This window comes from Candidatus Afararchaeum irisae, assembly GCA_034190545.1.
GTDB lineage: Archaea > Halobacteriota > Halobacteria > Halobacteriales > Afararchaeaceae > Afararchaeum > Afararchaeum irisae.
In genome coordinates this window covers 1-111,263 of record JAXIOF010000016.1, presented here as the reverse complement: position 1 = coordinate 111,263, position 111,263 = coordinate 1, and the positions used below count along the sequence as shown (strand labels likewise).

Here is a 111,263-nt window from a genome sequence, read left to right as displayed (position 1 = left end):
TCTTCATTTAGATACCTCCGTAGTACGGCTTAAGCCTTCTACGAAGCTTACGCAAACACACTGTCTGCGTGTGGTACTGCCCGCAGAACGGGGTAGCCACTGCCTTTTGTGAATAGAATCCTCTGAGAAACAAAAAGCCACCGAAACCGGCTTAGGTCTCTTCTACAATCTTCCTACATGGATCTCAACGCGAACGCTCTTGAGATGGTAGACGACGCTGTCGAGTACTCCGACAGCCTCTCGGTCGATGTCCACGACTACTCTAACGGTGCGAGGGTTCTTGACTTCGGTGTCGACGCCGCGGGAGGTATAGAGGCGGGTCTCTACTACGCCGACATCTCGGCGGCGGGTCTCCTCTCAGTCGATGTCGAGACAGACGGTGTCACTCAAGCCGGCACGCGTACACCTCTCAACTACGTAGACGTCTGGACAGACAGTCCCGAGACAGCGCTTCTGACGTCACAGCACGCGGGATGGCATATAGACCACGAGGGATACAGGGCTCTCGCGAGCGGACCCGCGCGCGCCCTTTCCGACGGAGCCGTAGACGAGGAGTTCGGTGTTATCTGCCTCGAGTCCTCGACGTTGCCGAGTCCGAAGTCGCTCGACTACATCGCCGACGAATGCGGTGTCTCCACCGAGTCACTCTTCGCAGTCGTCGCACCGTCTACGAGTACGGCGGGTGTCGTACAGACTGCTTCGAGATCCGCCGAGGTCACCCTCCTACGTCTCGAATCCCTCGGCTACGATGTCTCGAAGGTCGAGACTGTCTCAGGGAGATCGCCTGTCGCTCCCGTCGTCTCCGACGAGACAGAGTCGGTCGGAGCCACCAACGACGGTATAATCTACGGCAGCGAGGTTCATATCCGTGTAGCCGACGACTCGGACGTCTTCTCCGACCTTGCCTCGTCGTCGAGTCCCGACTACGGCGAGCCCTTCGTCGACGTGTTCGACGAGGCGGGTAGCTTTGACGAGATAGACGACGCCGTCTTTGCCCCCGCATCGGTGACTGTCGACGTAGTCGGCGGAAGAACTGTGACCGCTGGTGAGACTAATCCCGAGGTTCTCCGTGAGTCGTTCGGCATCGACTCGCAGTAGACAGACGTACCAGTATAATTTTTATCCTCTCCCGACTAAGAGCCCTCAATGCGTTCGGGACTCTCATCTCAGCTTAAGCTAGACGCCGGATTCCTTGAGTGTGCCGAGGACTCCGCCTCCCACATATTGAGTTCGTCCGACGACCTCCTCCTCATCTCACACATAGACGCCGACGGTCTAGCCAGCGCGGGTATCACCTCGCTCGCACTCGACCGTGCGGGGGTCGAACACGAGACGTGGTTCTCGAAGCAGTTAGACGAGAACGATCTCCGCGAGATCGAGGACGCCGGCTACTCGACTGTCGTATTTACCGACTTCGGGAGCGGACTCACAGACGAGATACGCCGAGGCGACTTCGACCCCGTGATCGCTGACCACCACCAGCCACAGACAGCGAAAGACTCCGACGACGGCGGTCTTGAGCACCATCTCAACCCTCTACTCTTCGGAATAGACGGCTCCTCGGAGATATCGGGCGCGGGGGTATCGTATATCCTCGCGCGCGCACTCATAGGTGAAGACGCCAAGGATCTCGCGGCTCTCGCTGCTGTCGGCGCGGTCGGAGACATGCAGGACTCGAAGTCGGGACGTCTCACAGGGGCTAACCGTGAGATAGTAAAAGAAGGCGTCGAGGCGGGTGTCTTGGAGGAGAGGACTGACTTACTCCTCTTCGGCAGACAGACGCGCGACTTACCGAGGCTCTTCGAGTACTCGACCGATGTCTATCTCCCAGGAATCACCAACTCACGTTCGGGTGCCGTCGACTTCTTGGAGGAGATGGGAGTCCGTCTCAGACGCGCCGACGGAGACTGGAGACGGTGGGCTGACTTCTCCGACGACGAGAGACAGAAGGTCACCAACTCGCTGATGGAACACTGTATCACGAACGGCGTCGACTCCGACGAGATCGACCGTCTCGTGGGCGAGACATACGTACTCAGCCAGGAGGAGCCCGGTACTGAGGTGAGGGACGCCACCGAGTTCTCGACACTCCTCAACTCGACGGCGAGGTACAGGGAGGCGGAGACGGGACTAGCTGTCTGTAAGGGCGACAGGGACGAGGCTTACTTGCGCTCCCATGAGCTTCTGAGGAACCACAGACGCAACCTCAAGAACGGCGTCGATTTCGTCGACTCGAACGGCGTGACTAAGCTCGAAAACCTCCAGTACTTCGACGCTAGGAGCGAGATACGTGACACGGTAGTCGGCATCATCGCGGGAATGAGCTACTCTCTCGGGACTGTGAGTCGGAGCATGCCTGTGGTCGCGTTCGCCGACTCCGAGGAAGATCGGCTTGACGCCGAAGACGAGACAAAGGTCAGCGCGCGTGGGACACAGAGTCTCGTGAGAAAGGGTCTCGACCTCTCAGACGTGATGTCGTCATGTGCCTCGGAGGTCGACGGAGGTGGCGGTGGGCACGACATAGCCGCGGGCGCGACGATACCCACCGAAGAGATCGACTCTTTCGTACGTAAAGCCGACGCCATGATAGGCGAACAGCTTTCTTAGCTTAGCTTAGCTTAGAGCTTCTCGTCGATCGACTCGACTGCCTTACGCGTCCTCCTTATCTCTTCGAGTATCTGTCTCGTCATCTCGTCCTTGGTATCCGAGTCCTCTGACTCCTGGGTACGCCGGCTGACCTCCTTGTTGACCTCCTCGTCGTCATCGAGTGAGAGCCAGTCGAAGCCCGTCTGGTTCTGTCTTTCCGTCTCCATGTCAGTGTCAGAGACAGTAGTCGGTCTCCCAACCAAGTATCTGCCGAAGACTTTCGTATCATCACGAGTCTTATACGGTATGCCGAAGCTAGTCTATGAGACGCCCAACGGGGCGAAGGTCTACCACGGCGACAGAGACGACATACATTACGACGAGCGCAGGAGATGCTGGAAGATATCCGCGGGCGACGAGAAAGGCGTCGTGAGGTATATTCCCTCGGAGAAAGTCTACTACTACGAGGGACATAAGGACGCTACCAACGTCGTAAAGCTCGAAGAGGGTCCTTGATTCGGTTGATTGACGATGAATACAGTTACAGTTTCAGTTGAGTCCCGAAGTATGAGAAAAACACATGGGTCCAGACGGATTTGAACCGTCGACCACTCGGTTATGAGCCGAGCGCTCTAACCGGACTGAGCTATGGACCCTCACACTCCAGTTACATAACCAAGTTGGGGCTGTCTTTTCTAAAACCTTTCTAATCTCTCTACACCGCGGGCGGAGTGAGCCGTGTTACTGAGGTCACGCCTCCGATCCAAACATCTTCCGCATCATCGGGTGCATCTCCATGAGCTGTTCCTCCGCTATCTCCTCGTAGAGCTTGTGGGTGATTGATACCGTGATGAGGAGTCCGGTTCCGGTGACGCCTCCTATGGTTCCGAGCATGTTCGCCATAACGGCGAGGAGTCCCATTAGGGCACCACCTATGACGGTGACCTGTGGTATGTAACGTTCCATAACCTTCTCTATGACTCCTGCATTACGCCGGAATCCGGGTATCTCCATCCCTGAGTTCTGTATCTTCTGTGCGACTGCGTCGGGTCCCATGTCGGCTGTCTCGACCCAGAAGACAGCGAACATAGCACCGCCTCCTACGAGAACCACAGCATCGATTCCCATACGTAGGAATACCTTCCAGGCTGCCTGAGTGGGTCCTCCGGGGAGCCACCACATCCAGTCGGTCGGAGCCTGTATCGGCGTGAGGTAGTACATCAGACCCGAGGTGGGCTGTGTCGACCCCGACGGATAGACTGCGAACCACTCAGGCCGGAATCCCTGCTGGTAGAGGACGCGCCCCACCATCTGGACGTTTGCTTGAACTGCACGCACGAATATCAGCGGGAGGGTGCTCGCGTATATTAGCTTAACGGGGTACTGTCCTCGCGCACCCTTGACGCGGGAGTGTGATAGTGGAATCTCTATCCTCACCGACTCGGCGTAGAGGATTATTGCGAATATTATCACCGTCGTGAGCACGAAGAGTATCTGTCCTCCGTTTATGAGGAGGAACTGTATTCCCTGTGTACTCGTGAGAGCGAAGCCGAGGTCAGCCTGCCCCGAGAATATATAGTACCATCTGAAGATGATACCCGTCGGGAGACCGTCCTGACCGAGATGCCAGTCGAATACTCCTCCTATCATCTGCTGGGATATTCCGGCTATAATGAAGAGACCGACACCGCTTCCGACTCCCCATTTCGAGATAATCTCGTCGAAGAAGAGTATGAGTATACCTCCTAAGACGACCTGGACGAATATTATCCACGAGAGCGCGGCGGCGGGTATTCCAAGCGTGCTGGCTATCTTCTGGCTAGGCTGGAGGAAGCCTCCGAAGACCATCGGTATAGCTGTGACTACCGACATCACGACTACGAGGAACTTCTGTGTCCCCTGGTAGAGAGCCTGCCCCCTTGGTGTCTCAGTGTCGATGGGCATGAGGTCGGCGCCGCTGAGTAGCTGGAGGACGATGCTCGCGGTGACTATGGGACCAATTCCGAGATGTAGTATCGATCCCTGTGCTCCCGCGAGTATCGATCTGAACTGTCCAAACAGGTCGCTACTACTCGACACGCCGAACAAAGTCACGTTCGTCAGAGCGAAGTAGAGAACGAGGACGCCGAACGTCCAGTAGAGCTTGTTCTTGAAAGGAACGTGACGGTCGGGTCCGTCGACGCTTGGCATCCTGAGTAGGATCGGTTCGAATGCGTCTGTTACTCCCATCTTTTAGGTTATGTTTTCGGTCTCCGCCTTAGTTCTTGTTTTCTTCGCTGTCTTCGTCTTCTTCCGACTCACCTGTCTCTATGACCTCACCGCCGGCTTCCTCTATCTTCTCGACGGCGGAGTCGGAGAAGTCGTCGGCACGGACGACGAGGCTGTTACGAACCTGTCCTCCGCCGAGTATCTTGTCGACACCTATCTCGTCGGCGTCTACCTCGTAGCCGTCGTCTGTCTCCTCGATAACTCCCTCGTCGACGAGTTCGTAGACCTTCTGGTCTATCTCGCCTATGTCGGCTGTCGCGACCTCTTTCTGAACCTTCTGGGGTCGCTGGAAGCCGTGTTTTCCGAGGTCGGGATGGCTGAACTTCTCGTGTTTGTCACGTCCAGCGTCTCCTCTTCCACCTCTGTTTCCTCCTCCACGTCGGTTCTTCTGAGTACCTCCGCCGTGTGTTCTCGATCCGCGTCCGCGTTTCTTAGAGTCTCTAGACATCTTATCTCATCCTCCTGAGTAGGTCGTCTATCTCGTTACCGTGGCTTCCGAGGACTCCACCCTGCTTGTAGCTCTTCTTTATTCCCGAGTGTCCGCCTCTTGGGGGATGGAGTCCGAGACGTGTTCTCAGACCCGCCTCCTTGAGGTCGGTGTCTCCTTCTACGACTGCCTCGGCGAACTCCTCGACAGATGAGTACTCGGTGTTCTCGTCTATGTAGCCGTCAGTAACCGAGTCTCCGTCCTCGGTCTCGCCTCTAGTCTCGACTAGCTCGGCGACAGTCTCGGCGCTCGGGGTACCGTATGCGACGTAGTCGTTGACCTTGTGGAGCATCCCCTCGACAGACCCCGTCGCGGGTCTGATGGTACAGCTGTTGACGTCTCCTAGGCTGAGCATGTCGAGTGTGTCTCTCACACCCGAGCTCATGTTGACCTCGCCACGTACCTGTACGACTGCGTAACAGCCGACCTCTTCTTGCTCGGATTCTGATTCTGCTTCTGCGCTCATTACTCGATCACCTCACGTGCCTCTCTCGCGTGGGGCGGAACGCGTGCCTCGGCGGTTTCGAGGAGTGCGTTGTAGGTCGCCTTCGCGAAGTTGACCGTCGTACGTGTCTGTCCGTTCGACTTCGTCCATATGTCCTCGATTCCCGCGAGTTCGAGTACGCTCGTCGCAGTCTCTCCCGCGGCGAGTCCGAGACCCTGGGGCGCGGGAAGTAACTCGACCTCGACGCTTCCCGACTTTCCGCTCGTCTTGAGAGCGACCGTGTGGGGTCTTCCGCAGCCACACTCCCAAGATCCACAGCCACGTGAGACCTTGAACATGTTGAGCTTCGCAACGTCTATCGCCTTACGGATTCCGGCTCCGACCTGTTCTGCCTTCGCCTCGGCGAAGCCTATGTATCCGTCGTGGTTACCGACTGCGACGACGCATCTGAACTTGACACGTCGTCCCGAGTCGGTCATTCTCTGTACCATGTTTATGTCGAGAACCTCGTCGTCGAGGTCGGGAAGGAGTGTGTCGACTATCTCGGGCTCCTTAAGCGGAAGACCCGAGTTGATCGCGGCGTCCATCGAAGTTATCTCTCCTTCCTGAACCTTCCTGCCGAGTCTCGTCTTGGGTATCCATTCGTCTTCGTACTCTGCTGAACTCATGCTTCTTCCTCCAGTGTTTCAAGTACCTGATCGAAATGTTCGGGGAGCTCGTCGGAGTCTATGCCGACGTCGTCGGAGGTGTACTCCAGTCCGTCGTACTCGGCTATGTGCTCTCCTCTGACACGTTCCCACGACGGAACGACGTCGTCTCCGTGGGGGACTTCGAGTCCTGCGTCGGAGGCTCCCATTACCGCTGCAAAGACCCTGTTACCGGGCGTCACGGGGTTGAGACCTATGTCGGCGACAGCCTCGTCGAATCCCTCGTCGAGACCTCTGACTCCCGCGAGGAAGCCTGCGAGGTACGCCGCGGGAAGGTTTCCGGTCGGGGCTTCCCAGCCGTACTCCGCGAGGTCTGATGTATCAGCCTTCGCCTCTGTGTAGTCTCCGTCGGCTCCCGCTGTGACTATCTGTACCGTAGTGTGCTTGTTGCTCTTCCTTACGACTAGACGCGGCTTTCCGCTCTTGAGGAGACGTAGACGTTGCTGGTAATCCGTCTTACCCTCGCGCCTGCGTCTCATCGGAACCTTGTAGTTGGGTTTTGTTGCCATGTTACTCCTCCATTCCTTCTACGTAGTTTTTGAGATAACGTACACTTCTGAACTCTCCGCCTTTTGCCATTCTGTAGAGCTCACGGAACTCAGAAGGTGTTATCTCGTCGTTCTCGCGCATCTCCTTCAGAGCCTTCCTCTGTGCCCGTATCTTCGACTCCCACTCGTCCTTCTCGGGGTTACGCGCGCCCTGCTTTCCGCTGCGCTTACCCTGTCCCTTCTTGTGACCGTACTCTCTCTTCTCGTCTCTCTCACGAGCGCGTCCACGTGAGACTCCCTTCTTCTCCTTCGCCTTTATGCTACCCTCGTCTATGAGGTCTCTGACGTCCTCTCGCGTGATTGCCTCGGCTATCTCCGACTGTGCGTCGGGGTCGAGCCAGACTCGGTTCTTTCCACAGCCGAGTATGTCGGAAGCGAGACGTTTCTGTGTCTTTAGGTCAGTCATTCTTCAGCCTCCTCTATGTACGTGGGGTTGAGAACACGTATCTCGTTCTCGACCGCCTTCTCCTCTATTCTCTCTCTCTTTCTGCCACCTACAGAGCCTCCTATACGTACCGCCTGGGTCGAGGGGTCGACTCCTTCGAGATCCTCGGGACGTTCGACACGTACCTCCTCGAATCCGCTCGGATGGAGGTCTCTGACCTCCTTGGGCGATCGGAAGCCGACTCCTGCTGTCTTGCCTCTGCCCTTGACTCCTCTTCTCTGCTTCGAGAGTCCGCCCTTGGGTCTCCTCCAAGACGACGGGTTTCTCTTCATCTTGTGGTGATCCTGCCTGTTGAAGTCGGGCTTGCTCGCCTTCTGACGCTTCTTGACGTTGAGGAGCCTCTCCTCTTCGTCGTTGAGGTCGGGGGTCTTGTCGGAGAGACCACGTGCGGTTATACGTTCTCCAGCCTCGGCTTCCTCTGCTTCTTCCTCTATCTCCTCTACGGCTTCCTCCTCGACTTCGAGGCTTCCGACGTCCGCCTTTATACGTGCGGCGAGTGCCTTTCCTATCTCGTCGACCTCGGAGAGATCCTCCTGTGACGCCCTCCTGACGTCGTCGACGGTCTCGTATCCAGCGTCTCTCAGAGCGTCAGCCTTCGACTCTCCGACTCCGTCTATCTCGGTAAGTTGGTCTGCGTCTGCCATCTTATACTACCTCCTTTCCTGCCTTCTCTGTTATGTAGACGCCGTCCTGGAAAGCACGTATGTCCTTGTCGTTTATACGTGTCTGCTGTTCTATGTTCGCAGCAGTCTGTCCGACGGCTTCCTTGTCAGGTCCTGTCAGAGTGATCTCCTCGTCCTGAACCTCGACCTGTGTCTCGCCGAGTATCTCGGCTTCCCTCGGGTGTTTCTCGCCGAGGAAGTTACGTATCTCGACTACGTCGCCCTTGACCTCGACCTGCATCGGGAAATGGCTGTAGAGTACCTTCATCTTGTACTCGAAGCCCTCAGTGACTCCCTTTATGTCGTTCTCGATCTCGCTCTCGAACGACCCGACAGTGGCGAGGGGCTTACGTCTGTCCTTCTCTGTGCTAACGACTACGTCGCCGTCTTCGACCTCGACGTCTACGCCGGGGTACGAGTAGGTTCTCTCGACGGTGCCGTTGGGACCGCTCACCGTCAGTCTGTCGAGGTCTTTCTCGACGTCGACTTCGTCCGGAACTTCTATGACTACTTCTTTCATTCTTGTCACCTCTTAGTATACGTAAGCGAGGAGCTGTCCTCCGACGCCTTCCTCACGAGCCTCGTAATGGCTCATGACACCGTGGCTCGTTGTGACTATCAGAGAGCCGTAGTCCCTACCGGGGAGGTAACGTTTCTCCCATTTCTCGTACTCGTCCTTCGAGACTGTGTACTTCGGCTTGACAGCTCCACATTCGTTTATTCCACCGCTCAGCTCTACGTCGAACTTGCCTGCCTTACCGTCGTCAACGAACTCGAAGCTCTCTATGAATCCCTGGTCGTGGAGAACCCCGAGGACGTTGCCTATGCTGTTCGAAGCGGGCTCTATCGTGCACTCTAGCTTGCCGACCTTCTCGGCGTTCTCTATCGCCGAGAGCGCGTTCGCAAGCGGGTCTGACATCGTCATTTTATCACCTGTGTTTAGTTGTACTTCTTCGCACCCATGTCGCGTGCGACCTCACGGAAGCACTGTCTGCAGAGGTAGATGTTGTACCTCGACACAAGACCTTCCTTCCGTCCACATCTCTGACACTCGTGGGTGTTTCCTGTCTCCGGCGTCTCTTCCTCTGTCTCAGCCTCTGTCTCAGTCTCGCTCATTCTATGCTCACCTCGAACTCTTCCTCTACGAACGCAGTCGCGTCTTCCGTGTTGAGGCGCTGCTTCTCGGGGATCTTACGTGACTGTTTCCTGCGTTTCTCGACGCGTTTGCCCTTCCTTTCCATCGTGACAGTCACGTCCATGCCGAATATTCCTATGTCGGGGTCGTACTCCATCTCCTCGAACTGAGTGTGCTCCTCGATTCCGAACGAGAAGTTACCGAACTCGTCGAACTGGTTCGAGTCGAGCGAGCCGGCTATTCCGAGTGCCTCATCGAGGAACTCCTTAGCGTCGTCGCCTCTGAGGGTCGTCTTACAGCCTATGGGATCGCCCTGGCGTATCCCGAACGACGGGACGCTCTGTTTCGCGTTCGTCCTCACGGTCTGCTGTCCCGTGATCTCCTCGACTATCTCCTCTGCGTTTCTGAGGTCGACACCACCTTCTCCTATCGACATGTTGACGACGACCTTCTCTATCTTCGGCTTCCTCATCTCGTGTATCTCTTCGAGACTCATTATTCGTCAGCCTCCTGTTCCTCTAAGCTCGTAAGCGATTCGCCTATCACGAAGACGTACTCCTCTACTGTCTCGAACGTCGTACCGTCGTCACGTTCGGCGACTATCGTGTTAGGGCTCGAACCCTCGGTGATACGTATCTCGACTAGCTTTCCGACCTCTCCCGAGTGCTTTCCGTCTACGGCTGTGACGGCGCGACCCTCGTCGAAGACGAAGTGGTCGACTATCTCGTCGGTCTCGACGTCTACGACTACTGAGTCGTCTGTCGAGTAGACGTCGTCTTCGACGAGTAGGTTGTCTCCGTTGTGGAGATTGAGCTGTGTCTCGCCTCCCTTTATCTGGGTCTTGTCCGTGATCTTGGCGAGCTTCGTCGTCGCGGCGTCCTCGTCTATCGAGGTGAGCGAGAGACGTCCACCCTCCCCGGGGAATACGCGGTAGTACTCGTCCATCTCGGGGAAGGCGACGATGTCGAACATACCTATCGGGGTACGTATGTCGTCGGCGGGCTCTCCGTTTATGACGACCGAGTCGTTTTCGAGGGCGTAACGTGCTTCCTTCGCGTTCTCGACGTATTCGACTACGTCTCTGAGTAGAACTACGAGGGGAACACCCTCTTCACCGTGGGGACCCGCTTGGGGCGAGACGGTGAATACGTAGCTCTTCCTCTCTATGGGCCAGGACGAGGGTGCTGAGAGACGTTTCTGGTGTGTCATCAGTCACCACCTCGTCTGATCCTGTCCTCTCTCTCGGGGTCTTCGAGGTCGAGATCCGTAACACGGAGGTTCGACGCGTCTACCATACGCGGCACTTCCTCTCCGTCGGCTTTCTCGACAGTGACTCCCTCGACCTCTACCTTCGCAGAGTCGAGGTCGACTCCGAGTACCTCTCCTGTCTCTCCGGCGTCGTCGCCTCTCATGACCTCGACGGTGTCGCCCTCACTGACTCTGACTCTCCTCGTGCCGTACTCGTCACGGAGATCGTCGCTGAGGGTCGCGTGGACGAAGCTGTGTCTCTCGTGTAGAGGTGCTTCGTCCTTCTGCTTTCTCTGTTTACGTGGTTGCTGTGTAGTCATTCTGTTCACCTATTAGACTATCATGTTCGCGGTGCTGGCTATCATACCGAACCTCTCGGCGACCTCGCGCGATATCGGACCGCGTATCTCTGTTCCTCTCGGCTCTTCGTTCTCGTCGATTATGACAGCGGCGTTCTCTTCGAACTTGACACGCGTTCCGTCGGGTCTCTTGAAGCCCTTCTTCTGTCTAACTACGACGGCTTCGAGAACCTGCCTTCTCATGTCGGGGTCGCCCTTCGTCACACTAACTACTACGACGTCTCCGAGTCCAGCCTTGGGCTGTCTCCTCCTAGATCCTCCGTAGTTCTTCGCGCTTATGAGACGTAGCTCACGTGCGCCAGTGTTGTCGGCGCAGTTGAGCTTCGTTCCCTTCGTGAGGGGTCGTGGTATGTCGGCTGCTACTGCTTTCATTATTCTTCCTCCACTACTTCTATTACGACGAAGTTCTTCGTCTTGCTCAGAGGTCTGCACTCCGCGACTCTCACCGTGTCGCCCTCCTCGGGATCGAGGCAGGGAGGGGAGTGTGCGGATATGCGTGACCTCCGTCTCATCTGTCTGTCGTACTTCGGAACGTTGACGTCGTGCTCCCTCTCGACGACCGCCGTCTTGTCCATCTTGTCGCTCGCGACTTCTCCCTCTACGACCGTACCGCGGACACCTAGGGTGCCGTGGAACGGACAGTTGTCGTCGGAGCACGTCTCGTCGGGCTCCGGAACGTCAAATCCTATGTTTGCTGACATCTTATCTTTGTTATCTCGTTGTTTTCGTACGGTCGGCAGGACTTTCGTGGATCGCGTCACCTTCTACCCTCACCCTCTCCCTCTCGGAGCCGAGGTCGAAGACGAATCCGTGCCCTTTCTTGGGGACGGTCTTCGTCTCGCCGTCGGACTTGATCTCGAGACTCCTGTGAGTCTCGTAGATAAGACGTCCGTGAGTACCCACCAGAGTCTCGTCGGGCGACTCGACTACTTCTACGTCGAGACCTATGAGCTCGTGGCGGAGTATGTTGTCGGACGTGGGGAGGGGGGTGACGTCTTCCATTACTCGTTCTGTCTTTCGTTCTGTATCGTCTTTATACGTGCTATCGTGCGTTTGAGCTCGCCTATCCTTCCGGGGTTCTCGGGAGCTCCTCCCGCCGCCTGCATCGACTTCGCTCTCAGGAGCTCGTCTTCGAGATCCTCGAGCTCCTCCTGTATCTCCTCGTCAGCCATCTCGCGTATTTCGTCTGCTCTTAGTATTGCCATCACGAATCACCTCCGACTCCGAACTCGTCGGCGAGTTCGTCTGTCATCTCCTCCCTTGAGAGGTTCGCCTTTACGCCGACGTCCTTCGCGAGAAGCTGGAGTTCTCTGTACGACATCTCCTCGAGGTCGTCGAGAGTCTCGGGCTCGGGAGGTGTCTCGTCTCCCTCCTCTTCCTCGGCTCCAGTCTCTTCCTCAGGCTCTGGTTCGGCTTCGGCTTCTTCTTCGTCCTCTTCCTCGACCCTCTCGGTCTCTTCCTCGACTATCTCCTCTATTCCCTCGGCTTCCTGTGTCTCGGCTTCCTCGACTTCGGGCTCAGCCTTCTCAGCCTCGGGTATGAGATCCTCGACGTCCTCGACGTCCTCTATGACGAAGGTGTCGGGGAGTTCGGCGTCGGGGGGTATTATACGTACCTGGACGCCTATCGTACCGAGCTTCATGACTGCGGTTCCGTATCCCGAGTCGACTATCTCCTCGGCGGGCTCTCCACAGTGCTTGATGTAGCCGTCGGAGAACTTCTCGACACGTGAACGCGCACCCGTTACCTTGCCGCTGAAGACTATCTCTGCACCGCGGGCACCTGCGTCCATTATCTTTCTCACAGTCGTCTGACCCGCGTCGCGGAAGTGCCATCCTCTCTCAAGCGCGTTCGCGAGCCTGTCGGCGACTATACGCGCGTTGAGGTCGGGCTCGGTGACTTCCTGAACGTCTATCTGGGGGTCTTCTACGTCGAACCTCTCCTCGAGCTTGTCTGTGAGGTCACGTATGTTCTTACCGCCCTTACCGATGACCATTCCGGGCTTCTCGGCGTGGAGCTCTATCTCGGTACCCATCGGCGTACGTGCGAGCTCCATTCCTCCGTAGCCAGCACGTCCGAGCTCCTCCTCGAAGAACTCGTCTATACGTGACTTCTTGAGACCGTTGTTCACGAACTCTCTCTCGTTAGCCATCAGTCATCACCCTCCGTCTCGGCTTCTTCGTTTTCCTGTTCCTGTTTGAGTATCATCTCTATGTCGACTATAGGGGTGTTGGCGGGTGAAGCACGTCCGAAGGCGCGGGGCATAGTACCCCTCGCCTCTCCTGTCTTGTGTGCGGCGACGTGTTCTATGTACATCTCGTCGGCGTCGAAGCCCTGGTAGTCAGCGTTCGACGCCGCATTTTCGAGTACCTTGAGCATCTCGCTCGCCGCCTTCTCGGGGTACCTTCCGGCGTCCCAGCCGTCGATGTTCTTCCTGTGACCCACGTCTGAGTTGTGTTTCTTGAACGGGACTGCCTCGTCGCCCTCGATCACGTTTTCGAGACTCTCGCGCGCCTCGTCTACCTGCATTCCCTTTATGTAACGTGCGACCTCGACGGAGTCCTTCTTGCTCACGTGGCGGTCACGGCCTATCGCCTTCGCGGTCGTGTCTTCGTCTACGTCTTTTGAGTAGCTGATTCCCATATGTATCACTTGAGGGGTACGAACTTCGACGAGCGCGTGGCTCCGAGTCCCGCCTGTCCGTGCTCTACGTCCTTCCTCGTCATCTCGAACTCTCCGAGGTAATGCCCTATCATCTCGGGCTCGACGTCGACACGTGCGAACTCCTCTCCGTTGTAGACCATGAAGGTCGTGTTCGCCATCTCGGGGAGTATGGGCATGTCCCTGAGATGTGTACGTATCTCGTCGTCTCCGTCACGTACGCGTTCGAGGAGCTTCTCGCGCTCCTCTCCGAGTCCTCTTTCGAGAGTCCTGCGTATCCTCGCGGGCATTATCTCCTTGAGCTCATCGAGATCCATCTCCTGGAGCTCTTCGAGGCTGTAGCCCCTGTACTGGAACTCTCCTTCTCTGCTTGGTAGCTCTGACTCTGACATCTTATCACCTTGTTGTTAGTTTCCTGTTCTCCTGCTTCCTATGTCACCGACCTTCCTTCCGGGCGGTGCGTTAGGACTGATCGACTTGGGTCTTCCAGGATGCTGTCTTCCTCCACCACCGAACGGATGGTCTATCGCGTTCATGGCGACACCACGCACCTTAGGCCACTTTCCTCCGCGTGACTTCATCTTGTGGTGTTTGTTACCAGCCTTGAGCATCGGCTTCTCAAGCCTTCCTCCGCCTGCGACTATACCGACTGTCGCCCTGCACTTGGGGTTGAACTGCCTGAGCTCTCCGCTGGGTAGCTGTACTACTGTTCCGCCCTTCTCGTGGGCTATGATAGACGCGCCGGTTCCCGACGACCGTGCTATCTTACCTCCGTCACCCGGCTTTATCTCCAGGTTGCAGACCGGAACTCCCTCGGGTATCTCGGCGAGTGGAAGCGTGTTGCCCGGCTCTATGTCAGCCGAGACTCCCGCCTCTATCACGTCGCCGACACCGACTCCCTCGGGGACGAGAACGTGACGTACGTCTCCGTCCTCGTACTCGACACGTGCGACGGGTGCCGACCTCGCGGGGTCGTGTTCGAGCTCGATGATCTCGCCGACCATCGTCTCTTCGTCGCCCGTCTCCTTGTGCTCGGTCTTAGCCTTGTAACGGTGACTGGGTGCCCTGTAAGTCGGGCTTCCTTTTCCTGCCTTCTGCTGTCTGATTGGTTTTCCCATTCTTTCACCTCGTTGTTAGAACGCTCCCATTCTCGAAGCGAGATCCTGTGCGGCTTCCTCCTCGACGAACCTCACAGTCGCCTTCTTCTCGCCTTCCATGGTTATCTGTGTGTTGACGTCAGCGACATCGACGTCGTACGCCGACTCTATCGCCTCGGATATCTCGGGCTTTGCGGCGTCTATGTCGACTATGAACTGCATCTTGTTCTCGAAGTCCATCTGATCCATCGCCTTCTCCGTGATATGGGGTCTGACTATGACGCTCATCTTTCGTCTAGCACCTCGAGTGCTTTCTCTGTCCAGACCGTGAGTCTTCCTCCGACGCCCCCGGGTGCGAGGTCTCTGACGTCGACGTCCTCGGCGGAGACGACGTCGGCACCTGCGAGGTTTCTCGACGCCTTGTAGTCGTTCTTCGCCGTCACGAAGAGAATACTCTTGGGTCTGCGGTACTTCCTGCCTCTCGTCGTACCCTGTCCCGCACGTACCTTCCTGTCGTCGGCTCTCTCTATGTCGTCGTAGAGACCGATCTCCTTGAGAACGTCGACGACTTCCTGTGTCTTCACGAGATCCTCGAACCCTGCATCGAGAACGACGGGAAGATCGAGGCTCTCGTCGAATTCGTGTCCTCTCTCGGCGACGACTTCGGTGTCAGCCGTCGCGGCTACGGCACTTCTGACAGCCTTCTTCCTCTCCTTGTCGTTGATGTCCTCGCCGATATTCTTCTCAGCCTTAGGGGGGTGTGCGCGTCTTCCGCCTACGACGTGGGGTGAACGCGCTGCTGTGTTCGAGTTCTTCACTCTGGGAACCTGTGCGGCTCCTCTTCCCTTACCCCACGACTCGGCACTCGTCCTCTTCCCGGCGAATGGGTCTGCACCGTAGGGCTGTTTCGCGTTCGCCTCGGCTGAGTGGAAAGCTCTTCTTATGATGTCGGGACGGTACTCCTCCTCGAACGCGTCGGGGAGATCGACCGTCTCGTTCTTTTCTCCGTCTACTGTGTATACGTCTGCTTCCATTCTATCACCTGCTTATGTACTCGATCTCGGGATCGTATCTGTTCTCGCCCTTCGGACGCACGGGCTTACGTGTCCTCACGAGACGTTTCTTGGGTCCCGGGACACTGCCCTTGACGAGCATGTAGCCCGACTTGACCTCTCCGTAGTCGGTGATACCGCCCTCGGGAGTCACCTCGTCTCCGTCGTCTCCGGTCGAGAGGAGGCGTTTGTTGACCTCCGTCCTCTGGTGGTATCCCGTCTGCCCCTGCTGAGGAACCGTCGAACGTACACGTGACGGATGCCACGGACCGAGGTTACCTATTCTGCGCTTGTATCCCTGTCGGGCGTGTTTGCCCTTTCTAAGCTGGACTCCCCAGCGTTTTACGGGACCCTGTGTACCCTTACCCTTCGTGATCGAGGAGACATCGAGGAACTCTCCGTTCCTGTGTATCTCGTCGGCTCTGACCTCGTCTCCGAGGAGTTCGAGACCGTGTTCGAGACGGTCTTCGACCGAGCCGCCTCCGATACGTGTCTCCATTACGTCGGGTGTCCTTCTCGGGACGTTGGCGAGGTTGGGTAAGGTGTAGGTTATCGCTCTTATCTCAGAGACCTCGTCGATTGAGTCTCTTATCTTCTCCTCAGCACTCTCGGGGTCGTGCCCCTCGGGCACGTTGAGAGTGCGGTCTATTCCGTCGTTTCCGTCGAAGCTGTCCGTCCAGACTTCTGTGAGCGGACGCTTTCCGTACGGTGTGTCGCGGTACGCCCTTACGGCTCCGACCTTGATCGGGGGCGTTTCGAGTATAGTAACCGGCACACTCTCCGTCATACCTTCACGGGGAGAGTCGGGCTTGTCGTTGACCATTAGAACGTGGGTCATGCCCGCCTTGTATCCCGCGAAGCCCTGTAGCTCCGTCGTGTCGGATTCGGGCCACGAGCGGAAGTTCGGAACCTCCGACTCCGCTCTCTTTCTGGGACCGAATCCCTTGGATCCGCGTCTTGGTTTTGATGGAGTAGGCATATCTTAAGTCCTCCTTGTCTTCGTCTTGTCTTGCACTCTTGCTATGTTGAGCACGGCGAGTGACGAGAAGACCGCCTCCTCGGTTCTCACCGTACGTGTACCCTGATCGGGTACTGTGTTGACTGTCAGGTCGAAGCTTTCGGACGGCTGGTCGACGGAGTAGTACTCCCTCAGAATACTGTGGACACCTCGTCCGGGTGCTCCGAAGACGACACCTATCTCGTTCTCGTCACCGTCTCGTTTCCGGGTCTCTTCTGTACTACGGATCTCGTCCAAGTCTACTGTCTCTCCTTTACGAGACGTGGCTACTACTGTGCCGTCGGTGTCGTCGATCCAGTCGACGAGCGAGGATCTAGTGACCTCGTATCCCCAGTAGTCGGGGACTTCTTCCTCGTCGACTATCTCGGCTCTCAGAGGCTCTCTCGAATGTATTCTGAGGGTAACGCGTTCGCCCTCACGTACGTCTTGCGTCGTACGTAGAGCGACCGGGTGTTGCAGTCCGCAATTGACCCGTACGCGTCCGTCAGAGCCGATCTTACTCACTACGCCCTGTCTGTACCTGTACTGGCTTACATCACGACTGCGTTCGCTGTCGGAACGCGAGACTGTATGCGGCGGTATCTGAAGCGGCGGCATGACGCCCGCGTACCTGAGCTCTTCACGCCTTTCGAAGACGTGTTTCCTCAGATAGGGGGGCGTCACCGCGTATTCGAGGAGTAGACTGATCTCGTCCGCCTCGTCGGGGTCGTCGTCGAAGACGACCACCTCGTCACACCGGAAGACCGAGGCAGCGCGCGCGATCTCGCCCACCTTGTAGGCTTTCCTGCGTCCGCTTTCGGTCTCGGATGTCAGAGACGCCGGGATCAGTAACGTAACTCGCATACGCCGGTTAGCCGCTTACCGCATTAGTCTCTGTCGGTATGGGGTAAGTTCGCCTTCCTACTTTGATAAGGCTGTCGTTCGAGAGGGTCTTTGGGAGGCTGTGTCAGGCACGTCCCGGGCAACCGTCGAAAACCGTAATGGTTTATTAGCGAAAAGGACAGTTTGAGACAGGTGAGTAACTCTTGAAACATCAGACCATCCGGGACGACTCGGGCAGAAAGGTCAAGCTCGGGATTCCAGACCACGCCGACGACGAGGAGATGGCGGCTCTCTCGGCTGCCGTGTCGGCTCTGATATCCGCACAGGAGACAGAGGAGGAGGAAGAAGAAGAGATAGACTCGTGGAAGATGTCGGGTCGTTACGCCACCGTGGGAGAGCGAGGTAAGAAGACTCCGAAGGGTCTCACGGGCTCCGGATGGAAACTTTCGTCAAGAGCTGACAGGTTCTAACTGAGGGACACAAAAAATGACACAGTTTGACAAGGTTCTGGTCGCGAACAGAGGAGAGATCGCAATAAGGGTTCTGAGAGCATGTAGGGAGCTAGACATAGACACCGTCGCAGTCTACTCGGAAGTCGACAAGGAGGCGAGACACGTTGACTACGCCGATGAGGCGTACAACATAGGTCCCGAGGCAGCGAGCGAGTCGTACCTCAATCAGGATAACATATTCGAGGTCGCACACGAGGCTGACGTCGACGCTATACATCCCGGATACGGATTCCTCGCCGAGAACGCTGACTTCGCCGAGAGATGCCGTGACGAGGGGATTATCTTCATAGGTCCTCCCTCGAACGCGATGGACATAATGGCGTCTAAGACGAAGGCGCGTGAGAAGATGAAGGAGGCGGGCGTTCCGCCCGTGCCCGGTACGACAGACCCCGCCGAGTCGGTCGAGGAGGTCAAGGAGTTCGGCGACGAGTACGGCTACCCTATCGCGATAAAAGCCGCAGCGGGAGGGGGAGGGAAGGGTCTACGTATTGCACACGACGAGGAAGAGGCGGAGGACGCCTACGAGGGCGCTAAACGTGAGGGTCGAGCCTACTTCGACGACGAGACAGTCTACCTAGAGAGGTACCTCGAGAACCCGAGACACATAGAGGTACAGGTTCTCTCCGACAAACACGGAAACCACCTCCATCTCGGAGAACGTGACTGTTCGATACAGAGGGAGCACCAGAAGATAGTCGAGGAGACGCCGTCGCTCGCGATAACTGACGAGGAGCGCGAGGAGCTCGGACAGACCGCTATAGACGCCGCCGAAGCGGTCGACTACACGAGTGCGGGAACCGTCGAGTTCCTGTATGAGGACGGCGACTTCTACTTCCTCGAGATGAACACGAGGATACAGGTCGAGCATACCGTGACCGAGATGGTGACGGGTATAGACATCGTCAAGTGGCAGATCCGTATCGCCCAGGGCGAGGAGATCGACTTCGACCAGGAAGACGTCGAGATAGACGGAGCCTCGATAGAGTGCAGGATAAACGCCGAGGATCCCTCACGCGACTTCGCTCCGACGCCGGGTAAGGTCACCAACTACCACGCACCCGGTGGATACGGCGTACGTATGGACTCGGCTCTCTACAACGGCTACGAGATCGTCGGGTCGTACGACTCGATGGTCGGAAAGCTCATCTCGTGGGGCGAGGACAGGGACGAGGCTATAAAGAGAATGAGACGTGGACTCTGGGAGCTACGTGTCGACGGCGTCACGACGAACGTGCCTTTCCTAGAGCTCATACTCCACGACTCGACCTTCGTCGCCGGAAATGTCACGACCAACTACTTCGACGAGCATATCGATCAGGAGGACATCGAGAGAGCGATGGAGGAGCTCGATGTCATAGACGTCGTCCAGGATGAGGAAGAGGGCGTCGTCGTCCAGCGCGAGTTCAAGGCTGAGGTCAACGGCAAGCTCTTTAACATAAACCTCGCCGAGATAGGAGCGGGAGACATAGACGAGCAGAAGGAGAAACAGGAGAAGAAGAAGAAGAAACGTGCCGAGCGCGAGAAGAGGGAAGCCGAGACAGAGGCAGGCGAGGTCGTCTCCGCCGAGATGCAGGGCACCATCGTCGAGGTCAACGTCGAAGAGGGCGATGAGGTCGAAGAGGGCGACGTCATCTGTGTCCTCGAAGCCATGAAGATGGAGAACGACATAATCACCAACACCGCAGGAACGGTTCAGGAGATAGCAGTCGAGGAGGATCAGGACATCGACATGGACGACCTGATCGCAGTCATCGAATAACTTCGAGTATCTCCTCGGCGTGTTCCTCAGGCGACACGTCGTCGTATATCTTCTCTACTTTTCCTTCCTCGTCTATGACGTAGGTCTTCCTGAAGACGCCGTCGAAGCTGTTGCCGAACATCTTCTTCTCACCGTAGGCGTCGTACTCCGTCGCGACCTCGCCCGACTCGTCGCTCAGGAGGTCGAACGGGAGGTCGTACTTCTCCTCGAACTTCTTGAGGTCGTCGATGGGGTCGTCGCTGACACCTAATACCACGGCGTTCTCGTCTTCTATGTCGTCGTATACGTCCTTGAAGCCGCAAGCCTCAGTCGTACAGCCCGGCGTGTCGGCGCGCGGATAGAAGTAGAGGACGACCTTTCTTCCCTCGTACTCCGAGAGGCTGACTTCCTCGCCGTCCTGGTTCTCTAAGCTGAAGTCGGGTGGTGTGTCTCCTTCTTGCATACGTAGTAGTCGTACACAGATAGGGGTGAACTACCCCTGCCTACTCGCTCGCGCTGACGCGCTCGTCACAAGATCTCCGATCTTGTTGGCTCGTGAATCTAAGATTCACGAACGTTACGAGAGCTTTGCTCTCGTTGGCTCGCTAATCGGAGATTAGCGAACGTCTCAAACTCTACGAGTTTGATGGCTCGGAAATCAGAGATTTCCGAACGCTCCTTGAGGCAGGGGCTTCCGTCGAAGGTTCCTCCATATCCGAGAGGCTTATTCGACGCGGGGCGTCCACAGCCCGCTCTACACCCTCCTCAGACTTGAACAAGTCCGAATTGGGCTTACCTGTGGCTTTTCGAGCCATGTTGACCGCACCGTTTACGTCGGCATTATAGCGCGTTCCATCCGATGCCTCGAACAGTCCACGCTCGACACGTTCACCAACGTACTCGTCATGGTGTTCGACGGATTCCTCGTCGTAGAACGAACACTTCGACGTATGTGATTCGGGCACTAACTCGAATGTGATACCACGAGCGTCGAGTTTGTGCTTGAGTTTCTGTTTGAACCTGTCGAACGGAATCTGGACGAAATTCTGGTTCGTCCTATCTCCGAGGTTCACGTTCTGCTTCCAGCCCTTCCCGTCACCGACGTACACCGTCTCGATACGGTTTTCGATACAGTAGTCGGTGATGGTACGAACCGTCTTGTTAAGATAGTCGTTGACGACGTACCGACGCTTCTGGTGCAGTCGTTCGATACGACGAGTCGTGCCGTCGATACCTTGCTTGTCCTTGATGGACTGGTACTGGGCGATGCGCTTGTTGAACCATCGATTTTGAGATTTGAGGTGCCGACCGTCCACGATGAACGAGTGGCCTCGATGGTCCACACACGTCGCCAGATTGTCCACGCCAAGGTCAATACCGAGCCACGACCCATCAATCGTCTCGACTTCCTCTACATCTTGCTCATACAGCACGCGGTACTCGAAGTACTGTGCATCAGCCCGTGGTAGGATTTGCACACGCTTGACGTTCGTTTCTTGTACTCCCTCATAAGTGAATGGGATTTGAATCTCGGTCAGGTCACGGTCGAACTCGTCACGGTATGCTCGCGGGATACCGAGTCGAATGTGGTCGTCTTTGACCTGAAACGACTGTGACGGGTATTCGAGCGTGTAGAATCCGTCTTTCGGCAGATACGACGGAGGACTCACGTCGGCGTCGTACTTGTTTTCTCGTTTCTTCTCTACGAGGTTGAAAAAGGACTTGAACCCTCTATCGACCTGCTTCATTGTCTGTTGGGCGACTTGGCTTGGGAGTACTTCGTAGTTCCAGTTGGTTTTCAACTGGTCGTAGGCGTCGTAGTAGTTGAGGTACTCGCCGTTGTCGAAGTAGTGTTGTCGGACTTCGTAGAGCGTTTTGTTGTAGAGGTTTTTCGAGAGATGGCTCAGGCTCCGCAGTACCTCGTACTCGTCGGCAGATAGCCCACGGAGGTTTTGCTGGAGCGTCTGAACCATTCTATTACGTTATTTGTTAGAACCAATTTAAATGTTTGGATTTGGGGGTTTACTGGTAGATGACGGCGGGCGTATCCCCTCCCTACTGCGTATGCAAATCGAAGATTTGCTTGTGCTAGAAAACTCTACGAGTTTTCTGCATCACAGAAATCTCTGATTTCTGAAGACCCGTGAATCTTCGATTCACGAACGTCCCGAGAACTCCGTTCTCGCGGGCTCAGAAATCTTTGATTTCTGAACGTCCTCAGAACGCGAAGCGTTCTGATGTGCGAACGAGACGCTCTGCGTCTCGTTAACGCTACTCGGTCGCTTCGCTCCCTGCGTTGTGTTGAAAATCGGAGATTTTCATACGTATGCGAATCTCTGATTCGCAACACTCCTTGAGGAAGGGGTCTTGCCCGCCTGCATTTTAGATAAATAATATAAATAAGATGAGGCGCGTTCGCATGCCTCAGGGGTGTCGACTCGCCAAATCAGTGTAGTGGGGTCGGAGGGATTTGAACCCCCGATCGACTGGTCTCCCCGGATACGTCCCTGTTACTCAGTCCTCCAGAGGCTCTTCAACGCCCGGGTTGATCAGACCCAAGCTCAGTAGACCAGTCTGGAGTTCATCAACGTAACGCGTCGCGTGAGACGGTATTCCTCTGGAGCCAGTCGCCCTGCCGGACTAGGCCACGACCCCTCCGTTGGTTCTTGTCGTAGCTCGGCTTTATGGATTTCGGTTTCGCCATGTTCTTGATACTCGACTCCCATACGTCGAACATGAAACTGGGTCTCCTCAGCGTCTCACACAACCCCGAGTACACCCACGACAACTTCGAGAGGATCTTCGCCGAGAACGGAGACGGAGTAGATATCGAAGATACCGAGATGGAGATATACGACGTACGTAGCCTCGAACTCCCTGACCACGACGGGATAGACGCGGGAGTCGTCACGGGGTCGAAGGCGAGCGTCTACGACGGTGACGACCACGACTTCGTGGAGCCACTCGCCGACTGGATACGAGAAGCCGACGACACCGATCTGCCGTGTCTCGGCGTCTGTTACGGACACCAGGCAATAGCCGACGCCCTCGGAGGAGAGATCGAACCCCTCTCCTACGACGATGTCTCGGGAGGCGTCGAACTCGGTTACCGCGACGTCGAACACACTGGCGACCCTATGTTCGACGGCGTGCCTCGGGACTTCGTCTCTTTCCAGAGCCACGGCGACTACGTCTCCGAACTCCCCGACGGAGCCGAAGCCACCGCGACAAACGACGTCTGTGTCCAGGCACTCAGGTCGGGGTCGCTGTGGTCGGTACAGTTCCATCCCGAGGTCGGCACCGACTACGCTCGGAAGCTCATAACTGAGAAGGAGCTTTCGGAGGAGGTCAGACACGACGCTCTCGACACCGTGACACAGGAGAACTACGAAGAGTCCCTAAAGTCTCGCCGTGTCTTCGAGAACTTCGTGGATATGGTTAAGCAAAGAGTTTAGAGACTAGAGACTCAACCATCTGTATGTTCGAGGAAAGCATCCGTCACCGCATAGAGGAGGAAGGGTCGGAGATAATGAGGGCTCTCGACGAAAAGAAGCCGCTTTCGGCTGACGTTCTCGAAAGCTCCGACGAGGTGATGGTACTCGTCGACCTACCCGGCTGTGACAAGGAGACTATAGACCTCAACTTTGAGAGAGGAGTCCTGAGGATAGAGGCGGTACGTGAGAAGCCTCTCGAAGAGGGATTCAGGTACGTCAGAGAGACGAGGAACGACCTCTTCGAGGGTAAGGTTCCGATACCCACTAAGGTCGTAGCCGACGAGGCGTCAGCGACCTACGACAACGGTCTCCTAGAGGTCAGGCTCCCTAAGAAGACGAAGGACATAGAGATAGAGTAGAGTCGACTCCGACACACCACAGCACAGCCAAGCCGAATGAGACGAGAATATATACACAAAAACAGTGCTACGTTTCTACTGGAGATTTGTCAGGGTCGTCTTTCAGTTTCTGCCTCTCGCCGTCGAGTACCTCCGTGACAGGAGGAAGTACATACTCTTCGGTGCTTCGAGGGAGGTCAGTCCCGAGACTCAGCGCAGGAGAGCGCGCAGACTCCTCGACTCCTTCATAACACTCGGACCCGCCTACATAAAGGTCGGACAGATACTCTCGACACGTCCCGATGTCGTCCCTATGGAGTACATAGACGTCCTCACCGAGCTTCAGGACACCGTACCCCCGGCTCCCTACGAGAGGGCGAGCCACGTCGTCGAGGAAGACATCGGCGATCCCCACGAGGTCTTCGAGGAGTTCGATGAGGAGGCTATCTCGGGAGCGTCGCTCGGACAGGTACATACCGCCGAGTACAAAGGTGATAAGGTCGCCGTCAAGGTCAGACGTCCCAACGTCGAGGAGATAGTAAACACAGACCTCCGTGTCATAGGCGTCCTCCTGCCTTTTATAAAGCCGTTCGTCTCCGAGGCTCGCGCCTACTCGTTACAGAACATGGCTGACGAGTTCTCACGTATAATACACGAGGAGATGGACTACGAGAGGGAGGCTATGATGCTCTCCGAGATAAGGTCTAACTTCTCCGAGAACCCCGAGGTGGTCATACCCGAGGTCTACGACGAACTCTCGACCGACCGTATACTCACGCTTGAGTACGTCGACGGCGCTAAGATCACAGAGGTCGACCAACTCGAAGCGATGGGGGTCGACCCGTCACGTGTCGCGCGTGACCTCGAAAAGACGTATCTCAAGATGGCACTCGTCGACGGAGTCTTCCACGGCGACCCACATCCCGGAAACCTCGCCGTCGACGAAGAGGGACGTATAGTTATCTATGACTTCGGGATGAGCGGACGTATCGACTCGGCGATGCAGTCGAAGATAGTCGACTTCTACATATCGGTAGCCGACAGAGACCCCGAAGGAATCGTAGACTCCCTCATAGACCTCGGGACTCTCGATCCCGACGTCAACAAGGAGACGATGATAAGCATCATAGAGCTCGTCATAAAAGACCTCGAAGGCGAGGAGATAGACGAGTGGCGAGTCCAGGAGATCATAGGAGAGGTCGAGGGTACTATATACGAGTTCCCGTTCCGTCTCCCTCCCAACATGGCGCTCATAATGAGGGTCGCGACGGTAGTCGAGGGGGTCTGTCTCCAGCTAGATCCCGACTTCAACTTCATAGACGTAGCCACCGAGTTCCTGACTGAGAAAGGATTCAGGGAGGAAGGGGTTAGGAGGTTTGCCGACGAGATAAGGGGCGACATACAGGACACCTTCCGTGCGACGGTCAACACACCCGTTAAGCTCGAAAACGCTCTCGACAAGATAGAGAGGAACTCACTCGAAGTACGTACGGATCTGAGGGACTCGGCGGGACATTTCGAGAGCCTCGGTAGACGTCTCTCGCTGTCGATACTCACAGGGGCGTCTATAATCGGCGGAGCTATACTCTCGACAGTCGATCTACTCTACGGCGGTCTGATGTTCGTCCTGAGCGCGGTCTTCCTCTTCCTTCTCGTGCTGTCTTTCAGAAAGACGAAGGGACTCTCGGCGAAGCCCCAGTTCACGAGACAGGAGATGCGGAAGAAGTAGTTAGTACTCGGTTCCTCTCCTCGCAGGTATGTTCGCGTCGAAGGGATGCTTTATCTTCTTGACGTTCGTGACTAAGTCGGCGGTCTCCTCTATCTCTTCGAGACGGTCGTGGCTCCCTGTCAGGACAGCCTCGACTCCCTGAGCGCGTGACTTCACGGCGTCTATCACCTCCTCCTCCGAGACGAGCCCCTTCGAGACCGCATACAGGACCTCGTCGAGTATCACCATGTCGTAATTACCTTCTCTCAGGTCTTCCTCGACCTCTTCGAGAGCTAGCCTCGCCGCCCTCTCGTGGCTCTCTTTCTCCGAACTGTCCGCCCCCGAGACCCAGCCGTACTCTCCCGATCTCTCGACGTCGATCTCGGGTATCTGTCTCAGGACGTCTATCTCCCCGGGCTCGTCGTCGGAGCCGTGTCCCGGTGCCTTACCCTTCATGAACTGGAGAAGTAAGACGTCGTAGCCGTGACCCGCCGCCCTTACCGCCATTCCCAGAGCGGCGGTCGTCTTTCCCTTGCCGTCGCCCCACCACATCTCGACTAAGCCAAGACCGTTCTCCTCTTCTATCTGTCTGTACCTCTCACGCCTCTCCTCCGAGACACCGGGCCATCTCTCGTCTCTGTCCCCGTCTGTCTGTGTCTGTGTCTCTGTCTTCGTCTCCGTCTCTGTCTGAGAACCCGTATTAGTATTAGTGTCACTCGTCATCTCAGTCTTCACTCGTGACACGGTACGTATCCCGTCTTAATTCACGCTTTGGCTTCGTCTTCGGCTTCAGTTGGACGTTACCTCTTTAACCATCTCTTCTTCCAGACTACGTACGCCGCCGCGGCGATAACACCGACCCCTATGGTCAGGACACCGAAGCTTCCCTCTATGAAGCCGAGTATCTCCTCGCCGTAGAGACTCAGGAGTACCGCGACTCCGATGAAACGTGCCCCCCTCGAAACCACCGAGACGAGTATGAAGCCTCTGAGATCCATCCTGAATGCCCCCGACGACAGTGTGAAGACCTTGTAGGGGATTGGCGACAGACCCGCTATTCCGACTGCGGCGACACCGTACTCGTCGTAGTACTCCTCGACTAACTCCATCTTCTCGTCGTCGACTGTGGCGTCTAAGAGAGGTCTGCCACCTTTGTAGCCGGCGTAGTAGCCGAAGACTGCGCCCGCTACGGAGCCGACCGTCGTCACGACGCCGTAGAATACCGCAGACTCGGGCGAGGCAACTGCGAGGGGTATGAGGACGACATCGGGCGGAATAGGGAAGAAAGACGACTCTATGAACGCGAGGACGAAGAGACCCAGCGCGCCGAACGAGACGAATATCTCACGCGATGCCTCGACTATCTGTGAGACGGATTCGGGAAGTACCATCGCCTATCTGTGGCTGAAGACCGCCGTGACGACGGGCTCTGTCTCCTCTATCCTCGCGAATCCGACGCGTTCGAACTGGACTACCTCGTCCTTCTCCTCAGCCGCTCCTTTCTCGACGACCCCCTCTTCCTCGCCGTCTGGTGTTAGAAGACGTCCCTCGCGTCCGGTGTCGGGGGTGAGCCAGTGGACGACGTCGACCCCCTCGTCTCTCACGAGAGACAGGTCGTCGCCTATCCCGCGTAGCTTGAGCGGATCTTCGGAGACTACCTCGACGTTGTAGAGATCCTTGAGACGGAGTCTGTCTCCGACTTCGAGATCCTCGGTGTCGTTAGGCTCTAAGACGACGGTGTCGTCGACGTCTATCTCTCTCACTCCGCGGTCTTCGTCTTTGTCGGGATGGAGCGACGGCGTCGCAGTCGTCGGCTCTGCGTCCTCGATCTCGACCTCGACGGGGTCACGTACGAAGAAGTACCTGTTGGCGGTGTCGTCTACTATCTTCCTGTTCTCGGAGTAGACGTGATCCATGCTGAAGTCGATGTCCGACTCGCTCACACCCAGGTCGAGTAGCGACTGTCTCAGAGCCTCGGGCTGTATGCCTCTCCTTCTGAGTGCTCGAACCGTCGGCACTCGCGGGTCGTCCCACGAGTCGTACTCTCCCCTCTCGACCGCCTCGGCGAGCGAAGAGGTCGAGAGTGTACCGTACTCTTCTATAGAGATACGTCCCCAGTGAACCGTCTCGGGGTACTCCCAGCCGAAGTAGTCGTAGACGAAGTTCTGTCTCCCCTCGGAGCTTCTGAGATCCTTCCCGCGTATGATATGTGTGACACCTAAGAGATGGTCGTCTATTCCCGACTGGAAGTCGAGCATGGGCCAGACTGCGTAACGGTCGCCCACTACGGGGTGCGGAGTCTTGACGACACGGAAGGCGACCCAGTCCCTCAGAGCGGGGTTCTTGTGTTCTATCTCGGTCTTGACCCTTAGAACAGCTTCGCCCTCGTCGTAGCCGCCGTCTACCATCTTCTCCCACTCTTCGAGGTTCTCCTCGACAGACCTACCGCGGTGGGGACACGCCTTTCCCGAGTTCTTGAGGTCGCTGAACTTCTCCTGTTCGCAGTGGCAGACGTAAGCACCGCCCTTCTCTATTAGCTCTTCGGCGTAGTCGTAGTAGGTGCTCACGCGGTCGCTCGCCCTGTAGACCTCGTCGACCTCCATTCCGAGCCAAGAGGCGTCCTCCTCGTACCAGTCGTAGGCGTCGGTCAGGGGAGGTTTGTTGACGGGGTCTGTGTCGTCGAACCTGAGTATGAGCTTTCCTCCGTACTCGTCGACGTACTCGTCGTTGACGACCATTCCCCTCGCGCTTCCGAGAGTCGGGGGACCGTTGGGGTTCGGAGCGAACCGCATCACGACCTCGTCGCCCTCGTCGACATTCGGCAGGTCGGGCAGACCTTCGTCCTCCTCCGACCCCTCCTCTAACTCGTCTATGAGCTCGGGTGCTATCTCTTCGAGACGTTTGTGTCTCTCGTCGTCGGAGAGAGAGTTGACCTCGGCGACGACCTTGCCTATCTCACCAGCTATCTCGTCGCCCTTCTGTCTCAGCTCTGGATGCTCTCCCATCAGCTTCCCCATCACGGCACCCGTCTCGGCGTCGCTCTCGTACTTGACTGCGTTCTGGAGAGCGTACTTCCTCGCGAGTTCTTCTACGTCTACGTCTACTTCAGCTTGACTGTCTGTGTCTCCGTTTCCGTCTCCGGACATACTTAGTGTTCCCTCTCGACTACGAAGTCGGAGAGACGCAGAAGTATATCCTTCGCCTCCGACTCGGGGAGTCCTTCGAGACTCTCCTTGGCGTCGTCTATGAGACCGTCGGCTCTCTGCCTCGCGTACTCTATGCTTCCCGCCCCTTCTATCTCGTCTATCTTGTCACGTATCTCCTCGGGCGTGGCGTCGTCGTCGAGGCTCGTGTCGACCCCGTTCCTCCTTGCGTGTATATTTATGAGGGTCTGTTTGTCCTCGACGAGGTCACTCGCGTGTGTCTTACCTATCTCGTCGGTCGATCCCGTGATGTCTAAGACGTCGTCCTGTATCTGGAACGCCTTCCCCATCTTGATGCCTGCGTCGTACATCTCGTCGACAGTCTTGTCGTCGGCGTCTGCGACGACCGCGCCTATTCCCGCCGCCGCTCCGAAGAGGACTGCTGTCTTCTTCTCGACCATCTCCATGTACTCGTCCTCTCCGACTTCGTCAGACCTCTCGAACTCGATGTCGAGTGCCTGTCCCTCACAGACACCCGTACACGACTCCGCGAGAACCTTCATCATGTAGTTGAGATCCTCGGGGTCGACGTCGGCTTCGAGCATGACCTCGAACGCCTTCGAGTAGAGTGTGTCCCCCGCGAGTATAGCCGTCGGCTCGTCCCACTCGACGTGGACACTCGGGACGCCCCTTCTGAGGTCGTCGTCGTCCATTATGTCGTCGTGTATGAGTGTGAACGAATGTATCGTCTCTATAGAGACTGCGGCGGGAACCGTCTTCTCGGGGTCGTCCTCTCCGAGAGCCTCCGCAGTCAGAAGCAGGAGAGCGGGACGGAGACGTTTACCACCCGCTCTCAGGAGATACAGCGACGCCTCGTAGAGGCTCCTCGGCTCGCCCTCTGGGAGATACTCGTCGAAAGACGCGTTTACGGTCTCCGCCCTCTTCTGTATCTCCGACCTCACGTCGACAGTGCTCTTCGACACCCCGCTCACCTCGTGAGAAGAGTCTGGTCTCCGTTTCTGAGCATATGGGCGTCGCGTCCCATCTCGTAGCCGAGATCCTCGACCATGTCTATGTACTTACTCCTCTCTGCCATGCTCTGGTGTCCGGGTATGACGTGTTTGGGATCGAGCCAGTCGAGTAGGTCGTAATGCTCCTCACGTCCCATATGTCCCGAGACATGGACGTCTGTGTATATACGCGCGCCCTGTGACTTGAGTAGCTTCTCCGCCTGGTGTCTCTGTCCCTCGTTGATCGGCGAGGGTATGACGCGTGCACTGTAGAGAACCCTGTCGCCCTCCTCTATCTCGTACGGCGTCTCGTCTCTCGCCATACGTGTCAGCATAGCGCGGGGCTCTCCCTGGTGTCCCGTGACTATCGGAAGGTAGTCTCCCTTTCCTTCCTCCATCACGCGTTTCATCGCTCTGTCTATGCTTCTCCTGTGTCCGAACATTCCGACGTCCTCGAAGTCGGCTATGTCCAGCCTCTCGGCTACGTTCGAGTACTTCTCCATGCTCCTTCCGAGGAGTATAGGACGTCTTCCTATGTCCTGTGAGAACTCTATGAGACTCTTGATCCTCGCTATGTGTGACGCGAAGGTCGTAGCGACTATGCCTCCGTCGTAGTCCTCCATCGAGTACATTATGTCACGGAGCATCTCACGTGCGATCTTCTCGCTCGGAGTCCTTCCGTTGCCGTCTCCGGCTATGTTGGTACAGTCAGGTATTAATCCGAGGACACCGTTACCCTCTCTGCCTATCTCCTTGAAACGCTCCTTGTCTATCGGGTCTCCGATGACGGGTGTGTAGTCCATCCTCATGTCGAGACCGTAGACCACAGCGCCCTCTGGCGTGTGTACGACAGGAGTCACAGCCTGTGGTATCGAGTGCTGTGTGTTGACGAACTCGACAGAGACATTCGGCGAGATCTGGAAGACCTCTCCCGTCTTCATCTCCCTTATCTCGTTCGTGAATCCGAACTTCTTCTCTCCCTTGACCTGGTTCTTGACGAGCTGTGCCGTGAACGGAGTCGCCACTATGGGTGCCTCGTATCTGTGAGCGAGCTTGGGTATCGCACCTATGTGGTCGAGATGTCCGTGTGTAGGTATTATCGCCTTCACGTCTCCCTCGACGTCGCTCATCACCCTGTCGTCGGGTATAGCACCCAGCTCTATGAGATCGAGCGAGTGCATCGTCTCTGTCTCGACGTTGTCGTGCATCACGACCTTGCCGACGTCGAGTCCCATGTCGAACACTATGACGTCGTCACCAACCCTAACGGCTGTCATCTGACCCTCAACTCCCTCGTATCCTCCGACCGCTGTTATTTCAACTTCCATGTATTTCACCTTTTTAAGTTAGTTTAGACTAAAGCAGTTTGGCTTTGATAGGCTTAGTTAAGTATCAAAGCCCATCTGAGTTAAATATTCGTGTGTCTTACCAGTAGTAACTGTTTCTACTCTCCTAAGTTCATCGATATTCTCCGCCCCCGTTACGAACATAGCAGTCCGGAGACCCTCCGTAACTTCTTTGACCGCCTTCACCGCCTCTTGCTTGCCTTCTGCGGCGGGCTTCAGGAACGGACTCGCGAGTCCTCCGCCGACCGCACCGAGTGCTACCGCCTTAGCGACGTCGAGTCCCGAACGCACGCCGCCGCTCGCGACTACACACGGATGTACACCGCTCGCAGCTACCGTACTTACTGCGGTGGGTATTCCCCAGTTCCTGAAGAGGTTTCCGAGCTTCTCACCCATCTCGTCTCCGACCGCCGCCGCCCTGTGGGACTCGACTCCCGACCACGTCGTTCCGCCCTTTCCAGCGACGTCTACGACGTCGACTCCCGCGTCTTTGAGGCGTCTGGCTGTCGACCGGGATATACCGTTGCCCGTCTCCTTGGCTATCACGGGGACGCTGAGCTCGTCACAGATTTTCTCTATCTCACTCAGGCAGCCCTCGGCTTGTGTGTCTCCCTCGGGCTGGACTGCCTCCTGTAGGAAGTTGAGATGTATCGCCATCGCGTCGGCGTCTATCATACCGACCGCCTCCTCGACGTCCTCAACCCCGTACTCGTGAAGCTGGGGCGCGCCTATGTTTCCGTAGATGAAGGCATCGGGAGCGGCGTCCCTCACGACCTCGAACGACTCTCTCTGACTCTCATCTTCGAGCCCTGCCCTCTGACTTCCGACACCCATCGCGACTCCGGCTTCCTGAGCGGCGTGTGCGAGGGATCTGTTTATCTCCGTCGCGCTCGGATGCCCTCCCGTCATGCTCTCTATGAAGACGGGCGAGTCGAGGTCGTGTCCTAAGAACTCGACCGATGTGTCTACGTCGCCGAGGTCGACTTCGGGAACTGCCTCATGTACGAGGTCGACCTCTCCGAATCCCGTCCCCGACGTCTCGACGTCCTCCTCGTTTACTATACGTATGTGGTCGTCCTTTCTCTCTGAAGCTCCGGGTGTCATTCTGATCTCTTTATTAATGTTCCAACGTCCCCACCGGATAAAAAACCGCGTAGTTCGTGACGTCCGAAGACGTAGCCTCCGGATTCGAGTCCAAGAATCGCATCGACCTTGTTTCTTATGCCGCCCGTGACGTCCGTGGCGTCGTCGTCGAAGACATCGACCTCGGAGACGTCTGTGACTCTGTCGACTACTTCCCCGTCGGAGTCGAGTACTCCGCCCGCCGACGTACACATTCCGAGACTGCCGCCGAAGACACGCGCCATCTCGACTGAGAGGGCGTCGCCCGAGACGACCGAGACTCCTCTTCCCTTCTCGACGGTACAGTCGCCGTGTAGGACGGGTGTGAACCCCTCGTCCAAGAGGCTCTCTATCTGGTCGGTCATCATACTCAGACCGTTTTCGTCTCTGCGGGTACACGAGAAGGGATGTACAGAGACGGCGTCGACGCCGCCCTCTATAAGAGACCCGACCAGCTTTGAGTTGAGACGTGAGACAGCCGAGTGGGTCTCGTGTACACCGCGCGCGTCGTGTGTTCCCTGTTTGAGACCCCCTCTCTCGGCTTGGGGGTGTCCGAACGACCCCGCGCCGTGGACGAGGATGAGATTATGGATGTCGGAGTCCGCCTCCGAGACGGCGTCGACGACATCCTCGAACGCCTCGTCGTCGAGGCTCTCTTCCTCCGACTTGTGCGTCAGGACGCTTCCGCCTATCTTTAGAACAGTCACTCGCGTCTCACTCCGTCGCTGACTGTCACCTCGAAGACCCTCTCCGACTCTATCTCGGTGCCTGCAGCCACAGTCTCGGGATCGTCTCCGGGTACTGCGACTACACAGCCTCCTCCACCCGCACCCGTGATCTTCGCTCCCTCGGCTCCCGAGTCACGCGCTGCCCAGACCATCCTCGAAAGCGACGAGCTTCCGACCCCGAGTGCCTCTAGGAGGCCGTGGTTGAGGTTCATGAGGTCGCCCGTCTCTCCGATGTCGCCTCTCGTTACAGCGTCGACACCCTCGCGCGTGAGGTCGCCTATGCTCTCGACTACTCTCGCGGCGACGTCACTCTCCTCCCTGAGACGTCTGACGCCCTCTACCATCTCCCCTGTCGGCGCGCTGTCTCCGTCATAGCCCACGACGAGACGTTCGTCGGAGAACTCATCGGCTTCGAGACTCGTGAGCTCCTCGTCGGGCTCGACATAAGTCACACCTCCCATCGCACTCGTGAAGGTGTCGGCGGGGGAAGCCGCGCCCTGTACCTCTTTCTCGACATCGTGTCCTATCTCGGCTATCCTCCCGGGATCGAGTTCGACACCGAGTTCGCGCGTCACGGCGTCTACGGTAGCTACTACGACTGCGGCACTCGACCCTAATCCTGCGCCTATCGGAAGCTCCGACTCTATCTCGATTTCGAGTCTCTCGTCGGAGCCGACCTCCTCGCGTGCTCTGTCTATAGCTGTCTCTATGTATCCGAAGCCGTCAGTCTCTCCGGTCAGAAAAGTCGTGTCTCCGTCGTACTCCGCCTGTATCTCCGACACAGGAAGGTTCGTGTCGGCGTCGGCGTGTATACTGTCTCTCGTGTTGTCTGTCGTCTCGGCGGCTACAGTCACGCGTCTGTCTATGGCGCACACCACAGCGGGCTCGCCGTAGACTACGGCGTGCTCGCCGAACAGGAAGACCTTCCCAGGCGCGCTCGAAGTCTCCATCTCTCCCGCCTACAGCTCTGTCTCGAAGTCTTCGAGCGTGTAGTCGGTCTCGGCTCCCCTCATGCCGAGTATCTCGTCAGCGAGTAGCCAGTAGACTGTCGCGAGTGCCTTACGTCCCTTGTTGTTGGTGGGTATGACGAGGTCGACGTTGTTGGTGGCGTTGTTGGTATCACACATCGCTATGACGGGGATACCGACCGTGACAGCCTCCTTGACAGCCTGAGAGTCGCCAATCGGGTCTGTGACGACGACGACCTCGGGCTCTATGTAGCCCTCGTAGTCGGGGTTCGTGAGCGTGCCGGGTATGAAACGTCCCGCGCGTACCCTCGCTCCCGTGGCGTCTGCGAAGACCTCGGCGGGATGCTGTCCGTACTCACGTGACGAGGTCACGAGTATGTTACCCGGCTCGTAGTTGTCGAGGAAGCTCGCCGCGGTGCGTATCCTGTCGTCGGTCTTCTTCGCGTCTATGACATAGAGTCCGTCCTCTCTGACACGGTGGATGAACCTCTCCATGTCGCTCGTCTTCTGCTGTGTACCTATGTGGACACCAGCAGCGAGGTAGTCGTCGACGGGTATGAGGAGCTCACCCTCCTCAATGTCCTCTACCTGTGAGTCGGTGACTCCGCCGACTTCTTCCTCGTCTTCTTCTGTTTCTCCGGCTGTCTCCTCGAACTCTTCTTCCTCTACGTCCTCTACGCCAGTCTCTTCCTCGGCTTCGGCTTCGACTTTAGTCTCTTCGTTCGTTTCTCCGTTGTCTTCCTGTTCAGTCTCCATGTTTGATCTTAGTAGTTGAGCTGTTTCTCAATCCTTATGAGTTCGTTTAGCTTGGCTGTGCGTTCTCCTCCGACGGTTCCCGTCTTTATGAACGAGGTTCCCATTCCTACGCTGAGATGGGCTATCGTCGCGTCCTCTGTCTCGCCGCTTCTGTGGGACATCACCGTCTCGTATCCGTTCCTATGAGCGGTCTCTACTGCGTCGTCCGTGAGGCTCAGGCTACCTATCTGGTTCGGCTTTATCAGAACCGAGTTCGCCGCGCCCTCGTTGATACCTCTTTCGAGCCTCTCGACGTTCGTCACGAAGAGGTCATCGCCACAGACGAGCGCGTCCGTCTCGGAGACGCGTTGGGTCAGATCGGCGAATCCCTCGAAGTCGTCCTCCTCTAAGGGGTCTTCGACGTAGACGAGGTCGTGGTCACGTATCAGAGACTCGACGTACTCTATCTGTTCGTCGGGACTCCTCTCGGTGTCTGAGTAGACGTATGTTCCTGCGTCCTCGTCCCAGATCTCGCTCGCCGCGATGTCGAGTCCCACACGAACCTCGAAGCCGGCGTCGACCCTGTCGATAGCCTCTTCGAGTATCTCGAAAGCCTCGGAGTCGTCCACCGAGGGTGCCCACGCTCCCTCGTCACCCTTTCCTGCTGGTACTCCCCTCTCTTCGAGGACGTCTCCTATCGCAGAATGTATCTCAGCGTTCGTGAAAGCCGCCTCCTCGAAAGACGGTGCTCCGACAGGTGCGACCAAGAACTCCTGTATGTCGGTCGCCTCCTGAGCGTGCTCTCCCCCGCCTATCACATTTCCGAGGGGAGTCGGAAGCGACTGCCTCATGCTCCCTCCAACGTTGTGGTGAAGGGGTATTCCGACCGAGTTCGCCGCCGCCTTTGCTGTCGCCATCGATATAGCGACTGCGGAGTTGGCTCCTATTCCCGAGAAGTTCTCGGTTCCGTCTACTTCTTTGAGTACCGAGTCGACCTTTCTCTGGTTCGATGCGTCGACTCCTATAAGCTCGTCTATGGCTTCCTGTGCTTCGTCTACCGCCTCCTCGACGGGAAGCTCGACCGCCTCGTACTCTCCCGTCGAAGCCCCCGAGGGTGCGGCACCTCTTCCGACTCCGTTCCGGGTCGTAACCTCGGCTTCGACTGTCGGATTTCCGCGTGAGTCGAGTATCTTCGTGAGCTCGACCTCTTCTATGGTGGTCTCGGTCTCGGTTGAGGTCAGGCTCAAGCCGAACCCCTCCTGACAGTAATCGGAAGCACACCGTTTTCGAGCTCCGTCTCGGCTATGAGAACAGGGTCTGATGTCCCCGTCTCTATCAGAGGAGGAGCACCCTTCGATATCTGGAGGGCTCTCGCTCCGATTATCCTCGCCTTTTCGTACCTCGTGTATCCGGTGGTGCCTGTCTTTCTATCGGTCATAGCTTACTTACTGGTACGGAGCCACGTCGTCGACGAGGTCTTCGTGGCTTACAAGCATCCTTCTGCAGCAGTACCTGTCGACACCGAGGTCGTCGAGAACCTCCTCGGGATCCTCTCCCTCGGACGTCCTCTCCTCGAACTCCTCGTAATGCTCCGACACGGGCTTGCCGCACGTGAAACATCTAACGGGGATCATCATGGCTTATCACCTCTCTATCTGTACGACTTCTGGTAACGTGCTCTCGCTCCGGGTCCTCCGAACTTCTTCGCCTCCTTCTGTCTAGAGTCGTTTATGAGGAGAGACCGGTCGAACTCCATGTAGGCGTCTCTGAGTTCGGCGTCTCCGGTCCAGTCTACGAGTCCACGTGCGATTGCCGTCCTGACTGCGTCGGCGTGTGCTGAGACGCCACCGCCCTCAACCTGTATGTCTATGTCGACTTTTCCTCTGAGATCTTTCTCAGGGATACGGAAAGGCTCCTCCATCTTGAGACGCGCGCTCTCGGGCTCGAATAGCTCTATGGGATCCGAGTTGACTCTAACGCGTCCGTTCCCCTCCTTAACCGTCGCGCGTGCGACAGCCGTCTTCTTCTTACCCGATGTGTTTACTGTGTCTGAGTCTACCATGTTACGTTAGCACCAAGCTTCTTGCTTATCTCGCCGAGTCTGATGACCCTCGCCTTACCGAGGTTCTCAGCGTCGGCGTCCTCTACGGTCTCGAACTCGACGTCGTCTCCGGCGTACTCTCTCGGAACGTCTATGTAGAAACGCAGGTTCGACATCGCCTCACGTCCCCTCTTCTTCTTGTGGGGAACCATTCCCCTGACCGTCCTCCTCGCTAAGCCGTCGGGTCTCTTGGGATGGTCTGGACCCTGATCGCTCCTCGCCGATGTCTTCTTCCTGTATCTCTCCACAGTATCGTCAGTGTCTCCCGAGACGACTATCTCCTCGGCGTTGACGACTGCCACCCTCTCGCCGTCTAGGAGTCTCGACGCGACGGTGCTTGCGAGTCTTCCGAGAACCGCGTTCTTTCCGTCTATGACCGTACACTCGTCTGGACTGAACTCTGCTTCTGCCTTCATGTTTCACCTCAGTATCCTTACGTTAGAGCCCTCGGGGTTCTCCTCTATGTACTCGTCGAGGAGCACGGTGTCACCGTCGGCTCTGTCTATCTTGTCACGCGCCGACGACGAGAAGTCGAAGGCTGCGACCTTTACGCTCTTCGAGAGAACACCGCTTCCGAGAACCTTACCCGGAACTACTACCGCGTCGTCGTCCTCGGCGGCGTACCTCTCTATCTTTCCCAGGTTGACCTCGGAGTGGCTGCGGCGCGGCTTCTCGAGACGCGACGCGACCTCTTCCCAGACACCTGCGTCCTCTTCTCGTGCGTACCTCCTCAGATCGTCTATGAGGCTTACGAGTCTTGGATTCTGTTTTTCCATGTTTTCCTCTTTTGTGTTGTGTTGCGTGTTTAAGCGTGAATGCGGGGAGCCGGATTTGAACCGGCGAACCCCTACGGGACAGCGCCCTGAACGCTGCGCCGTTGGCCTAACTTGGCGACCCCCGCACTGTACATATATTATATTATAACTGTTTATGGAGCTATACTACTCTGAAGCTCGTCGGCACGGCTCGACAGTGAGTCGGCGGCGTACTCGACTATCTCCTCGACACTGTGTGAGCCGTCGGTCTCTATGTGGAATACATACGAGTTCGAGACGTCCTCGACACCTACGCCGTCTCCGAACGCCTCCGTGATGTCGTTTCCGTACTCCTCCATGTCGACGAGCTCTCCGTCGTCGTCCTCGATGACACCGCGTACTATCTCCTCGTCACCCGGATCGTCCGTGACCCTCTGGAGGTTTCTGTATCCCACCGCGGTGCCTCCCTGGTTCTTGGCGTGTTGGGTTCCCTTACCGAGTCTCGCCTTGCACTCGGCGGTGAACGCCTGACCCGGCTTGAGCTTGATTATCGGAATGCCACCCGTCACGGGCTCGACCTCGGGGTCCTCGGATTCGAGATCCGACGAGTAGACTGTGACGTCCTCGTCGTCAGCCTCGACGTCGACTGTGAGCGAGACCTCACACTGGGCACAGCCCTCTCCCTCGCACGAACATTCGTCGGGGAGGTTGTACGAGTCGAGGTCGGTCGTCAGAGGCACGAGTCCGAGACGTAGTGATATGATCTCGTCGAACATCACCGACGTGTTTTCGTACATGTCGACGTCGTCTATCGACATCGTCGGCACGTCGGAGAGTATCGCCCGCCTTATTCCGTTCGCGAAAGCCGGCGACACGTCTCTGACTATGAGACGCGCCTTCTTGTCGGACTTCTCTATGTACTCCGTCTCCATGCTGTTGTTATGTTGTGTTGTTATAGTCCACGTCTTCCCTTGGGACCCTTACAGCCGTCGTGGGGTATCGGTGTGACGTCCTCTATACGTCCTATCTCGAGTCCCGCGCGGGCGAGTGCCCTTATAGCTGCCTGTGCTCCGGGTCCGGGGTTGGTGTTCATGTTGCCACCGGGGGCACGTATACGGACGTGGACGCCCTCTATCCCCTTCTCCTGTGCGGCGTTTGCGACCTCCTCAGCCATCTGCATCGCGGCGTAGGGCGTCGACTCGTTGCGGCTCTGCTTTACGACTGAGCCTCCGCTGCTTTTAGCGAGCGTCTCAGCACCAGTCACGTCTGTGAGCGTGATGATGCTGTTGTTCATGCTCGCGTGTATATGTGCGACTCCCCATCTCGATCCGTTGTGTTCCTCTGATTCGCTCATTCTTGTTCACCCGCTCTTTCGGGATGTAGGCCGTCGGATAGAGGCGAGTTGCCGTAGAACTCTATCTCCGCCTCCTCGTCTATCTCTACCTTGTAGCTCGGTATCGTGACTCTCTTTCCGTCTATCGCTATGTGTCCGTGGGCGATGAACTGTCTCGCCTGGTCTATGGTGTTGGCGAGACCCTTCCTGTGAACCTGTGTCTGGAGACGTCTTTCGAGTATGTCGGTGACATCGAGTCCGAGTATGTCGTCGACGTCGCCCTCCGACCTCAGGATTCCGATTCTGCGGAGCCTCTCGACGAGCTGGTCACGTGCGGTCTCGACCTGCTGTGACGCAGTGCCCTCGGCGGTCTCTCCGAGTATACGTCTTGCCTCACGTCTGTGGTCACGGAGCTCCGACTGGGCGTCCCAGAGCTCTCTCTTGTTCTTGAGACCGTACTCGTCGACGAGCCTGTGTTCGTCACTTATCCTCTCGCCCTGGAACGGATGGTTGGGCGTCTCGTACTCCTTCGTGTTCTTACCAGGGTATCCCATTACTCCTCACCCCCCTCGGCTGCTTCTTCCTGAAGTTCGGAGACCTTGACCTCGACCTCGCCGCCGGTACGTCCCGTCGACTTCGTGCGCTGTCCACGCACCTTCCTGCCCTGTCTGTGACGGATTCCCTTGTACGACTCGATCTTCTGCATCCTGCTTATGTCGTTCTCACGTATTATCTCAAGGTCGCTTCCGACTACGTGTCTGTCCTCTCCCGTGTAACGGTCTTTCTCACGGTTGAGCATCCAGTCGGGAACTATCTCGTCGAAGTTCTGGACTGCCTCCTTGACCGCCTCTATCTCGTCGTCTTCGAGCTTACCCAGAACGCTTCTCGGGTCGACGTCTATCTCACGTGCTACCGCCTTCGCGGCTCTTCTGCCGACTCCGTCCATCTCTAAGAGGGCGGTCTCGACGCTCTTTGTACCGTCGAGGTCGGTCGTCCCGACACGTACGAAGTACTGGATGTCGTCGTCTTCTTGTTCTTGGTCTTCCTCAGCACTCATGTTGTGTTGTGTTACGTTGAGTTGTGTTGTTTCTTTGTTGTCTTCAGCGCTTTTCGACGTCGGGAGAGGGATTCGAACCCCCGCGGCGAGAACGCCACAGGATTAGCAATCCTGCGCCTTAACCACTCGGCCATCCCGACTCTACTTTGTTTTTGGCTGACTTGCTTGCTTTCTATACGTCGCCCGTCGAACGGACTCGGGGCACACGCCCCTGCATTCAAACGTGTTAGTAGAGTACGTTCTCGTTAATATAAAGACAACGGTTCTAGCCCCCCTAGACAAAGGTTACCGTGGTCTCCGTCTCAGAGGTCGCCCTTCTCGACGACCTCTGTCTCGGCGTTTCCGTCGGTTATCTTGTTGACAAGGTCGTAGAAGTCGTTCTGCATACCAGCGGGGAACTCGACTACTGCTATCCAAGAACCGTCGGAACGCCACTCCTCGTCCTTCAGGTCACCGAACTCTCTAAGCTGACCCTGTGCCGCGCCCGCGTACTCCGCCGGAATCCTAGTCGCTACTGTGATCTCCTCGAAACGTATCGGAATCACGGGACGCAGGGCGTCGACCGCCTCGTCGACCTGTGACGACGCGGGCTCCATCGGGTCGACGTCGAAGCCCGCCTGGTCGAGAGCCCTGTCTATCCTGTCGGGCGGATGAGGTGTGTTCTTCTCCTGAGGATTGATAGCGTTTCTCGCTATCGTGTTGATTATCTGTTTCCTCTTGTCCTGCTTCATCTGTTCGCGCTGCTCCGCCGTGATCTGTATCTCTCCCTGTCTCACGACCTCGGGAATTATATCGAGGGGATCGGTCGTCCCGAATACCTCTTCGAGAGCCTCCTCGGGGGGACGGTCGCCGCGCGAGGCGTTCTCGAAGACGTCCTCGACGGCTATGACGTCTTCCAGATCGCCGTCGAACTCGCCTCTCTTTATAGAGAGCGCGGCGTCGGGGTCTACGAGAACCTCGAAACGCTCGCCGTGTGACTCGTAACGCACCGTGACGGCTTCGTCGAGGGAGATCATTCTTACAGGTGCTCGCTTATCTCGTCGTTCGAGAGTTCGGTGTAGTTCTCGGTCTCTGTCTCTATCACTGCGACCTCGAAGTTCTCGACCTTGGTCTCCTCGTCGTCGGGTCTCGACTCAGCGGCGGCGTCGAGTGCTAAGCCTACCGCGTCGTCGAGACTCATGTCGTCTTCGTAGGTCTCCTCTAGGTAGTCTATGATGTCGTTCGAGTCGGAGCCTATCGCTGTCGCCTTCCACTCATAGAAGCTTCCGCTCGGGTCGGTCTCGAAGACACGCGGCTCGCCGTCCTCTATGCCTCCGGCTATCAGGGCGACACCGAAGGGACGCACGCCACCGCGCTGTGTGAACTCCTGTATCTCGTCGGAGAGATGACGAACCGCTGTCTCGACACCTATCGGCTCCTTGTAAGACGCCCTGTTGACCTGTGACTCCTCACGTAGCTTGTCTATGAGCTTACGTGCGTCGGTGACGTGTCCCGCGCTCGCCGCTCCGATGTGTGAGTCTATCTTGAAGATCTTCTCTATAGTCTCCGACTCCATCAGAGACGACCCTACGCGTTTGAACGCCGCGAGAACGACACCCTCGGGTACTGCGACTCCGACGCTCGCGGTTCCTCTCTTGACCGCCTCACGTGCGTACTCGACCTGGTAGAGACGCCCGTCGGGGCTGAATATAGTTATACCTCTGTCGTATGCCTGCTGCTGTGAGTTTGGTTGCAAGTTAAGATCACTTCCTGTTTGTCTTACTTAAAATCATGTACGGTGGCACCTATAAATACTGTGCCCTCTTCGTCGGTCTCCTCGGCTTCGACGTCGAGACGGTCTCGGCTCTTCCACGCGTCTCTAGTGACGCCGTCGTCTTCGACTTCGACCCTCTCCCAGTCGGGCTTCGAGAACTTCTCTCTGCCAGAGTTGAGGGTTCCGCTCAGTCCTAAGACCCTCACTCCGACGTCCTCTCCTCCGACAGACGTCACACACGCGAGTGCGCTACGGATCTCGTCGACTCTGTCGTGTGCGCATCTCACGACGCCGACGGGCGGGTCGTACTCGATCAGCTCGGCGCGCGCCTCGCTCGATACTATGTCGCCGAAGAGGTTCTGTGACTCGAACCAGATCTGTCTCTCAAGACTCTTCTCGTCGACTTTCCCTGAGTTGGGAACTGTTTCGACCTCGAAGAAGACGTATCTGTGTCTGGGTTCGAGCGACTTCGGGAGATGCTTCATAGAACCTCGACCACCTCGTCTTCCTTGTCCTCGACTATCCCCCTCGGAGTCTCAACGGTACCCTCGCGTATCTCGTCTTTCTCGAATCCTATCATCTCACACAGAGCTTCGACTTCGCGCGCGCCCCTGACTTCGAGGTGTGATAAGGGGTCGACTGAGACGACGAAGGGTGCGGAGTACTTTCTGACGAGCTTGAGGAGGAGCTTCATGTCCCTGAGTTCGTGGACACGCCGTCCTCCCGACTCCCTCAAGACGTTCCGAAGGCTGAACTCAAGAGCGACGTCGTTCTCGGCGGCTTGCTTCACTAAGACGTGGTTGAAACCCCTGTGTCTTCCCTCGTGTGGGTGGCACAGGAGATCCACCCTTTCCGAAGCCACTGCGGCTCTGTTTATCGCCTCATCGCCGCCGTGGACACAGACACAGTCGTACTCGTCGCCCGCGTAGCCACCGAGGTAGCCGTGTAGCTCGTCGGGTGTCTCGGCGCGTATCTCGACTCCCTTATACACGTCTACGTCTACGTCGGAACTCACGTTCGGACTCACGTCGTCGGGGAGGGAGTCGGAGTGGTTCCTCACGACTACCGAAGAGTAGCCCGCACAGTCGGCAGTGAGAGCCATCCTTTCGAGAGTCGTGGGAGCCTCGGGAGCGACGTGGACGAACTCGAACATCTAACCTTCCTAGGACATCAGACGTGGTTAAGCTTCTCATTCTCACAAATATCGCAGAAGGTTTAGACGCTCTCCCCCAACTCAGAGTATGTACATAGGACGTTTCGTGATAGTCGCGCCTGAGTTCGGAGCATACCGAGTCTCTTCGAGGTCTTTCCCCGACCGCTTAGTAAGGGAGTCCGAGGACGTCGACGGTCTCTCTGTCGTCCCCGAGGATAACTACGACAACCCTTATGTCTCGTACAACTGTCTCAGGAAGACCGAGAACTCGACGGTGATAGGAAACGGGACACACGTCGACCCGATAGCCGAGAAGATCGGGATGGGATACCCCGCAAGGGACGCCCTCTCGCTCGCGCTCCTGTCTCTCGACTTCGAGAAGGACGACTACGACACACCGCGTGTCGCAGGTGTGGTGGGTGACGACGCCGACTCTTACATAGGAATAGTAACCAAGGACTCGCTCGTCGTTGAGAAGGTCGAAGAGCCCACACTCGTCGCTACATACGAGGAACAGAAGCCGACGACTCTGGAGTTCTCAGCCGATGACGCCGACGATGCCGCCGAGAAGGCGTACGGTCTCGACTACGAACATCCCGTCGCGGCGTGTGCTGTCTACGACGGAGAGACGGCGATCTACAACGGATAAACTCACTCTACTCTTCTTCCCAGAACTCCGATCCCTTCTTTAGCTTCTCGACCCAGGTGTCCTCGTCGCGCGCGAGGAGTACGACGTTCGACCTCGGAACCTCCTTGAGTACGTCGTATCCTTCCATTCTCTCCTGAACCTCGCGCGCGAACTCCTTGACCTCGGAGTGTTCGGGCATAGCCTCCCTGTTGACCCTGTCTCGCGAGTGTCCGACGTGCATGTAGCCCTTGAGTTCGACGTAGTCGGGTGATGCCTTCTCGAAGATCTCGGCATACCCCTCAGCGTCGTCGTTGACTCCTCCTATGACCGTGGTACGTATCACCGTCCGTCCGTCCTTCTCCGAGAGTACGTCGAGTGTCTCGTGCAGCTTCTCCCACGCGTCGTCCTCGACGGGACGTACTACCTCGTCGAATGTCTCCTCGTCGGCGGCGTCGACGCTGATGTAGGTCTGTGTCGGCTCACATCTCTCTATCATCTCGGGATTGGTGCCGTTCGAGACGAGGAAGGTCGTGATACCCCGGTCGTGGAACTCGTCGATGAGCTCAGGGAGATAGGGGTAGAGAGTAGGCTCGCCGTCAAGCGATATGGCGACGTGTCTCGGGTTCATCGCCTCGTCGAAGGTCTCGTCTGAGACGTCGCCATTGCCCTTGTACCCCCCGAGGAGTTTCCTCTGGAGATCGATGCTCGCGTCGGCGACTGCCTCGGGGTCGTCCCACTCCGCCTCGACCTCGTACGAGTGTCCCTCGTGGTCGCGCCAGCAGAAGACGCATCTCTCGTTACACGTCACGACGGGTGTCATCTGTATACACCGGTGGGACTCGATCCCGTAGAAGGCGTGCTTGTAACACTTACCTTCGCCCTTTATCGCGTTCTTCGTCCAGCCACACGTCTGGCACGCTGTGTGGTTCTCCATGTGGTAGTCGGGGGTTCCGACCTGTGATGTGTCGTCTTTGCTCATGTTATTTATCGGCTATACCGGTTCGTGACTAATTACACCGTCGCTCTGATACGTCACATCACGTCTTCTCTTCTTCCGTCCCTGTCCCCGCGCTCACGCTCACCAGGAGACCTGACGCCGCGGCTACGAGGCTCACTCCCGATAGGTAGACGAACATATCCTGCACTCCTACGGCGTCGAAGAGTGTCCCCGCGAAGACCTGTCCGACGCTCGCTCCGAGTCCGAAGACCGACGCCCAGAGGAGTGTCTGCCCGGTCGACTGGAGCGTCTCGGGAGACAGCCTGTCAGCGAGGTTTACCGCGGCGAGGTAGAACGACGCGAAGCTGAACCCCGAGAGAATCTGTGCGAGGAGGATTGCGGGAACTGCGTCGGTGAAGCCGTAGACTGCGTACTTCGCGGCGTAGGCGAGAGCACCTATCACGAGGAAGTACCTGTAGGCGAGACCGAACCGGAGAGCGTAGACGAAGACTCCCGCCTCTACGACGGTGGTTATCAGCCACGAGACCCCCGTTAAGAAGTCGCCCGCGCCTATCGCTCTCATGTAGACGGAGAAGAAGCTGTTTCCCGAGAGGAGTACGACGCCTATCAGGAAAGAGGTCAGAAGGAGTGCGGCGAAGTCGGTCTTTCTCACGAGACGCAGAGCATCTGAACTTACATCCGCGAGACGGCTTCCGTCGTTCGTTGGGAGACCCTTTCCGACTACGACGAGAAGAGCCATGCCGACGAAGTAGACGTAGAAGATCACTGACGAGCCGAGACGGGGTATGACGCCTCCGAGTATCAGACTCCCGACTCCGAACGCCACGCTTCCGTACGCCCTGACCTGTCCGTATTCGAGACCCGAGTCGAGAACCGACGAGTCGGCTATAGGGACTATCGGAGCGCGGAAGAAGGCGTAGAAAGCCGTGCCGACGCTTATAACGACGAACGCGTTCGGCAGAGAGTCGGCGAGGGGGTAGACGAGGACGAGAGCACCCGTCATAGCCGAAGCCACCATCAGAATCTCCCTTCTCGCGCCCTTCCAGTCGGCGATTACACCCCAGAAGGGCTGTGAGACTAAGCCGACCACCGGCGGAAGAGCACCTATTACCCCCATCTCGAACCCCGTGAGACCCGTCTCCTCTAAGAAGACGTTCCGGAAGGTAGCAAACCCGCTAAACGAGACGAAGTAGACGAAGTAGAACAGCTTGAAACGTGTCGAGTCTCTCATCTGGATTTTATTTATGAGGTGGCTTCTGCCACAAAAATGCTTTATGACTCCTTCTTATATACTGAGGACGATGTCCTGGTACGCCTTATCCAACCTCGATGACGCCCTCGACGCCGCGGAGGAGTTCCTACTGCCGTTCGACCTCACGAAGTGGCTCAAGCTCGCGCTCGTAGCCTTCTTCGTCGGAGGTGGAGGCGGCTTCTCGACTCCCAACACGTCGAGTTTCCCGTCCGAAGGCACCTCGCCCGGTGTCGGAACCGGCGGCGGTCTTCCTACGGGAGAGTTCGCCGACTTGACCCCGATAATAATAGCGGTTGTCGCGCTTATACTCGGGATTGTACTCTTCTTCGGTGTCATAGGCGGAGTGATGGAGTTCGTCTTCTACGACTCGGTCGTGAGGCGAGAGGTCAGACTCAAGGAGTACTTCTCCGACCGTCTCGGAAAGGGTCTCCGTCTCTTCGGCTTCCGTTTCGGTCTCTCGCTGATCTTCCTGCTTCCCTTCATAGCCGTAATCGCGTCTTTCTTCTTGGTGGGAGCCGTCGGACTCGCGGGGATACTCCTCCTCATACCCTTCTTCCTCGTCGGCTCTCTCGTGACGGGAGTCATCCGTATACTCCTCCGTGACGCCGTCGTTCCCGTGATGATAGCCGACGACGTCGGCGTGATACAGGGATGGCGGAACATCTGGTCTACTCTCAAGTCGGAGTGGAAGCAGTACGGCGTCTACGTCGTAGCGAGATGGCTCCTCAGTCTGGGTCTCGGAATAGGGGTGGCTATACTCATGCTCCTCGCGGCAGGTCTCATACTCGTGCCGCTCGCCGTAGTCGGAGTGCCCGTCCTCGCGCTCGACCTCGGAGTCGCCGGCATGGCTATACTCGCGGTTCTGGGAGTCGTATTCCTCGTCGCGTCCCTCGTCGTCTACGGTCTTATACGTGTCCCCGTCGAGACCTACCTGCGTTACTACGCTCTACTCGTCTTAGGCGACGCCAACCAAGAGTACGACCTGATACCCGATATGAGACACGAAGACGGAGAAAGAAACGATAGTGACGACGCCGACCGAGACGGCGACAGTAACGACGGTGGCGACGCCGATAGCCAGGAGAATGAGAATGAAGACGATTACGACGAAGACACCGGTACGGGGATAGACGTCGACTAGCCCACAAACCTCGGGTTGTTCGAGAGTAGCCGCGGCGTGTAGAGGCTCTTCCTCGGCATCTCTCCGATCTTCTCGTCTATCTCGTCTCTGAGTTCCTCGACAGTCATCTCCCTATCCTCGCCCCCTCTGACGCGGAACTCGATCTCTTCGCCCTCGATCTCCCTGTCTCCGACTACTGCGACGTAGGGTACCCAGTCCTGTTCGGCGGTTCTTATCCTCTTTCCGACGCTCTCGTCCCTGTCGTCTATGTCGACACGTACGCCGTCGAGTTCGTCGGCGAGGCTCTCACAGTACTCGGTGTGTTCCTCGCCCACAGGTATGAAACGCACCTGTGTCGGCGAGAGCCAGACGGGCATACGTGGGGTTTCGAGCCCGTCGGCGTTTTCGAGTATGGCACCGAAGGCGCGTTCGATGCTTCCCGTAGGACTGTAATGGAGGAGTATCGGCTCCTTCTCCTCGTTCTCGTCGTAGTACTCTATGTCGAACCTGTCGGCGGACTCGACGTCTATCTGTACCGTCGGGTTCTCCATCGGACGTCCGAGAGAGTCTATCGCCGCGAGGTCGATCTTGACACTCCAGTAATGTTTCCTCGCGGGTATTATCTCGACTAAGACGGGCTCTCCTATCTCGTCTACGAGTCCCTCCACCCAGTCGTGGTGTTCGTCGTAGTACTCCCTCGTCGCTCTCAGGACGCCGACGTAGTCGAGACCTAGGTCGTCGCCAGTCTCGAAGCCGAGGAGAGCCTGTTTCGCGAACTCGTCCTGTGCCTCCTCGATGTCGCCACACGCCGTGTGCATGTCGGGCATCGTGAAGGCACGGAGACGTTTGAGTCCCGTGAGTTCGCCTCTCTGTTCGCGGCGGAACGAGTAGGTCGACATCTCGTATATACGGAGAGGCAGGTCGTTCGAGGTGATATGCATGTCCCTCATTATCGAGAACTGACCGAAACACGCCGCGAACCTCAGCATCATCTTCCTACTCCCCGACTCGAACCTGTACTGACGCTCGCCGAACTTCTCGGAGTGTTCGCTTATACAGTCGGAGCCGAGGTCGTACATGATCGGCGTCTCGACGGGCATTCCGCCGTAGTCGACGACGAGGTCGTTGACGTACTCTATCAGCGAGTCACGGACACATTTTCCCTTCGGGTACCATCTCAGGTTCCCGGGGTCGCTGAGTTCGTCGTAGTCGACGTACTCCTTCTGTTTCATAGTCTCGACGTGGGGTGGCTCCTCTCCGGCTCCCGCCTCGATCCCCTCGACCTCGTCCTCTATGAGGCTCACCATCTCGTCGGACGCTTCTGACATCGACTTGAACCCGACGGGGTCGTGTTCTTCGCCCTCGGGAGTCAGTACGACGAAGTCGCTCTCCTCTTCTTCTTCCTCTTCCTCTTCGTCGCCTTCGGCTTCGGACTCGGGCTCTATCTCAGTGGGCTCTATCTCACGTGAGAGCTCCGACATCGGATGTCCCTTACACGATATCTCGAACGCCTTGTACCAGCCGAAGGGCGCTCTCTTGACCTCGTAGCCTACATCGGCGAGACCTTCCTCGATACGTCTGAGAACCTCGACGGCTGTATCGGGATCACCGAGGTCGCCCGAAAGATGCGCGTAGGGATAGACCATCACGTTCTCGACTTCGAGCTCGTCGGCTACGTCACGTATCTCGTCCTCCGCCTGTTCGATCACGCTGTCTATGTCCTCGGAGTCGCCCGACTCGACGGCTATGAACGCCGTGAGAGCCTCGTCGAGACGTCCCTCGGGCTCTATCTCGGACTCGTCCTCGGCGACAGGAGTCTCCTGTTTCGCCTCGTACTCGATGTAGTCCGAATGTATCAGCAGTAGCTTCATAACTCAAGGTTCGACGGACGAGTTAAGTAGCTTCCGTATCCGTCTACTCGTCTCTCACCCGGTCTCTTCCTCTAAGACGTCGAGTATCTCACCGGGACCGTGTCTCACGACGTCCGACGCAGGCGCAGTTTCGCTCGCCTCCTCTATGGCGCGTTCGGCTTCCTCCTCTCCCAGACCCGACGTGTTGAGGGAGACTGCGTCGATGGTTCCCGTAAGGGCTACCTTCTCGTAGGTCTCGGCGACCTCCCCGAGATCGGCTATCTCGAAGTTCTCATAGCCCTTTACTCTCTGTCTCCCCGCCTCGTGGCACAGCACGAGAGAGTCGGGCATCGAGCCGTGTAGTATCGAAGCAGTCACTCCCGAGTAGGCGGGATGAAGTATGCTTCCCTGACCCTCGACGAAGACGAAGTCCGAGTTGCCCCTCTCGACGACAGTCTCCTCGACGGCTCCCGCCGCGAAGTCACTTACTACGCGGTCGATGGGATGTCCGTCGCCCTCTATCATGATTCCCGTCTGTCCCGTAGGTGCGAACTCGGCGTCGTATCCCCTCTCGCGCGCCTCCTCGACTAACTCGACCGCAGTCGTCATCTTTCCTGTCGAACAGTCTGTTCCGACGGTGAGGACTACGTGAGCCTCGACCTCTCCCGCGACGCCCTCGGCGACAGCCTCGAACTCCGTCTTCCTGACGTCTTCTATCTCGGCGTCGTTCTCGTCGGCGAGACGCGAGAACTCGTCGTCCTCACTCAGGAAGTAATGGAGACCAGAGACGACGTCGACTCCGTTTTCGAGTGCGGTACGTACGTCGGGTCGCCACGTCTCGTCGAAGCCGCCGCCTATGGGTGCTATGCCTATGTAGAGAGCGTCGATCCCGTGGTCTTCGAGTACATCTCGGGTCGACCCGTAGACATTGACGTCGAGATGGGTCTTGCCTACTTTCTCGCGGTCGAGGACAGCCACCACCTCGGAGTCGGAGTAACGTACCAGACCGACGGCTGTCTTCGCGCCATCTGGGAATCCGCCGTGGGCGAGCACGGCTATTCTCTCGTTTCGGCTTCCGTCTGTGTCTCTATCTGTGTCTCCGTTATCCCTCATCGTTGCTGGTGTCTCTCGCTTTCTCCGATGCCCTTTCATCTTCCTCTCCTTCTTCTTCTCTGAATCTCCTCAGAGCTTCGTTCCACGACTCGGACTCGACGAGTTCGGACTCATGTTGGGTCTCGATGCCTACGTATCCGCATCTCTCACAGACGTACGACTGTCTTCCGTCGGAATCAAGGACGTACTCGACGAGGTCGCCCCCACAACGGGGACAGTCTCTGTCTGTGTCACTCATTTTACTTTGCCTCTATCTCGGTCGTATCCTGACGTGTCTCGCGTCCTCCACTGATCCCGATACAGAGACTTCCTCGTCGACCTCACAGACTTCGATGACCATCTCTCCGAGCTTCTCAACGTACTCCTCAGATCTCTCCGAGTTGCCCAGGCCGACTATCTCGCCGTCGGGGAAGACGAGTATCACAGTCTCTCCCGCCTCGATGCGGAGTTCGGAGGTCTCATCGGGATCGTACTCCGATTCGACGGGGACGTCCTCGTTGGGCTCGTGAACCGAGAAGAAGACGAGTTCGAGGTCGAGCGAGTCACCCGTTAGATTGAGCTTGCGCTCGTATATCTCTACTCCGTCGAACTCCGTCTTGGTCTTTCTCTCTGCCTCTGCTTCCGTTTCTTCTGAAAACCGTGGTGACGAAGACGTAGCAACCCAGAACTCGCCCTCGGGAGTCTCAACGGGTGTCCGTGTCAAGTTTTCGACCTCTTCCGACGCCATCGGGTTGTCGTTGTATCCGAGTCTCCAGTCCCACTGTTCGTACGGAAGCTCGTCACGTGTCTTCTCCGACTTCTCGACGACAGCGTACGCCGTGTCGCCGTCGACCTCCCAGCCACCCTCGACGGCGTACCCTCTCTGCCTGAGGTACTCGTTGAGAGCCAGGACGCCGTCGTACCTCGGCTTCCAAGCCATTCCGTTCTCCTCAAACCCTCTCACCACGGCGTCGAAAGCCTCCGCCTCTGACGAAGACTCCGACGAGTAGACAGATCCTTCTACTGACGCCTCGACGGTGTAGACGTCGCCGTTGGCAGTTACGTCCACATCGATGTCGGCACCCGCCCTCGACGTCTCGGCTACGACAGCTTCGACGAACTCGACGAACCCGACCTCGGAGCCCAGTAGCTCCTCGGCGTCTTCGAGAAGGTCGTCTATGCCGTACCTGAAACCCGTCACGAGAACACGCCGTTTTTCGCCGCCTACGTCTATCTCTTTGAGAGTCACTGGCGGAGATACGTCTTTGTCAGATAAAAATCTGAAGGTTGGGTGTCTCCGTGGAAGAGAGATACCGACTCAGATGAGTTAGACCCGGATACCCATCCTTATCCTCTTTCTGACAGTCTGCCGTACATCCATCTCCCTAGCTTGTAAGCCACGAAGACGGGAACCGCGACTACGACGAGGTAGATGAGGTACTGGATCGCTCTGAAGAAGACGACGACACCTCCCGTGACAGTCGTTATGAGTATGTTGACGACTGTCTCTATCATCTGCCGCACCTCGTTTCTGAACCTGTCGCCGATGTTGTCGGGGACTATCTCGGGCTGTCTCCTCTCCCTCACCTCTATCCTCACCGTGGCGTACTCGCTCCTCTGGCGTTTCTGTGCGAGTTCCGTCCTGTATCTACTCATCTTCTCCTTGACTTCGAGCTCCTTCTCGGTGACCTCCATCAGAAGATCGAGCTTCTCCGCGGACGCGTTCATCTCGGCGATCTCCGACCGCGTTGCCTCGTACTCCCGAAGCGTCTGGTTGAGTATGTCGAGCTCTGTCGTTTCCCTCTCAATCGAGAGCCTGTAACTCCTGACCTCGTAGCTCTCGACATCGAACTCGTCTCTCGTACTTTTGACGAACTCCTCGAAGTTCTCAGACGGCACCCTCGCTGTCATACGCGCGGTAAGATAGAGATTCGACTGTCTCCGTGAGCTCTCCTCGACGTATCCTCCCGACTCCTGTGTGAGGTCTCTCAGCCTCGAGACATCTTCGTCCAAGCTCTCCGACTCGATGCTCATCTCCGCCTCCTGTACCTCGACGTACTCGCCCGCGCCCGACCCCGCTCCCGTGTCCTCACCCACCCCTACCGTCTCAGGAGCACCTCCAAACCCCGTCTGTTGTGACGAACTCCCTCCGGTCATCCCGAATCCGAATCCGAAGAGGACTGTCGAAACGGCTCCGAGCACCAGAGCCACGACGAGAATAACTGAGACTAAGACTGAGACGGCGGCGATCCTGTGTTCGGACAGCCAGCTTCTGATATCCTTGGGAGTCATAGAACCGAGTTACCCAGAGACGAATCAAGTAACTTTGGGTGGTTTTAGACAGATAGATTCTCGATGCCTTTCTCGTACTCGGTGAGGTTGTCGTAGCCGCCGTCTCTCACGACGACGAGATCCTCGACCCTTACGCCTCCGACGTCCTGGTAGTAGAGTCCCGGCTCGACAGAGACGACGTGTCCCGCCTCCAGCTCGCCCCCTCCCGACGACAGGCGCGGCATCTCGTGTATGTCGAGTCCGACGCCGTGTCCCGTCGAATGTATGAATCCCTCCTCAGCACCCTGTCTCTCGGTGTCGTAACCCACCTCCTCGTACGAGTCACAGACTGCGTCGTGTACCTCCTCTCCTGTCACCCCTGCGCCCTCGTCGAGTACGTCGAACGCCGCCTCCTGTGCTCTCACAGTCGCCTCGTACATCTCGCGTACCTCGTCGGTCGGCTCGCCCTTGACAAATGTCCTCGTCATGTCGGCGTGGTACTTGAGACGTCTCGGGAATATGTCGACTATCACGGGCTCACCCGCCTCTATAGCCCCCGAACCCCTCGAATGCGGGTCGGCTGTCTCGCTCCCCGAGGCGACTATCGACTCGTCGAGGTCACATCTCGCCCTTATGAGGTCGACCTCTATCTCTGTCCTCAGCCTCTCAGAGGTCAGAGCCTCTTCTTCGTGAACGAGCCTTCCGTCCTTGACCTCGGCTTCCCTCAGGAGTCTCTCGGCGACCTCCATCGCGTTCTCGTTCGCCCTCTGTGCCGCCTTTATCTTCCGGATCTCCTCGTCGGTCTTTACCGCCCTCGTCCCCTCTATCCCGTCGTCCACCGCGGTGACCTCGAATCCCCTCTCACGGAGAGCCTCGGCTGTGTAGAGGAAGAAGTCACGCGGTACACATACCGACTCGACGCCGTACTCTTCGAGGAACGACGCCGCGACCTCTATCTCGGCGTCCTCGCTCCCTCTTATGTCCCCTGTGGTGTACTCGGCTGTCGACCTCACCTCGTCGGCGAGTGACTCCTTCTTAGCACGGCTGTACTCTAAGGGTGAGACGAGTAGAACGGTTTCGTCTTGCGTCCTCAGAAGGCTGAAGGGATCGGGTGCCTCGAACCCCGAGACGTAGTACATGTCGCTGTCGTCCGACGAGTCGGTGCGGAGGTAGGCGTCACAGCCTTCTTCCTCGACGGCTTCGTCTATGCTTGTAGTCCTCCCACTGTCTCGGTCTGTCATGGTACGGAGTTCCGCGTCTTCGGAGTTAACCTTACTGTTACCGTCATTAATTTGGTTCCGACACGTCTACTCAGTGTATGGCAGGCTTCCCCACCCGACGTATGAGAAGGCTGAGACGCGACGGAGTACGAGAGATGGTAGCCGAGAACTCGGTCTCGGCGGACGACCTCGTGGCTCCCCTCTTCGTTGACGCGACGACTGACGAGCCCTTCGAGATACCCTCGATGCCCGGAGTATACCGTCATTCCCTCGACGACGTCCGGGAGAAGGCACGTGAGATAGACGAACTCGGCATACCCGCTGTGATACTCTTCGGTGTCCCCGAGTCGAAGGACGCCGAGGGATCGCGTGCTTACGCAGAAGACGGAGTCGTACAGGAGGCGGTGAGACGTGTCAAGGACGAGACCGACCTTCTCGTGGTGACAGATGTCTGTATGTGCGAGTACACACACCACGGACACTGCGGGGTGATCGATGAGGAGGAGACGGTCGACAACGACGCCACTCTTCCCTACCTGTCGAGAATCGCTGTCTCACACGCCGAGGCGGGAGCCGACATAGTCGCGCCGAGTAGCATGACCGACGGAATGGTAGGTGAGATACGTCAGGGACTTGACGACGCGGGCTACGAGAACGTCGGCATACTTTCGTACGCAGTCAAGTACGCTAGCTCCTTCTACGGACCCTTCCGTGACGCCGCCGACTCGGCACCTGACTTCGGTCACAGGCGCGACTACCAGATGAACCCCGCCAACTCACGTGTCGCAGCCGAGGAGGCGAGCCTTGACGTCGAGGAGGGTGCCGACATGCTGATGGTAAAGCCCGCTCTCCCCTACTTGGACGTAGTCTCAGACGTGAGAGACAGCTTCGACCTCCCCGTCGCTGCTTACAACGTCTCGGGGGAGTACGCGATGCTCAAGGCTGCGGATCAAAACGGCTGGCTCGACGCGCGTGAGACCGCTCACGAGTCGCTCTTATCGATAAAGAGGGCGGGCGCCGACCTCATAATAACCTACTTCGCCGAGGAGATCGCGCGCGACCTCGACTAGGTTTAAGTTGGAGGCGTTGTTATACGGCGTATGGCATCGAACAAGGACAAGACGGTCTCCTTCCGCGTCTCTGAGGAGACCTTCGAGACTCTCTCTGAGATCTCCGAGAGGCGCGATACTACTCTCTCCGACATATTCCGTCAGTACGTCGACAGCCTCGTGAGCCACGACGGTGACGTGTCTGTGGTTCCCGACGACTCCGTAATCGAGGAGGTCGACGACGACTTCCCGCCTAAGGTCAAGGTCTCGAAGGAGGTTCTGAGGGAGAACGAACGTCTCGAACTCGAAAACCGCCATCTCAGGGAGCGTCTCGAGGAGTACGAGGAGTACGTCGAGAAGCTGAGAGAGAGACACGACGGCGAACATGTCCGTCTCGGAAAGGTCGACAGCTGAAGACAAGAAAGTATAACTACCTACCGTCGAACTCCTCTCTGAAGCTGTTTATGTTCTCGTCGGACCCCGCTACTATCAGCCTGTCGTCCTCCTGTATACGTGTGTCGGGCTGAACCCTCGTCATTACCTCGCCGTTCCTGTCTATAGCCACGACGGTACATCCCGTCTTCCTTCCGACGTGTGCGTCTTCGAGAGTCTTTCCTTCGAGCCTCGGAGCCTCTGTACGTACTATCTTTATCTGTTTTCCGGGAGACATTATCTCCTCGCCGATTATGTCGAGTGCAACCACTCTACCACTCACGGTCGGCAGGGCGAGGACGTAGTCGGCACCCGACCTGTAGAGCTTCGTCTGGCTCTCCGACCTGTTGGCTCGGACTATTATCTCCACGTCGGGGTTTATCTCTCGTGCTATGAGGGTCGTGAATATCGCCGAGGTGTCGTCGGGAAGTGCGACTATCAGAGCCGCGGCGTCCTCTATTCCCGCCTCTCTCAGAGCCTCCTCGTCGGCGGCGTCGCCTACTACGTCGACGTTCTCTCCGTCGTTGACGTCTATGACCGTGGTGTCGATACCCGACTCCTCGGCGTACCTCCTCACTGTCGAGCCCACCTCGCCGAGACCCGCTATCACGACGTTCTCCCTCGTCCGTCTGTGGCGTCTCGCCTCCGCGAGAGTGATCTTTCGGAGGTGTTTCAGCTCGTCCTCGGTTCCCGCGACGAGGAGGACTGTGTTACTGTCTATACGTGTGTCGTGTGACGGCGAGTGGAGGAAGCTGCCGTTTACCCACGCTCCTATCAGACTCACCCCTGTCGTCTCACGTATTCCGCTCTCCGAGAGCCTCTGACCTACCAGACTACTCTCGGAGTGTACGGGCATCTCGACCACGAGGAAGTCGTCTCCTATCTCTATGCTCTCTCCGAGCTCCGAGGTCACCGCTGTGGTCGCCTTGTCGGCGAGGCTCCTCCCGACTATATGTCTCGGCGAGAGTGCCTCGTCGGAGCCCGCGTACCTCAGATACCTCGACTTCTGGGGATCTGTGGCGAGGCTGACCACGTGTGTGTCCTCCGAAGCCTCACGTACTGAGAGGGCTATGCTTGCGTTGACGTCGTTGTCGGCGTCGAGAACGACCGCCCTCGCTTCCTCTATGCCGACGTCTCTGAGTGTCTGTGCCGACTCGGGGTCTCCCCTCACCACTGGATACCCCGACTCGTAGAGATCGACCGCGCGGTTCTGGTTACAGATGAGTATGACGTACTCTATCCCCCGCGACTCCAACTCATCGATGAGCGTCTCGCCGAGTGACTCGAACTCACAGATCACGACGTGGTCTTCGAGATCCTCAGCCGAAGTCGGAACCTGTGTCTCTATCGCCTCCTCTATCCACGGCACCACGAAGAGAGGGAGTGCCATGAATATCAGGACTACACCCGTAAGCTGCATCGCGACCATCAGTGTCAGCATAACCGGAGAGCTCCACGGCGCGTCCTCTCCGTACCCCGTCGTCGTGAAGGTCTCGACGACTATCTGGAACGAGTGTATTAGACTCCTCTCCCTTCCCTCGAAGGTAGACATACCCCAGCTATATATGACGGAGTAGAAGACGGCTATCGCGCCTATTCCGAGTATGTAGAGTACCGCTTTCCTCCTCTTGGATTCGACTGGCATATTATTATCTCATCTGAAGACCGTGTCGGCTGTCGCGGCTCCCACGACGCTGAATATAGTACTTATCATGACTGCTTTGACCCCCGTCGTGACGTCGGCGCCGAAGGTCTGGGGGGCTGAGACGACGACTGCGATTATTCCGACTGAGAGGTACGACACAGCCACGAGAGAGATGAAACGCAGGGGTATGCCGAGGAAGCTCTTCTCCGTGTCGGGATCTCTTTCCTCGTCAGCCTCATAGAGGGCGGTGTATCCGATTCCGAGGACTATCAAGACAGTCGCGGCGAGATGGAGAGACGAGACGTTCTCCGCCATGTTCCAGATCTCCTCAGCCATCACGAAAGGACCTCCGAGTATGAAACCTCCGACTGTCTGCTGTGCTGTGTCGGCTAAGACGTACCTCGTCTTTCTCCCTCTCATGTCTTTATATTTTATTTAGCGTCCCGCGAGACCCACTATGTGGTCTATCTCCTCAAGCAGTATCTCCTCGACAGCCAGAGGTACTCCGTTCTGGCTCCCCGGAAGGACGAAGACGGGCGTGTCGTCGGAGACACCCGCGAACGCCCTCGACATTATCGACGAAGTTCCTATCTCCTCCGTGCTCAGACGTCTGAAAAGCTCTCCGAATCCCGGGAGCTTCTTGTCGATCAGAGGCTCGACCGCCTCGACTGTGACGTCGTCGGGGGTTATTCCGGTTCCTCCTGTTGTGACAACGGCGTCGACCTCTCCGACGAGATCCTTGACCCTGTGTCTTATCTCGACGAGGTCGTCCGACACGACCCCGTACTCCGTCACCGTGTGTCCTTCGTCGGTCACCAGACGTCTGACTGTGTCGCCGCTCGGGTCGTCGTTCTCGTCTCTGGTTGAACTCACTGTCAGAACCGCGAAGTCGAGGCTTTCCTTCTCAGAATCGTGGTCATGTTCGTGGCTGTGACTGTGACCGTGGCTGTCCTCGTCCCCTCCGTCGCCTCTTTTCTCCCCCCACGCCATGAAGACGAGAGCCGTGAGACGTGACTCCGACGTGTTCCTCACGCCGTGTCTCTCGCCCGACTCGGCGACTATCCCCTCTCCTTCACCCAGAGACAGCACCTCGTCACCTACCGTGAACTCCCCTTCACCTTCGACGACGTAGTATAGCTTGTCGGAGTCGTCGTGTACGTGGGGCTCCTGTTCCTGCCCTGGCTCGAAGCAGTAGAAGTCCGAGAATCCCCCCTCGGCGTCTAATAGGCTGACCTTCTCGTACTTCTCCGGCGAGAACTCAGTTACTTCGGAGACGTCAAATCTTCTCATACCCGAAGAGACACGTGTCGCTCACTTATCGCTTTCCGTGGACGTGAGCCAGTAGGAGACCGTCGAGAAGTCGTCGCTGATGTCGAGTATAGTGTCGTCGACGTCACGTATTCCCTCGGCTATCTTGGTCGGAGTTATCCGGTAGAGACCGAACGGGAAGAAGAAGTCGTTCTTCGTCTCTTCGAGCGACAGACCCGCGTCGTCTAAGAGACGTTTGACCTCGTCCTCCGAGTAAAGTCTGCTACCCATGGGAAGGAAACGGTTGTAGATCACTCGCGCGCTTCCCTCCATGAATGTGTCGAAGAGAACCTTCGAGCGCGACACACGTCTCATCTCCCTGAGGAAATCGAGGGGTGTGTCGGCGAGATGGAAGAAACGCATAGCTATCACGACGTCGAACGAGTCGTCGGGGAACGGTAGCTCCCCCGCGTCTCCTCTCAGGAAGTCGACCGAGTCGTAGACGCCCGCGTGTTTCGCCTTCTTGACTCCCTTCTCCATCATCGGCTTGCTTATGTCCATTCCCACTACATCAGCGTCCCTGCGTGCGAGTTCGACGGTGAAACGTCCCGTGCCACACGCTATCTCAAGCACTGAAAGATCTTCGAGACTGTCGCTCTCCGCGGATCCCGACTCGGCAGCCTGAACGTCTCCGAGGAGGTCGAAGACGGCTTCCTTCTCGCCTTCATCTATGAGAGCACCGCCCTTCGAGAACCTCCAGTCGTCGTACTCCTCGGCGGTGTCTTCCTTTTGGTACCACTCTCTTCCCTTCACGTTTGTGTTTGTTCGAATATACGGTCAGTCATATTAAGCTTCAGGTTTGGTTCCTACCCATCCGCGAAACTATTAAGTGGGGTGAGACGTAAATTACGGCGAACTATAAGGCACGGACGGAACAGTGATAAGCATTAACTCCGAGAAACGAAAGGGGCGGAGCACTAACGCACAGACGAGTATAGACTTCCTGTCAGGCATAACCATATTTCTGATTACACTCATATTCGTCCTCGGCTTTATGACCGACACGATGGCTCCCGTGACGACATCCACCGACGAGACGGAGGTAATCGCCGATAGGGCATCTACGCTTCTCGTATCCTCGGTAACGGATGACGACGGCACCCTTGACAGTACGGACGCGAGCGGCTTCTTCAGTCAGGATACAACTGAGATGAAGAAGAGCCTTGGACTCGATCCGGGACTCTATGACTATAACATAACAGTCAATGACACCGGGACTTCGGACGTCAACGACGAGGTCTTCGGTAACTCGACCCCTGATGTAGCTTCGGTCTCTACGAGGACACGTGTCATTTACGCCGATGAGTCGGTCACAGTAGACGATACCGATGTCGAAGAGGGCAACACGACTGTGATCGAGATAACCGTATGGAGGGGATAGGTTGAGGCGAAACACCGACGACACGGATCGAGAGGCTCAGATGCATACCCTCGAAGGCTTCGCCGCAGCATTCCTTATAGTTCTGTCTGTCCTTTATGCTATCAACTCCGTCGCAGTCACACCCACGTCGACAGCGACCGCGTCGGGTGGTGACGCCTCCCTCGACTCCCTTGTTGGGGACAGCCTGAGACACGGTAAGGTGAGCGGCGATCTTAGACGCGCCGTTCTCGGATTCGACACCAGCGCGACGCCGCCAAGGTTCAACGGGAGCACTCCTACTGTCTATGGGTATACAGGGACGTCGAACCTGTCGCACATACACGGCGACTTCAACACAACTCTTGAACGTATAGGCGACAGGGGTGCGATCTATAACGTAGATCTACGTTTCGAGTCGAAAGACACAGCCCGGATAGACGAACGTAGGGGATGTGAGTACCTCGGAAACCATACTCAGACATTACCCGGCGAAAAGCAGGGTATGGCGAGATGTAGCCTCATAGACAACGGCAATCCGGGTAAGGGCGCTGTGACCTCCTATGAGACCCTCGTACTCTACGAGGACGACCTCGTCAACGGTACCGTGCCTCTCGCCAACGCGACGCGCGAGGGATATCCGATACCCAACGTCGATGTCTCGGAGTCTGACGCGAGGTTCGACCGTGGAAACGTCTCTGACATATACAACATAGTGGAGGTGCGTCTCACAGCATGGAGATAGACCGACGCGAGAAAGCACAGGTCATCATAGTCGCGGGCTTCCTCGTCGCTCTCGGAATAATTGGCGTGACGGTGATGCTCAACTCGGCTGCGTACACACAGAACTCGATCGCCGACTCACGCTCTTCACCGTCGCCCTCGCTGTCACAGAGCACAGTCGAGTACGAAGAGACTGTCGAGTCGGGAGCGCGTGACATCATGGGCGCGATCAACAAGAGGAGCATCTACGAGAACTGGACTAATGCTGAGGTCAGGGACGAGTTCAACAGGTCGATGAGGAACTACACGAGGAAGGTTCAGAGAATCTACGCTCCGAGACGTACCGCTGTTGACGTAGAGTACTCGGTGAGCCAGGCGTCGACTCCGGCTCTGAGACTGGGGCAGAAGAAGCCGAAGAATTTCTCGGAGCCCATTAGACGCGATCCTCTAGATGCTTCTCTCGTGATTGATACCTCAGGATCGATGGAAGATAATGATCCTAATGACATAAGAGTAGATGCTTCGAAGGATTTCGTGGGTGCTCTGAACTCCTCTAGGGATAACATCTCTGTCTTGGACTTCGACGAGGATACATACGAAGTGCCTTCGAGTTATAGACAGAATAGCAGTGATAGTCTCGGCGTGACTAATACTGTTTATTTCAAGTCTTTACCAGAGAATAAAAATATAAATGATACTATTGATAAGATGTCTGAGGATGACGGAAGTACATATATAGGCGGAGGTTTACGAAGCTCACTTCGAGAATTTGATGCCAACAGTAGCTCCTCAGCCGAAAATGTCACTATCATACTGACAGACGGTCAAAACCAGTACGGTTGGGTGAATTACGAAGGCAAGAGTATCTCGGATGATATTGATGGAGATTATGAAGACTGCAGGAGCGAATGGGCGTTTATCGATGAAGAACCTCCTAACTCAGAGGAAATAGATGAATGTGGTGGCTCTTCGTTTAGAGACGTTAACCTCAACAATAGAACTAAATACTGGGCTAGAGAGGCAAACAGAACAGATACTACTGTGCATACTGTTGGTCTGGGTGACTCGGTTAATGGGACTTTATTAAAATACATAGCGACGGAGACCGGCGGTAATTATAACCACGCCGATAACGCCGATGAACTCACTGATATTTTTAGAGATATAGCCGAGGAAATAACCAGTCCCGACAAACTCATCGCCGACAATATAACACAGATCCACAGTATGCGATACAACGTCACTGAGTTCAACGATGATAGCGGAAACTTCAGCCTTCTAGTCCAGAACCAGTCGACATCTCATAACAGAACTATCTGGCGTATGGATGTTGAGAACCCCGGCTACTATGGGGACGACAAGAACCCTGAAATTAGGATCAGTCACCAGAATGAATCTACCAATACTAAAGAGGTTCTGGAGAACCACACCTACAACGGCACGCCCGTAGAGATTGGTGTCACCAACAACTCGATAAACTCGACGCCAAGAAACCTCCACTCCGACCTACTATACGCTTCTGATCCCGAGAACACGACCTATCGGATTCTGATAAAGGGCGGCGTGAACGCCAAGGGAACCTACGACATACAGATTGACTCCGACTCGACTTCGAAGATCTGTGGATCGAAGACCTTCTGTTCGAACGCGTCGGTCTACACGGTCGGCGCGTTACAGAACGTCCGTCTCAACCTATCGTACGCCGACTCGTCGCTCCGCCACACCAACAGCATCTCGGCGGGTGCTCCGGCTATGACGATGATCAGTTATCCGAGCGTCTTCAACCCCGACAAGGACATACCGCCTAACCTCATCAACGGCACGAACGTCTCCGACCCTGACAAGATCAACATCACCTACATGAGTGCGAACGACGACAGGTACGCCAACCTCACCGAAAACAGGTCGGATAACTTCGACCACGGACACGATCTCCGCGTGGGTTCTCAGACCTCGGGGATACAGAAGGCGTGGGACAGGCACGAGGTCGAACTGAGGTACAGCCTCACAGGTTCTGAGGCGATGGAGATTGTTCCCGTCTACGAGTCGAACGCGAGTGAGATCGACCCGACTACTGACTACACAGTTCCGCCTACGTCAGGGATGATAAAAACCGAGAGCTACACTCTCTCCGACGTGGAGTCAGAGGCGATAAACTCGACAGACAATGGCGACCTATTCATAGTCTTCCGGGACACCGACCCGAGTAGAGACGACGACACTAACAACACCCTGAAGGTCTACTATCAGCGCGTGAAGTCGATAAAGACCTACGGAGGCGGGTCGTAATGAGACGCGAGTCGACAGTTTCGGTCTCAGAAGACGACGAGGCACTCTCGACCGTCACGGGATACGTTCTCCATCTCGGCGTGGCGATCACCGTAATCGGAATAATGCTGATGAACATGCACGGCACGATGGGATATATCCGTGAGTCTACGACTGAAAAAAATCTGCGTATGGCAGGCGAGAGTATAGCCGAGAGGCTCGTCGAGGCTGACACGCTGTCCAACAGAGGGTCTAATCCAGAGGGGAGTCTCGAACTCCGTCTCCCAAACGTGGGCGAGACTTATACCGTCGAGATCGAGCCTGATCCGGGTGTCGACGGCACCGGAGAGATAACCCTTGACTCAGGAGTAAGGGACGCGTCCGTTACCGTCGAGTACAACACAGTCACACAGACTGATTCGGCGGAGTTCGGAAGCGGCTCCGATGTGAGTATACATTACACTGACGACGAGATAGAGGTGAGGTAATATGCGTGGGACAACGACATGTAACCCTTCCGAAGACGAACGCGGTGTCTCGGAGGTCGTGGGCTTCGTGATAGTCTTAGGAATAGTCACAACATCGATAGGTCTCGTTTACCTCAACGGTGTCCCTGCCCTCGACGATCAAAGGGACTCCGCTAAGTCGGAGAACAGCCTGCGTTCGTTCGCGCTCATGAAGGACAGTCTCGACTCCGTGTCTCGGACAGACGGTGTCTCTAGCCGTGACACACAGGTCAGACTAAACGGCGGTGCTCTTTCTGTCAACAGCGGAGCCGGGTCACAGACGTGGGTCAACGTCTCCATAATTAATGGCTCCGACTACAACATCTGTGACCCCGAAATCTGTAACACGACCGTCGGATACGTCGCTTACTCGACTGACTCGGGGACGGTAGTCTACGAGAACGGTGCTCTCATACGTGAGGCTTCGGCATCCGACGCCAGTGTGATGATCGAGGAACCCGACTGGCGGATCTCGACCGACCGTACCGTCGTCCCCGCTATCGATGTCAACGGCTCGGGATCTGTCGGCGGAGAGGGTATATTCGTCGTCTCAGCAGAGAACGCGGAGACTGACTGGAGACTCGGCGATAGTATCCGTGGAACGGACTCCGACTACAACGTTTCGAGTGTCAGGATAACCGTCAGAACACCCGACAACGACCGTCTTGATGCATGGAAGACGTACCTCGAAGACTTCGACAGCATCGATGACGTGGACTACGGAAGTACGTCGGACACCGCGTGGGTTGAGGTCGATCCATCGACTCCCACACCCCCACCTGACTACGTCGACACAGCTATACACACGAGAACTAAGCTGAATATCTCAGTCTCAAGATAAGACAGACAGAACCAACAGACATGAGACGAAGTAAGACCACCCGCACAACGAGAACGGACAGCCGACAGAGGCTTGCCCAGTCGGAGGTAGTCGGAGTAATACTTATCTTCGGCATCACGATGACCGGAATCGGTATAATCACTCTCACGGGATTCCCTACGCTCGACTCGGCGAGAGACGACGTTCAGTTTGATCGCGCGCTGAATGAGATGATGCGTCTCGACTCGAAGGCAACGGGGGTTGCGTCGGGATCGGGTACCAAGAAGGTTCGGATGAATCTACAGAAGGGGAGTCTGGAAGTCGTCGAGGACACGACGCGTGTTAGGATAAATGTCACCAATACGGCGAAGAACCTCAACCACAGTTTCGAACTCAACTCGGTCAGATACACGATGGGAGACAGAGAGGTTTGGTTCGAGGCGGGTGGTATCTTCCGTAAAACGTCGGCGGACGCCAATGCCACGATGGTCTCCGCGCCCGACTTCGGGTTCTCACGTAACTCCCTCACGGTTTCGCTCGTCAATGTAAGTAACACCGATCTGGCGACTGCCGGAGGTCAGCAGACATTCACACTCTCGCGCGAGTCGAAGGTCGATAGACCGTACCGTGACAGGAGCCCGATACGGAACGGAACTGTCTACGTCAATGTCACGAGTCCCCACTCCGAGGCGTGGGAGAGATACTTCGAGGATAGACACAAGCAAGTCGTCGTAGTCGAAAGTAACCACGATGCTAGTCCGGGCTGGGTCAAGGTCAGACACGTCAATGTCGTTAAGGATATACGTCCTTTCAGACAAGCGGCGTTATCCAGTGGAACAGAGATGGAGCTCGAAAATGCTACGATAGATGCGTATAGTTATGGGATAACTGGTGATTATTCCCCTGATGACAGGGTGATGGGTGTGGATCTTGTGGAGTCGGAGGAAACAATTCTCTTTCCGAATAATCCCAAAAATCCCTCTCATATCTATGGAAACGTGGTTTCCAACGACAGCATAACAGGAGGTTCAGAAAATAACCCAAAACCGACTATTCATGGCGATGCCATCGCTCGGAATGACATAGAGGATGACCGAATAAATATAACGGGAGAAAACACTACCGGTGTAGATGTCGATATTAACGTACCTGAGCCTGTTGCATCCCGTATAGTTGATGAGATAAAAGAAGGAGGCACCTCTTTTCCAAATAATCCTACTGCTTCTGATCTAGACCAGAGACGGTACCTTGTCAGCAATAACGTCAACCACAACTCGGGCACAATGATATTTGACACTCGGGATCATCCGATAACAGTAGCTATTGAAAACAAAACCAACTTCAGACTTAATAGTGATGTCAAGGTTAAAGGTAACAACCCTGTCAGAATATACCGAGGAGACCATAGTAGCGATAATTCATTCAGACTAACTGGTTCTGAGATAATAACACCAGACAACAGAACGGATCTATTTCAGGTGTATGTTTTTCCGTATCCCGATACTGGAACAGGACCCAAGCTCAGACTAAGAGATGGTTCTATATTTAGAGGAGTCATATACGCGCCAAATAACGATAGAATCTTTGTTGAGTCAGGTACCGAGGTTTATGGATCTATAATTGCTGAAGAAGTTCAGATAACTGACTCCGCGCTACATTACAACACAGACCTTAGGTATCTGAGCTTACGTGAGACCGACGATCCCACTCGCGCCTATCTCCACGTCACGAAGAGCGACGTGAACGTCTCGGGCTGACTACTTATCCTCTAGCTCGAAAGCGATAGTGACCTCTGTCTGGTACTCGGGGTCGTCGGCTCTCGCTATCTCCATTCCCTGTGACTCGACCTCGACCCAGTGGATGTCGTGTAGGGTTGCCTCTGCCCTCTCTACGGCGTCCATCGCGGCGTCCTCCCACGACTCGCTGCTGCTTCCGATCACGGTGATCTTTTTGAATACCATACTCCGGATAAGAAGAATCAGAACTTCTTAAATCTTGTCGCGTCGCGGTCTGTCTATATCTCGTCGAACCCGACGTACTCCTGAAGAGCCTCGGGAACCTCGACGGTGCCGTCCTCCGTCTGGTAGTACTCCAGGATCGCTATGATGACTCGCGGAACTGCGAGACCGCTTCCGTTGAGGGTATGTATATGTTCGAGGTCGAGATGTGGCTCGGGTCTGTACTTGAGTTCGGCGCGTCTCGCCTGGAAGTCCTCGAAGTTCGAGACCGACGAGACTTCGAGCCATCGCTCGTGTGCGGGTGCCCAGACCTCCAGGTCGTAACATTTCGCGGCGGCGAACGACAGGTCGCCCGTGCAGAGTTCGAGGACGCGGTACGGAAGTCCGAGCTCCTGAAGAACCCTCTCGGCGTCGCCCAGGAGTGTTTCGTGTTCGTCGTAGCTCTCGTCGGGCTCGGCGAACTTCACCAACTCGACCTTGTCGAACTGGTGGACACGCGCTATCCCCCGCGTCTCTGTGCCGTGTTTCCCCGCCTCTCTCCTGAAACACGCCGAGACCGCCTGGTGGTATATCGGAAGCTCGTCGGCGCTGAGGTACTCGCCCTTGTACATATTCGTGACGGGGACTTCCGCAGTCGGAATCAGCCAGAGATCCTCGTCCTTGACGCCGTAGGCGTCGCCCTCCTCTATGAACTTGGGGTACTGTCCCGTCCCCTTCATCGCGTCTGTGTCGACCAGAACGGGAGGATAGACCTCCTCGTAGTCGTCGTCGTGGAGGTCGCGCATGAACTCGACGAGACCGTGGTGTAGCTTCGCCCCCTTTCCGCGCATGAAGTAGAATCCCGAACCCGATATACGTGAAGCCCTCTCGAAGTCTATGAGACCTTTCTCCTCGGCTAAGACGTCGTGGGGCTCGATCTCGAAGCCGTGGTTACGTCTGTCGTCCCATCCCCACCGTCGAACCTCGACGTTGTCGTCCTCGTCTTCGCCGACTGGTACCGAGTCGTGAGGTACGTTCGGGACACGTAGGAGCATCTCGTCACGTTCCTCCTTGAGCCTCTCCGCCTCCTCCTCGACCTCCTCTATCTCCTCCTTGAGTTCCTGGCTCCTCTGTATCGCTTCCTCCGCCTCGTCGTCCTTTCCCTCCTGTTTGAGCTCTGCGATCCTCTGGCTCGTCTGGTTCCTCTCGTGCCTCAGGTCGTCGCCCTTCTGTTTGAGTTCGCGCCATCTCTCGTCACGTTCGAGTATTCCGTCTATGTCGGCGTCTGAGCCGCGTCTCTCCATCGCCTCCTTGACCTCGTCGGGGTTCTCACGTAAGTAGTCGGGATCGAGCATTGTCTTCTTACAGTCGGTTTAGTGGGTTTCCGTCTTAACTCTTCATCTCCGAGACAAGCCGAAACACGGTTGTTCCTTTCTCTCTTATCTGACCCATGGAAAAGGTCGAGGGACGTATTCTACGAGTACTGAGCGACACAGACGAGGTCGATGTCGTAGAGGGCACCCTCCATATCGAGGACGGCGTAATCACCGAGGTAACCGAGGAGCCGGTCGCCTCCGACGACATCGTTATGCCGGCTTTCGTCAACGCACACACCCACATAGGCGACTCGGTTGCGAAGGAAGCCGGAAGGGGTCTCTCGCTCGACGAGAGGGTCGCGCCGCCCGATGGACTCAAACACCGCATACTCCGCGACGTTACACAGGAGGAGAAGACTGATGCTATGACGAAGACAGTCGAGTTCATGCGCGACTCGGGTACGGGAGCCTTCGTCGACTTCAGAGAGGGCGGAGCCGAGGGGGTCGAGAGTCTCCGGCGCGCAGCCGAAGGAACGGGTGTCGAGGCTGTAGCGATGGGACGTGGCGACCCTTCCGTCTTAGACGTCGCCGACGGCTACGGTGCGAGCGGCACGAGAGACGGAGACTTCGGCGAACCGAGACGTGAGGCGCGCAGTCTCGGGAAGCCCTTCGGGATACACGCCGGAGAGCGCGACGCTGACGACATAGACGACGCATTCGACCTCGATCCCGACTTCCTCGTCCATATGGTACACGCCCGCGACGCCGACCTCGAAAAGCTCGAAGACGACGAGATACCCGTCGCTGTCTGTCCGCGGTCGAACCTCGTGACTGACGTGGGTCTGCCTCCCGTCGAGGATCTCGTCGAACACACCGACGTCGCCCTCGGTACCGACAACGTGATGCTCAACTCGCCGTCTGTCTGGAGGGAGATGGAGTTCACCTCGAAGCTCTACGACGTCTCCGACGACGAGGTTCTGCGGATGGCGACAGTCAACGGTGGTAAGCTCTTAGGCAGGGACGACCTCGGAGTAATCGAGGAGGGCGCCGAGGCACGTCTCACTGTTCTCGGTACGTCGGGAGAGCTAGACGGAGTCAGAGACGCCGTCGCGGGAGTCGTGAGAAGAGCCGGAGCCGTCGATGTCAGACGCGTAGTCGTGCCGTCGTAGAACTGGAATCAGAGTCAGTACCTGATACCGAAGCCGTCGAACTCCCCGGTTGGTTCCTCCCAGTCTACCTCGACCCCTTCGACTTCCGCCGCGGGGCTACCCTCGTGACACCACTCGACTGTCTCCTCGACTGCGTCGCGTTCTCCCTCGAAGACAGCCTCGACGCGTCCGTCGTCTAAGTTCGTGACCCAGCCGTCGACGCCGTTCTCGCGCGCCGTGTCACGTGTGTTTGCGCGGTAGTAGACTCCCTGTACCTTCCCCGAGACGAAGACGTGGGCTCTGATTTCTTCCGTCATAGTTCTCAGACACAGCTCTCGTCTTCTTCTTCTTCTTTAAGCCTGGCGTCTATACAGACGTTGTACTCGTAGGGTGCGTACGAACGCACGTTGACCTCGTCGAGGACCTCGATCTCGTATCCTCCGTCGCTCGCCGCCTCACGTATCTCGTCGACTCCGCCCTCGAAGAGGTCGTCCTCGTGTCTCATGTCGTAGTAATGGATCACACAGCCGTCGCCCGCCGCCTCTACAGCCGCGTCGAGGAAGTCGTCGGCGGACTGTGGCAGGTTCATTATGATCCTGTCGAAGCCGCCGAGACGCCGGGCTACATCGCGTGCGTCTCCTTCGACGACGCTGATTCGGTCTCCGACCCCATTTCTCTCGGCGTTCTGCCTCAGGTACTCGACTGCATCGGGGTTGACGTCGACAGCCGTGACCTCAGCGCCCTTTTTCGCCGCGGGAACCGAGTAGGGACCTACGCCTGCGAACATGTCGAGGACTCTTTCTCCTTCGTCTATCTGTGACACGACCCTCTGACGCTCGTTGGCGAGACGTGGAGTGAAGTAGACCTCCGATACGTCGACTCTGAGCTCTACGCCGTACTCACGGTGGACTGTCTCTGTCGTCTCGTCGCCGTAGACGTGTCTGAGATCACGTAGCCTCTCACGTCCCTTGACCTTCGACTCGACAGCGAGAGCCGTCGTTATGTTGTTGTCTGCCTCGACGACTGCCTCGCCTACATTTTCCGTGTCTGTGTCGACTTCATCGTCCTCTCTTTCCTCTATCAGGGCTATGTCTCCGACAGCCTCGAAGGTCGGCGAGTAGCCGAGTATGTCCTCGGGGGATACGAGAGTCTCGCGCTCCTCGAACTCCGCCTCACATATCTCGGCGTCGAGGCTCTCGGGAACCACGTTCTTCGACTCGACAGGTATGTAGAGGTAGCCATCCTCGGTTCTTAGCTTGAGGTCGTCGTCGACTGCGTCCGTCTCTCCTAGAAGCTGACGCGTTGACTCGCCCTCCTTTACGTCGACCTTCACACACGCCGACCGGATTCTGTCGTCTGACATCAGTTTTCGTAACTGTTTATACGGAGTCGTATCTATAATGCGTTACGAGTCGAAGCCGAATATCCGGTAATACTATCCGTCAGCCCGACGTTTTTATATATACTACACAGATATGGTAACAGTATCTACTGTCGTACTTCTCGGCGTTGGAGCCATGGTTCTTCTCATGGTTCTGAGTGCTTTCTTCTCCTCCAGCGAGATAGCCATGTTCTCCCTAGAGAGACACAAGATAGAGTCTATGGAGAACTCCGACGACAAGAGAGCCTCCGTCTTAAGTGAGCTACGTTCCGATCCTCACCGTCTACTCGTGACTATACTCGTCGGGAACAACGTCGTCAACATAGCGATGTCGAGTATAGCGACCGTTCTATTCGGCATCTACTTCACCAACAGCGGCTTAGCCGTCACGGCGGCGACCGTAGTTGTGAGTTTCTTCGTCCTCATACTCGGAGAGAGCGCGCCGAAGTCCTACGCCGTCGAGAACACCGAGTCGTGGGCTCTCCGAATCTCACGTCCTCTCAGGCTCTCACAGAAGATAATGTACCCCGCTATACTCTTCTTCGACTACCTCACGCGCGGGGTCAACAAGATAACGGGAGGACGCTCGGACATAGAGTCGTCCTACATCACGCGCGAGGAGATAAGAGGCATACTCCGTACGGGTGAGCGTCAAGGTGCGATAGAGGAAGACGAGAGACGTATGCTCCAGAGGGTTCTGAGCTTCAGAAACACGATAGCCAAGGAGGTCATGACACCACGCCTCGACATAGTCGCTGTCGACGACGAGACCTCTCTCGACGAGATCCAGGAGATCTGTGTCGAGAACCATTACACACGTCTACCCGTCTACCACGACACACTCGACCATATCGAGGGGATAGTCGACCTGCGTGACGTTCTGAGAGCGAGACAGACGGGCGAGACACTCGATGACATAATACAGCCGACTCTCCACGTTCCCGAGACGAAGGAGATAGACGAACTCCTCACTGAGATGAGGCTCGAACGGATACGTCTCTCTGTCGTCATAGACGAGTTCGGATCGACACAGGGAATCGTCTCGATAGAGGACATGGTCGAGGAGATAGTCGGCGAGATATTCGAGACACAGCAGGAGGAGCCGCCTATAGAGAAGGTCGACGACACGACCGTCGTGGTCAAGGGAGAGGTCAACATAGACGAGGTCAACGAGACACTCGGCGTCGACCTCCCCGAGGAGGGTGAGTTCGAGACCGTCGCAGGATTCATATACAACCGGATGGGGCGTCTCGTAGACGAGGACGAGACCATACAGCACGACGGTGTCAGTCTCACGGTAGAGGAGACAGAGGGGACGAGGATTCTCCGTGTCAGGATACAGAAGACGGAGGACGACTCGAAAGACGCCACAGAGACTCATACTCATAAAGAGACCGAGCCCCGTAGAGACGGTGACCGTGACACCGACACTGACGCGAAAAGAGCCGAGGAGGAAACAGGATGATAATAGGAGTAGACGCCGGAGGAACCAACGTCGACGCCGTGGGTCTCGATCCCGAGGACGGAGTCGTGACCACCTCGAAGGCTAGCCTCGACCCCTCCAACCCCTCGAAGTCGGTACGTGACTCGGTTTCTAAGCTCGAAACACGTGGGGAGGAAGTCGAACGCGTAGTCGTCGCCACGACACTCGTTCTCAACTCGGCTTTACAGGACAGGCTTCCAGACGCCACGAACGTCGTTGTTCCGGGTCCGGGTCTCTCGCCCAGCTTAGCTTTCCACGGTGACGAGAATATACTCGCGAGGGGTGCGATAGACCACAGGGGACGTGTCACCGAAAAAGCACAGATCGGGGAGAAGCCCTCGAACCCGGTCGTTGCTGTGACCTCGAAGTTCTCTCCGAGAAACCCCGAGGTCGAAGAGGCGGTCGCAGACGAGATCAGTGAAGACGCCGACTTCATCGCCCTCGGAAACGAGTCGGGAGGAAAGCTCGGATTTCCCGAGCGCGCCGCGACCACAGTCTTCAACGCCAAGTCGAAGACAGTCTTCGAGAGCTTCGAGGACGACATAGGCGAGGCACTCGCTGACGCGGGCGTCGACGCTCCGGTCTACTACCTCAAGGGAGACGGAGCGATGTTATCCGAGGACGCCGCCCTCTCTAACCCGTCACACACGGTCAGGAGTGGCTCGGCGGCGAGCGCGCTCGGACTCGCGGCTCTTTCGGGGAGACGCGACGCCGTCTGTGTCGACATAGGCGGCACTACGACCGACATAACAGTCCTCGACGGTGGCTTTCCGGTTACCGACGAGGGCTATACGGTCAACGGTCTGAGTACATACTACGACGGCGTCGACTCGGTAAACCTCCCCGTCGGTGGCGACACGGCTGTCGTCGACGGCGAACTCGGGGACTACCGTGGGTCTTCGGCTGTCGCATTCGGGGGGGACACTCCTACTCCTACGGACGCCCTACATGCCCTCGGCGAGATGGACGAGGGGGACGTCGAGGCTGCTGAGTCAGCCGTCGAGTCGTCGGGGGCTACTGCGGAGGGTATAATAGACGAAGCCGTCTCACGTATAGCCGACGAGGTCGGACGTCTCTCACGGAGCTACGACAAGGATCTCCTCGTAGCCGGCGGTGTTCTCGCACCGTATATCGCTCCACGTATACGTGAGGCGACCCAGACCGACATCGGTGTCGTAGTTCCCGAGAACGCCGAGGTATCGGGAGCCGTGGGATGTGCCGCGGCACGTGTGAGTGTCAAGACGGACATACACATAGACACGGTTCAGAACGTCACCACTGTCACAGCCCTCGGCTCTACTAAGAGGGAGGCAGGATACGACCAACTCACCCACGAAGAGATTGAACGTATAGCGTGTGAGGAGGCACTCAGGGCAGCCAAGGACGCAGGTGCGGGGGAGGACACAGGGATGGACGAGGTCGAGACGGTCAACATGCGCAGGTTCAACGTCGTCGAGAACAGCCGTGTCGTGGGACAGATAGCCGACGCCACCGCACAGGTCGTCCCCGATCTCAGCTACACAAACAGACACGTCCCCAGCCACAGTCGAGGTGAGAAACAGTGACTCTCGGGCTAGTCTACGACGACGACTACCTACTCCACGAACACACTCCGACCCATCCCGAGAGACGCGAACGTCTCGCCTACACGATGGATCAGCTTGAGGAGGAGGGTGTCTTCGATCTCCCCGAGGTTGAGCTAGTCGAGCCTTCTCCCGCGTCGTACGAAGACCTCCTGCGTGTCCACGACGAGGAGTACTTAGAGAGCCTGAGGTCCATGTCCGACTCGGGCGACGGCTCCCTGAGCCCTGACACACATGTCTCCGAACACACGTGGGACTCGGCACGTCTCTCAGCGGGTGGCGTAAAGCTCGGGGGCGAGTTAGTCGTCGACGGTGACTACGACACCTCGTTCGTGATGTCACGTCCCGGGGGACACCACGCTTTCCCCGACAGAGGGCACGGCTTCTGTTTCATAAACAACACCGCCGTGATGGTGAAGTATCTACAGGAGGCCAAGGACGTCGGCAAGGTTCTGATCTGGGACTGGGACGCCCACCACTTCGACGGCACACAGGAGATATTCTACGACGACCCCTCGGTTCTCGCAGTCTCGACACACCAGGACGGCAAGACACTCTTCCCCGGTACGGGGTACGCACACGAGGTCGGAAAGGGCGACGGAGAGGGATACACCGTCAACGTGCCTCTTCCCCCAAAGACGGGCGACGACGGCTATCTCAGGGTCGTCGAGGAGGTCTTCGAGCCCGTGGCGCGCGAGTTCAACCCCGACTTACTCTTCATAGAGGCGGGTCAGGACAACCATTTCACCGATCCCATCACGGATCTTGGCGTCACTGCGAGTGGCTACGCTTCTCTTATGCAGAAAGCCCTCGATACAGCCGAGGAAGTCTGTGACGGAAGGGTGGTGGCGTCTCTCTCGGGAGGATACGGAATAGAAGGCGGTCTTCCCTACACCAACCTCGCAGTCATAGGCTCTCTCGCGGGTCTCGACACCTCACAGATACGTGAACCCTCGATCTACGATCCTCCGACGGAGTCGCCCGATGTCTCTGATGTCTTAGAAGAGGTAAAGGATATACAGTCGGAGTACTGGGATCTCTAGGCTCTAGTCGACTATACCTTCGAGTATGTCCTCTCGCGTCACAATTCCGACGAAGTCGCCGTCCTCGTCGAGAACGGGAAGACGGTTGATGCTGTAATTCACCATGAGATGAGACGCATCTTCGACTGTGTCGTCCGCCGACGCCGTCTTGACGTCACGTGTCATGACGTCTCTCACGGGCATCTCTCCTATGTCTTCGAGCTCTTCCTCTATTATGTCGTGTCTCTCAAGCCACTCTCTGAGAGGGAACGCTCTGAGGGGAAGCTCTATCGCCTCAAAGGGTGACGGAAGCCAGATGTTCTTCTCCTCCTCCTTCGTGTCTATGAGATCGAGAAGGTCAGCCTCGCTCACCACTCCGAGGACGACGTTGTCCTCTACGACGGGCATCCCGCTCACGTCGTTCTCGCGCAGACTCCTAGCCACCTCGCTCACTGTCTCGTCGGGCGAAGCCGTAACGACGTCGGTCTCCATCACCTCACTGACCTTCATGTCTGAGTCAGTCGACCCTCTCGGCGTCGTCACGTACCTCGACTTCGTCGTTTGTCGAGCCGTCCGCGTCTGTCTCCATATCCGTGCCTGCACCCGTCTCTACGTCAGCGCCCTCGTCTTCCTCCTCAGTACGTGCGGCGACGAGTGCGCCCTTTGCGACGCTGTACAGGGGATCCTCTGCCTGTCTCACCCTGCTGATCGAGAAGGGTATGTCGGCGTTCGAGAGGCTCTCCTCGAAGAGCTCCTCGAATCCGCGTGGACTCGACGTTCCCCCCGTGACGACGACTGGGACATCGAGTCCTTCCTCTATGTCCTCCTCGTCGACCTCCTCCTGTATGTTCTCGATTATGTAGTCTATGAGGTTGTTGTAGTAGATAGAGAGAGCGCCCTCGACCCCGCCGACGTCGGTTCTGAAGTCGAGCTTGAAGTCGTCCTCCTTTATCGAAGTGACCTTATCGACGGGTGTTCCTGTCGCACTCGCTGCCTCTTCGTCTATCCAGTCGCCACCTCTCGCTATCGAGAACTTCATCACGGGGACTGCGTAGTACGCGAGACAGACGTTCGTCATTCCCGCGCCGAAGCTTATTCCTAATCCAGTGAAGTTGTGGTCGGCTAGCTCGGAGTAGATCACAGCCATTCCCTCGTTGATCGGCTCGGGGTCGTATCCTATGTCACCGAGGAGTGATTCGAGAGTTTTCTGGTGATACAGAGTCGATATGTCGGAGTCTATGGGATCGGCGGGGGTAGAGTAGTAGAGACGTTCGTTGTGTCTCCTCGGCTCGCCGACGACCTGTTCGGTTATGAGCTTGATCATTGGGATAGCCGACTTCTCGTCGCTCGAAAGTATTCCGTGCTGCATCGGCCGGCGCGTCTCCTCGTTAAATATATTAGCGAAGTTGAGGGCGTCGTCGCCGACTACGTAGACCTGGTCGTCCTTCCTAATGTGGAGAACATCGCTTCTCGACAGCATCCGCTCCGCCATGTCGCTGTGCTCTATCTCGACGAAGGAGTTTCTCTGCTGTACGAAAGCTGTCTCGTCTCCGTCCTGGCGGGACGAGATAATGTTCATCGTCCCGACGTCCAATCCTTTTGCCATGCTCCCAAGATACGTCTCGGGATTAATAAAAGTAACTTACAGTTAAGTCAGCCATCTCCTGATTCTGTCGACGAGTCCCCCGGAGTCTGTTTTTACTCCTCCCACTCCCTCCGATCCTGACTCCGCGTCTCCCTGGTTACGGAGCTGTCTGAGAGCCTCCGTCTGGTCGTCGGTGCTCCCACCTTTCGCCTCCTTTGTCTCACCTCCCTTGAGATTCTTGAGTCCCGAGACAGCCTCGTCGACAGCGGAACCCGACGCCCTCGTCTCCTCGGCGTCGACGTCAAACCCCTGTCCGCTTATCTCCGTGTCAACATCGAGGCTGAGACGTTTGGTCTCCTTCTTTTCGACTCCTCCCCACGATATCTCGGTCGTACTCATTGCCTCCTCTATGTCGCTCTCGACGTCTTCTTGTGAGACCTTGGGTCTCGTATCTGTCTCAGTCTCCGACTCTTCGGATCGTTCGCCTACCCCACGTGCCTTTTCGAGATGGTGGGCTATCAGAGCCGCTCCAGTCGACGACACCACGAGCGCGAGACCGACTGCGTAGACCGAGACAACACGCGCAGTCACAGACTGATCGACGTTGAAGTTCGAAGGATAAGACGAGGCGAACATCACGACACCCACGACACAGACAGCGGTTCCCGTGACTGCGGCGTATACGGCGCGTTTTCTCACAGGCAGGAGAACCGCTACTCCGAGCATCACTAAGGGAAGGCCCACGATAGCCATGCTGATCGATGTCTCACGCAATGTCCAGTAGAGGTCTGAGCCGACCTCGGTCGCGGTGCTCGGAAGGAAGATCACTAGACCCAGAAGACCCAGAGCAATTCCGCCGAGGAATATTCCGAAGCCTGCGTAGACATCGGTCTTGGCGTCGGGCTCGCCTATGTAACGCAGGTACCAGTCGAAGAGGACGTTGTCGGGAAGTTCGTCTCTGTCCATCTGTTAGATGGAGTCTATTGCTCTGGGCGATTATTAATAGTTACGGCGGCATGGGTCGAAATCAGTCGATTCTTGTTACTCCCCGACGACTCAACTCCGTGTCACTCGTCTCTGCGTTCACGACTGCGATAGCCCCAATACTCGGTATAACAGGTGTCGGCTATCTCCTCGGAACCAGGTTTGAGATAGACGTCGAGTCTGTAAATACTGTGGCGCTCTACTTCTTCGTCCCGGCTCTCGTTTTCCACAGCCTCACAACTACCGACCTCGGGGGTCGTGCGGTCGCCAGCCTCTCTGTCGGGGTCGTAGCCTACGCACTCGGAATGATGTCTCTCGGATACGTCGCCTCGAAGATACTCGGCGAGCCACGGTCGGTCGCGAGCGTCGTCGTGCTTTCGAGTGCCTTCCCCAACTCGGGATTCATAGGAGTTCCTCTCTCTGAGTTCGCTTTCGGCGAGGTAGGACGTACTACTGCGGTACTCTTCCTCACCGTACAGAACCTTCTAGTCTATACACTCGGTGTCTACGTCGCGTCGTCGGGAACCGCCGACACCCGAGAGAGCCTGATCGAGATTCTGCGTCTCCCTCTAATATATGCGGTCGTTGCCGCAGTCATCGTGAGGTACCTCGGCGTACTCCCGTCGGAATCGGTGATGGAGACGGTACGTCTCGTCGGCGACGCCTCGATACCCCTGATGCTCACAGTCCTCGGCGTCCAGCTAGTCGACGTAGACCTCGGTAGAACGTCGTTTTCACGTATAGCCCTCCCGACGTCTCTCAAGCTAGTCGTCGCACCCGCCGTCGGCTTAGTCATCGCGTCAGCCGTCGGATTCGACGACCCTACTGTAGCAGATGTCTTCGTCCTCGAATCAGCGACCCCCGCGGCTGTCATACCTCTCGCTCTCACGATAGCCTACTCCGACCTCGACGACGAAGACGTCTCGCCGCCCGAGTACATGAGTACAGTGATACTCGTCACCACAGTCGGGAGCATCGTGACTCTCACTCTTCTCATAACAGCTCTGAGGTCGAATCTCCTCTGAGACAAAGGAACAGTATTATACTCGTCCTACACTATTTTCCCACATGAGAACTCAGTACAGAGGGGATACAGAATGAGCGAAAATGACATCATTTTCGAGATCATCACGAGAACAAGTTCTCGTGTACCCGTGAATCTTCGATTCACGACCATCGAAAATCCATCCGTCGGGGAGGGATTTTCGAGATGAGCGATATAGTAGGGACTACAGCGGGATACTTCCCGCGACCCGACTACGTCATAGAGACCCTCAAGGAGCACGAAGGACACCAGAAGGAAGGACTCGACCCCGAGGTCGAGAGGCAACTCGAAGAGACATTTGACAAGGGACGCAAGGAGGTCATCGAGGTACAGGAGGACGCCGGACTCGAACTCGTGACCGAGGGACAGTTAGCGTGGGACGACATACTCGCCTTCCCCGCGACACGTATCGACGGTATCGACATGAAGGGGATCATACGGTTCTACGACAACAACCGTTACTACCGACGCCCGATGGTCGAGGACGAACTCGGACACTCGCAGGGTCTCACAGTCGACGAGTACGAACACGCAGTCGAGATAGCCGACTCGGAGGCGAAGGCTGTGATGGCGGGAGCCTACTCGCTAGCCGACCTCTCTGACGACGACTACTACGGAGACGAGGACGATTACCTCGCGGGGTTCGCAGACGTCGTCAACGCCGAACTCGAAGCACTCGTCGACGCGGGTGCCGAGACTATACAGCTCGACGAGCCGTCTCTCATAAACGCCACCGACGACGAGGTTCAGAAGGCTGTCGAGACGGTCGAGAGATCACTCGAGGGGATCGACGCCGAAGTAATTGTCAACACCTACTTCGGAGACATAGCAGACGTCTATCCTGACCTTCTCGATGCGGTCGACGGGATAGGAATAGACGTCGTCGCCGGAGACGACAACATAGACGCAGTCAATGAGTACGGAGCCCCCGAGAGTCTCCAGATCGGCTGTATGAACTCACGTAACACACGTCTCGAGTCGGTCGACGAACTCGTCTCGTCTGTCAACGACGTCTTAGACGCCGGATCGCCCGAGACAGCCTACGTCGCGCCGAGTGCGGGACTCGACTTCCTCCCGTGGGTCATCATGGAGGACAAGGTCGAACGTCTCGGAGAAGCAACACAGGAGGTAAGATAATGTACGACGACAAGCTCTTTCCCACTACAGTAATCGGAAGCTACCCCAAGCCCAAGTGGCTCAACGCAGTGAACAGACTACACGAGGACGATGACTTCTCCGACGAACGTCTTCAGGAGGCAGAAGACGACGCCGTCCGCGTAGTCATAGACGAACACGAGGACGCCGGAATCGACGTCCTGAGCGACGGTGAGATGCGACGTGAGGAGATGGTTGAGTTCTTCGCAGAGGAGATTCCCGGCTTCGAGTTCAACGGTCCCGTACGTGTCTGGGGTAACAACTACTACGACAAGCCGAGCGTAGTCGAAGACCTCGGAGAGCCGGGTCCTATGCTCGTAGACGAGTACGAGTTCGCGCGTGACGTCACGAGTGAGCTCCACGCCGTCAAGGTTCCGATCACAGGACCCTACACGATGACCGACTGGGCTTTCAACGAGGTCTACGAACGTGACGAGCTCGTGATGAAGCTCGCCGACATAATGAACGACGAGCTCAAGAGACTCGCCGACGCGGGCGCGGAGTACATACAGATAGACGAGCCCGCTCTCTCGACACGTCCCGAGGACATCGACCTCGTCAGAGAGGCAACCGCGGAGGTCGTCGACGGTCTCGATGTCGAGAAGACCTTCATGCATGTCTGTTACGGCGACTTCTCGACGATCTACCCCGACATGCTCGACTTCGAGATCGACCAGTTCGCACTTGAGTTCGCCAACAACGACTTCGAGTTCGTCGAGACTCTCAAGGAACACGACTTCACGAAGGAGCTCGGATTCGGCTGTCTCGACGTCCACGACGCATCGGTCGAGTCAGTCGAGGAGATAAAACAGAACATAGAGAAGGGTCTCGAAGTCGTGCCGCCCGAGGATCTCTGGGTCAACCCCGACTGTGGAGTCAAGCTGCTTCCGAGAGACGTAGCCTACCAGAAGATGAAGAACATGGTCGACGCCGCCGACGAGCTCCGAGAGGAGTACGAGTAGTAGACTCAGAACTGAGTCAGTCCCAGACTGTACTCCAGAGACGAGTCAACTTCGTCCATCTTTTCGTCGGATACGGAACCTATCTTATCCCGTATACGGTGTTCTACGGACACAGTACGTATCTGGCTACAGTCTACGACTGAGTCTTCTTTTAAGGGCGATTCGTCAGCCGATACGAGAACCTCGAACGGATAGATACTGTCATAAGAAGTACTGAATGGAGCGACTATGGTAGTCGGCGCGTTTCGGTTACCGATGTCATTCTGAACTACCAGACATGGACGTGTTCCGCGCTGTTCGGAGCCCCGAGTCGGGTCTAACTCGGCTATTATTATGTCTCCACGTTGAATACGCACCGTGTTTACCATTACATTACCATTCGGGCGCGTCACCCAGGTACTCGTTAGCCTCCTTCGAAACACCTTCCATCTCCTTGGCGATCTTCTCCGAGCGATCCGAGACAGATCTGTATCCCTCGGCGAGCCTCTCACGTACCATGTGTTTCTCGACTACTATCTTACCGTCTTCCTCGTGAACCACGACTTCGTCACCACCGTGGATGTCGAGCTTCTCGCGGAGACTCTTAGGGAGGGTTATCTGTCCCCGCTCGCCGACCTTACGTTTCTCCGACTCACTCATACATATTCATACTGTATTCATATCCTTAAGACTTAGGACAGTGGCGAACCCCGTCACCCCTTCTTGAACCCGATGTAGGTTCCTGCGGCGAATCCGCCGCCTATCGGAACCGCACTCGCGAGACTCGTGACGTAGCTAGCGGCTTCCCCGACGTTCTGTGTACCCGTCGAGGTCAGGTTAGCGGTTCCGTCGGCGAGTGCGTCCCAGTTGACCGACAGGACGCCTTTCGTCTCTAAGAAACGGAAGAGGGCGAGCTCTGCACCTATTATGATTGCTATCAGCTTCGCTATCTTCTTTGTCGCATAGCCTATCACGAAGCCGAGTATACCCCCGCCTCCGAACTCCAGACCCATCTGGAAAGGATCGAGCTCCATAACTCGGCTTCGTACCGCGTCTTTAAACTACTTTCTCATGGAAATACATCTATGACGAGCTTCACAGACGACGAGATAGACTCCTTTCACCGTCTCGTGAGGTCGAGACGTGACATACGGCGTTTTCGGAGCGATGAGGTTCCCGACGACGTCTTGGAGAGAATGCTCGACGCCGCCCACCACGCCCCGAGCGTGGGCTTCTCACAGCCGTGGGACTTCGTTCTCGTCGAGGACGACGACAAGAAGTCGGAGATAAAGGACGTCGCCGAACGTGCCATAAACGCAGCCGAGGAGGCGTACCGCGAACCCAGAAAGTCGGAGTTCGGACGTCTCAAGCTCGAAGGCATAGAGGAGTCTCCCGTCAATATCTGTGTGACGTGTGACCCGACGAGGGACGCTCCTCACGTCCTAGGAAGGAACTCGATGAGACGCGCCGACGTCTACTCGACGTGTCTCGCCGTCCAGAACCTCTGGCTCGCCGCACGTGCCGAGGGCGTCGGAGTCGGATGGGTGAGCTTCCTGTATCCCCACGAAGTCAGGGAGATACTCGGTATACCCCACCACGTCGAACCGATCGCGTATCTGTGTGTCGGATACCCCGAGGAGTTCCCCGACGAGCCGACGTTACAGAAGGAGGGATGGCGTGAGAGGATCGACCTCGAAGACCTCGTCCACAGAGGGTCTTGGTCGTCAGAGAATGACGGAGGATCAAATCGGACATAGATAACGTAGGTGCGCACAGACACAGACAAAGGAGATTAATACCTCGGCGTCGTACTCTCCCGTGCGCGTCATAAATCCCTCCGTTGACTACGCACTCGCGCTGGATGAGACGGGGAGAACCCTGACGTGCGATATGCCCCGCACGAGGGTTCACCGGAGCCGACAGAGGACTACCAGAGGATGAAGCTTCGGAGTTAGTGTACGGGGCTATACCTTACTAACTTTTCCCAGTCTTAATGTTTCACTGCTAACTATACCGACTACGGAATGGGACTTCAGGAAGAGATCCAGGAGATAGAGGAGGAGATCGAGAACACTCCCTACAACAAGTCGACAGAGAAACACATAGGACGTCTCAAGGCTAAGCTCTCGAAGCTCAAGGACGAGCTCGCACAGAGGGAGTCGGGGAGCGGCGGCGGTGGGGGATACAACATACCCAAGACGGGAGACGCTAGGGTCGTTCTCGTCGGCTTCCCGAGTGTCGGAAAGTCGACTCTTCTCAACCAGATCACGAACGCAGAGAGTGAGACGGGGTCTTACGGCTTCACTACGTTGGAGGTCGTCCCGGGTATGCTCAAGTACAGGAACACCGACATACAGATACTCGATGTCCCGGGTCTGATAGAAGGAGCGAGCGAGGGACGCGGCGGAGGAAAGGAGATTCTGAGCGTCGTGAGATCCGCCGACCTCCTCGTCTTCATGGTCGACGTCTTCGAGCCCGAACAGTACAAGACACTCCACGACGAGCTATACGAACACGGAATACGTATAGACGCCTCGCCCCCGCGTGTCAAGATAAACAGGAAGGACAGGGGAGGCATAGACGTGAGGAAGTTCGACGACGTCGAGATAGACGACGAACTCGTCGAGAGCATCTGTGAACAACACGGCATAGTCAACGCGTCTGTCGTCATAAGGGAAGACGTCACAGTCGACGAACTCAACGACGCCATCCTCGACAACCGCGTCTACGTCGACTCCGCCGTCACCGTCAACAAGATGGATCTCGCCGACCCATCGACTGTCGAGAGGACACGTGAGAAGCTCTCGGAGTACGGAGTTGACGACGCCGTCGGCATAAGCGCGAAGGAAGGCAAAGGCTTAGACGCGTTCAAGGAGATGGTCTTCGAGTCGCTCGATCTCATCAGGATCTACATGAAGCCACAGGGCGGCGACCCCGACTACGACGAGCCGATGGTCGTCAGGGAGGGTGCTACCGTCGGTGACCTCGCCTCGAAGATACACGGCGAAGCCGAGGAGCGTTTCCGTTACGCCAAGGTCTGGGGAGACAGTGCCAAACACGACGGTCAGCAGGTTGGCGAGGATCACGTCCTCAGCGACGAGGACGTCCTCTCAGTTATAATGAAGAAGTGAAAAGTAAGCTGTCTGACTACGCTGTATACACTACAGAAGACCTGCCTTCTGGAGGAGCATGAGGTCGTCGGTGTCGAGTGTCTCGCCCTCCTTGAACTTCTCGTAGACCTCGCGTGCCTGTTCCTTCGCTATCTCCTTCTCCTTCTCCTTCTCGGATCTCTTCTCCTTCTCCTCCTTCTTGTCGAGCTCACGGAGGCGTTTCTGAACCTTCACGAAGTTCTCGTGGTGCTCGTCGGCGGCTTCCTGAGCCTCGACGAAGCTCTCGTGCATCTCGTCGGCTTCCTCACGTACCTCGTCAGCCTTCCTGTACGCCTCTATCATCTTGTCGTGGTGCTCCTGTGCGTCGTCGGCTGCCTGAAGCACCTTCTCGTGAGCCTCACTCGCCTTCTCACGTGCTTCCTCGGCTTCCTCACGTATCTCGTCTATGTCGCCCGTGTCGTCTAACTTCTCCTTCTTCTTGTTGTACTTCTCGCGGAGGTTCTCTATCTTGTCTATGAGCTCGCTCTCCTCGTCGGACTCAAGAACCTCTGTCTGCTGTCTGAACTCGAGCTTCTCTATCTTGTCCTTGAGCTCCTCAAGAGATTCGTCGTTGTCCATGTCGAGCTCCTCCTTCTTCTCCTCGACCTCGTCGAAGAGCTCGTTAGCCTTCTCGTTGAGCTCGTTCCTCTTGTCCTTGTACTCCTGAACCTTCTCGTTGAGCTCGTCCCTCTTCTCACGGTGCTCCTGAGCCTTGTCTACGAGGTCACGAGCCTTCTCGTTGAGCTCGTTCCTCTTCGAGGCTCTCTCGCTCGCAGTCGAGTTGAGCTCGTTCCTGCGGTCTCTCAGCTTACCCGCGAGCTTGATCAAGTCTCCCTTGTTCTTGTTCTGAATCTCTTCTTCGTCTACTTCGATTGTTTCTATCTCAGACATGTCTGATCACTCTGTTCTTATTATCTGTCTGCGGTACACATCGGCGTAGGCGTAGCTGTTCGTGTCTGTGCTCGTACGACGTCTGGGTAGAACAGTCTCCCCTCAGTCTCAGTCTGGTCTGTATCTGCGTCAGCTCCAGTTATACGAGAACGTGTCGTGTTCATCTATCTATGCGCCGAACGTGTTCCGTTCTAAACCAGTATAACCGTCTCAGAACTTTAAAAGTTTCGCATGTTAAAGGTGTGAAAAGAGTTGTCATGCGCCCTGTTACTGCATAACACACCACAGATGTGACGCACAAAGAGATATATTGGTTCGGGACTACAGCCACTGTGTGTCGAGACTCAGGAAGAGGGCTTTCCGTGTGCTCGTGGTCGAACTCGTCGTAGCTCTCCTCTTCGTAGCCGTCTTCGTGGGCGCGCCCGGCTTAGTCACCGACAGGATCGGCGAACACGCCGAGATACGTGTCGTCAACCACGATACTGTCTCACACAGGGTGGACGTATCAGTTGAGACATTATTCGAGAACGAGAACACGGTAGTCTTCGAGAGGTCTTACAGGGTAGCCTCAGAGTCGGCTGAACACACCGCAGACACGAGGATAGGATCGGGCAGCTACGTCCTGACTGTGGAGTCCGACTCCTCCGAACGTCTCAGACGTAACTTCGAGGTCGACTGTAACCCCACCGTGGTAACCGTCGTTGTCTCCGAACCGCCGACTGACTCGACAGACTCACTAGACGTCCGTCTGACTCGGAACTGCTAAAGTAAGTAGAGAACTGCTGCCCCGACGCCTCCCGAGGCTGTGGCTGCGAAGTTGACGCCAGTGTTGTTCATCAGACTCCCCTCTACTGTCGCCCCGAGTACCGAGTCGATGTGTGCTCCTAAGATACCACCCAGACCGACGAATACGAGTACAGCAGTCTCGACGGGAACTACACCGAGCACCGCCGAGACAGCCGCGACGAAGACACTCGCTGCGACGGTGACCACCTCACCTTGGAGGGTTACTCCCCCGTCAGTGCCCGGCGAAACCTTCTCGAAAGTCGTTATCAGACGCGGAGTCTCGTGAACTGATCCGATCTCACTCGAAAGCGTGTCGGCTGTCGCAGTCGCTAGGCTTCCTGCGAATACGAGCTTTGCTATCTCGCTGATGGGATCGCCGAGTCCGAGACCGAAGACGACTACGGCTACCAGACCCACAGCCGAGTTGGCGAGGACGTTCGTGGCTCCTCGGGCTCCGTCGTTCTCCTCGGCGACCCCCATCTCTATCTTGTCGTCGTATCTGTACCTCGTTGAACCCGCGCCTAGAACGAAGAAAAGCATTAGAACTCCGAGCCAGCCGAAGCCTCCGGCCACCGAGGTCACGAAGCCCACGACTGTTCCCGTGAGGGCTCCTGTGACACTCGCCGCGCCTATGTAGTACGAGACACACGCGAAGGCTGCCACTGCGGCGAAAGCGACACCGACGCCTTCTCCCGTCACCTCGGTTTCGAGGCTACGTGTGACCCAGATCGCCGCGGCTGAGCTTACCGCCATGTACGACGCATTGCCTCTACTGAGTCTCCGTTTGCCCTCCGAAAGACCGAATCCGACAGTTGCCGCGACGAGGACACCCACTGTAACAACGAAGAAGGCTTCCGAAACAGACACCACGAGGGGCGAGACTACGACCCCCAGGACGCCTGTGACACCTCCTGCTGTGACGAAGGCTACGGGAGACCAGACGCTCTTTCTCCCCAGAGACCGAACACCGAAGTCGCCGGCTACGACCCCGAGTATAGATCCGGTGACTCCGACCTGGGGCAGACCGAGGAAGTAGGAGAGAAGAGATATGCCGAACGCGGCGAATCCGAGTGACATCGCGTCGTCGGTGGCTTGGGTTTCCCACGACGGAGACCTCGAAGCGAATCCCGCGAAGCCTATTAGAGCGAAGGGGAGAAGAGAGAGCTTTCCGAGGTAGGGCGAGGCGAGTCCCAAGACTCCGACGACGGCGTACAGTCGTGTCTTGGGAGGCAAGCGCATGTAGAAGCTATATAAGCCGTCGCACTTTATAATTCCGATAACGTGTACGTCTATGACCGTCTCCTCGAACGTAAGGTCAGAAGACGTGGTACACCTGACCACGTAGCCGTAGTCACGTCGGGCTCCGACCTCCTCGACGGTGGCTTCGAGACTGTCTCGGATCTCCTCGGCTGGTCCTCGGATCTCGGTGTCGAACGCGTCAGCCTCTATGTTAGCATTCCCGAGGGCACATCTGATTCCGACTCTAACCCCGCCTCCGATCCCGATCCTGATCCTGATCCTGATTCCGTTCCCGATTCCGACAGACTACACGACGGCTTCGGTACTTTGGAGACCGACGGTATCAGTATCGACTTCGTAAGCCGACACGCGGATGAAGTCGACACCGAGACACGTGAGACCGACGGGACGGAGTTGGACGTCAGGGTCTCTCTGGGTCTCGGAGGACGCAACGAGTTCGTCGGTGCACTCAGACAGATGGCGCGCGAGGTAGAGGACGACGAACTCGATCCCGATGACGTAGACGAGGAGACCATAGAGAGACATCTCGTCTTCAAGGGTGAGCCCGACATGATGATAACCGGAAACGACCGACTCTCCGACTTCATGATCTGGCAGTCGGTCTACACAGAGCTGTACTTCGCCGACTTCTCGTGGGACTCGCTCAGGAAACGCGACCTTCTACGTGCATTCCGAGAGTTCCAGGACAGGGAGAGACGGTACGGGAAGTGATCGTCGTCGGGACTGGATCGGAATTCGGGATCAGCACAAGATAGCGCGGAGCCCCCTTCCTCAACGAGCAGCGCAGAGAGCCCAGGCTCTCAAGCAGCGTTAACGAATCGCGTAGCGATTCGTTCGCACACCAGAAATCGAAGATTTCTGGGGACGTTAACGAGAGCAGAGCTCTCGTTCGCACATCAGACCGCGAAGCGTTCTGAGGACGTTCAGAAATCAAAGATTTCTGTGATGCAGAAAACTCGTAGAGTTTTCTAGCACAAGCAAATCTTCGATTTGCATACGCAGTAGGGAGGGGAGGAGCGCGTCCCATCCTCCACCAACACTTTTCTCTGGACTCGGTTAACTCCACCACTACATAGTAGTAAAACATTTAACTGTATAAAACGATAGATACTGATAGTGAGGGAAGCAACGCCGAAGTCCCTGAGAACAGAACAGTTCTTGGGATCGGCCTCGGCGTCGCATACCTTACTCCTACTCCGTCGCAACCAGAACGGCGGCGACGGAGGCGCACCCGTAGACGTCGCGCTAAATGGCGGGACGATGACCGTGAACGTGTAAGTACTGATGCCCCTTCGACGGGGAGACAGGCCTCTCCGTTGGTTCATAGCCATAGAACGGAAGTCCACGTCAAAGCCCCATCCCTCCACGAGCAAGGGTTTGCCCGAGCGAAGTAGGGTGGGGTAGTTTACGGAAACTCCCTCAGGCTCTTGTGTATGTCGAGTCCCGCCTTTGCGCCCTTTCCGACACCTATCGGAATCTGGTTGTTCTCGTCTGTGACGTCTCCGACGGCGTAGAGACCGTCGATGTCTGTCTTAGCGTCGTCGTCGATCACGGCGTAGCCCGAGTCGTTGAGTTCGGCTCCGAGGCTCTCGAGTATCCCGTTGTTGACCCTACCGCCTAGCATCGCGAAGCCTCTGTCGAACTCCCGCGACTCGCCGTCTTCGAAGACGAGACGTTCGAGGTGTTCGTCTCCCTCCGCACACTCTATCTCCTTCTCGACGACATCTATCCCGTTCGTCTCGATCTTCTCGGAGTACTCTTCGCTCAACTCGGGAGTCTCGCCGTTCGTGAGAAATGTGACGTCGTCTGTGAAGTTGAGAAGAATGAGTGCGACGACTGCGGCGTGGTCGTCGTCGCCTAAGACGAAGACGTCCTCGTTTATACATAGATGGGCGTCACAGTGGAGACAGTAATGCACCTCGTGTCCGTTGAAACGTCCGAGTCCCGGAACCTGGGGGAATACGTCCATCATCCCCGTCGCGACGACGAGCGAACGCGAAGTATAGACGTCACCGCTGTCCGTCTCGACGTGGAAGACGCCGTCTTCCTTCGTCGCGTCGACTGCCTTGTCGTGGACGAACTCGCCTCCGTGTTTCTTCACCTGGTCTATGCCGACCGACTGTAAGTCCTCGCCCGTGTTGTCGTCGGTCACTCCTATGTAGTTGTGGACGTGGCGTACCTGGTTTATACGTCCGCCGCCTTTGTCTATCACTAACGTCGGATGGTTGAGACGTGACGTGTAGAGTGCGGCTGAGAGTCCGGCTACTCCTGCGCCTATTACGATGTTGTCGTAGTCAGGATCAGTGTTCTGCATCTGTGTTATACTTGGAGCGTCGTAAAGTTACAGTTACTGTTTTAGATTCAGCTGAGGACTCAGAGGACACCGAGCAATACCGCGGATGGATCTATTCGTAAATTGAAGATTCATGAGTCCGCAAAACCGAAGGTTTTGGGCCAGCGCGGATTTGAACTACGGTCACTTTGGTTCCCTAATTCAAATCCGCTTGTCCCATTCGCTTCCTCACTGCGTTCAGTCTCTCATGGGCCATTCTTAAATCGAAGATTCATGAGTCCGCAAAACCGAAGGTTTTGGGCCAGCGCGGATTTGAACCGCGGACCTCCCGGTTATCAGCCGAGCGCTCAACCTAGCTAAGCTACTGGCCCTCAGATCGAAGTTTGGACGACTCTCGTTTTAAGCTTTCTTTTTCCGCTCCTGTCCTAATACGTCTCGACGTGGACGTAGCCCTGCTGTGCCTTCCGTCTGAAGTACGACTGGACGAACCTTCTGAGGGGCGGACGTGTGAAAGGGAGTAGGAATACGAAGCCGGCGGTGTCGGTGATGAGTCCCGGGGTCGCCAGAAATGCCGCGCCAGCGATTATGAGAGCGCCGTCGGTGAGTTCGTCCGACGGAGACGCTCCCTGCTGGAGCCTGTGCTGTATCCTTCGGAGGGTCTGTATTCCCTGAGACCGCGCGAGGTAGGCTCCTGCGACTCCGGTGAGTACGACCACCCCGAGTGTCTCCAGAGGACCTATGACGTCGGCTATCCGTAGTAGGAGAAGCAGGTCGACAAACGGTATTACTGTGAAGACGAGTAGGAGACGTCCGAGCATATATGATAAATGGCTCTCATGTAGAAGAGGCTTGTGACTGTGACTGTGGCTGTCGCCGTCTTCGTCAAGAAATTTTAAATAGTCGGCATCTCTAAGTACGACATAGTTCTGAGTTTTGATGAGACAGACTACCCAGCTAAGGAGAGACGAGATATAATGATGAACCCTAACAGTAACAGAACAGACAGAGACACACCTACAGTCACACCAAGCGGAATCGAGCTAGACGCACCCGCTAACAGGCAAGGCATAGACGAGGAGGACATCGCCGAGGGAACCACGACGATAGGACTCACGACCGAAGATGCCGTCGTGCTTGCGACCGAGAGACGTGCGAGCATGGGCAACCTCGTCGCGAGCAAGACAGCGAAGAAGATCTACCAGGTCACCGACACCGCGGGTCTCACGATAAGCGGAGGCGTCGGAGATGGCCAGAGTCTCGCTAAGACTCTCAAGATCGAGTCGAACCTCTACGAGACACGTAGGGACAAGTCGATATCCATGAAGGCGCTCGCGAGCATGGCGGGCAACATAATGAGGTCGATCCGTTTCTTCGTCGTCCCCATACTCGGAGGTGTCGACGAAGACGGACCCCACGTATTCACACTCGACCCCGCGGGAGGAGTCATGGAGGAGAACTACGCCACGACGGGCAGCGGCTCCGTGATCGCGTACGGAGTCTTAGAGGACAAGTTCTCCGAGGGTCTCTCGGTCGAGGAGGCAAAGAGCCTCGCCGTCAGGTCGCTCCAGAGCGCGATGGAGAGAGACACTGCGAGTGGAAACGGAATTCTTCTGTCTACTATAACTCCCGACGAGGGATTCGAGATGGTAGATGAGGACGAGATCGAAGAGATAATAGAGGAGCTGTAGACTCGGCTTTTTCTCCCTCCGCCGTAGACAAACATGAACGCCCAAGACGAGCTCGAAGACATCAAGAGACAGATCGAGAAAGAACTACCAGCAGGCGTCGGTGTGAGTAACGTCGAGTACGAGGGTCCGGAGCTCGTGATCTACACGAGTGACCCCAAGAAGTTCGCACACGACGGAGACCTAGTCCGCCAGTTGGCTAGAAAGCTCAGGAAACGTATTACTGTACGTCCCGACCCCAGCGTCTTAGCTGAGCCCGAGACGACACGTGACGAGATAGAGGATATAGTCCCCGACGAGGCGGGAATCACCGACTACGAGTTCAACCCCGACCTCGGAGAGATCACTATAAAGGCGAAGAAGCCGGGTCTCGTGATAGGAAAGAACGGATCGACATTACGTGAGATCACGCGCGCTACGGGATGGACACCCGACGTCGTCAGGACGCCTCCTATAGAGTCGAGGACTGTGAGGGACATACGGCGTTACCTCAGACACGAGAGCGACGACAGGAAGGAGTTCCTGCGTAAGACGGGTAGGAGGATACACAGGGACACCACGTCGGACGAAGAGTGGGTACGTGTCACCTCGCTCGGCTGCTGCCGTGAGGTCGGAAGGGCGTCTTTCATACTCTCGACTCCCGAGACGCGTGTCCTCATCGACTGCGGTGACAAGCCGGGTACCGACGAGAGTCCACATCTCGAAGTCCCCGAGGCGAACCCTCTCAACCAGTTAGACGCAGTGGTTCTGACACACGCACATCTCGACCACTCCGCCCTGATACCCCTCCTCTACAAGTACGGCTACGACGGTCCCGTCTACATGACACCCCCGACGCGTGACCTGATGGGTCTTCTCCAGCAGGACTACCTCGACGTCGCCGCGAAGGAGGGTAGAACGCCGCCCTACACGAGTGAGATGGCTAGGGAGGCGATAAAACACAGTATCACACTCGAATACGGTGATGTCACCGACATAGCCCCTGACATCAAGCTCACCTTCCACAACGCGGGACATATACTCGGAAGCGCGGTCGCACATTTCCACATAGGCGACGGACTCTACAACGTCGGATTCTCGGGTGACATACATTACAAGGACACACGTCTCTTCAACGGTGCTGTCAACGACTTCCCACGTCTCGAAACACTCTTCCTCGAGTCGACCTACGGAGGCAGGAACGACATACAGCCGTCGAGGGACGAGGCGGAGAAGAAGCTCAAGAACGTCATAAAGAGGACAGCCGACAGGGGCGGAAAGGTTCTGATACCCGCGTTCTCGGTCGGAAGGTCACAGGAGCTAATGGTCGTCTTGGAGGAGGCTATGCGGAACGGCGATATACCCGAGATGCCCGTCTACCTCGACGGAATGATCTGGGAGGCGACAGCGATACATACCGCACACCCCGAGTACCTCAACGACGACCTCAGAGACCGTATCTTCCACGAGGACGAGAACCCGTTCCTCGCTGACTACTTCGAACAGGTCGACGAGGGAACCGAACAGAGACAGGAGATACGTGACGGAGACCCCGCCATAGTCCTCGCCACTAACGGCATGATGGCGGGAGGTCCCGTGATGGAGCATCTCCAGTTCCTCGCGCCCGACGACGAGAACTCGCTCGTCTTCGTCGGATACCAGGCAGCCGGAACTACCGGACACAGCATACAGTCGGGACGTGACGAGGTTCATGTCTCGGGCGGAAAGGGTAGGTCTGACACTGTCAAGATAAACCTAGAAGTCACTACGGTAGAGGGATTCTCGGGACACGCCGACAGGGACGGTCTCGTCAAGTTCGTCGAGACGATGAACCCACGCCCCGAGAAGATATTCACCGTCCACGGCGACGAGTCGAACACGAAGGATCTCGCGTCGTCGCTGTACAAGAAGTTCAACATGAGAACCATATCGCCGATGAACCTCGAGACCTACAGGTTCATATAAATATAAAAAATGAAGCTCTCGGAGGACACCGTAGAAGAAGTCAGACGTGAGGTCGTCGACGACGCCGACGATATAACGCGTCTCATAAACTTCGCACGCCGGAAGCTCGGCGAGGTCTTCGACCAGGACGTCAGAGATGTCACCGAGGACGAGGTCATAGACGAGTTTGAGACGGTTCTTGAGGACGAAGATCTCGCGGTCAACCTCGCCGCACTCGTGAAACTCGGAGAGGGTCTCGAAGTCGAGAACGACTACGACGGCTTCATAGTAGACGAGATCATAGGTAGAAGAATCGCTTCTATGATAGCGGGCGACGACCCACATCGTACACTCGCCGAGTCGACCTTCCATTACATCGACGTCTACACTGAGGAGGTGGTGGGTGACTCGGATAACAGAGACGAGGAAGCCACGACCACGACTGCGGGATACGACGACGTACTCGCGGGGATAGCCGCGGGGATACAGACACGTCTTCCGGGATGGGACTGGGACTCTACTACTTAGACTGAGACTTAGACTTAGCTCCCTCGACGGTCTGTCTCAGAGCCTCGACGCCCTCGTCGTAGACGGCGTCTCCGACTATTACTGTGTCGGCGTACTCCGCCATCTCCTCCGCCTTCTCGTAGGAGTCTATTCCTCCGCCGTAGAAGAGCGCGGCGTCGTCGAGAGCCTCCGAGACCTCCTCGACTACGTCGGGGTCTCCGTAGGTTCCCGAGTACTCGACGTATATGATAGGCAGGTTAAACGCCTTCTCGCCGACGACTGCGTAAGAAGCGACGTCGTCGGCATCTATATCGGTGTAGGAGTTGGTTAGCTCAGCCACCGCGCTGTCGGGGTTGAGAACTATGTATCCCTCCATCGCTGTCCGATCCCACCGTATCTCGTCCCTCTGATCCTTGACCCACTCCTTGTGGGCACCCGTGACCCAGAGGACGTCTCCCGCGTTGAGAACCGTCGGAACGAAGACCCAGTCGACGTCGTGTACCACGGCGGAGGGATTCGAGGGTTCGAGTGTGAGAGGGACTTCCTTCTCCCTCAGAACCTCTGTGAGTGTATGTATCTTCTCCTCTGTGATCCTCTGTGTACCTCCGACCATTATAGCGTCGGTACCCGACTCACACACCTCGACTATCTCGTGTCGCTCTATCTCCTTGTCGGGATCTAGCTTAGTGACGTGGTCCCAGTCGTTCCAGTCGCCGAAGTTCATGGATCTGAGTCAGTCTCCGAGATAAAAAGAGTTGACTATATTTTACTCGTCGAATATCCTCCTGTCGATAAACCAGAAGATACACGCGCCTATGAACTGGGTTATCACGAGGTTGATCTGAACCGGAAGCTTGAGAAGGTCTAACATAGTCATAGGCAGCATCATCACGAGAGTAGAGAGCTGCCACCTGCCGTGGTAGATGAGGTATCTCTTCTTCTCACCTTCTGGAACCGGCAGACGGCTCATAACTGACGACGGCAACGATATGTCAGAAGTCGACATAGACAGCCTCGGGAGGGATTTGAACCCTCGACATAGTCCTTACAAGGGACTCGCTCTGGCCAGTCTGAGCTACCGAGGCACTCGCTCTACTACAAGATTCGTGTACAACGGCTTTAAGCTTTTTCTTCGCGCCGACACAGAGCCTCTACGGCGGGAAGCTTCTCCCCCGAGAGGAAAGACGTCGCCGCGCCTCCGCCCGACGAGATGTGGTCAAAGCCCTTGACGTCGAGTGCGTCTATCGCCGCCGAGGTGTCGCCGCCTCCCGCGACCGAGAAGCCCGCCTCAGACGCGGCTTCGAACACCGCCTCGGTGCCACGTGAGAAGGGCTTCTTCTCGTAGACACCCGGAGGACCGTTTACGACGACTGTTCCCGCGTCCCTCAGAATCTGTGAGTAACGTGCCATCGTCTCGACGCCTATGTCGAGAGCCTGTGACTCCGCCGGAAGCTCGTCGACTCCGACCTCGATCCTCTCGCCGTCTCTCTCGACTGCGACGTCTATGGGTATCTCGACACAGTCCTCGAACTCGTCGAGTATATCCTTCGCGTCGTCGACGAGACCGTAATGCCCCTCGTCCCGGAGAAACTCCTCTGTCTCGTCTCCGACTTCGATGCCCTGAGCGATCAGGAAGATGTTGCCCGCGATTCCGGATATAAGAACCCTCTCGGCGCGGTTCTTCGAGAGGACGTTACGAGTGACCTCGACTGTGTCGACGGGCTTTCCGCCTCCGAGAGCGAAGACTCTGGGCTTCTCGGAGTCAGTCACTCCCCCGAGTATACGTAGCTCCTTCTCCATCAGATCCCCGGCGTAAGACGCGAGACGACGCGGGAAGCCCACGAGAGAGGGCTGGGAACGGTGTGCCGCAGAGAACGCGTCGTTTACGTAGGCGTCGAATAGGGGTGCTAGCCTCTCGACCTCGTGTGTCTTCGCCGCCCTCTCGGGCTCCATCGACATGTACTCCTCCGAGTAGAAACGCACGTTTTCGAGGAGGAGAACGTCGCCCTTATCGAGTCTCTTGATCTCCTCGCGCGCGCTCGACCCGAAGACGCTGTCGACGTATCCCACGTCCCTCTCGTTCGGGAGGAGTCTCCCGAGTCTCTCGGCGTGTCTTTCGAGTGTGGTGAAGTCGTCCTTGCCCGGACGTGACTGGTGGGCTAAGAGGACGAGAGACGACTCGGAGAGACGTCTTATGCTGTCGAGATGTCCGCGGAGCCTCTTGTCGTCGAGTATACGTCCCGTCGCGGGGTCTATCGGCGAGTTGAAGTCGACGCGCATCAGAACTCGTTTGCCCGTAGCTTCGAGGTCGTCGAGAGAGGACGGAGATGACTTCATTGTCTTATCGTATCTCTTTGTGTGATTATACCTTATGGTAGTTTTTTATCCGTCGCGTCCGTGTCTCGAACCACAATGTCCCTGTCGAGAGAGATACGTAACGGATTCATAGCGGGTCTCGCACTCCTCGCACCCCTCGCAGTGACTCTCTTCGTCCTCAGGTTCATCTTCACGAGGATAACCGGCTTCGTCCAGCCTCTCATAGAGATAACCGCCCTCACGAGTTACACAGCCAACATAGAGATAGTCGCACAGGTGGTCGGCGCTCTGGTTCTGGTTTTCTTCGTAACAGTCGTCGGCTTCGTCGCCACGAAGGGGTTCGGTCAGACTGTCTTCGCCGAGTTCGAACATCTCATAGAACGTATTCCAGTAGTGAGCCCTATCTACTCCAGCGTACGTCAGGTCTCGGACGCCCTCATGGAAAGGGACACGAGGTACGACACGGTCGTCGTCGTCGAGTGGCCTCGGAAGGGCGTCTACACTATGGGATTCGTCACCAATGACAGCCCCGACGAGATAGAGGAGGCTGTCAACGACCGTGAACGTGAGAGATGGAAGAGCGGTGACGAACACGTCACAGACGAGGATCTCTACAACGTCTTCATACCTATGAGTCCCAACCCCACAGCGGGCTTCCTGTCTATGGTACCCGAGTCACGTCTCACTGAGGTCGACATACCCGTCGAGAAGGGTCTCAGGATGGTTCTCACGACGGGAATGACCGGAGACGGCGACCACGACCACAGCCACAGCCACAACGACAGCCAGAGTACCGACTTCCCCGACTTCGGCGTTTCGTCTGATGACGTTTCGTCCGACGAGACACAGTCCGAAAGGAGTTAAGTTAAGGAGACTCGGTAACAAGGGTCAAAGCATGGACGTCACGGATATCACGCGTAGGATACGGTTCGGACACGTCACTCTGATACTCGGATTCGTGGGCGCCGCGGTCTCGTACTCACAGACAGCGCCGACAGAGCTCAACGAGTCGACAGTTAGTCTCTCGGTCTTCGCGTGGACACTCATAGCGACGTGGGTGAGTGTCGAGTTCTACAAGGGTAAGCTCGTCGAGGAGAAGGAAGACCTCAAGAGATGGAACGAGGACTGGCGCGCGACCGTGATAGATTACAGGAACGAGAACCAGGAGCTTCAGGCTGAGAACGAGGAGCTACGTGACAGTATAAAGGAGATCACGCGCGAGAACCACGAGCTAAAACAGAGGCTCGACGACCAAGATGCCGTCGGCGACGCCTCCGAAGACGGAGAGACGTCGGAGTCGGACGACGCCGAGGCTATCGAGTAATACTGAAGCAAAGCAAAAGCACAAAACAGAACAGACGTCTAAATTAGTAGTCTTATTCTAAGCTAAGAGACGTTGAAGCCTTCTTCCTTGAGAAGATCCTCGACCCTTCCCTCGTGGTTGCCCTGAAGCTCTATCGAGCCGTCCTCGACAGTACCTCCACACGCTAACTGTTTCTTGAGCTTCGTGGCTATCTCACTCACGTCTATGTCGTTGGGATCGAATCCCTCCACAATAGTTACTTCCTTTCCGTATCTCCTTTCGTCGACTCTCACCGAGAGAGCCTGTGACTCCTTTGCGACGTCCTCACATACACAGAGTTCGTCGGGTAATCCACAGGTTGGGCAGACCTCAGGCATTATCTACGTTATACGGGTGCCGACAGCGACTTGGCTTCTCTCGCCGTCTCCTTGAGCATGAGTACGTCGCCCTCACGCACCGGACCCATCGCGTTACGCGTGAGTATACGACCCTTGTCGCTTCCCTCTAGGACGCGCGCTTTGACCTGCATCGCCTCTCCGTGCATCCCTGTCTTACCTACTACCTCTATGACTTCCGCAGGAGTCGCGTCCTGGCTTTGCTGTGACTCTTCTCCTTCTGTGGACATTCTCGTGGGTACATAGTGAGAGGGGGGCGATAAGGGTTACGCTTACTAAGCCGTCCTAGTCTCAGACCAGAACTCCGAGTATCCTCCTCGAAACCACGAGGAGAAGAGCCGTCGCCACGACTACCATCACGACGTCGAGGACTCCACCCGCGCGTAACATATGTCGTCTGTCGATGTAGTCGGTTCCGAAGACTATCGCGTTCGGCGGGGTCGCGACGGGAAGCGTATCCATACTCTCCACTTCAGTTCTACACCGGTCTGAAGGGTTAAAAAGACCCGTTACGAGTTATGACAGAAGACGCGCGCCTTCGTCGTCTATCCGTGTCGTCTCGTCGAATACGTCTTCTTCTTCGCCGTCGCCGCCGACCCCGAAGACTGTCTCTCCGAGCATAGCCATGCTGGCTACTCCGCCCGCGTTCTCTATCTCTTCGACATATGTCTCGACCTCGTCGGTTACGAGACCCGTCTCGCGCGCGAACTCCCACGAAACCTCGATCAGACCCTCGACAGACGGCTTCCTCAGAACCTCGTCGAGAGCCTCCTCTCCCGCTTCGTTGATCCTCTCCATAGTCTCGTCGTCGCTCAGGACATCGGAGGTGTCGAGGCTTCCGAGGACGGTATAGCCTATCAAGTCGTCCTCGTCGTGGTCTATCTTCCCGAATGTCCCGAGCTCGGGTGCGCCTTCTTCTACCCTCGTGACTATTCCCCCGAGAGACTGAGGGACTACGTCACCGAGCCCTGTCCCTGACTCGACGTCTGCGACGTGTGCCGCCGAGACTACCTGCGACCGTTCGAGTTCGAGACCGAAGACCTCGTTCGCGGCGAGTCCCGTCGCGACTGCTGCCGCGCCGCTCGCACCGAATCCACAGCCGAGGGGGACGTCGGTCTCTATCTCGACCCGCGCCTCAACCGACATCATCTCCAAGACGCGTTCGACGGGCTCGAACTCGACTTCGTCGTCTTCGAGTACCACGACTGTCAAGTCCGCTTCCTCTACGTCGACTGTGACGCCGTCTTCTATGGCTATCCCCGCTCCCCTCGACCCGGTTTCGAGAGGGTCGTCGTGGACAGCAGACGAGAAGAAGCCGGTTATGTGTCCGGGCGCGAAGCCTCTCATTAAGGCTGTAGTCTCTGACGGTCGCGCGGGAACAGAACCGCCTCACGTATGTTGTCGAGTCCGAGCATCGTCATTATGAGACGTTCGAGACCGAGTCCCCATCCGGCGTGGGGAGGCATTCCGTAACGGAAGGCGTCGAGGTAGTAGTCGAACGACTCGGGTTCGAGCCCCTGTTCGGCGATCCCGTCTCTGAGACGGTCGTAACGGTGCTCACGCTGCGCGCCGCTCATCAGCTCCATCTCGGGATGCATCATGTCGAACGCCTTCGCGGTCTCGTCTTCCTCGTTCTCCTGTACGTAGAAGGGCTTTATCTCGGCGGGCCAGTCAGTGATGAAGTAATGTTCGCCTATCTCCTCGCCTATGGCGTGTTCCGCCTCGGTCGTGAGGTCGTCTCCCCATTCGAGGTCCGCGCCGTTCGAGTTGGCTATGTTGAGACAGTCGTCATAGGTAAGGTACTCGAAGGGCGTATCGGGGACTTCGATGTCGACACCGACTGCGTCTAACTCGTCGTCACATTCCTCGACGACCCTCTCGTACGCCGCGACTGTGACGTCCTGACAGATCTCCATAGCGTCTCTGTCGTCTATGAACGCGCTCTCGAAGTCGACGCTGGTCGCCTCGTTGAGATGGCGCGGTGTGTTGTGCTGTTCCGCCCTGAATATAGGACCTATCTCGAAGACGCGTTCGAGCCCCGAGCCCACCATCATCTGTTTGAAGAGCTGAGGCGACTGGTTGAGGAATGCCTCGCGCTCGAAGTAGGTCATAGGGAAGAGGTCTGTTCCGCCCTCTGTCGCCGTCGCGACTATCTTCGGCGTGTTTATCTCGGTCGCTTGCTGTGCCCGGAACTCTTCCCTGAGAGCGTCGAGTATCTCGGCGCGTATCTCGAATATAGCCTTGATCTCGGGCTTCCTGAGGTCGAGGTAACGGTTGTCGAGCCTCGTCGGAAGCTCGGCGTCGACCTTTCCGCTCGGGTCGAGTGGAAGCTCGGGCTCTGCCTCGTTGAGAACTTCTATTGAGTCGGGGAGTATTTCGAGTCCCGTAGGAGCGCGTTCCTCCTCCTCGACGGTTCCGGTTACAGCGACTACCGACTCGCGGTTGAGCGACTTGCCCTTCTCTATGACGTCCTCGTCGACGACCTCATCCTTGAGCTTTATCTGTATCTTGCCCGAGGTGTCACGTAGTATCACGAAGGCTATGCCCCCGAGGTCACGTACCTCGTGAACCCAGCCCTTTACGGTGGTCTCCTCACCGGCTTCGAGGTCGCCGGCATATGTTCTGTCTGAACTCATTTTTCAACTAATCGTCCTCGCGCGTCCTTAAGTCAACCGACTTGGCGTGGGCTGGGAGTCCCTCCTCGCGCGCGAGTGTGGTTATGGTGTCGGCGAGGCTACCCAGTCCCTCCTTCGACAGCCTCTGGACTGTCACGCCTTTGACGAAGTCGTCTACGCTCAGACCTCCGTAGAGACGTGCGTTTCCCGAGGTCGGGAGGACGTGGTTCGTACCCGTGGCGTAGTCGCCCGCGGCTACGGGAGTGTAGTTACCCAGGAAGACCGATCCGGCGTGTCTGACGCGGTCGAGGACTTCTTCGTCGTCTTCTGTGAATATAGAGAGATGCTCGGGAGCGTACTCACGCATCAGATCGACGCAGTCGTCGAGGTCTCCGTAGAGAACCGAGGAGTCGTCTACTACTTGGCTCGCCGTCTCACCCCTCTCCATCTCGCCCATCTGTGTCTCGATCTCGTCCTCGATCTCGTCGGCGATACTTCGGCTCGTCGCCACGGCTAAGACGCTCGCGTTCGGGTCGTGTTCTGCCTGTGCGAGCATGTCGGCGGCTACGAACTCGGGCTCGGCTGTCCCGTCTGCGACGACACCTATCTCGCTGGGTCCTGCGGGGAAGTCTATGAGGACATCGCCCTGTACGAGCTCCTTCGCCGCCGTGACGTAGATATTCCCGGGTCCGACTATCTTGTCGACCCCCTCGACAGAGTCAGTGCCGTATGCCATCGCTCCCACAGCCTGCGCGCCGCCTATCTCGTATACCTCGTCCGCGCCTGCTAAACTCAGGGCGACGACTGTAAGGGGCTCGGGACGCGGCGGCGTACACGCTATGACACGTTCTACCCCCGCGACCTTAGCGGGTATCACTGTCATGAGTGCCGTAGACGGATACGCCGCGCCTCCGCCGGGGACGTAGGCTCCTACGGAGTCGAGGGGAACGAAACGTCTCCCGACCTCTATGCCCTCGTCGGTCTCTTCGGTGTAGTCCTCACGCACCTGTTTCGAGTGGAACTCCTCGATTCTCTCAGCCGCCTCGTCTACGGCTTCGAGGACTCCGTCGTTGACCTCGTCGAACGCCGCCTCTATCCTACTTTCGTCCACAGTCGGAGAGTCGAGATCTACGTCGTCGAACTTCGAGGTAAACTCCTCGACTGCGGCGTCGCCTCTCTCTCTGACCTCCTTGAGTATGTCGCCGACGTCGGGCACGACACGGTCGGTCTCTGTAGACCTGTCGATAATCTGGTTCCTTTCGTCGGGACTCAGGTCGGATATCTGTCGCATACGTCCTAATCATCTCTCGTCTCCTAACGGCTTTCGGTGTTCTCACACTCTAAACCGAGAGCTTTTTATCCTGTTACTGTTTAACACGCGGGTATGGACACAGGAATACTACTCTCAGGTGCCCCGAGCACAGGAAATATAAAACCAGCCTTCGGACCCACGGGACAGATAGGAGTCTTACTCGGACTCATACTCGCTCTCGTAGTCCTGTCTTACATATTCTCGACCGTGGGGTACAAGAGACTCGGGAGCAAGTAGCCCATTTTGAAGTTGGTGTTTGTTAACCCTTACCACGTTACTGTCTGGTATTTGTGACCCTAACCGTAATCGTTATTAAGTAATCAGTTCAAAAACAGTTAATCAAGAGGAAGAAAACTATGGCAGACAAACCACACATGAACCTGGCCATCATAGGCCATGTCGACGCCGGTAAGTCGACTCTCGTAGGACGTCTCCTCTTCGAGACGGGGAACGTTCCCGAGCACGTTATAGAACAGCACAGAGAAGAAGCAGAGGAGAAGGGCAAGGGCGGATTCGAGTTCGCTTACGTGATGGACAGCCTCGAGGAAGAGCGTGAGCGTGGTGTCACGATAGACATCGCTCACCAGGAGTTCGACACAGACGAGTACTACTTCACCATCATCGACGCCCCGGGACACCGTGACTTCGTCAAGAACATGATCACGGGCGCGTCTCAGGCTGACAACGCCGTACTCGTCGTCGACGTCGACGAGGGTGTACAGCCACAGACGAGGGAGCACGTCTTCCTCGCGCGCACACTCGGAATCGACGAGCTCGTCATCGCCATCAACAAGATGGACACAGTCGACTACGACGAGGACGACTACAACGCGGCTATCGAGGACGTCGAGGAGCTCCTCAAGATGGTCAACTTCCCGACCGACGACGTCGTCTTCACACCCGTCTCTGCCTTCGAGGGAGACAACATAGCCGACCAGTCGGACAACACTCCGTGGTACGACGGTCCTACTCTCATAGAGGCACTCAACGACCTCAAGAAGCCCGAGGAGCCCGTAGACCTCCCGACGCGTATCCCGATACAGGACGCCTACACCATCTCGGGTATAGGTACAGTCCCCGTCGGACGTATCGAGACTGGTATGCTCCACCCCGGAGACGACGTCGTCTTCGAGCCCTCCGGATCTAGCGGAGAGGTCAAGTCGATAGAGATGCACCACGAGGAGATCGACGAGGCAGGTCCCGGAGACAACGTCGGATTCAACGTACGTGGAATCGGACAGGAGGACACACGCCGCGGAGACGTCTGTGGTCCTGTCGATAACCCACCCTCTGTCGCCGACACATTCACGGCGCAGATAGTCGTGATGCAGCACCCGAGCGTCATCACTGAGGGATACACACCCGTCTTCCACGCCCACACCGCACAGGTCGCGTGTACGATAGAGAGCCTCGACCAGAAGCTCGATCCGTCGAGCGGAGAGGTCAAGGAAGAGAACCCCGACTTCATAAAGGCTGGTGACGCCGCGATGGTCACCGTCCGTCCCCAGAAGCCTCTGTGCATCGAGCCTTCGAGCGAGATACCTCAGCTCGGCTCGTTCGCCATCCGTGACATGGGACAGACGGTCGCAGCGGGTAAGGTCATAGAAGTCGAAGAGAGCGACTAGCTCTTAACGACTATGCAGACTGCTCGCGTACGTCTTTCGGGAACTGAGCCCGACGACTTAGACCAGATTACCGACGATGTGAAGGAGATAGCCGAGAGAACAGGTGTCAACTTCTCGGGACCTGTTCCTCTGCCGACGAAGGAACTCGAGATCCCCATACGTAAGAGCCCCGACGGTGAGGGCAACGCGACGTGGGAGCACTGGGAGATGCGCGTCCACAAACGTCTCATCGACGTCGACGCCGACGAGAGGACTCTCAGACAGCTCATGAGGATACAGGTTCCCGAGGATGTCTCGATCGAGATAGAGCTGGAGAGTTAAACCACAAGCCACAAAACATCTCTTAACTTATATAGAGTATAAAGTAGATAGAGGGCCGGTAGATCAGTGGTAGATCGCTTCCTTCGCAAGGAAGAGGCCCGGGGTTCAAATCCCCGCCGGTCCAAGCAAATTTTTACGGATTCTTCGGGAACACAAAACCACCAGACAGCGACCGCTTCACACCTCGAAAATACCTTCCCGTGAAAGGGAGTCCGACTCGTCTCGGAACGGAGGTCGGCTCTTTCCGGCTTTTATTTTGAGGAACCGAGGTGGTCGGCTTGGGTGATGAGTCTGTTGGGACTAATATAGAGGCTGACGAGAAGATATACTGTGAGGACTGTAGCCTACATATCGACGCCGAGATCTGGGAGACACACCTCAAAAACAGACATCCCAGAGAATACGATCCCGAGACGTTCGACCTCAACGACTACATAGACCGCAGTGGCGGAGACGAGGACAACGAAGAAGACGTCGACTTTGGGGCGCGCGCGACATGCCGTAGCTGCGGAGAGACCTTCGAGACCCTCCAGGAAAGAGACGAACACGTAAGAGAAAGCCTGACCTGTACTCTCGAAGAGGGACAGGAAGCGAGAACACCCGATTCTACAGACCTAATCAAGCCCGTCACACACGGTCTCGAAGCAAAGACGGCGTTTGACCACGAAACCTTAGACGCATACTTCGGTCTCGTCTCAGCGGTCTACGACCTCAGCGACGAGTACCCCGAGCATAAGTCAGAATCAGGAAAGAGCCAGACTATTGATGTCGACGGAGACATTACCTTCGAGGCTGTCGGTCGTGAGTTTAAGATAACGGCTGTCAAGTACTGGTCGAGTCAGTTAGACCCGAGTGATATAGATAGGATAGACTACGACAGAGTCAACGAGTACTCGATACAGTGTACAGAGGTAGACGGACAGGCTGATATCTCTCTCGTGCTGCGACCAAGCTGGGAGAAGATGGAGTCTCTCGACGGCGAGAGTATAGTGCCTAACGCTGAGACACCTCGTGGTCTCCGTGTACAGATAAATTCGAGCTATCTCGAACCCGACGAAGTCCTCTCAGCGGCTCGGGCTGTAGCAAAAGCCGTCGACTTTAACCCCAAGTATCTTCGGAAAAAGGATATCCGAAGTGACCTCTCAACGTGGACACAGATCGAACGCCACGTCAGGATAAAGAGAGAGTACTCGGATAGGATAGTCGGACTCGACGGAAAGCTAACCGAGCTCTCGAAGTTCTACGCGTCGAAAGACGAGAGCGTAGGAGAGTACAAATGGGACAACCAGGACGTTCTGGGTCGGATGACTCACCTCAGTCTCGGTGAAGAGGATCTTAGCGACATGGTGGATGTCGCGTATCCCGCGAATATCAAACATTACCATCTCAAGAACCCGAGACACTCCGTCCAAGACCCTATTGACCAACCGAAGGTAGAAGTACAGATCAAGGGCGACAGTATACCCTGGGAGAAGATCGACGAGGCTCGGGCAGACGCCGATACTATTCTCACGAATACCCTCCGTTGGTCGGGTATTCCGGTTAATCCGACCTCTACGGTCTATGTTGACGACGACGAGTTTACCGTAACGGCAATGAAATCGGATGGAGTCGAGTTCTACGTCGACCCGTGCGACGAAATCGAAGACGCTCAGGAGGAGACTGCGGTAGGAGTCGTCGGTGTTGCCGACGAGATAGAGTTGGAGGCTCTCGAAGAGATCGTAAACAGACACGGATCGGCTTCAGTCGGAGAAGTTGCGGAGGCTCTCGATAGATCCGTCAGAAGCGTGTATAGATACGTCTCAGACAGGCTTTCGGCAGTCGTCGACCTTGACCAGGGCGAGCTCTCGATAAGCTCAGACTACCTCTTCGACAGGTTAGACGACCTCTTGGAGAAGGGAGCCAGCGTCTCGTCCGACATATCCCAGCAGCTACGCAGTGAAAGAGCCGCAGCCGCGTCTGACTCCGCGCTAGAACGCTGGGCTACTAGATGGGGTATAGAAGGCAATCTAAAGCGCGACGACGAACTCACGGTTCACCAAGAGAGGATGACAAGATCCGAGGCTAAGGAGCTTCTGCGATCCGCATACAGTGTCTTAGGAGCACGCCGCGGCTACGACGAGGTACTCAGTATTACGTTTAGATTCGCAGACGACCCCGATGACTATCTTACATTCGGTAAGTCCGGTGAGAGAACCCAGCTTGTGATTCAGAACGACGACTACCGCATAACCTCAGATCTGAGACCGAGATAATCCGAGACCGGACAGCCTAAGCTTCACTCAGTTTATGTTTTATTTCTGATATATCTACCCAAGAAACACCATAGAGCGGTATCTTACTGTTTTCAGCGACTATACCACGCGACACGAGTAGCTTCTCGATCTTGTGTGTAACTACGTCTACAGAGCTATGCGAAGTCTAGATGTTTCGCCAAAATCTGTCAATATCCCCTTATATGTGTGCGTAAGCGCGCAAAATCAAAACCCGCCGTAGCCTCTTTTTGTCTAAGTGATCCAGTTGATCCACGGGAAATGAGGGTTCTTTTTTTTCTAATTTTGATCCTTACTTGGTATTCTAATCTCATGTAGTGTCGTGTTTATGCATACTTACGACATTATCCAGTGGTTTAGACGATTAGAAAAACTCTTCAGGGCTGTGTTTCTCGGATATTTGTCGTACTTTCCTACCTTCTCCGACATCAGCTCCTATAAAAACTCTTCAGTAAGGTCATGGATCTATACTTACTCCCTTCCAAGAACCCGAAGCCTCTACTCAATAGCTCTACGACACTACTATCGAATCCTCATTATCCTCGAATGAAAATACGTGGGAACTACGAATTAACCCTCTCGAACTCGGATACGATAGTCTCCTCACTTGGCTTCGAGAGATACGGCTTGATCGACTCGTAATCTTCCCACCCTCCGACTTCCATGACCACCTCGGGATTCATCCTTTCCTCGACCAGCATTCGATGAGCAAAGTACCGGCGCAGGTCGTGACTCGACACCCTCTCGAAGTCGTCGTTACCCGTGTTCTTAGCGGCTTTCTCGGCGGTCTGAGACACTATCTCCTGTATCCATCGAGGTGAGATGTCAAAAATCACCTCATCCTGTCCAATACTCTCAGCTTTTACATACCGATGCAGGTCTCTCTCCAGGTCTGTAGGGAGGTAGGCATCCCGAGGCTTACCGCCGTCCCCCGAGGTGTCCTTACCTCGGGGTATCCTGAGCATATAGTGCTCTCCATCTCTCGTTCTATTTACGTGCTTAGGCTTGACCTGGGGGATCTCGAAGCTACGCAGTCCTACTCTCCCCCCAAGTCGAACTATCAGATCTTCTCGGTATCCATCGGCTGCTCTCGTGAGCTCCTCGAACTCGTCTTGATTGAGCCAACATTTGTATCCGTTTCCGCTTTTCTCGACCCTCATATCCACTTCTTACTTATCCATAGACAACTACGAACTTAGTTCTGTCGGCGAGGCTGTTTTGAGGGTGTATATAGCCGAATAGGGTGTGTATGGTTCGTAGTTATCGGATAACTACGAATTGAAAGAAGTCCCTAATTCTTATTAATCGACTCAGTCAACGGTATGAAGAAAATGGCGGGAACAGATATTTCGAAGGAAGATTGCAGTGAAATGAGATCTCTATACTATGATAAAAGATATTCAATGAGAGAGATTGCTGAGGTATTTGACTGTAAGAAAGAAACGGTCAGGACTCATCTTCGGTATGAATGTAATCACGAAGAGGAGCATCCCTCAGATATAGTTCAACTAAAAGAGAAACTGGAAAAGAGAGATGAGAGTATCGAAACATCCGAACATGAGACTTCAACCACAGTAAGAAACACGCCATCTGAGTTTCGCCCGTTGGTTCTTAGATTATACTATAACCAGTGTCTGATAACTTCTGTTGATGATCCACGTCTGCTAGAAGTTTCTCACGTTCTTTCTTGGAGCGACTATCCGGAATATAGGCATGAAGTTGAAAACGTCATGGTACTCAATAAAATACATCACGCGGCATTTGACTCAGGCATATTCACTCTATCACAGGATTATAGACTCCACGTGTCCCCTGATTTTGAGACAGAAAGTACGTTTCTCCGCCGGACTTTATTAGAGAAAGAAGGGGACAAGATAGAGCTCCCAGAAGAAGTAAGAATAAAGCCAGAGTTCTTAGAAAGACACAACCAAGATCTGGACTGGTGGAACTGAAACTTACACGTCCTCGGGACGAACTATAACAGAAGCATTCACTATTTCAGGCTCTTTGGGTATGACAGATTTTTCCTCCTCAAGTCGCTGTAACTCGGTCTCTCTTTCTCTTTTGAGGTCACGTATCTTCGTCTCAGCATTTCTGATTGCTATAGTCATGTCTTTGTCAGCTTCGTCATCCTTTCTGCGGTACTCCTCTAAACGTTCTTCCCAATTCTGAATTTCATTCTCAAAGTACCGTTTTGCATGTTCCTCTTTAATATCGATCTCGTGTTCTCGTTTCTCACGGGCTTCCTCCGCAGATCCATTAATTATTGACCAAGCTCTGTCTTTGGCGTCCTCATATAGATGGTCAGCTATGGTAGAGATAGAGTCTACGTCAGGATGATCCATCGCGTCTTCAGGTGAGAGTGTATCTACTGTCTCGGGCGGGTCTTCGGTTATTTCGCGCTCCCAGTTACCATAAATCTGTATCAGATCCTCGCTAATTTCCTCCCCGTTGGTTCCAGCCTCGTAACCTACTCGGAAGTTAAACAGTATTCCTGGCGCGTTCTCTTTCTCGTCAGTCACTAACGCAGTACTCTTTCCTCCTAACCTTTCTTCGTTTAGACAGTAGTCTATTACACTCTGTACCAACGGGTGATCGAGTGACAAAAAGTCAATGTCTTCGCTCTCTAGTGCGACTTCGCGTGTAAATGTCATCTTCTCGTATCTGTTTCTGACATTACTACCGGACACTACCTCAGGTACTTCTAGATTATATACATCGCCATCCTTACGAGACGGTCCGGGTCTATAACCTTTGATCTCACCACCGAAGTTATCGAAGAACTCCTGGAGTAATAGCTTAATATCGTCTTCACTGATGGCTTCTTCCCTACTTTCGTCTATGATATCAAGTATGTCCTGTGGGTCGAAGTGGTCTCTTATCAGGAAGTTATTTTCAACAGTTTCGAGTGCTTCTTTTTGTTCTTCGACAACTGTGTCTATGTCCTCGACAACTTTTTCGACCGGAGAGTCTTCGTGGACTGCGTTCATTATAGTACTCTCCAAGTCAAAGTCCTCTAGAACCATACCTAACACGTCAGAACTCATACCGAGGTCGGACTCTATAGCGTCGATTTTGTCCATCAAGAGATCGAGTATCTTATTCTCACGTGTATCACGGACAAACAGATTGTGTATCTGGACGGTGTTCTCCTGCCCGTATCTGTGTAGACGTCCCATACGCTGATCTATCCGGTTGGGATTCCACGGGAGGTCGTAGTTCACCATGATGTGGGCGAACTGTAGGTTTATACCTTCTTGCGCCGCGTCGGTAGCCAGCATGATATTGACTTCGTCTTCGAACTTTCGCTGCTCCGCGCGTCGTCTGTCGTGGTCTATGTCACCGTGGATCTGAGCTATGTCGTAATTCGACAGTACCTCGTCACGTAGATACTCAAGCGTGTCTGTGTACTCAGTAAATATCAGTATCCTCTCGTCGGGGTCTTCTTGTAGCACACCCTCAACAAACTCTCTGAGTTTCTCAGCCTTCGAGTCGACGTCAACGTTCTCTGCCTGCTCTTTGAGTTCTTTAACTATATCCAGCTCTCTTTCGACTCTTTCAGGGTTGGTCGATAGAGTAAGATTCTGAAGCTCTTTTTCAACCTTCTCTCTCTGCTTGGAGGTGAGAGAGGTGGGATCTGTGCTGTAGCGTGCGATTAGATCCTGTTTTTCGTTCGAGATATCCTCTTTTATGGCGTCATTTTGTATAGTCCGTACCCGCTTTTTCAGCGACTTCCGAATTGCGTGGATACTCGATACGAGACGTTTTTGGTAGATCGCCATCGCAAATCCAGTCGCCTGATTGCCTTCCTCCTTAGCTTCGTTGTAGTGTTCAGTTATATACTCAGTGACATTCTCATATAGATCTCGCTCTTGAGGGGTAAAGTCTACGGGGAGTGTACGGATTTCCTTCTCCGGAAACATCGGTGTACCGTCGGGTTCGACCATATCGGACTTGAGACGACGTATCATAAGATCGTCGAGTTCGTCAGGAGTTATATCGCTTTCATCTGTGAAACGGTACGGGTCAAGAAGGCTGACCATCTTATAAAACTGAACGGACTTTCCGCTGTGAGGAGTTCCTGTAAGGAAGATCAATCCGTCAGTATTGTCTGAGACCGCTTCACCAACCTCGTACCGTTCGGTTTTTTCGTCTTCCTTTGCCGTTAGGTGGTGTGACTCGTCGAATACTGCTACGTCCCACTCGGCGTTCTTGAGGGGCTCAAGCATATCATCCTGCTTGGCAAAGTCTATAGAGGTAATTACGTGGTTTTCCTGTTCCCAGACGTTCTTGTTAGGATGGGCATTCCTTGTAGCGTTGACATATCCTCTGTCGTAAACCACATAGTCTCTGCCGAACTTATCCCGCATCTCGTCTTGCCACTGGGTCGTGAGTGGTGCAGGGGAGACGATTAGAATGCGGTCAGCTCTGTCACGTGCTACAAGCTCTTCTATGACTATGCCTGCTTCAATAGTCTTACCGAGACCGACCTCGTCAGCTATGAGATACCTATGATCGTATGAGTTGAGTATCTCGTAGGCGGCTTGTATCTGGTAGGGCTCTATCTCTATCTGACTACTTGTTAGTGAGAGGAACCTGTCGTGTTTGTACGCTAAGTCGAGTTCGGTGGCTTTCCTTCGCAGGTCATACTTGATCGGCTGGTCGAAGTCTTTCTCCACGATACTGTCTGCGACCGATCCGAGCTTTTCTATGTGTGGAAGGGTACTATGCAGTTTCTTGAGGTCTCGATCATCGCCTTCGGTCAGAACGAATAGAAGGTTGGAATCATCGCGTTCTTCTATTTTAGTTATTTCTCCCCTGCCTCCAGCAAAAGAGATCTTGTCACCGACTTCGTAGTTGGTCATCGGCTCCCCCTCAAATTATTGGAAATTAATGCGTTCATCATGTATTAGTTGACTGACCCTCGCACATAACTGTTGACACGACGAATCTCAACACAGAAAGAGTCATTAATCAGGTCTCATATATAGATATATTCATGTTCACCCTTGGCGACGAAGACAGTATTCTGGACGACATCAAAGAAGGGGTGGAAATAGCCATGCACAGAAAGGGGTATGGCTCCGATTCAGTCGACCCAATCAAGTTCAATAAGCTGGCTTACTTCGCTATCAAGGAGTACGACATTCCAATAACTTATGGATGGTATAAATACGGACCTGCGCCGGTAAATGTAGCGAATCAGAAAGTCAGCGTTAGTCCACGCCCGGCAGACACTGTCCAAGCCGTAAATGAGCCAAGGGTGCAGAGCCCATCAGACAAAACGAGAAGTCCGGAAGAGTATTCTTATTTCTTTAGTAACGACCTCGGCGAGTTCGAACATATCGTCGAGACTGATACAAAAGAGTATCTAACAGAGTTCTACTTTGAGCATGCCCCCGACGAGTACCGTGACCTATACATCGCTAGTGCCGAACTCCAACAGGTTCTCGATAAGGTAAGGGAAGACCCCTCTTGGCATGAGGAAGGAGAGGAGGTCGTCTCTCTACTCATGAAGCGTTTCCCACGTGTTATCCATGAGGTTGCTTCGAATCCAAACCTCAAGGAGTCGGTGGGCAAGATACAGGACTACGAGGCTCTGCTGACGGAGATACTGACCACCGCGTCCGATAGGGACGACGTTACAGAGGTTCAGCAACGGTTTATTAAGAGGGTGCTCGACTACTTCTATGGAGGGGCGTGGAAGTACGTCGCTCTCCTCATATCAAGAGACACCGTAAACCTATCGCCTGGCGAGAACAAAGACCGGTTGCTCAACAGTATCGAAGACGAGCTCGGAGAGCTAAGAAACGAGTACAACGAAGAGATTTCGAGGCTCAAGGAAGAAGCAGAAAAGTACGACTTGGTATCGGAATCGAGCCGAGTACAGGACGTCTCTACAGAGGACACGAGAAAGTTCGACGAGGACTTCGACGAGGAGGAAACGGTGTCACCGCAGGAAGTGCTTGAAGAGTTAGACTGATATGCGGGAGTACTCCCTCACGTCAGATGAGAACGTAGCTATATTCCACCGAGACGCCGCTGATTCGCTGTTCAACGATTTAGATAAGAAGACCGAGTACCAACGGCAGTTCCTCTCCCGCCTCCAAGACGCGCTCGAAAGTTCGACGCCGGATCAGTACGTCGAGAAGCCGTACAGCGGTGTCCAAAACGTCAAACAGTTCCGCGCAGGGGACGAAATGAGGGGATACTGTGTCTTCGCCGACGAACCTGAGGGATACAATATCTTCTACTTTCTCGAAGTTACTGACCATGAGTACGACAAGTATCCGGTAGCAAAGTACGATACGAAGGCTGGAGATGTTCTAGAAAGGATACGCAGTCTGTCAGGCGAGGCTGAAGTTAATGAGTATGTTGAGGGGCAAGACGGGTTCGACGCCGAGGACATAGAGCGGATACTCGAAGAAATATAGTCCTTCTGAGTGTGTTTCTCATCCCTCGACGGCTTCTTCTACGATCTCTATCTCCTCGTCAGTAAGTCCGTAGATGTCGTACACCCACCTTTTTACTTCGTCAGGTTCTCTCGGGGTGCTCGCTCACCTCTTCTCGCAAAAATCTGAACCAAAAAGTACCCGCTCGCTCCTTCGTCACTCGCGGTTAGTCGGCGACAGCTTCCTCTACGATTTCGATTTCCTCGTCGGTGAGTCCGTACAGGTCGTAGACGATTTCGTCTATTAGAGTGTCAGTCTTCTCTATCTTCTCGTCGAGTTCGTCGGCGCGGTTCTTGACCTCCATGTACCTTTCGAGTCCGTCGCGTGTCGCGTCCACGTCGGGGAGCGTGAGGTCTTCAAGCCTGTCTACGAGGCTTATTGTCTGTTTCGCGCTCTGTCGGAAGTCCGCGAACCCGCCTGCTTCGTCGACGGCGACGGGCACGAACTCGCGGACGAGCGTCTCCTCGGCGTCGGACAAGCCGGTGAAGACCATCGCCTCGTAGCTCTCGAACTCGTCCTCGGCGAGGCGTCCCCAGTTGTCGGTCTCGCGCGGGTCGTCCTCGTCGGGCTTGTAGCTAACCTCGGCGTGCATGACGAGACGCGCTCCGTCGCTCTCGAAATGTACGTCCTCGACACGCAGACCCTCGTAGTCCTCGGCAGTCTTCGATAACGGCGAGTCGGCGAGTCCGGCGGGCGGCATGTACAGGTCGCCAAGTGTTTCGCCCCCTATCGAGTCAGATATTCCATCGTCGGTAGAGATACCAAGATAGTCAAGCACTGATAGATTCAGATTAGAATACTCACTTTTGAGATTAAGCATCTCATCTACTAAATCGTGTATACGACTCTGTGAATCTCTGGGGACGCGTAACTCATAAAGGAAACCCGATTTATAAGCTCTAAATCCTCCTCTTTTCGGTGGCGCTATACCCCGATACATGAACTCAAGCAACTTGGAATTTAGAACCCCTAAGAGAGTCTTTATATGATTCTCTTGAGTGGTTCTAATGCTCTTAACCTTTGTGTTAAAGAAATACTCATTATCACCAGTGTCTAAAGTGAATTTATTGGAGTCAGCGATTTCGGGTAAGAGTATTTTTGGGTTTTCATATATTTCCTCCTTACGCTCGCACCAAAGCTCATACCACTCCTTACCTGAATCCAGAACGTACTCTCGTTCTCGAAGCTTGCCTTCGTTCTCCTTTAAATAACTCCAGGTGTTAGGATAGTCGTTCTGGAGTTGGTTCTTAGGAATTACTTCGTCGTTTTTATATGGGTAAATAACCTTTAAACCCGTTTTTGGAGGCAAATATTTTTTGATATCCTTTCCTTTGAGAACGGGTTTAAGTAAGTCTTCTTCAAGACTATATTCTGTGATTGTTTCAGGACCCAGGAAAAATACCTCATCCTTGCCCGAATGGATACCCTCTGATACGGATTTTGTTATTGATTCCAGCTTTACGAAATCTCTAGGAATAGATTCAATCATCTTGGCTCTGGTGAATCACTAGACTGCGTTGGATTAAGCCACTAATGTAAAGGAG

128 protein-coding genes, 7 tRNA genes and 2 pseudogenes are annotated in these 111,263 nt (G+C 56.0%); 42 read left to right on the top strand and 95 right to left on the bottom strand.

The annotated features are described in order from the left end of the window. The first annotated feature begins 177 nt into the window (after positions 1–177). Complete coding sequence (gene mch, locus SV253_02600) at positions 178–1,098, top strand: methenyltetrahydromethanopterin cyclohydrolase (protein ID MDY6774965.1); 921 nt, start codon at positions 178–180, stop codon at positions 1,096–1,098. 48 nt (positions 1,099–1,146) lie between these two features. Beyond that, positions 1,147–2,607: a DHH family phosphoesterase gene (locus tag SV253_02595; GenBank protein ID MDY6774964.1), complete on the top strand. Its 1,461-nt coding sequence runs from the start codon at positions 1,147–1,149 to the stop codon at positions 2,605–2,607. Positions 2,608–2,618: 11 nt separating this feature from the next. On the opposite strand, the gene SV253_02590 is transcribed toward SV253_02595, so the two are convergent. Then, entirely contained in the window at positions 2,619–2,813 is a 195-nt protein-coding gene (locus SV253_02590; GenBank protein ID MDY6774963.1) for a hypothetical protein, read from the bottom strand. A gap of 79 nt (positions 2,814–2,892) precedes the next feature. Here SV253_02590 and SV253_02585 point away from each other — a divergent pair, with 79 nt between their 5' ends. After that, positions 2,893–3,102, top strand: a complete 210-nt coding sequence (locus SV253_02585; GenBank protein MDY6774962.1) for a hypothetical protein — start codon at positions 2,893–2,895, stop codon at positions 3,100–3,102. Positions 3,103–3,167: 65 nt separating this feature from the next. On the opposite strand, the gene SV253_02580 is transcribed toward SV253_02585, so the two are convergent. From SV253_02580 to SV253_02455, 26 genes are all read right to left on the bottom strand, one after another. Beyond that, a tRNA-Ile gene (locus SV253_02580) sits at positions 3,168–3,242 on the bottom strand. 94 nt (positions 3,243–3,336) lie between these two features. Next, positions 3,337–4,815 (bottom strand): preprotein translocase subunit SecY, encoded by a 1,479-nt coding sequence (gene secY, locus SV253_02575; protein MDY6774961.1) that lies wholly within the window; start codon positions 4,813–4,815, stop codon positions 3,337–3,339. A 28-nt stretch (positions 4,816–4,843) separates the two neighbouring features. Continuing rightward, positions 4,844–5,302, bottom strand: coding sequence for an uL15m family ribosomal protein (locus SV253_02570; GenBank protein MDY6774960.1), 459 nt, complete (start codon positions 5,300–5,302; stop codon positions 4,844–4,846). A 1-nt stretch (position 5,303) separates the two neighbouring features. After that, positions 5,304–5,807, bottom strand: coding sequence for a 50S ribosomal protein L30 (locus tag SV253_02565; GenBank protein ID MDY6774959.1), 504 nt, complete (start codon positions 5,805–5,807; stop codon positions 5,304–5,306). Beyond that, positions 5,807–6,454 carry a 30S ribosomal protein S5 gene (locus SV253_02560; GenBank protein MDY6774958.1) on the bottom strand — a complete coding sequence of 216 codons (648 nt, stop codon included), beginning with the start codon at positions 6,452–6,454 and terminating at the stop codon, positions 5,807–5,809. Before SV253_02560 ends, SV253_02565 begins: the two co-directional genes overlap by 1 nt. Then, complete coding sequence (locus tag SV253_02555; GenBank protein ID MDY6774957.1) at positions 6,451–7,002, bottom strand: 50S ribosomal protein L18; 552 nt, start codon at positions 7,000–7,002, stop codon at positions 6,451–6,453. Before SV253_02555 ends, SV253_02560 begins: the two co-directional genes overlap by 4 nt. Before the next feature lies 1 nt (position 7,003). Then, a complete protein-coding gene (locus tag SV253_02550) occupies positions 7,004–7,447 on the bottom strand; it encodes a 50S ribosomal protein L19e (protein MDY6774956.1) in 444 nt (147 codons plus the stop codon). Then, entirely contained in the window at positions 7,444–8,130 is a 687-nt protein-coding gene (locus SV253_02545; protein ID MDY6774955.1) for a 50S ribosomal protein L32e, read from the bottom strand. The genes SV253_02550 and SV253_02545 overlap by 4 nt, the downstream gene beginning before the upstream one ends. 1 nt (position 8,131) lies before the next feature. After that, positions 8,132–8,668: a 50S ribosomal protein L6 gene (locus SV253_02540; protein ID MDY6774954.1), complete on the bottom strand. Its 537-nt coding sequence runs from the start codon at positions 8,666–8,668 to the stop codon at positions 8,132–8,134. A gap of 12 nt (positions 8,669–8,680) precedes the next feature. After that, complete coding sequence (locus SV253_02535) at positions 8,681–9,073, bottom strand: 30S ribosomal protein S8 (protein MDY6774953.1); 393 nt, start codon at positions 9,071–9,073, stop codon at positions 8,681–8,683. Positions 9,074–9,087: 14 nt separating this feature from the next. Beyond that, entirely contained in the window at positions 9,088–9,264 is a 177-nt protein-coding gene (locus SV253_02530; protein MDY6774952.1) for a 30S ribosomal protein S14, read from the bottom strand. Next, positions 9,261–9,779 carry a 50S ribosomal protein L5 gene (locus tag SV253_02525; protein ID MDY6774951.1) on the bottom strand — a complete coding sequence of 173 codons (519 nt, stop codon included), beginning with the start codon at positions 9,777–9,779 and terminating at the stop codon, positions 9,261–9,263. The genes SV253_02530 and SV253_02525 overlap by 4 nt, the downstream gene beginning before the upstream one ends. Continuing rightward, positions 9,779–10,495: a 30S ribosomal protein S4e gene (locus SV253_02520; GenBank protein ID MDY6774950.1), complete on the bottom strand. Its 717-nt coding sequence runs from the start codon at positions 10,493–10,495 to the stop codon at positions 9,779–9,781. Before SV253_02520 ends, SV253_02525 begins: the two co-directional genes overlap by 1 nt. After that, entirely contained in the window at positions 10,492–10,851 is a 360-nt protein-coding gene (gene rplX, locus SV253_02515) for a 50S ribosomal protein L24 (GenBank protein ID MDY6774949.1), read from the bottom strand. The genes SV253_02520 and rplX overlap by 4 nt, the downstream gene beginning before the upstream one ends. Before the next feature lie 12 nt (positions 10,852–10,863). Continuing rightward, complete coding sequence (locus SV253_02510) at positions 10,864–11,262, bottom strand: 50S ribosomal protein L14 (protein ID MDY6774948.1); 399 nt, start codon at positions 11,260–11,262, stop codon at positions 10,864–10,866. Next, positions 11,262–11,591, bottom strand: coding sequence for a 30S ribosomal protein S17 (locus tag SV253_02505; protein ID MDY6774947.1), 330 nt, complete (start codon positions 11,589–11,591; stop codon positions 11,262–11,264). The genes SV253_02510 and SV253_02505 overlap by 1 nt, the downstream gene beginning before the upstream one ends. A 10-nt stretch (positions 11,592–11,601) precedes the next feature. Next, positions 11,602–11,892, bottom strand: coding sequence for a ribonuclease P protein subunit (locus tag SV253_02500; protein ID MDY6774946.1), 291 nt, complete (start codon positions 11,890–11,892; stop codon positions 11,602–11,604). Further along, the gene (gene rpmC, locus SV253_02495; protein ID MDY6774945.1) at positions 11,892–12,095 is read right to left on the bottom strand and encodes a 50S ribosomal protein L29; all 204 of its coding nucleotides are present in this window, start codon (positions 12,093–12,095) and stop codon (positions 11,892–11,894) included. Before rpmC ends, SV253_02500 begins: the two co-directional genes overlap by 1 nt. Then, positions 12,095–13,042, bottom strand: a complete 948-nt coding sequence (locus SV253_02490; GenBank protein ID MDY6774944.1) for a 30S ribosomal protein S3 — start codon at positions 13,040–13,042, stop codon at positions 12,095–12,097. Before SV253_02490 ends, rpmC begins: the two co-directional genes overlap by 1 nt. Beyond that, complete coding sequence (locus tag SV253_02485) at positions 13,042–13,533, bottom strand: 50S ribosomal protein L22 (GenBank protein MDY6774943.1); 492 nt, start codon at positions 13,531–13,533, stop codon at positions 13,042–13,044. Before SV253_02485 ends, SV253_02490 begins: the two co-directional genes overlap by 1 nt. A 5-nt stretch (positions 13,534–13,538) precedes the next feature. Further along, entirely contained in the window at positions 13,539–13,943 is a 405-nt protein-coding gene (locus SV253_02480) for a 30S ribosomal protein S19 (GenBank protein ID MDY6774942.1), read from the bottom strand. A gap of 15 nt (positions 13,944–13,958) precedes the next feature. Next, on the bottom strand, positions 13,959–14,669 hold the full coding sequence (locus tag SV253_02475) for a 50S ribosomal protein L2 (protein MDY6774941.1): 711 nt from the start codon (positions 14,667–14,669) through the stop codon (positions 13,959–13,961). 15 nt (positions 14,670–14,684) lie between these two features. Next, complete coding sequence (locus SV253_02470; GenBank protein ID MDY6774940.1) at positions 14,685–14,936, bottom strand: 50S ribosomal protein L23; 252 nt, start codon at positions 14,934–14,936, stop codon at positions 14,685–14,687. Further along, complete coding sequence (gene rpl4p / locus SV253_02465) at positions 14,933–15,682, bottom strand: 50S ribosomal protein L4 (protein ID MDY6774939.1); 750 nt, start codon at positions 15,680–15,682, stop codon at positions 14,933–14,935. Before rpl4p ends, SV253_02470 begins: the two co-directional genes overlap by 4 nt. Positions 15,683–15,686: 4 nt before the next feature. Then, positions 15,687–16,679 (bottom strand): 50S ribosomal protein L3, encoded by a 993-nt coding sequence (gene rpl3p / locus SV253_02460; protein MDY6774938.1) that lies wholly within the window; start codon positions 16,677–16,679, stop codon positions 15,687–15,689. Between the two features lie 3 nt (positions 16,680–16,682). Beyond that, positions 16,683–17,561, bottom strand: coding sequence for an RNA methyltransferase (locus SV253_02455; protein MDY6774937.1), 879 nt, complete (start codon positions 17,559–17,561; stop codon positions 16,683–16,685). 182 nt (positions 17,562–17,743) lie between these two features. Here SV253_02455 and SV253_02450 point away from each other — a divergent pair, with 182 nt between their 5' ends. Beyond that, positions 17,744–18,010: a hypothetical protein gene (locus SV253_02450; GenBank protein MDY6774936.1), complete on the top strand. Its 267-nt coding sequence runs from the start codon at positions 17,744–17,746 to the stop codon at positions 18,008–18,010. Positions 18,011–18,026: 16 nt separating this feature from the next. After that, positions 18,027–19,811 (top strand): acetyl-CoA carboxylase biotin carboxylase subunit, encoded by a 1,785-nt coding sequence (gene accC, locus SV253_02445; GenBank protein ID MDY6774935.1) that lies wholly within the window; start codon positions 18,027–18,029, stop codon positions 19,809–19,811. On the opposite strand, the gene bcp is transcribed toward accC, so the two are convergent. The 3 genes from bcp to SV253_02430 form a co-directional block, all read right to left on the bottom strand. Beyond that, positions 19,801–20,253 (bottom strand): thioredoxin-dependent thiol peroxidase, encoded by a 453-nt coding sequence (gene bcp / locus SV253_02440; protein MDY6774934.1) that lies wholly within the window; start codon positions 20,251–20,253, stop codon positions 19,801–19,803. The two genes, accC and bcp, sit on opposite strands and share 11 nt — an antisense overlap. A 172-nt stretch (positions 20,254–20,425) precedes the next feature. Continuing rightward, on the bottom strand, positions 20,426–21,763 hold the full coding sequence (locus tag SV253_02435; GenBank protein ID MDY6774933.1) for a transposase: 1,338 nt from the start codon (positions 21,761–21,763) through the stop codon (positions 20,426–20,428). A 482-nt stretch (positions 21,764–22,245) separates the two neighbouring features. Continuing rightward, positions 22,246–22,445 (bottom strand) — tRNA-Trp (locus SV253_02430). Positions 22,446–22,492: 47 nt separating this feature from the next. On the opposite strand from SV253_02430, the gene SV253_02425 reads away from it, so the two are divergent. The 3 genes from SV253_02425 to SV253_02415 all read left to right on the top strand — a co-directional run bounded on the left by SV253_02425 (position 22,493) and on the right by SV253_02415 (position 25,351). After that, positions 22,493–23,245: a type 1 glutamine amidotransferase gene (locus SV253_02425; GenBank protein ID MDY6774932.1), complete on the top strand. Its 753-nt coding sequence runs from the start codon at positions 22,493–22,495 to the stop codon at positions 23,243–23,245. Between the two features lie 23 nt (positions 23,246–23,268). Continuing rightward, positions 23,269–23,643, top strand: a complete 375-nt coding sequence (locus tag SV253_02420) for an Hsp20/alpha crystallin family protein (GenBank protein MDY6774931.1) — start codon at positions 23,269–23,271, stop codon at positions 23,641–23,643. Positions 23,644–23,707: 64 nt separating this feature from the next. Beyond that, positions 23,708–25,351, top strand: coding sequence for an AarF/ABC1/UbiB kinase family protein (locus SV253_02415; GenBank protein ID MDY6774930.1), 1,644 nt, complete (start codon positions 23,708–23,710; stop codon positions 25,349–25,351). Here the strand turns inward: SV253_02415 and SV253_02410 are convergent, their stop codons facing one another. From SV253_02410 to SV253_02290, 25 genes and pseudogenes are all read right to left on the bottom strand, one after another. Continuing rightward, entirely contained in the window at positions 25,352–26,065 is a 714-nt protein-coding gene (locus tag SV253_02410) for a cob(I)yrinic acid a,c-diamide adenosyltransferase (protein MDY6774929.1), read from the bottom strand. Positions 26,066–26,130: 65 nt separating this feature from the next. Beyond that, positions 26,131–26,721 carry a YqaA family protein gene (locus SV253_02405; GenBank protein MDY6774928.1) on the bottom strand — a complete coding sequence of 197 codons (591 nt, stop codon included), beginning with the start codon at positions 26,719–26,721 and terminating at the stop codon, positions 26,131–26,133. 3 nt (positions 26,722–26,724) lie between these two features. Continuing rightward, positions 26,725–28,476 (bottom strand): glutamate--tRNA ligase, encoded by a 1,752-nt coding sequence (locus SV253_02400; GenBank protein ID MDY6774927.1) that lies wholly within the window; start codon positions 28,474–28,476, stop codon positions 26,725–26,727. Positions 28,477–28,478: 2 nt separating this feature from the next. After that, entirely contained in the window at positions 28,479–29,456 is a 978-nt protein-coding gene (locus tag SV253_02395; GenBank protein ID MDY6774926.1) for a polyprenyl synthetase family protein, read from the bottom strand. Between the two features lie 5 nt (positions 29,457–29,461). After that, positions 29,462–30,811, bottom strand: a complete 1,350-nt coding sequence (locus tag SV253_02390; GenBank protein ID MDY6774925.1) for an MBL fold metallo-hydrolase — start codon at positions 30,809–30,811, stop codon at positions 29,462–29,464. 57 nt (positions 30,812–30,868) lie between these two features. Next, on the bottom strand, positions 30,869–31,933 hold the full coding sequence (gene fni / locus SV253_02385; protein ID MDY6774924.1) for a type 2 isopentenyl-diphosphate Delta-isomerase: 1,065 nt from the start codon (positions 31,931–31,933) through the stop codon (positions 30,869–30,871). Continuing rightward, a complete protein-coding gene (locus SV253_02380) occupies positions 31,930–32,658 on the bottom strand; it encodes an isopentenyl phosphate kinase (GenBank protein MDY6774923.1) in 729 nt (242 codons plus the stop codon). Before SV253_02380 ends, fni begins: the two co-directional genes overlap by 4 nt. Beyond that, positions 32,655–33,629, bottom strand: coding sequence for a mevalonate kinase (gene mvk, locus SV253_02375; protein ID MDY6774922.1), 975 nt, complete (start codon positions 33,627–33,629; stop codon positions 32,655–32,657). Before mvk ends, SV253_02380 begins: the two co-directional genes overlap by 4 nt. Positions 33,630–33,638: 9 nt before the next feature. Continuing rightward, entirely contained in the window at positions 33,639–34,403 is a 765-nt protein-coding gene (gene rpsB, locus SV253_02370) for a 30S ribosomal protein S2 (GenBank protein ID MDY6774921.1), read from the bottom strand. An 8-nt stretch (positions 34,404–34,411) separates the two neighbouring features. After that, positions 34,412–35,596: a phosphopyruvate hydratase gene (gene eno, locus SV253_02365; protein ID MDY6774920.1), complete on the bottom strand. Its 1,185-nt coding sequence runs from the start codon at positions 35,594–35,596 to the stop codon at positions 34,412–34,414. 29 nt (positions 35,597–35,625) lie between these two features. After that, positions 35,626–35,820: a DNA-directed RNA polymerase subunit K gene (locus tag SV253_02360; protein MDY6774919.1), complete on the bottom strand. Its 195-nt coding sequence runs from the start codon at positions 35,818–35,820 to the stop codon at positions 35,626–35,628. A gap of 7 nt (positions 35,821–35,827) precedes the next feature. Then, positions 35,828–36,019 carry a DNA-directed RNA polymerase subunit N gene (locus SV253_02355; GenBank protein ID MDY6774918.1) on the bottom strand — a complete coding sequence of 64 codons (192 nt, stop codon included), beginning with the start codon at positions 36,017–36,019 and terminating at the stop codon, positions 35,828–35,830. Positions 36,020–36,033: 14 nt separating this feature from the next. Then, on the bottom strand, positions 36,034–36,444 hold the full coding sequence (locus tag SV253_02350) for a 30S ribosomal protein S9 (GenBank protein ID MDY6774917.1): 411 nt from the start codon (positions 36,442–36,444) through the stop codon (positions 36,034–36,036). Continuing rightward, positions 36,438–36,899, bottom strand: a complete 462-nt coding sequence (locus SV253_02345; protein MDY6774916.1) for a 50S ribosomal protein L13 — start codon at positions 36,897–36,899, stop codon at positions 36,438–36,440. The genes SV253_02350 and SV253_02345 overlap by 7 nt, the downstream gene beginning before the upstream one ends. A gap of 3 nt (positions 36,900–36,902) precedes the next feature. Continuing rightward, positions 36,903–37,319, bottom strand: a pseudogene (locus tag SV253_02340) (50S ribosomal protein L18e). After that, positions 37,300–37,384 (bottom strand) — tRNA-Leu (locus tag SV253_02335). Before SV253_02335 ends, SV253_02340 begins: the two are co-directional and overlap by 20 nt. A 27-nt stretch (positions 37,385–37,411) precedes the next feature. Continuing rightward, entirely contained in the window at positions 37,412–38,170 is a 759-nt protein-coding gene (locus tag SV253_02330; protein MDY6774915.1) for a DNA-directed RNA polymerase subunit D, read from the bottom strand. A 20-nt stretch (positions 38,171–38,190) separates the two neighbouring features. Next, positions 38,191–38,592 (bottom strand): 30S ribosomal protein S11, encoded by a 402-nt coding sequence (locus SV253_02325; protein ID MDY6774914.1) that lies wholly within the window; start codon positions 38,590–38,592, stop codon positions 38,191–38,193. Continuing rightward, positions 38,589–39,125 (bottom strand): 30S ribosomal protein S4, encoded by a 537-nt coding sequence (locus SV253_02320; GenBank protein ID MDY6774913.1) that lies wholly within the window; start codon positions 39,123–39,125, stop codon positions 38,589–38,591. Before SV253_02320 ends, SV253_02325 begins: the two co-directional genes overlap by 4 nt. Beyond that, positions 39,125–39,628 (bottom strand): 30S ribosomal protein S13, encoded by a 504-nt coding sequence (locus tag SV253_02315; protein ID MDY6774912.1) that lies wholly within the window; start codon positions 39,626–39,628, stop codon positions 39,125–39,127. The genes SV253_02320 and SV253_02315 overlap by 1 nt, the downstream gene beginning before the upstream one ends. A 57-nt stretch (positions 39,629–39,685) precedes the next feature. Then, positions 39,686–39,768: transfer RNA gene (locus SV253_02310), tRNA-Ser, on the bottom strand. Positions 39,769–39,930: 162 nt separating this feature from the next. Next, positions 39,931–40,644 (bottom strand): ribosome assembly factor SBDS, encoded by a 714-nt coding sequence (locus SV253_02305; protein ID MDY6774911.1) that lies wholly within the window; start codon positions 40,642–40,644, stop codon positions 39,931–39,933. 2 nt (positions 40,645–40,646) lie between these two features. Continuing rightward, a complete protein-coding gene (gene psmA, locus SV253_02300) occupies positions 40,647–41,363 on the bottom strand; it encodes an archaeal proteasome endopeptidase complex subunit alpha (protein ID MDY6774910.1) in 717 nt (238 codons plus the stop codon). Between the two features lie 23 nt (positions 41,364–41,386). After that, the gene (locus SV253_02295; GenBank protein ID MDY6774909.1) at positions 41,387–41,866 is read right to left on the bottom strand and encodes an Rpp14/Pop5 family protein; all 480 of its coding nucleotides are present in this window, start codon (positions 41,864–41,866) and stop codon (positions 41,387–41,389) included. Further along, the gene (locus SV253_02290; GenBank protein MDY6774908.1) at positions 41,863–42,534 is read right to left on the bottom strand and encodes an RNase P subunit p30 family protein; all 672 of its coding nucleotides are present in this window, start codon (positions 42,532–42,534) and stop codon (positions 41,863–41,865) included. Before SV253_02290 ends, SV253_02295 begins: the two co-directional genes overlap by 4 nt. An 88-nt stretch (positions 42,535–42,622) precedes the next feature. Here SV253_02290 and SV253_02285 point away from each other — a divergent pair, with 88 nt between their 5' ends. Continuing rightward, positions 42,623–43,183, top strand: a complete 561-nt coding sequence (locus tag SV253_02285) for an IMP cyclohydrolase (GenBank protein MDY6774907.1) — start codon at positions 42,623–42,625, stop codon at positions 43,181–43,183. A gap of 7 nt (positions 43,184–43,190) precedes the next feature. Here the strand turns inward: SV253_02285 and twy1 are convergent, their stop codons facing one another. Then, on the bottom strand, positions 43,191–44,141 hold the full coding sequence (gene twy1 / locus SV253_02280) for a 4-demethylwyosine synthase TYW1 (protein MDY6774906.1): 951 nt from the start codon (positions 44,139–44,141) through the stop codon (positions 43,191–43,193). A gap of 58 nt (positions 44,142–44,199) precedes the next feature. Then, positions 44,200–45,351 (bottom strand): MFS transporter, encoded by a 1,152-nt coding sequence (locus SV253_02275; protein ID MDY6774905.1) that lies wholly within the window; start codon positions 45,349–45,351, stop codon positions 44,200–44,202. A gap of 70 nt (positions 45,352–45,421) precedes the next feature. Here SV253_02275 and SV253_02270 point away from each other — a divergent pair, with 70 nt between their 5' ends. Beyond that, positions 45,422–46,513 carry a hypothetical protein gene (locus SV253_02270; protein MDY6774904.1) on the top strand — a complete coding sequence of 364 codons (1,092 nt, stop codon included), beginning with the start codon at positions 45,422–45,424 and terminating at the stop codon, positions 46,511–46,513. On the opposite strand, the gene SV253_02265 is transcribed toward SV253_02270, so the two are convergent. From SV253_02265 to SV253_02240, 6 genes are all read right to left on the bottom strand, one after another. Further along, positions 46,510–48,363: a threonine--tRNA ligase gene (locus SV253_02265; protein ID MDY6774903.1), complete on the bottom strand. Its 1,854-nt coding sequence runs from the start codon at positions 48,361–48,363 to the stop codon at positions 46,510–46,512. The two genes, SV253_02270 and SV253_02265, sit on opposite strands and share 4 nt — an antisense overlap. Before the next feature lie 54 nt (positions 48,364–48,417). Beyond that, positions 48,418–49,455, bottom strand: a complete 1,038-nt coding sequence (locus SV253_02260; protein MDY6774902.1) for a DUF1611 domain-containing protein — start codon at positions 49,453–49,455, stop codon at positions 48,418–48,420. Then, positions 49,445–49,693, bottom strand: a complete 249-nt coding sequence (locus tag SV253_02255; protein ID MDY6774901.1) for a zinc ribbon domain-containing protein — start codon at positions 49,691–49,693, stop codon at positions 49,445–49,447. Before SV253_02255 ends, SV253_02260 begins: the two co-directional genes overlap by 11 nt. A gap of 12 nt (positions 49,694–49,705) precedes the next feature. Continuing rightward, positions 49,706–50,683 (bottom strand): hypothetical protein, encoded by a 978-nt coding sequence (locus SV253_02250; GenBank protein MDY6774900.1) that lies wholly within the window; start codon positions 50,681–50,683, stop codon positions 49,706–49,708. 98 nt (positions 50,684–50,781) lie between these two features. Further along, on the bottom strand, positions 50,782–51,726 hold the full coding sequence (locus SV253_02245) for a DUF4349 domain-containing protein (GenBank protein MDY6774899.1): 945 nt from the start codon (positions 51,724–51,726) through the stop codon (positions 50,782–50,784). Positions 51,727–51,770: 44 nt separating this feature from the next. Next, positions 51,771–52,946 (bottom strand): Xaa-Pro peptidase family protein, encoded by a 1,176-nt coding sequence (locus SV253_02240; protein ID MDY6774898.1) that lies wholly within the window; start codon positions 52,944–52,946, stop codon positions 51,771–51,773. Positions 52,947–53,023: 77 nt separating this feature from the next. Between SV253_02240 and hemB the strand changes: the two genes are divergently transcribed. Further along, entirely contained in the window at positions 53,024–53,995 is a 972-nt protein-coding gene (hemB, locus tag SV253_02235; GenBank protein ID MDY6774897.1) for a porphobilinogen synthase, read from the top strand. Between the two features lie 30 nt (positions 53,996–54,025). Further along, entirely contained in the window at positions 54,026–54,388 is a 363-nt protein-coding gene (locus tag SV253_02230; GenBank protein MDY6774896.1) for a CopG family transcriptional regulator, read from the top strand. Between the two features lie 16 nt (positions 54,389–54,404). Here the strand turns inward: SV253_02230 and SV253_02225 are convergent, their stop codons facing one another. Genes SV253_02225 through SV253_02210 form a run of 4 tightly spaced genes read right to left on the bottom strand, consistent with a single transcriptional unit; the run spans position 54,405 to position 58,112 of the window. Continuing rightward, positions 54,405–56,051 carry an NAD-binding protein gene (locus SV253_02225; GenBank protein ID MDY6774895.1) on the bottom strand — a complete coding sequence of 549 codons (1,647 nt, stop codon included), beginning with the start codon at positions 56,049–56,051 and terminating at the stop codon, positions 54,405–54,407. 9 nt (positions 56,052–56,060) lie between these two features. Continuing rightward, positions 56,061–56,471 carry a DUF2391 domain-containing protein gene (locus tag SV253_02220; protein ID MDY6774894.1) on the bottom strand — a complete coding sequence of 137 codons (411 nt, stop codon included), beginning with the start codon at positions 56,469–56,471 and terminating at the stop codon, positions 56,061–56,063. A 15-nt stretch (positions 56,472–56,486) separates the two neighbouring features. Continuing rightward, positions 56,487–57,341 (bottom strand): molybdenum cofactor synthesis domain-containing protein, encoded by an 855-nt coding sequence (locus SV253_02215; GenBank protein MDY6774893.1) that lies wholly within the window; start codon positions 57,339–57,341, stop codon positions 56,487–56,489. 21 nt (positions 57,342–57,362) lie between these two features. Next, complete coding sequence (locus tag SV253_02210; protein MDY6774892.1) at positions 57,363–58,112, bottom strand: class I SAM-dependent methyltransferase; 750 nt, start codon at positions 58,110–58,112, stop codon at positions 57,363–57,365. 124 nt (positions 58,113–58,236) lie between these two features. Between SV253_02210 and SV253_02205 the strand changes: the two genes are divergently transcribed. From SV253_02205 to SV253_02180, 6 genes are read left to right on the top strand one after another with little or no spacing between them, the layout of a single operon-like run. Further along, the gene (locus tag SV253_02205; protein MDY6774891.1) at positions 58,237–58,740 is read left to right on the top strand and encodes a hypothetical protein; all 504 of its coding nucleotides are present in this window, start codon (positions 58,237–58,239) and stop codon (positions 58,738–58,740) included. Positions 58,741–58,780: 40 nt separating this feature from the next. Beyond that, positions 58,781–59,461: a hypothetical protein gene (locus tag SV253_02200; GenBank protein ID MDY6774890.1), complete on the top strand. Its 681-nt coding sequence runs from the start codon at positions 58,781–58,783 to the stop codon at positions 59,459–59,461. Continuing rightward, positions 59,452–61,728 carry a vWA domain-containing protein gene (locus SV253_02195; protein MDY6774889.1) on the top strand — a complete coding sequence of 759 codons (2,277 nt, stop codon included), beginning with the start codon at positions 59,452–59,454 and terminating at the stop codon, positions 61,726–61,728. Before SV253_02200 ends, SV253_02195 begins: the two co-directional genes overlap by 10 nt. Further along, positions 61,728–62,195, top strand: coding sequence for a hypothetical protein (locus SV253_02190; protein ID MDY6774888.1), 468 nt, complete (start codon positions 61,728–61,730; stop codon positions 62,193–62,195). The genes SV253_02195 and SV253_02190 overlap by 1 nt, the downstream gene beginning before the upstream one ends. Position 62,196: 1 nt before the next feature. Beyond that, positions 62,197–63,054, top strand: a complete 858-nt coding sequence (locus tag SV253_02185) for a hypothetical protein (protein MDY6774887.1) — start codon at positions 62,197–62,199, stop codon at positions 63,052–63,054. Positions 63,055–63,074: 20 nt separating this feature from the next. Beyond that, positions 63,075–64,790, top strand: a complete 1,716-nt coding sequence (locus SV253_02180; protein MDY6774886.1) for a hypothetical protein — start codon at positions 63,075–63,077, stop codon at positions 64,788–64,790. Here SV253_02180 and SV253_02175 read toward each other — a convergent pair whose 3' ends face one another. Then, complete coding sequence (locus tag SV253_02175; GenBank protein MDY6774885.1) at positions 64,791–64,994, bottom strand: dodecin; 204 nt, start codon at positions 64,992–64,994, stop codon at positions 64,791–64,793. A 53-nt stretch (positions 64,995–65,047) separates the two neighbouring features. Continuing rightward, positions 65,048–66,325, bottom strand: coding sequence for a serine--tRNA ligase (serS, locus tag SV253_02170; protein ID MDY6774884.1), 1,278 nt, complete (start codon positions 66,323–66,325; stop codon positions 65,048–65,050). A 95-nt stretch (positions 66,326–66,420) separates the two neighbouring features. Between serS and SV253_02165 the strand changes: the two genes are divergently transcribed. Continuing rightward, positions 66,421–67,455, top strand: coding sequence for an amidohydrolase family protein (locus SV253_02165; protein MDY6774883.1), 1,035 nt, complete (start codon positions 66,421–66,423; stop codon positions 67,453–67,455). Between the two features lie 14 nt (positions 67,456–67,469). Here SV253_02165 and SV253_02160 read toward each other — a convergent pair whose 3' ends face one another. Next, entirely contained in the window at positions 67,470–67,751 is a 282-nt protein-coding gene (locus SV253_02160; GenBank protein ID MDY6774882.1) for an acylphosphatase, read from the bottom strand. Positions 67,752–67,756: 5 nt separating this feature from the next. After that, complete coding sequence (locus tag SV253_02155) at positions 67,757–68,797, bottom strand: class I SAM-dependent methyltransferase family protein (GenBank protein ID MDY6774881.1); 1,041 nt, start codon at positions 68,795–68,797, stop codon at positions 67,757–67,759. A gap of 112 nt (positions 68,798–68,909) precedes the next feature. Here SV253_02155 and SV253_02150 point away from each other — a divergent pair, with 112 nt between their 5' ends. Genes SV253_02150 through SV253_02140 form a run of 3 tightly spaced genes read left to right on the top strand, consistent with a single transcriptional unit; the run spans position 68,910 to position 72,924 of the window. After that, complete coding sequence (locus SV253_02150; protein ID MDY6774880.1) at positions 68,910–70,280, top strand: hemolysin family protein; 1,371 nt, start codon at positions 68,910–68,912, stop codon at positions 70,278–70,280. After that, positions 70,277–71,863, top strand: a complete 1,587-nt coding sequence (locus tag SV253_02145; GenBank protein MDY6774879.1) for a hydantoinase/oxoprolinase family protein — start codon at positions 70,277–70,279, stop codon at positions 71,861–71,863. Before SV253_02150 ends, SV253_02145 begins: the two co-directional genes overlap by 4 nt. After that, complete coding sequence (locus SV253_02140) at positions 71,860–72,924, top strand: histone deacetylase (GenBank protein MDY6774878.1); 1,065 nt, start codon at positions 71,860–71,862, stop codon at positions 72,922–72,924. Before SV253_02145 ends, SV253_02140 begins: the two co-directional genes overlap by 4 nt. 3 nt (positions 72,925–72,927) lie before the next feature. Here SV253_02140 and SV253_02135 read toward each other — a convergent pair whose 3' ends face one another. The 3 genes from SV253_02135 to SV253_02125 are packed head-to-tail and all read right to left on the bottom strand — an operon-like array spanning position 72,928 to position 75,454. Further along, positions 72,928–73,413, bottom strand: coding sequence for a CBS domain-containing protein (locus SV253_02135; protein ID MDY6774877.1), 486 nt, complete (start codon positions 73,411–73,413; stop codon positions 72,928–72,930). A 7-nt stretch (positions 73,414–73,420) separates the two neighbouring features. Next, a complete protein-coding gene (locus SV253_02130; GenBank protein MDY6774876.1) occupies positions 73,421–74,509 on the bottom strand; it encodes a hypothetical protein in 1,089 nt (362 codons plus the stop codon). 42 nt (positions 74,510–74,551) lie between these two features. Beyond that, positions 74,552–75,454, bottom strand: a complete 903-nt coding sequence (locus tag SV253_02125; protein MDY6774875.1) for a permease — start codon at positions 75,452–75,454, stop codon at positions 74,552–74,554. 98 nt (positions 75,455–75,552) lie between these two features. Between SV253_02125 and SV253_02120 the strand changes: the two genes are divergently transcribed. The 3 genes from SV253_02120 to SV253_02110 all read left to right on the top strand — a co-directional run bounded on the left by SV253_02120 (position 75,553) and on the right by SV253_02110 (position 78,634). Then, the gene (locus SV253_02120) at positions 75,553–76,497 is read left to right on the top strand and encodes an AEC family transporter (GenBank protein MDY6774874.1); all 945 of its coding nucleotides are present in this window, start codon (positions 75,553–75,555) and stop codon (positions 76,495–76,497) included. Positions 76,498–76,682: 185 nt separating this feature from the next. Beyond that, the gene (locus SV253_02115; protein MDY6774873.1) at positions 76,683–77,654 is read left to right on the top strand and encodes a 5-methyltetrahydropteroyltriglutamate--homocysteine methyltransferase; all 972 of its coding nucleotides are present in this window, start codon (positions 76,683–76,685) and stop codon (positions 77,652–77,654) included. Beyond that, complete coding sequence (locus SV253_02110; protein MDY6774872.1) at positions 77,654–78,634, top strand: methionine synthase; 981 nt, start codon at positions 77,654–77,656, stop codon at positions 78,632–78,634. Before SV253_02115 ends, SV253_02110 begins: the two co-directional genes overlap by 1 nt. 5 nt (positions 78,635–78,639) lie before the next feature. Here SV253_02110 and SV253_02105 read toward each other — a convergent pair whose 3' ends face one another. From SV253_02105 to SV253_02095, 3 genes are read right to left on the bottom strand one after another with little or no spacing between them, the layout of a single operon-like run. Then, the gene (locus tag SV253_02105; GenBank protein MDY6774871.1) at positions 78,640–78,990 is read right to left on the bottom strand and encodes a type II toxin-antitoxin system PemK/MazF family toxin; all 351 of its coding nucleotides are present in this window, start codon (positions 78,988–78,990) and stop codon (positions 78,640–78,642) included. 16 nt (positions 78,991–79,006) lie between these two features. Beyond that, complete coding sequence (locus tag SV253_02100; protein ID MDY6774870.1) at positions 79,007–79,273, bottom strand: AbrB/MazE/SpoVT family DNA-binding domain-containing protein; 267 nt, start codon at positions 79,271–79,273, stop codon at positions 79,007–79,009. A 53-nt stretch (positions 79,274–79,326) separates the two neighbouring features. Next, on the bottom strand, positions 79,327–79,647 hold the full coding sequence (locus SV253_02095; GenBank protein ID MDY6774869.1) for an FUN14 domain-containing protein: 321 nt from the start codon (positions 79,645–79,647) through the stop codon (positions 79,327–79,329). 51 nt (positions 79,648–79,698) lie between these two features. Between SV253_02095 and bluB the strand changes: the two genes are divergently transcribed. Next, positions 79,699–80,370, top strand: coding sequence for a 5,6-dimethylbenzimidazole synthase (gene bluB / locus SV253_02090; protein ID MDY6774868.1), 672 nt, complete (start codon positions 79,699–79,701; stop codon positions 80,368–80,370). Positions 80,371–80,637: 267 nt separating this feature from the next. Further along, positions 80,638–81,744 carry a GTP-binding protein gene (locus SV253_02085; protein ID MDY6774867.1) on the top strand — a complete coding sequence of 369 codons (1,107 nt, stop codon included), beginning with the start codon at positions 80,638–80,640 and terminating at the stop codon, positions 81,742–81,744. A gap of 30 nt (positions 81,745–81,774) precedes the next feature. On the opposite strand, the gene SV253_02080 is transcribed toward SV253_02085, so the two are convergent. After that, a complete protein-coding gene (locus tag SV253_02080; protein ID MDY6774866.1) occupies positions 81,775–82,653 on the bottom strand; it encodes a phosphoserine phosphatase in 879 nt (292 codons plus the stop codon). Between the two features lie 334 nt (positions 82,654–82,987). On the opposite strand from SV253_02080, the gene SV253_02075 reads away from it, so the two are divergent. Beyond that, a complete protein-coding gene (locus tag SV253_02075; GenBank protein ID MDY6774865.1) occupies positions 82,988–83,419 on the top strand; it encodes a hypothetical protein in 432 nt (143 codons plus the stop codon). On the opposite strand, the gene SV253_02070 is transcribed toward SV253_02075, so the two are convergent. Then, complete coding sequence (locus tag SV253_02070; GenBank protein MDY6774864.1) at positions 83,416–84,678, bottom strand: DUF92 domain-containing protein; 1,263 nt, start codon at positions 84,676–84,678, stop codon at positions 83,416–83,418. The two genes, SV253_02075 and SV253_02070, sit on opposite strands and share 4 nt — an antisense overlap. 42 nt (positions 84,679–84,720) lie before the next feature. Here SV253_02070 and SV253_02065 point away from each other — a divergent pair, with 42 nt between their 5' ends. Beyond that, positions 84,721–85,410 carry an undecaprenyl diphosphate synthase family protein gene (locus SV253_02065; protein MDY6774863.1) on the top strand — a complete coding sequence of 230 codons (690 nt, stop codon included), beginning with the start codon at positions 84,721–84,723 and terminating at the stop codon, positions 85,408–85,410. Between the two features lie 694 nt (positions 85,411–86,104). On the opposite strand, the gene SV253_02060 is transcribed toward SV253_02065, so the two are convergent. From SV253_02060 to SV253_02050, 3 genes are all read right to left on the bottom strand, one after another. Beyond that, positions 86,105–87,013, bottom strand: a complete 909-nt coding sequence (locus tag SV253_02060; protein MDY6774862.1) for an NAD(P)/FAD-dependent oxidoreductase — start codon at positions 87,011–87,013, stop codon at positions 86,105–86,107. A gap of 276 nt (positions 87,014–87,289) precedes the next feature. Then, positions 87,290–87,363 (bottom strand) — tRNA-Ile (locus SV253_02055). A 54-nt stretch (positions 87,364–87,417) separates the two neighbouring features. After that, positions 87,418–87,810: an FxsA family protein gene (locus SV253_02050; protein ID MDY6774861.1), complete on the bottom strand. Its 393-nt coding sequence runs from the start codon at positions 87,808–87,810 to the stop codon at positions 87,418–87,420. Positions 87,811–87,966: 156 nt separating this feature from the next. On the opposite strand from SV253_02050, the gene psmB reads away from it, so the two are divergent. The 3 genes from psmB to SV253_02035 are packed head-to-tail and all read left to right on the top strand — an operon-like array spanning position 87,967 to position 91,128. Continuing rightward, a complete protein-coding gene (psmB, locus tag SV253_02045) occupies positions 87,967–88,680 on the top strand; it encodes an archaeal proteasome endopeptidase complex subunit beta (protein MDY6774860.1) in 714 nt (237 codons plus the stop codon). Between the two features lie 33 nt (positions 88,681–88,713). Then, positions 88,714–90,621 carry a beta-CASP ribonuclease aCPSF1 gene (locus tag SV253_02040; protein ID MDY6774859.1) on the top strand — a complete coding sequence of 636 codons (1,908 nt, stop codon included), beginning with the start codon at positions 88,714–88,716 and terminating at the stop codon, positions 90,619–90,621. A 9-nt stretch (positions 90,622–90,630) separates the two neighbouring features. Beyond that, entirely contained in the window at positions 90,631–91,128 is a 498-nt protein-coding gene (locus SV253_02035; protein MDY6774858.1) for a hypothetical protein, read from the top strand. Here SV253_02035 and SV253_02030 read toward each other — a convergent pair. The 4 genes from SV253_02030 to SV253_02015 form a co-directional block, all read right to left on the bottom strand. Further along, the gene (locus SV253_02030) at positions 91,121–91,831 is read right to left on the bottom strand and encodes a heptaprenylglyceryl phosphate synthase (GenBank protein MDY6774857.1); all 711 of its coding nucleotides are present in this window, start codon (positions 91,829–91,831) and stop codon (positions 91,121–91,123) included. The genes SV253_02035 and SV253_02030 overlap by 8 nt on opposite strands. A 42-nt stretch (positions 91,832–91,873) precedes the next feature. Then, on the bottom strand, positions 91,874–92,113 hold the full coding sequence (locus SV253_02025) for a hypothetical protein (GenBank protein ID MDY6774856.1): 240 nt from the start codon (positions 92,111–92,113) through the stop codon (positions 91,874–91,876). A gap of 4 nt (positions 92,114–92,117) precedes the next feature. Continuing rightward, positions 92,118–92,192 (bottom strand) — tRNA-Thr (locus SV253_02020). A gap of 34 nt (positions 92,193–92,226) precedes the next feature. Beyond that, positions 92,227–93,444, bottom strand: coding sequence for a phosphoglycerate kinase (locus SV253_02015; protein MDY6774855.1), 1,218 nt, complete (start codon positions 93,442–93,444; stop codon positions 92,227–92,229). Between the two features lie 75 nt (positions 93,445–93,519). Here SV253_02015 and SV253_02010 point away from each other — a divergent pair, with 75 nt between their 5' ends. Together SV253_02010 and SV253_02005 are read left to right on the top strand one after the other, a co-directional pair. Further along, positions 93,520–94,287 carry a DUF502 domain-containing protein gene (locus tag SV253_02010; GenBank protein ID MDY6774854.1) on the top strand — a complete coding sequence of 256 codons (768 nt, stop codon included), beginning with the start codon at positions 93,520–93,522 and terminating at the stop codon, positions 94,285–94,287. A 31-nt stretch (positions 94,288–94,318) separates the two neighbouring features. Then, positions 94,319–94,747 (top strand): hypothetical protein, encoded by a 429-nt coding sequence (locus SV253_02005; protein ID MDY6774853.1) that lies wholly within the window; start codon positions 94,319–94,321, stop codon positions 94,745–94,747. A 62-nt stretch (positions 94,748–94,809) separates the two neighbouring features. Here SV253_02005 and yciH read toward each other — a convergent pair whose 3' ends face one another. From yciH to hisD, 6 genes and pseudogenes are all read right to left on the bottom strand, one after another. Continuing rightward, complete coding sequence (gene yciH, locus SV253_02000) at positions 94,810–95,103, bottom strand: stress response translation initiation inhibitor YciH (protein ID MDY6774852.1); 294 nt, start codon at positions 95,101–95,103, stop codon at positions 94,810–94,812. A gap of 8 nt (positions 95,104–95,111) precedes the next feature. Continuing rightward, entirely contained in the window at positions 95,112–95,351 is a 240-nt protein-coding gene (locus SV253_01995) for a 30S ribosomal protein S28e (protein ID MDY6774851.1), read from the bottom strand. 61 nt (positions 95,352–95,412) lie between these two features. Then, a pseudogene (locus SV253_01990) lies at positions 95,413–95,574 on the bottom strand (anion permease). 63 nt (positions 95,575–95,637) lie between these two features. After that, entirely contained in the window at positions 95,638–96,468 is an 831-nt protein-coding gene (locus SV253_01985; protein ID MDY6774850.1) for a pantoate kinase, read from the bottom strand. Then, positions 96,468–97,757 carry an aspartate--tRNA(Asn) ligase gene (gene aspS, locus SV253_01980; GenBank protein MDY6774849.1) on the bottom strand — a complete coding sequence of 430 codons (1,290 nt, stop codon included), beginning with the start codon at positions 97,755–97,757 and terminating at the stop codon, positions 96,468–96,470. The genes SV253_01985 and aspS overlap by 1 nt, the downstream gene beginning before the upstream one ends. Positions 97,758–97,764: 7 nt before the next feature. Further along, a complete protein-coding gene (gene hisD / locus SV253_01975) occupies positions 97,765–99,027 on the bottom strand; it encodes a histidinol dehydrogenase (GenBank protein ID MDY6774848.1) in 1,263 nt (420 codons plus the stop codon). 93 nt (positions 99,028–99,120) lie between these two features. Here hisD and SV253_01970 point away from each other — a divergent pair, with 93 nt between their 5' ends. The 5 genes from SV253_01970 to SV253_01950 all read left to right on the top strand — a co-directional run bounded on the left by SV253_01970 (position 99,121) and on the right by SV253_01950 (position 103,249). Beyond that, on the top strand, positions 99,121–99,285 hold the full coding sequence (locus SV253_01970; GenBank protein ID MDY6774847.1) for a hypothetical protein: 165 nt from the start codon (positions 99,121–99,123) through the stop codon (positions 99,283–99,285). Between the two features lie 119 nt (positions 99,286–99,404). Further along, entirely contained in the window at positions 99,405–100,673 is a 1,269-nt protein-coding gene (gene tuf, locus SV253_01965; GenBank protein ID MDY6774846.1) for a translation elongation factor EF-1 subunit alpha, read from the top strand. Between the two features lie 12 nt (positions 100,674–100,685). After that, positions 100,686–100,994, top strand: coding sequence for a 30S ribosomal protein S10 (gene rpsJ, locus SV253_01960; GenBank protein MDY6774845.1), 309 nt, complete (start codon positions 100,686–100,688; stop codon positions 100,992–100,994). Between the two features lie 52 nt (positions 100,995–101,046). Then, positions 101,047–101,118: transfer RNA gene (locus tag SV253_01955), tRNA-Ala, on the top strand. A 154-nt stretch (positions 101,119–101,272) separates the two neighbouring features. Continuing rightward, on the top strand, positions 101,273–103,249 hold the full coding sequence (locus SV253_01950) for a hypothetical protein (protein MDY6774844.1): 1,977 nt from the start codon (positions 101,273–101,275) through the stop codon (positions 103,247–103,249). A 581-nt stretch (positions 103,250–103,830) separates the two neighbouring features. Here the strand turns inward: SV253_01950 and SV253_01945 are convergent. Continuing rightward, positions 103,831–104,427, bottom strand: coding sequence for a site-specific integrase (locus SV253_01945; GenBank protein MDY6774843.1), 597 nt, complete (start codon positions 104,425–104,427; stop codon positions 103,831–103,833). Between the two features lie 171 nt (positions 104,428–104,598). Here SV253_01945 and SV253_01940 point away from each other — a divergent pair, with 171 nt between their 5' ends. Further along, positions 104,599–105,219 carry an HNH endonuclease gene (locus SV253_01940; GenBank protein ID MDY6774842.1) on the top strand — a complete coding sequence of 207 codons (621 nt, stop codon included), beginning with the start codon at positions 104,599–104,601 and terminating at the stop codon, positions 105,217–105,219. 3 nt (positions 105,220–105,222) lie between these two features. Here SV253_01940 and SV253_01935 read toward each other — a convergent pair whose 3' ends face one another. Next, positions 105,223–108,132, bottom strand: a complete 2,910-nt coding sequence (locus SV253_01935) for a helicase-related protein (protein MDY6774841.1) — start codon at positions 108,130–108,132, stop codon at positions 105,223–105,225. Between the two features lie 134 nt (positions 108,133–108,266). Here SV253_01935 and SV253_01930 point away from each other — a divergent pair, with 134 nt between their 5' ends. Together SV253_01930 and SV253_01925 are read left to right on the top strand one after the other, a co-directional pair. Continuing rightward, complete coding sequence (locus SV253_01930) at positions 108,267–109,250, top strand: hypothetical protein (protein ID MDY6774840.1); 984 nt, start codon at positions 108,267–108,269, stop codon at positions 109,248–109,250. A gap of 1 nt (position 109,251) precedes the next feature. Then, entirely contained in the window at positions 109,252–109,701 is a 450-nt protein-coding gene (locus SV253_01925; GenBank protein ID MDY6774839.1) for a hypothetical protein, read from the top strand. Between the two features lie 184 nt (positions 109,702–109,885). Here SV253_01925 and SV253_01920 read toward each other — a convergent pair whose 3' ends face one another. Further along, the gene (locus tag SV253_01920) at positions 109,886–110,497 is read right to left on the bottom strand and encodes a restriction endonuclease (protein MDY6774838.1); all 612 of its coding nucleotides are present in this window, start codon (positions 110,495–110,497) and stop codon (positions 109,886–109,888) included. Between the last annotated feature and the right edge of the window lie 766 nt (positions 110,498–111,263).

Excerpts from the sequence above, each read along its gene's own strand:
- mch (MDY6774965.1), top strand. The coding sequence starts at position 178 with ATGGATCTCAACGCGAACGCTCTTGAGATGGTAGACGACGCTGTCGAG.
- SV253_02595 (MDY6774964.1), top strand. The coding sequence starts at position 1,147 with ATGCGTTCGGGACTCTCATCTCAGCTTAAGCTAGACGCCGGATTCCTT.
- SV253_02590 (MDY6774963.1), bottom strand. The coding sequence starts at position 2,813 with ATGGAGACGGAAAGACAGAACCAGACGGGCTTCGACTGGCTCTCACTC.
- SV253_02585 (MDY6774962.1), top strand. The coding sequence starts at position 2,893 with ATGCCGAAGCTAGTCTATGAGACGCCCAACGGGGCGAAGGTCTACCAC.
- secY (MDY6774961.1), bottom strand. The coding sequence starts at position 4,815 with ATGGGAGTAACAGACGCATTCGAACCGATCCTACTCAGGATGCCAAGC.
- SV253_02570 (MDY6774960.1), bottom strand. The coding sequence starts at position 5,302 with ATGTCTAGAGACTCTAAGAAACGCGGACGCGGATCGAGAACACACGGC.
- SV253_02565 (MDY6774959.1), bottom strand. The coding sequence starts at position 5,807 with ATGAGCGCAGAAGCAGAATCAGAATCCGAGCAAGAAGAGGTCGGCTGT.
- SV253_02560 (MDY6774958.1), bottom strand. The coding sequence starts at position 6,454 with ATGAGTTCAGCAGAGTACGAAGACGAATGGATACCCAAGACGAGACTC.
- SV253_02555 (MDY6774957.1), bottom strand. The coding sequence starts at position 7,002 with ATGGCAACAAAACCCAACTACAAGGTTCCGATGAGACGCAGGCGCGAG.
- SV253_02550 (MDY6774956.1), bottom strand. The coding sequence starts at position 7,447 with ATGACTGACCTAAAGACACAGAAACGTCTCGCTTCCGACATACTCGGC.
- SV253_02545 (MDY6774955.1), bottom strand. The coding sequence starts at position 8,130 with ATGGCAGACGCAGACCAACTTACCGAGATAGACGGAGTCGGAGAGTCG.
- SV253_02540 (MDY6774954.1), bottom strand. The coding sequence starts at position 8,668 with ATGAAAGAAGTAGTCATAGAAGTTCCGGACGAAGTCGACGTCGAGAAA.
- SV253_02535 (MDY6774953.1), bottom strand. The coding sequence starts at position 9,073 with ATGACGATGTCAGACCCGCTTGCGAACGCGCTCTCGGCGATAGAGAAC.
- SV253_02530 (MDY6774952.1), bottom strand. The coding sequence starts at position 9,264 with ATGAGCGAGACTGAGACAGAGGCTGAGACAGAGGAAGAGACGCCGGAG.
- SV253_02525 (MDY6774951.1), bottom strand. The coding sequence starts at position 9,779 with ATGAGTCTCGAAGAGATACACGAGATGAGGAAGCCGAAGATAGAGAAG.
- rplX (MDY6774949.1), bottom strand. The coding sequence starts at position 10,851 with ATGACTACACAGCAACCACGTAAACAGAGAAAGCAGAAGGACGAAGCA.
- SV253_02510 (MDY6774948.1), bottom strand. The coding sequence starts at position 11,262 with ATGAAAGCAGTAGCAGCCGACATACCACGACCCCTCACGAAGGGAACG.
- SV253_02505 (MDY6774947.1), bottom strand. The coding sequence starts at position 11,591 with ATGTCAGCAAACATAGGATTTGACGTTCCGGAGCCCGACGAGACGTGC.
- SV253_02500 (MDY6774946.1), bottom strand. The coding sequence starts at position 11,892 with ATGGAAGACGTCACCCCCCTCCCCACGTCCGACAACATACTCCGCCAC.
- rpmC (MDY6774945.1), bottom strand. The coding sequence starts at position 12,095 with ATGGCAATACTAAGAGCAGACGAAATACGCGAGATGGCTGACGAGGAG.
- SV253_02490 (MDY6774944.1), bottom strand. The coding sequence starts at position 13,042 with ATGGCTAACGAGAGAGAGTTCGTGAACAACGGTCTCAAGAAGTCACGT.
- SV253_02485 (MDY6774943.1), bottom strand. The coding sequence starts at position 13,533 with ATGGGAATCAGCTACTCAAAAGACGTAGACGAAGACACGACCGCGAAG.
- SV253_02480 (MDY6774942.1), bottom strand. The coding sequence starts at position 13,943 with ATGTCAGAGTCAGAGCTACCAAGCAGAGAAGGAGAGTTCCAGTACAGG.
- SV253_02475 (MDY6774941.1), bottom strand. The coding sequence starts at position 14,669 with ATGGGAAAACCAATCAGACAGCAGAAGGCAGGAAAAGGAAGCCCGACT.
- SV253_02470 (MDY6774940.1), bottom strand. The coding sequence starts at position 14,936 with ATGAGCGTCATAGTCAGACCCCATATCACGGAGAAGGCGATGGATCAG.
- rpl4p (MDY6774939.1), bottom strand. The coding sequence starts at position 15,682 with ATGGAAGCAGACGTATACACAGTAGACGGAGAAAAGAACGAGACGGTC.
- rpl3p (MDY6774938.1), bottom strand. The coding sequence starts at position 16,679 with ATGCCTACTCCATCAAAACCAAGACGCGGATCCAAGGGATTCGGTCCC.
- SV253_02455 (MDY6774937.1), bottom strand. The coding sequence starts at position 17,561 with ATGCGAGTTACGTTACTGATCCCGGCGTCTCTGACATCCGAGACCGAA.
- accC (MDY6774935.1), top strand. The coding sequence starts at position 18,027 with ATGACACAGTTTGACAAGGTTCTGGTCGCGAACAGAGGAGAGATCGCA.
- bcp (MDY6774934.1), bottom strand. The coding sequence starts at position 20,253 with ATGCAAGAAGGAGACACACCACCCGACTTCAGCTTAGAGAACCAGGAC.
- SV253_02435 (MDY6774933.1), bottom strand. The coding sequence starts at position 21,763 with ATGGTTCAGACGCTCCAGCAAAACCTCCGTGGGCTATCTGCCGACGAG.
- SV253_02425 (MDY6774932.1), top strand. The coding sequence starts at position 22,493 with ATGTTCTTGATACTCGACTCCCATACGTCGAACATGAAACTGGGTCTC.
- SV253_02420 (MDY6774931.1), top strand. The coding sequence starts at position 23,269 with ATGTTCGAGGAAAGCATCCGTCACCGCATAGAGGAGGAAGGGTCGGAG.
- SV253_02405 (MDY6774928.1), bottom strand. The coding sequence starts at position 26,721 with ATGGTACTTCCCGAATCCGTCTCACAGATAGTCGAGGCATCGCGTGAG.
- SV253_02400 (MDY6774927.1), bottom strand. The coding sequence starts at position 28,476 with ATGTCCGGAGACGGAAACGGAGACACAGACAGTCAAGCTGAAGTAGAC.
- SV253_02390 (MDY6774925.1), bottom strand. The coding sequence starts at position 30,811 with ATGGAAGTTGAAATAACAGCGGTCGGAGGATACGAGGGAGTTGAGGGT.
- fni (MDY6774924.1), bottom strand. The coding sequence starts at position 31,933 with ATGACACCCGGAGCTTCAGAGAGAAAGGACGACCACATACGTATAGTA.
- mvk (MDY6774922.1), bottom strand. The coding sequence starts at position 33,629 with ATGGAGACTTCGAGCGCGCCTGGGAAGGTCTTCCTGTTCGGCGAGCAC.
- rpsB (MDY6774921.1), bottom strand. The coding sequence starts at position 34,403 with ATGGAGACTGAACAGGAAGACAACGGAGAAACGAACGAAGAGACTAAA.
- SV253_02360 (MDY6774919.1), bottom strand. The coding sequence starts at position 35,820 with ATGACCGATAGAAAGACAGGCACCACCGGATACACGAGGTACGAAAAG.
- SV253_02355 (MDY6774918.1), bottom strand. The coding sequence starts at position 36,019 with ATGATGATCCCCGTTAGATGTTTCACGTGCGGCAAGCCCGTGTCGGAG.
- SV253_02350 (MDY6774917.1), bottom strand. The coding sequence starts at position 36,444 with ATGGTAGACTCAGACACAGTAAACACATCGGGTAAGAAGAAGACGGCT.
- SV253_02345 (MDY6774916.1), bottom strand. The coding sequence starts at position 36,899 with ATGAAGGCAGAAGCAGAGTTCAGTCCAGACGAGTGTACGGTCATAGAC.
- SV253_02330 (MDY6774915.1), bottom strand. The coding sequence starts at position 38,170 with ATGGAGACGGAGTACATAGAGAAGTCCGACAAGAAGGCGCGTCTCATA.
- SV253_02325 (MDY6774914.1), bottom strand. The coding sequence starts at position 38,592 with ATGAGCGAATCAGAGGAACACAACGGATCGAGATGGGGAGTCGCACAT.
- SV253_02320 (MDY6774913.1), bottom strand. The coding sequence starts at position 39,125 with ATGGGATACCCTGGTAAGAACACGAAGGAGTACGAGACGCCCAACCAT.
- SV253_02315 (MDY6774912.1), bottom strand. The coding sequence starts at position 39,628 with ATGAGTGCTGAGGAAGACCAAGAACAAGAAGACGACGACATCCAGTAC.
- SV253_02305 (MDY6774911.1), bottom strand. The coding sequence starts at position 40,644 with ATGATCTCCCTCGACGAAGCCGTCACGGTGCGTTACGAGTCACACGGC.
- SV253_02295 (MDY6774909.1), bottom strand. The coding sequence starts at position 41,866 with ATGAAGCATCTCCCGAAGTCGCTCGAACCCAGACACAGATACGTCTTC.
- SV253_02290 (MDY6774908.1), bottom strand. The coding sequence starts at position 42,534 with ATGTTCGAGTTCGTCCACGTCGCTCCCGAGGCTCCCACGACTCTCGAA.
- SV253_02285 (MDY6774907.1), top strand. The coding sequence starts at position 42,623 with ATGTACATAGGACGTTTCGTGATAGTCGCGCCTGAGTTCGGAGCATAC.
- twy1 (MDY6774906.1), bottom strand. The coding sequence starts at position 44,141 with ATGAGCAAAGACGACACATCACAGGTCGGAACCCCCGACTACCACATG.
- SV253_02275 (MDY6774905.1), bottom strand. The coding sequence starts at position 45,351 with ATGAGAGACTCGACACGTTTCAAGCTGTTCTACTTCGTCTACTTCGTC.
- SV253_02270 (MDY6774904.1), top strand. The coding sequence starts at position 45,422 with ATGTCCTGGTACGCCTTATCCAACCTCGATGACGCCCTCGACGCCGCG.
- SV253_02265 (MDY6774903.1), bottom strand. The coding sequence starts at position 48,363 with ATGAAGCTACTGCTGATACATTCGGACTACATCGAGTACGAGGCGAAA.
- SV253_02260 (MDY6774902.1), bottom strand. The coding sequence starts at position 49,455 with ATGAGGGATAACGGAGACACAGATAGAGACACAGACGGAAGCCGAAAC.
- SV253_02255 (MDY6774901.1), bottom strand. The coding sequence starts at position 49,693 with ATGAGTGACACAGACAGAGACTGTCCCCGTTGTGGGGGCGACCTCGTC.
- SV253_02245 (MDY6774899.1), bottom strand. The coding sequence starts at position 51,726 with ATGACTCCCAAGGATATCAGAAGCTGGCTGTCCGAACACAGGATCGCC.
- SV253_02240 (MDY6774898.1), bottom strand. The coding sequence starts at position 52,946 with ATGACAGACCGAGACAGTGGGAGGACTACAAGCATAGACGAAGCCGTC.
- hemB (MDY6774897.1), top strand. The coding sequence starts at position 53,024 with ATGGCAGGCTTCCCCACCCGACGTATGAGAAGGCTGAGACGCGACGGA.
- SV253_02230 (MDY6774896.1), top strand. The coding sequence starts at position 54,026 with ATGGCATCGAACAAGGACAAGACGGTCTCCTTCCGCGTCTCTGAGGAG.
- SV253_02225 (MDY6774895.1), bottom strand. The coding sequence starts at position 56,051 with ATGCCAGTCGAATCCAAGAGGAGGAAAGCGGTACTCTACATACTCGGA.
- SV253_02220 (MDY6774894.1), bottom strand. The coding sequence starts at position 56,471 with ATGAGAGGGAGAAAGACGAGGTACGTCTTAGCCGACACAGCACAGCAG.
- SV253_02215 (MDY6774893.1), bottom strand. The coding sequence starts at position 57,341 with ATGAGAAGATTTGACGTCTCCGAAGTAACTGAGTTCTCGCCGGAGAAG.
- SV253_02200 (MDY6774890.1), top strand. The coding sequence starts at position 58,781 with ATGCATACCCTCGAAGGCTTCGCCGCAGCATTCCTTATAGTTCTGTCT.
- SV253_02195 (MDY6774889.1), top strand. The coding sequence starts at position 59,452 with ATGGAGATAGACCGACGCGAGAAAGCACAGGTCATCATAGTCGCGGGC.
- SV253_02190 (MDY6774888.1), top strand. The coding sequence starts at position 61,728 with ATGAGACGCGAGTCGACAGTTTCGGTCTCAGAAGACGACGAGGCACTC.
- SV253_02185 (MDY6774887.1), top strand. The coding sequence starts at position 62,197 with ATGCGTGGGACAACGACATGTAACCCTTCCGAAGACGAACGCGGTGTC.
- SV253_02180 (MDY6774886.1), top strand. The coding sequence starts at position 63,075 with ATGAGACGAAGTAAGACCACCCGCACAACGAGAACGGACAGCCGACAG.
- SV253_02175 (MDY6774885.1), bottom strand. The coding sequence starts at position 64,994 with ATGGTATTCAAAAAGATCACCGTGATCGGAAGCAGCAGCGAGTCGTGG.
- serS (MDY6774884.1), bottom strand. The coding sequence starts at position 66,325 with ATGCTCGATCCCGACTACTTACGTGAGAACCCCGACGAGGTCAAGGAG.
- SV253_02165 (MDY6774883.1), top strand. The coding sequence starts at position 66,421 with ATGGAAAAGGTCGAGGGACGTATTCTACGAGTACTGAGCGACACAGAC.
- SV253_02160 (MDY6774882.1), bottom strand. The coding sequence starts at position 67,751 with ATGACGGAAGAAATCAGAGCCCACGTCTTCGTCTCGGGGAAGGTACAG.
- SV253_02155 (MDY6774881.1), bottom strand. The coding sequence starts at position 68,797 with ATGTCAGACGACAGAATCCGGTCGGCGTGTGTGAAGGTCGACGTAAAG.
- SV253_02150 (MDY6774880.1), top strand. The coding sequence starts at position 68,910 with ATGGTAACAGTATCTACTGTCGTACTTCTCGGCGTTGGAGCCATGGTT.
- SV253_02145 (MDY6774879.1), top strand. The coding sequence starts at position 70,277 with ATGATAATAGGAGTAGACGCCGGAGGAACCAACGTCGACGCCGTGGGT.
- SV253_02135 (MDY6774877.1), bottom strand. The coding sequence starts at position 73,413 with ATGAAGGTCAGTGAGGTGATGGAGACCGACGTCGTTACGGCTTCGCCC.
- SV253_02130 (MDY6774876.1), bottom strand. The coding sequence starts at position 74,509 with ATGGCAAAAGGATTGGACGTCGGGACGATGAACATTATCTCGTCCCGC.
- SV253_02125 (MDY6774875.1), bottom strand. The coding sequence starts at position 75,454 with ATGGACAGAGACGAACTTCCCGACAACGTCCTCTTCGACTGGTACCTG.
- SV253_02115 (MDY6774873.1), top strand. The coding sequence starts at position 76,683 with ATGAGCGATATAGTAGGGACTACAGCGGGATACTTCCCGCGACCCGAC.
- SV253_02110 (MDY6774872.1), top strand. The coding sequence starts at position 77,654 with ATGTACGACGACAAGCTCTTTCCCACTACAGTAATCGGAAGCTACCCC.
- SV253_02100 (MDY6774870.1), bottom strand. The coding sequence starts at position 79,273 with ATGAGTGAGTCGGAGAAACGTAAGGTCGGCGAGCGGGGACAGATAACC.
- SV253_02095 (MDY6774869.1), bottom strand. The coding sequence starts at position 79,647 with ATGGAGCTCGATCCTTTCCAGATGGGTCTGGAGTTCGGAGGCGGGGGT.
- bluB (MDY6774868.1), top strand. The coding sequence starts at position 79,699 with ATGACGAGCTTCACAGACGACGAGATAGACTCCTTTCACCGTCTCGTG.
- SV253_02085 (MDY6774867.1), top strand. The coding sequence starts at position 80,638 with ATGGGACTTCAGGAAGAGATCCAGGAGATAGAGGAGGAGATCGAGAAC.
- SV253_02080 (MDY6774866.1), bottom strand. The coding sequence starts at position 82,653 with ATGTCTGAGATAGAAACAATCGAAGTAGACGAAGAAGAGATTCAGAAC.
- SV253_02070 (MDY6774864.1), bottom strand. The coding sequence starts at position 84,678 with ATGCGCTTGCCTCCCAAGACACGACTGTACGCCGTCGTCGGAGTCTTG.
- SV253_02060 (MDY6774862.1), bottom strand. The coding sequence starts at position 87,013 with ATGCAGAACACTGATCCTGACTACGACAACATCGTAATAGGCGCAGGA.
- SV253_02050 (MDY6774861.1), bottom strand. The coding sequence starts at position 87,810 with ATGCTCGGACGTCTCCTACTCGTCTTCACAGTAATACCGTTTGTCGAC.
- psmB (MDY6774860.1), top strand. The coding sequence starts at position 87,967 with ATGATGAACCCTAACAGTAACAGAACAGACAGAGACACACCTACAGTC.
- SV253_02040 (MDY6774859.1), top strand. The coding sequence starts at position 88,714 with ATGAACGCCCAAGACGAGCTCGAAGACATCAAGAGACAGATCGAGAAA.
- SV253_02035 (MDY6774858.1), top strand. The coding sequence starts at position 90,631 with ATGAAGCTCTCGGAGGACACCGTAGAAGAAGTCAGACGTGAGGTCGTC.
- SV253_02030 (MDY6774857.1), bottom strand. The coding sequence starts at position 91,831 with ATGAACTTCGGCGACTGGAACGACTGGGACCACGTCACTAAGCTAGAT.
- SV253_02025 (MDY6774856.1), bottom strand. The coding sequence starts at position 92,113 with ATGTCGACTTCTGACATATCGTTGCCGTCGTCAGTTATGAGCCGTCTG.
- SV253_02015 (MDY6774855.1), bottom strand. The coding sequence starts at position 93,444 with ATGAAGTCATCTCCGTCCTCTCTCGACGACCTCGAAGCTACGGGCAAA.
- SV253_02010 (MDY6774854.1), top strand. The coding sequence starts at position 93,520 with ATGTCCCTGTCGAGAGAGATACGTAACGGATTCATAGCGGGTCTCGCA.
- SV253_02005 (MDY6774853.1), top strand. The coding sequence starts at position 94,319 with ATGGACGTCACGGATATCACGCGTAGGATACGGTTCGGACACGTCACT.
- yciH (MDY6774852.1), bottom strand. The coding sequence starts at position 95,103 with ATGCCTGAGGTCTGCCCAACCTGTGGATTACCCGACGAACTCTGTGTA.
- SV253_01995 (MDY6774851.1), bottom strand. The coding sequence starts at position 95,351 with ATGTCCACAGAAGGAGAAGAGTCACAGCAAAGCCAGGACGCGACTCCT.
- SV253_01985 (MDY6774850.1), bottom strand. The coding sequence starts at position 96,468 with ATGAGAGGCTTCGCGCCCGGACACATAACCGGCTTCTTCTCGTCTGCT.
- aspS (MDY6774849.1), bottom strand. The coding sequence starts at position 97,757 with ATGAGTTCAGACAGAACATATGCCGGCGACCTCGAAGCCGGTGAGGAG.
- hisD (MDY6774848.1), bottom strand. The coding sequence starts at position 99,027 with ATGCGACAGATATCCGACCTGAGTCCCGACGAAAGGAACCAGATTATC.
- SV253_01970 (MDY6774847.1), top strand. The coding sequence starts at position 99,121 with ATGGACACAGGAATACTACTCTCAGGTGCCCCGAGCACAGGAAATATA.
- tuf (MDY6774846.1), top strand. The coding sequence starts at position 99,405 with ATGGCAGACAAACCACACATGAACCTGGCCATCATAGGCCATGTCGAC.
- rpsJ (MDY6774845.1), top strand. The coding sequence starts at position 100,686 with ATGCAGACTGCTCGCGTACGTCTTTCGGGAACTGAGCCCGACGACTTA.
- SV253_01945 (MDY6774843.1), bottom strand. The coding sequence starts at position 104,427 with ATGAGGGTCGAGAAAAGCGGAAACGGATACAAATGTTGGCTCAATCAA.
- SV253_01940 (MDY6774842.1), top strand. The coding sequence starts at position 104,599 with ATGGCGGGAACAGATATTTCGAAGGAAGATTGCAGTGAAATGAGATCT.
- SV253_01935 (MDY6774841.1), bottom strand. The coding sequence starts at position 108,132 with ATGACCAACTACGAAGTCGGTGACAAGATCTCTTTTGCTGGAGGCAGG.
- SV253_01930 (MDY6774840.1), top strand. The coding sequence starts at position 108,267 with ATGTTCACCCTTGGCGACGAAGACAGTATTCTGGACGACATCAAAGAA.
- SV253_01925 (MDY6774839.1), top strand. The coding sequence starts at position 109,252 with ATGCGGGAGTACTCCCTCACGTCAGATGAGAACGTAGCTATATTCCAC.